General features: G+C 31.3%; 94 protein-coding genes, 1 pseudogene and 2 riboswitches (2 of these 97 cut by a window edge). Of the genes and pseudogenes, 85 read left to right on the top strand and 10 right to left on the bottom strand.

Annotated features, from left to right (window positions below):
• The 8 genes and pseudogenes from KQI38_RS06695 to KQI38_RS06660 all read left to right on the top strand — a co-directional run.
• Positions 1–446: the 3' portion of a response regulator transcription factor gene (locus KQI38_RS06695; RefSeq protein ID WP_216557229.1), read on the top strand. The gene continues 238 nt to the left of window position 1, outside the view; only the last 446 of its 684 coding nucleotides appear in the window; the start codon falls outside the window, past its left edge; the stop codon is at positions 444–446.
• Between the two features lie 17 nt (positions 447–463).
• Positions 464–1,879, top strand: a complete 1,416-nt coding sequence (locus KQI38_RS06690; RefSeq protein ID WP_216557227.1) for a sensor histidine kinase — start codon at positions 464–466, stop codon at positions 1,877–1,879.
• A 253-nt stretch (positions 1,880–2,132) separates the two neighbouring features.
• Positions 2,133–2,816: a polyphosphate polymerase domain-containing protein gene (locus KQI38_RS06685; protein ID WP_216557225.1), complete on the top strand. Its 684-nt coding sequence runs from the start codon at positions 2,133–2,135 to the stop codon at positions 2,814–2,816.
• 26 nt (positions 2,817–2,842) lie between these two features.
• Positions 2,843–3,535, top strand: coding sequence for a DUF4956 domain-containing protein (locus tag KQI38_RS06680; RefSeq protein WP_216557222.1), 693 nt, complete (start codon positions 2,843–2,845; stop codon positions 3,533–3,535).
• Between the two features lie 15 nt (positions 3,536–3,550).
• Complete coding sequence (locus KQI38_RS06675) at positions 3,551–5,494, top strand: CotH kinase family protein (protein ID WP_216557219.1); 1,944 nt, start codon at positions 3,551–3,553, stop codon at positions 5,492–5,494.
• A gap of 146 nt (positions 5,495–5,640) precedes the next feature.
• Positions 5,641–7,329, top strand: coding sequence for a phospho-sugar mutase (locus tag KQI38_RS06670; RefSeq protein WP_216557217.1), 1,689 nt, complete (start codon positions 5,641–5,643; stop codon positions 7,327–7,329).
• 161 nt (positions 7,330–7,490) lie between these two features.
• Positions 7,491–9,742, top strand: a pseudogene (locus KQI38_RS22960) (bifunctional dihydroorotate dehydrogenase B NAD binding subunit/NADPH-dependent glutamate synthase).
• A gap of 110 nt (positions 9,743–9,852) precedes the next feature.
• On the top strand, positions 9,853–11,220 hold the full coding sequence (locus KQI38_RS06660) for an MATE family efflux transporter (RefSeq protein WP_216557214.1): 1,368 nt from the start codon (positions 9,853–9,855) through the stop codon (positions 11,218–11,220).
• 6 nt (positions 11,221–11,226) lie between these two features.
• Here KQI38_RS06660 and KQI38_RS06655 read toward each other — a convergent pair whose 3' ends face one another.
• The 6 genes from KQI38_RS06655 to KQI38_RS06630 all read right to left on the bottom strand — a co-directional run bounded on the left by KQI38_RS06655 (position 11,227) and on the right by KQI38_RS06630 (position 20,603).
• Positions 11,227–12,276 carry an NAD(P)H-dependent oxidoreductase gene (locus KQI38_RS06655; RefSeq protein WP_094900840.1) on the bottom strand — a complete coding sequence of 350 codons (1,050 nt, stop codon included), beginning with the start codon at positions 12,274–12,276 and terminating at the stop codon, positions 11,227–11,229.
• The gene (locus KQI38_RS06650) at positions 12,273–13,523 is read right to left on the bottom strand and encodes a lactate dehydrogenase (protein ID WP_216557211.1); all 1,251 of its coding nucleotides are present in this window, start codon (positions 13,521–13,523) and stop codon (positions 12,273–12,275) included. Before KQI38_RS06650 ends, KQI38_RS06655 begins: the two co-directional genes overlap by 4 nt.
• 14 nt (positions 13,524–13,537) lie before the next feature.
• Positions 13,538–18,352: a cytidyltransferase gene (locus KQI38_RS06645; RefSeq protein ID WP_216557208.1), complete on the bottom strand. Its 4,815-nt coding sequence runs from the start codon at positions 18,350–18,352 to the stop codon at positions 13,538–13,540.
• Complete coding sequence (gene sdaAA / locus KQI38_RS06640) at positions 18,352–19,221, bottom strand: L-serine ammonia-lyase, iron-sulfur-dependent, subunit alpha (RefSeq protein ID WP_216557205.1); 870 nt, start codon at positions 19,219–19,221, stop codon at positions 18,352–18,354. The genes KQI38_RS06645 and sdaAA overlap by 1 nt, the downstream gene beginning before the upstream one ends.
• Positions 19,222–19,225: 4 nt before the next feature.
• Entirely contained in the window at positions 19,226–19,894 is a 669-nt protein-coding gene (gene sdaAB, locus KQI38_RS06635) for an L-serine ammonia-lyase, iron-sulfur-dependent subunit beta (RefSeq protein WP_216557202.1), read from the bottom strand.
• 64 nt (positions 19,895–19,958) lie between these two features.
• Positions 19,959–20,603, bottom strand: a complete 645-nt coding sequence (locus KQI38_RS06630; RefSeq protein ID WP_216557199.1) for an undecaprenyl diphosphate synthase family protein — start codon at positions 20,601–20,603, stop codon at positions 19,959–19,961.
• Between the two features lie 240 nt (positions 20,604–20,843).
• On the opposite strand from KQI38_RS06630, the gene KQI38_RS06625 reads away from it, so the two are divergent.
• The 3 genes from KQI38_RS06625 to KQI38_RS06615 all read left to right on the top strand — a co-directional run bounded on the left by KQI38_RS06625 (position 20,844) and on the right by KQI38_RS06615 (position 24,380).
• Positions 20,844–22,142 (top strand): hypothetical protein, encoded by a 1,299-nt coding sequence (locus KQI38_RS06625; protein WP_216557196.1) that lies wholly within the window; start codon positions 20,844–20,846, stop codon positions 22,140–22,142.
• A 126-nt stretch (positions 22,143–22,268) separates the two neighbouring features.
• Positions 22,269–22,943, top strand: a complete 675-nt coding sequence (locus KQI38_RS06620) for a response regulator transcription factor (RefSeq protein WP_201259789.1) — start codon at positions 22,269–22,271, stop codon at positions 22,941–22,943.
• Between the two features lie 3 nt (positions 22,944–22,946).
• Positions 22,947–24,380 carry a sensor histidine kinase gene (locus KQI38_RS06615; RefSeq protein ID WP_216557193.1) on the top strand — a complete coding sequence of 478 codons (1,434 nt, stop codon included), beginning with the start codon at positions 22,947–22,949 and terminating at the stop codon, positions 24,378–24,380.
• Between the two features lie 50 nt (positions 24,381–24,430).
• Here KQI38_RS06615 and KQI38_RS06610 read toward each other — a convergent pair whose 3' ends face one another.
• On the bottom strand, positions 24,431–26,392 hold the full coding sequence (locus KQI38_RS06610) for an amidohydrolase family protein (RefSeq protein WP_308524681.1): 1,962 nt from the start codon (positions 26,390–26,392) through the stop codon (positions 24,431–24,433).
• A 187-nt stretch (positions 26,393–26,579) separates the two neighbouring features.
• A riboswitch (SAM riboswitch) is annotated at positions 26,580–26,678 on the top strand.
• Between the two features lie 444 nt (positions 26,679–27,122).
• Positions 27,123–27,238: riboswitch (SAM riboswitch) on the top strand.
• A 117-nt stretch (positions 27,239–27,355) separates the two neighbouring features.
• On the opposite strand from KQI38_RS06610, the gene KQI38_RS06605 reads away from it, so the two are divergent.
• From KQI38_RS06605 to KQI38_RS06520, 18 genes are all read left to right on the top strand, one after another.
• The gene (locus tag KQI38_RS06605; protein ID WP_216557190.1) at positions 27,356–28,648 is read left to right on the top strand and encodes a homocysteine synthase; all 1,293 of its coding nucleotides are present in this window, start codon (positions 27,356–27,358) and stop codon (positions 28,646–28,648) included.
• Positions 28,649–28,759: 111 nt separating this feature from the next.
• Positions 28,760–29,644: a methylenetetrahydrofolate reductase [NAD(P)H] gene (metF, locus tag KQI38_RS06600; RefSeq protein WP_216557187.1), complete on the top strand. Its 885-nt coding sequence runs from the start codon at positions 28,760–28,762 to the stop codon at positions 29,642–29,644.
• A gap of 90 nt (positions 29,645–29,734) precedes the next feature.
• Complete coding sequence (locus KQI38_RS06595; protein WP_216557184.1) at positions 29,735–30,412, top strand: methionine synthase; 678 nt, start codon at positions 29,735–29,737, stop codon at positions 30,410–30,412.
• On the top strand, positions 30,366–32,777 hold the full coding sequence (locus KQI38_RS06590; protein ID WP_246565651.1) for a homocysteine S-methyltransferase family protein: 2,412 nt from the start codon (positions 30,366–30,368) through the stop codon (positions 32,775–32,777). Before KQI38_RS06595 ends, KQI38_RS06590 begins: the two co-directional genes overlap by 47 nt.
• 759 nt (positions 32,778–33,536) lie before the next feature.
• On the top strand, positions 33,537–34,517 hold the full coding sequence (locus KQI38_RS06585) for an MBL fold metallo-hydrolase (RefSeq protein WP_338114448.1): 981 nt from the start codon (positions 33,537–33,539) through the stop codon (positions 34,515–34,517).
• Between the two features lie 50 nt (positions 34,518–34,567).
• Entirely contained in the window at positions 34,568–35,737 is a 1,170-nt protein-coding gene (locus KQI38_RS06580; protein ID WP_094901008.1) for an iron-containing alcohol dehydrogenase, read from the top strand.
• A 129-nt stretch (positions 35,738–35,866) separates the two neighbouring features.
• A complete protein-coding gene (locus KQI38_RS06575; protein ID WP_216557179.1) occupies positions 35,867–36,799 on the top strand; it encodes a 1-phosphofructokinase family hexose kinase in 933 nt (310 codons plus the stop codon).
• A gap of 16 nt (positions 36,800–36,815) precedes the next feature.
• Positions 36,816–37,364, top strand: a complete 549-nt coding sequence (locus tag KQI38_RS06570; RefSeq protein WP_216557175.1) for a hydrolase — start codon at positions 36,816–36,818, stop codon at positions 37,362–37,364.
• Between the two features lie 67 nt (positions 37,365–37,431).
• On the top strand, positions 37,432–38,367 hold the full coding sequence (locus tag KQI38_RS06565) for a DUF5700 domain-containing putative Zn-dependent protease (protein ID WP_216557172.1): 936 nt from the start codon (positions 37,432–37,434) through the stop codon (positions 38,365–38,367).
• 65 nt (positions 38,368–38,432) lie between these two features.
• Positions 38,433–39,041 carry a DUF3298 and DUF4163 domain-containing protein gene (locus KQI38_RS06560; RefSeq protein WP_094900872.1) on the top strand — a complete coding sequence of 203 codons (609 nt, stop codon included), beginning with the start codon at positions 38,433–38,435 and terminating at the stop codon, positions 39,039–39,041.
• Between the two features lie 100 nt (positions 39,042–39,141).
• A complete protein-coding gene (locus KQI38_RS06555; RefSeq protein ID WP_216557169.1) occupies positions 39,142–40,230 on the top strand; it encodes a metallophosphoesterase family protein in 1,089 nt (362 codons plus the stop codon).
• Between the two features lie 2 nt (positions 40,231–40,232).
• Complete coding sequence (locus tag KQI38_RS06550) at positions 40,233–42,683, top strand: ATP-binding protein (protein ID WP_216557166.1); 2,451 nt, start codon at positions 40,233–40,235, stop codon at positions 42,681–42,683.
• Between the two features lie 81 nt (positions 42,684–42,764).
• The gene (locus KQI38_RS06545; RefSeq protein WP_216557163.1) at positions 42,765–43,448 is read left to right on the top strand and encodes a metallophosphoesterase; all 684 of its coding nucleotides are present in this window, start codon (positions 42,765–42,767) and stop codon (positions 43,446–43,448) included.
• Between the two features lie 11 nt (positions 43,449–43,459).
• Positions 43,460–44,185, top strand: coding sequence for a glucosamine-6-phosphate deaminase (gene nagB, locus KQI38_RS06540; RefSeq protein ID WP_216557158.1), 726 nt, complete (start codon positions 43,460–43,462; stop codon positions 44,183–44,185).
• Positions 44,186–44,199: 14 nt separating this feature from the next.
• Entirely contained in the window at positions 44,200–44,742 is a 543-nt protein-coding gene (locus KQI38_RS06535) for a class IV adenylate cyclase (RefSeq protein ID WP_216557154.1), read from the top strand.
• A gap of 56 nt (positions 44,743–44,798) precedes the next feature.
• Positions 44,799–44,984 (top strand): hypothetical protein, encoded by a 186-nt coding sequence (locus tag KQI38_RS06530; protein WP_216557152.1) that lies wholly within the window; start codon positions 44,799–44,801, stop codon positions 44,982–44,984.
• Positions 44,985–45,190: 206 nt separating this feature from the next.
• On the top strand, positions 45,191–46,582 hold the full coding sequence (locus KQI38_RS06525) for a TldD/PmbA family protein (protein ID WP_216557149.1): 1,392 nt from the start codon (positions 45,191–45,193) through the stop codon (positions 46,580–46,582).
• Position 46,583: 1 nt separating this feature from the next.
• Positions 46,584–47,930, top strand: a complete 1,347-nt coding sequence (locus KQI38_RS06520; protein ID WP_216557146.1) for a TldD/PmbA family protein — start codon at positions 46,584–46,586, stop codon at positions 47,928–47,930.
• A gap of 23 nt (positions 47,931–47,953) precedes the next feature.
• Here KQI38_RS06520 and KQI38_RS06515 read toward each other — a convergent pair whose 3' ends face one another.
• Complete coding sequence (locus tag KQI38_RS06515; RefSeq protein WP_216557143.1) at positions 47,954–48,154, bottom strand: DUF378 domain-containing protein; 201 nt, start codon at positions 48,152–48,154, stop codon at positions 47,954–47,956.
• A 138-nt stretch (positions 48,155–48,292) separates the two neighbouring features.
• Here KQI38_RS06515 and KQI38_RS06510 point away from each other — a divergent pair, with 138 nt between their 5' ends.
• The 21 genes from KQI38_RS06510 (at position 48,293) to KQI38_RS06410 (ending at position 74,795) form a co-directional block, all read left to right on the top strand.
• Positions 48,293–48,499 carry a hypothetical protein gene (locus KQI38_RS06510; RefSeq protein ID WP_094900892.1) on the top strand — a complete coding sequence of 69 codons (207 nt, stop codon included), beginning with the start codon at positions 48,293–48,295 and terminating at the stop codon, positions 48,497–48,499.
• Between the two features lie 180 nt (positions 48,500–48,679).
• Entirely contained in the window at positions 48,680–51,031 is a 2,352-nt protein-coding gene (gene ppsA, locus KQI38_RS06505; protein WP_216557139.1) for a phosphoenolpyruvate synthase, read from the top strand.
• A 264-nt stretch (positions 51,032–51,295) separates the two neighbouring features.
• Complete coding sequence (locus KQI38_RS06500; protein ID WP_216557136.1) at positions 51,296–52,846, top strand: glutathione ABC transporter substrate-binding protein; 1,551 nt, start codon at positions 51,296–51,298, stop codon at positions 52,844–52,846.
• 107 nt (positions 52,847–52,953) lie between these two features.
• Positions 52,954–53,880 (top strand): nickel ABC transporter permease, encoded by a 927-nt coding sequence (nikB, locus tag KQI38_RS06495; RefSeq protein ID WP_216557132.1) that lies wholly within the window; start codon positions 52,954–52,956, stop codon positions 53,878–53,880.
• A 29-nt stretch (positions 53,881–53,909) separates the two neighbouring features.
• Positions 53,910–54,809 (top strand): ABC transporter permease, encoded by a 900-nt coding sequence (locus tag KQI38_RS06490; RefSeq protein WP_094900900.1) that lies wholly within the window; start codon positions 53,910–53,912, stop codon positions 54,807–54,809.
• Between the two features lie 16 nt (positions 54,810–54,825).
• On the top strand, positions 54,826–55,815 hold the full coding sequence (locus tag KQI38_RS06485) for an ABC transporter ATP-binding protein (protein WP_216557130.1): 990 nt from the start codon (positions 54,826–54,828) through the stop codon (positions 55,813–55,815).
• Entirely contained in the window at positions 55,816–56,781 is a 966-nt protein-coding gene (locus tag KQI38_RS06480) for an ABC transporter ATP-binding protein (protein ID WP_216557127.1), read from the top strand. It abuts the gene before it with no gap.
• 103 nt (positions 56,782–56,884) lie between these two features.
• Entirely contained in the window at positions 56,885–57,967 is a 1,083-nt protein-coding gene (eutH, locus tag KQI38_RS06475) for an ethanolamine utilization protein EutH (protein ID WP_246565649.1), read from the top strand.
• Complete coding sequence (locus KQI38_RS06470; protein WP_216557122.1) at positions 57,957–59,735, top strand: aminopeptidase P family protein; 1,779 nt, start codon at positions 57,957–57,959, stop codon at positions 59,733–59,735. Before eutH ends, KQI38_RS06470 begins: the two co-directional genes overlap by 11 nt.
• A 170-nt stretch (positions 59,736–59,905) precedes the next feature.
• Positions 59,906–61,132 (top strand): FprA family A-type flavoprotein, encoded by a 1,227-nt coding sequence (locus KQI38_RS06465; protein ID WP_216557119.1) that lies wholly within the window; start codon positions 59,906–59,908, stop codon positions 61,130–61,132.
• A 174-nt stretch (positions 61,133–61,306) separates the two neighbouring features.
• Positions 61,307–63,184, top strand: coding sequence for an excinuclease ABC subunit UvrC (gene uvrC, locus KQI38_RS06460; RefSeq protein ID WP_216557116.1), 1,878 nt, complete (start codon positions 61,307–61,309; stop codon positions 63,182–63,184).
• Positions 63,181–63,372, top strand: coding sequence for a PspC domain-containing protein (locus KQI38_RS06455; RefSeq protein ID WP_094900912.1), 192 nt, complete (start codon positions 63,181–63,183; stop codon positions 63,370–63,372). The genes uvrC and KQI38_RS06455 overlap by 4 nt, the downstream gene beginning before the upstream one ends.
• A 212-nt stretch (positions 63,373–63,584) precedes the next feature.
• Positions 63,585–67,106 carry a pyruvate:ferredoxin (flavodoxin) oxidoreductase gene (gene nifJ, locus KQI38_RS06450; protein ID WP_216557113.1) on the top strand — a complete coding sequence of 1,174 codons (3,522 nt, stop codon included), beginning with the start codon at positions 63,585–63,587 and terminating at the stop codon, positions 67,104–67,106.
• Between the two features lie 347 nt (positions 67,107–67,453).
• Positions 67,454–68,398 (top strand): ABC transporter ATP-binding protein, encoded by a 945-nt coding sequence (locus KQI38_RS06445; RefSeq protein WP_216557110.1) that lies wholly within the window; start codon positions 67,454–67,456, stop codon positions 68,396–68,398.
• Positions 68,395–69,090: an ABC transporter permease gene (locus KQI38_RS06440; protein ID WP_216557108.1), complete on the top strand. Its 696-nt coding sequence runs from the start codon at positions 68,395–68,397 to the stop codon at positions 69,088–69,090. Before KQI38_RS06445 ends, KQI38_RS06440 begins: the two co-directional genes overlap by 4 nt.
• A gap of 175 nt (positions 69,091–69,265) precedes the next feature.
• Positions 69,266–70,177 (top strand): UDP-N-acetylmuramate dehydrogenase, encoded by a 912-nt coding sequence (murB, locus tag KQI38_RS06435; RefSeq protein ID WP_420857131.1) that lies wholly within the window; start codon positions 69,266–69,268, stop codon positions 70,175–70,177.
• The gene (locus KQI38_RS06430) at positions 70,178–70,945 is read left to right on the top strand and encodes a PHP domain-containing protein (RefSeq protein ID WP_246565647.1); all 768 of its coding nucleotides are present in this window, start codon (positions 70,178–70,180) and stop codon (positions 70,943–70,945) included. It begins immediately after the preceding gene.
• A gap of 12 nt (positions 70,946–70,957) precedes the next feature.
• Positions 70,958–71,815, top strand: a complete 858-nt coding sequence (gene rapZ, locus KQI38_RS06425; RefSeq protein WP_216557105.1) for an RNase adapter RapZ — start codon at positions 70,958–70,960, stop codon at positions 71,813–71,815.
• Between the two features lie 12 nt (positions 71,816–71,827).
• Complete coding sequence (locus KQI38_RS06420) at positions 71,828–72,832, top strand: gluconeogenesis factor YvcK family protein (RefSeq protein WP_216557102.1); 1,005 nt, start codon at positions 71,828–71,830, stop codon at positions 72,830–72,832.
• 247 nt (positions 72,833–73,079) lie between these two features.
• Positions 73,080–74,003, top strand: a complete 924-nt coding sequence (locus KQI38_RS06415; protein WP_216557099.1) for an ABC transporter ATP-binding protein — start codon at positions 73,080–73,082, stop codon at positions 74,001–74,003.
• Positions 74,004–74,795, top strand: a complete 792-nt coding sequence (locus KQI38_RS06410; protein ID WP_216557097.1) for an ABC transporter permease — start codon at positions 74,004–74,006, stop codon at positions 74,793–74,795.
• Between the two features lie 157 nt (positions 74,796–74,952).
• On the opposite strand, the gene KQI38_RS06405 is transcribed toward KQI38_RS06410, so the two are convergent.
• On the bottom strand, positions 74,953–75,474 hold the full coding sequence (locus tag KQI38_RS06405; protein WP_094900928.1) for a hypothetical protein: 522 nt from the start codon (positions 75,472–75,474) through the stop codon (positions 74,953–74,955).
• Positions 75,475–76,013: 539 nt separating this feature from the next.
• Here KQI38_RS06405 and KQI38_RS06400 point away from each other — a divergent pair.
• The 4 genes from KQI38_RS06400 (at position 76,014) to KQI38_RS06385 (ending at position 80,879) form a co-directional block, all read left to right on the top strand.
• On the top strand, positions 76,014–77,633 hold the full coding sequence (locus tag KQI38_RS06400; RefSeq protein ID WP_216557094.1) for a hypothetical protein: 1,620 nt from the start codon (positions 76,014–76,016) through the stop codon (positions 77,631–77,633).
• Positions 77,634–77,671: 38 nt separating this feature from the next.
• Entirely contained in the window at positions 77,672–77,842 is a 171-nt protein-coding gene (locus KQI38_RS06395; RefSeq protein WP_216557091.1) for a hypothetical protein, read from the top strand.
• Positions 77,843–77,968: 126 nt separating this feature from the next.
• The gene (locus KQI38_RS06390; protein ID WP_216557088.1) at positions 77,969–79,591 is read left to right on the top strand and encodes a hypothetical protein; all 1,623 of its coding nucleotides are present in this window, start codon (positions 77,969–77,971) and stop codon (positions 79,589–79,591) included.
• A gap of 391 nt (positions 79,592–79,982) precedes the next feature.
• Positions 79,983–80,879 carry an AraC family transcriptional regulator gene (locus tag KQI38_RS06385; RefSeq protein ID WP_216557084.1) on the top strand — a complete coding sequence of 299 codons (897 nt, stop codon included), beginning with the start codon at positions 79,983–79,985 and terminating at the stop codon, positions 80,877–80,879.
• Between the two features lie 128 nt (positions 80,880–81,007).
• Here KQI38_RS06385 and KQI38_RS06380 read toward each other — a convergent pair whose 3' ends face one another.
• Positions 81,008–82,033: a M42 family metallopeptidase gene (locus KQI38_RS06380; RefSeq protein ID WP_216557081.1), complete on the bottom strand. Its 1,026-nt coding sequence runs from the start codon at positions 82,031–82,033 to the stop codon at positions 81,008–81,010.
• Positions 82,034–82,190: 157 nt separating this feature from the next.
• On the opposite strand from KQI38_RS06380, the gene KQI38_RS06375 reads away from it, so the two are divergent.
• From KQI38_RS06375 to KQI38_RS06215, 31 genes are all read left to right on the top strand, one after another.
• Positions 82,191–82,592 carry an NUDIX hydrolase gene (locus tag KQI38_RS06375; RefSeq protein WP_216557079.1) on the top strand — a complete coding sequence of 134 codons (402 nt, stop codon included), beginning with the start codon at positions 82,191–82,193 and terminating at the stop codon, positions 82,590–82,592.
• Between the two features lie 22 nt (positions 82,593–82,614).
• On the top strand, positions 82,615–83,574 hold the full coding sequence (gene whiA / locus KQI38_RS06370) for a DNA-binding protein WhiA (protein ID WP_094900938.1): 960 nt from the start codon (positions 82,615–82,617) through the stop codon (positions 83,572–83,574).
• Positions 83,567–83,953 carry a GrdX family protein gene (locus KQI38_RS06365; RefSeq protein WP_216557077.1) on the top strand — a complete coding sequence of 129 codons (387 nt, stop codon included), beginning with the start codon at positions 83,567–83,569 and terminating at the stop codon, positions 83,951–83,953. Before whiA ends, KQI38_RS06365 begins: the two co-directional genes overlap by 8 nt.
• Before the next feature lie 117 nt (positions 83,954–84,070).
• Positions 84,071–87,544 (top strand): DNA polymerase III subunit alpha, encoded by a 3,474-nt coding sequence (locus KQI38_RS06360; RefSeq protein WP_216557074.1) that lies wholly within the window; start codon positions 84,071–84,073, stop codon positions 87,542–87,544.
• 78 nt (positions 87,545–87,622) lie between these two features.
• A complete protein-coding gene (locus KQI38_RS06355; RefSeq protein WP_216557072.1) occupies positions 87,623–87,817 on the top strand; it encodes a hypothetical protein in 195 nt (64 codons plus the stop codon).
• 22 nt (positions 87,818–87,839) lie between these two features.
• Positions 87,840–88,799 carry a 6-phosphofructokinase gene (pfkA, locus tag KQI38_RS06350; protein ID WP_094900944.1) on the top strand — a complete coding sequence of 320 codons (960 nt, stop codon included), beginning with the start codon at positions 87,840–87,842 and terminating at the stop codon, positions 88,797–88,799.
• A gap of 47 nt (positions 88,800–88,846) precedes the next feature.
• Entirely contained in the window at positions 88,847–90,604 is a 1,758-nt protein-coding gene (gene pyk / locus KQI38_RS06345) for a pyruvate kinase (RefSeq protein ID WP_216557070.1), read from the top strand.
• A gap of 12 nt (positions 90,605–90,616) precedes the next feature.
• Entirely contained in the window at positions 90,617–91,627 is a 1,011-nt protein-coding gene (locus tag KQI38_RS22595; RefSeq protein ID WP_216557067.1) for an aldo/keto reductase, read from the top strand.
• A gap of 153 nt (positions 91,628–91,780) precedes the next feature.
• Positions 91,781–92,422, top strand: coding sequence for a GntR family transcriptional regulator (locus KQI38_RS06335; RefSeq protein WP_094900949.1), 642 nt, complete (start codon positions 91,781–91,783; stop codon positions 92,420–92,422).
• A 192-nt stretch (positions 92,423–92,614) separates the two neighbouring features.
• A complete protein-coding gene (grdA, locus tag KQI38_RS06325; RefSeq protein WP_094900950.1) occupies positions 92,615–93,088 on the top strand; it encodes a glycine/sarcosine/betaine reductase complex selenoprotein A in 474 nt (157 codons plus the stop codon).
• A gap of 55 nt (positions 93,089–93,143) precedes the next feature.
• Positions 93,144–93,527: a GrdX family protein gene (locus tag KQI38_RS06320; protein ID WP_216557065.1), complete on the top strand. Its 384-nt coding sequence runs from the start codon at positions 93,144–93,146 to the stop codon at positions 93,525–93,527.
• 30 nt (positions 93,528–93,557) lie between these two features.
• A complete protein-coding gene (locus tag KQI38_RS06315) occupies positions 93,558–94,844 on the top strand; it encodes a glycine/sarcosine/betaine reductase component B subunit (RefSeq protein WP_216557062.1) in 1,287 nt (428 codons plus the stop codon).
• 24 nt (positions 94,845–94,868) lie between these two features.
• The gene (gene grdB / locus KQI38_RS06310; RefSeq protein WP_246565644.1) at positions 94,869–96,167 is read left to right on the top strand and encodes a glycine reductase complex selenoprotein B; all 1,299 of its coding nucleotides are present in this window, start codon (positions 94,869–94,871) and stop codon (positions 96,165–96,167) included.
• A 102-nt stretch (positions 96,168–96,269) separates the two neighbouring features.
• The gene (locus KQI38_RS06300; protein WP_216557056.1) at positions 96,270–97,367 is read left to right on the top strand and encodes a YkvI family membrane protein; all 1,098 of its coding nucleotides are present in this window, start codon (positions 96,270–96,272) and stop codon (positions 97,365–97,367) included.
• A 262-nt stretch (positions 97,368–97,629) separates the two neighbouring features.
• Positions 97,630–99,033, top strand: coding sequence for an MATE family efflux transporter (locus KQI38_RS06295; RefSeq protein ID WP_216557053.1), 1,404 nt, complete (start codon positions 97,630–97,632; stop codon positions 99,031–99,033).
• Between the two features lie 135 nt (positions 99,034–99,168).
• Positions 99,169–100,074, top strand: coding sequence for a linear amide C-N hydrolase (locus KQI38_RS06290; protein ID WP_246565642.1), 906 nt, complete (start codon positions 99,169–99,171; stop codon positions 100,072–100,074).
• Positions 100,075–100,219: 145 nt separating this feature from the next.
• Complete coding sequence (locus KQI38_RS06285; protein WP_216557051.1) at positions 100,220–100,948, top strand: GntR family transcriptional regulator; 729 nt, start codon at positions 100,220–100,222, stop codon at positions 100,946–100,948.
• 76 nt (positions 100,949–101,024) lie between these two features.
• Positions 101,025–102,194, top strand: a complete 1,170-nt coding sequence (locus KQI38_RS06280) for an SIS domain-containing protein (protein WP_216557047.1) — start codon at positions 101,025–101,027, stop codon at positions 102,192–102,194.
• Positions 102,195–102,297: 103 nt separating this feature from the next.
• On the top strand, positions 102,298–103,545 hold the full coding sequence (locus tag KQI38_RS06275) for a Gfo/Idh/MocA family protein (RefSeq protein ID WP_216557044.1): 1,248 nt from the start codon (positions 102,298–102,300) through the stop codon (positions 103,543–103,545).
• Positions 103,546–103,578: 33 nt separating this feature from the next.
• Positions 103,579–104,571 (top strand): BadF/BadG/BcrA/BcrD ATPase family protein, encoded by a 993-nt coding sequence (locus KQI38_RS06270; protein WP_216557041.1) that lies wholly within the window; start codon positions 103,579–103,581, stop codon positions 104,569–104,571.
• An 82-nt stretch (positions 104,572–104,653) separates the two neighbouring features.
• Positions 104,654–105,508, top strand: coding sequence for a tagatose-bisphosphate aldolase subunit GatY (gene gatY, locus KQI38_RS06265; RefSeq protein WP_094900966.1), 855 nt, complete (start codon positions 104,654–104,656; stop codon positions 105,506–105,508).
• 22 nt (positions 105,509–105,530) lie between these two features.
• Positions 105,531–106,460, top strand: coding sequence for a 1-phosphofructokinase (gene pfkB, locus KQI38_RS06260; protein ID WP_094900968.1), 930 nt, complete (start codon positions 105,531–105,533; stop codon positions 106,458–106,460).
• Positions 106,461–106,574: 114 nt separating this feature from the next.
• Positions 106,575–107,432 (top strand): AraC family transcriptional regulator, encoded by an 858-nt coding sequence (locus KQI38_RS06255; RefSeq protein ID WP_216557038.1) that lies wholly within the window; start codon positions 106,575–106,577, stop codon positions 107,430–107,432.
• 259 nt (positions 107,433–107,691) lie between these two features.
• The gene (locus KQI38_RS06250) at positions 107,692–107,973 is read left to right on the top strand and encodes a CD3324 family protein (protein WP_094900972.1); all 282 of its coding nucleotides are present in this window, start codon (positions 107,692–107,694) and stop codon (positions 107,971–107,973) included.
• 224 nt (positions 107,974–108,197) lie between these two features.
• Positions 108,198–108,764 carry a DUF1062 domain-containing protein gene (locus KQI38_RS06245; protein ID WP_216557035.1) on the top strand — a complete coding sequence of 189 codons (567 nt, stop codon included), beginning with the start codon at positions 108,198–108,200 and terminating at the stop codon, positions 108,762–108,764.
• Positions 108,764–108,979 (top strand): hypothetical protein, encoded by a 216-nt coding sequence (locus tag KQI38_RS06240; protein WP_216557032.1) that lies wholly within the window; start codon positions 108,764–108,766, stop codon positions 108,977–108,979. The genes KQI38_RS06245 and KQI38_RS06240 overlap by 1 nt, the downstream gene beginning before the upstream one ends.
• Positions 108,980–109,325: 346 nt before the next feature.
• Complete coding sequence (locus KQI38_RS06235; RefSeq protein WP_094900978.1) at positions 109,326–109,955, top strand: helix-turn-helix domain-containing protein; 630 nt, start codon at positions 109,326–109,328, stop codon at positions 109,953–109,955.
• A gap of 244 nt (positions 109,956–110,199) precedes the next feature.
• Positions 110,200–112,086 (top strand): ABC-F family ATP-binding cassette domain-containing protein, encoded by a 1,887-nt coding sequence (locus KQI38_RS06230; RefSeq protein ID WP_216557029.1) that lies wholly within the window; start codon positions 110,200–110,202, stop codon positions 112,084–112,086.
• A gap of 16 nt (positions 112,087–112,102) precedes the next feature.
• Positions 112,103–114,286, top strand: coding sequence for a DNA topoisomerase III (locus KQI38_RS06225; protein ID WP_216557026.1), 2,184 nt, complete (start codon positions 112,103–112,105; stop codon positions 114,284–114,286).
• Between the two features lie 171 nt (positions 114,287–114,457).
• Complete coding sequence (locus tag KQI38_RS06220) at positions 114,458–115,054, top strand: TetR/AcrR family transcriptional regulator (protein ID WP_094900984.1); 597 nt, start codon at positions 114,458–114,460, stop codon at positions 115,052–115,054.
• Positions 115,051–115,343, top strand: partial view of an ABC transporter ATP-binding protein gene (locus KQI38_RS06215; protein ID WP_216557024.1) — the start only. It continues 562 nt past the right edge of the window; 293 of the gene's 855 nt are visible here — the first part of the coding sequence; it begins with the start codon at positions 115,051–115,053; its stop codon lies off the right edge, out of view. The genes KQI38_RS06220 and KQI38_RS06215 overlap by 4 nt, the downstream gene beginning before the upstream one ends.

Below are 115,343 nucleotides of genomic sequence, written 5' to 3'. Positions count from 1 at the left end.
CGCGAGGGGAAGAATATGATAAGCTATTTGGATTTGAGATAGGTATCGATGATTATGTAGTAAAACCTTTTTCTCCTAAGGAGGTTATGGCTAGATTAAATGTAATTGTCAGCCGTAATAAAAAAATGCAAAAAGATATTAATTCTAATGAAATATATAAATTTGACGGTCTTGAAATTGATATACTAGGAAGAAATGTATTTGTTGATGAAGTAAAAGTGGATATGACCCCAAAGGAGTATGATTTATTATTTTATTTAGTTAAAAATAAGAATGTTGCTCTAACTAGGGATAAATTATTGAGTGAGGTATGGGGCTATGACTTCTTTGGTGATGATAGAACTGTTGATACTCATATAAAAATGCTTAGAAATAGTATGGGACAATATAGAGATTTTATTGTAACTTTAAGGGGACTAGGATATAAATTTGAATATATAAAATAATAGAAGTGGTGGTAATTTTGAAAAATAAATTAGATATGAAAAGCCTAAAAGTTAAATTGTGGACATATTTTATCTTATTTGCGGCAACAATCATGACCATATTATGGCTTCTTCAAATTGTATTTTTAAATACCTATTATAAATCAATGAAGACTAATGAGATTAAGAAAATCGGAGACAGCCTAGTTGCTGAATATGGAAAGGATGATTTTGAAGATATTATTTATACAACATCCTTTAGTAGGGGGGTAATCATTCAGATTTTAAATGAAGACGGTATTCCTATATTTCCTATGAATACATCATTTAACCCTAGACCACCTAAATTTAACTCTATGGATTCAAGGAAATTCATAGATAAACTGGAGAATGACAATCAAGGAAAGATTTTATATACTATAGAAGATTCTAGGTTAGGAAGACCAACTATAGTCTATGGTGCTGTATTGCAAGGTGAAGATGGGGAGAATCTATATTTATATATTAATGGATTATTAGACCCTATAGACTCTACTACTTTTGTTTTAAAAAACCAGCTTATTATAGTGACTATAATATCTTTGCTCTTAGCATTGGGATTATCATTTATTATTGCATCTAAAATATCTAAGCCTATTACTCAAGTAACTAATGCAGCCTCAGTTTTAGCTAAAGGTAATTATAATGTTGTATTTGAAAAAGGTGATTATACAGAAATAGATGATTTGGTAGCTACTTTAAATTATACTACTACAGAATTATCTAAAATTGAAGAACTAAGAAGAGATTTAATTGCAAATGTTTCCCATGATTTAAGAACACCGCTTACATTGATCAAATCTTATGCAGAAATGATAAGAGATATATCTGGCAATAATCCAGAAAAACGACAATCTCATGTTGATGTAATTATAGATGAATCAGATAGACTTACTAGACTTGTCAATGATATTTTAGATTTATCTAAGATTGAGGCAGATCTTAATCAAATTGATTATAAAGAATTTGATATAGTTAGAACTACAAAGGAAATTCTAAAGAGATTTTTAATCCTTGAAGAAAAAGATGGATTTATCTTTCGCTTAAATTATAGCGATGAAATAAAAGTATATGGTGATGAGAAAAAAATAGAGCAGGTAATTTATAATCTCATTAGCAATGCTGTGAATTTTACTGGAGATAATAAATTAGTATTTATAAATATTAAAAATGTTGGTGATTTTGTTAAATATGAGGTCAAAGATACTGGGAAAGGTATTCCCGAAGAAGAGTTAAATCACATATGGGATAGATACTATATGGTAGGTAAAACCCATAAGCGAGCAGTAATAGGGACTGGACTAGGACTTTCTATTGTTAAAAATATATTAACTGCTCATAATTCAGATTTTGGAGTAGAGAGTCATGTTAATCAAGGAACTACATTTTGGTTTCAATTAAATACCAACAAATAGATATAATTTATGAAAGACAAGATTTATTCTTGTCTTTTTTATGGCCTAATCCAATGATCATCAGATCTATACGAGAGTAACGAGCCCTAAAGGACTACTGAATTATACTCTGCGGGGCAAATTAAGGTAGCAAATAGATTTGAGTTGCGAAACTGTGGATAATGATTTTCACAAATATTTCGATTAGTTATCATCTAGATTTCACAAAAGAAATATATCCTTAATATAAATCTAAAGTTTGGAGGTGAAAAATGTGAATAGTATTAAATATAGACATGAACATAAATTTTATATAAATTTAGGAGATTACTATATACTTAGATCCAGGCTCAAAAATATAATGAGATTAGATGAAAATTCTAAGGGAGATGGTTATTTCATTAGAAGTATATACTTTGATGATATAAATGATAAGGCTTTATTTGAAAAAATATCTGGTGTTAATCATAGGGAGAAATTTAGGATTAGACTTTATAACAATGATGCCTCTTTTATTAAATTAGAAAAAAAGGTGAAAGATAATGGTCTTACAGCGAAGTTTAGTACTAAAATCTCCATGGAAGAATGTAATAAAATTTTGAGCGGAGATACTGATTGGATTAAATTTACTGATAATAGTTTATTAAAAGAACTCTATATTAAAATGAAAAGTGAATTATTTAGGCCAAAGACAATAGTGGATTATAATCGTGAGGCATATATTTATCCAATAGGTAATGTTAGAATAACTTTTGATAGAACCATAAAATCAGGGGTGTTTTCGAGAAATATATTCGATGAAGATCTTCCCGCTGTAAATGTATTGGATTCAAAGATAATTATTCTAGAGGTAAAATATGATGAGTTTCTTCCCGATGTTATAGCTGATATTATCCAAGTTGGAGACAGGAGATTTACTGCAGTTTCAAAATACGCTCTTTGCAGAGTATTTGGCTAAATTTAATAGAATCAGGAGATGAAAAAATGAATACAACAAATACAATAAACTTTAGCGATATTTTCAAATCAAGTTTTTTAAATAAAGTGGGATCCATATCAGCTGTCGATATGATTATAGCATTAGGACTTGCTTTTGTCTTAGGTTTATTTATTATGACAGTCTATAAAAAAACTTTTAAAGGAGTTATGTATTCCCCAAGTTTTGGTGTAGCCCTTATGTCTTTAACACTTATTACAACTTTAATTATATTGGCTGTTACTTCCAACGTTGTACTATCTCTTGGTATGGTTGGTGCATTGTCAATAGTTCGTTTTAGATCTGCAATAAAAGAACCAATTGATATAGCATTTTTATTCTGGTCAATTTCTGGAGGGATAGTGTTAGGTGCTGGTTTAATTCCATTAGCTATATTCGGTTCAATATTCATAGGTATTGTAATGGTATTATTTGTAAATAAAAAGTCAAATGAAACTCCATATATAATGGTAGTTAATTATGAAGATAATGAATGCGAGAAAGATATCTTAGACATCATAAATAATAAGGTACAAAAATATTTAATAAAATCTAAGACTGCCTCAAAATATAGCGGGATAGAGCTTACTGTTGAGATTAGATTAAAAGAAATCACCACTGATTTTATAAATGAGTTATCTAGTCTTAAAGGAGTTTCTAATGTAGTTATGGTTAGTTATAATGGGGATTATATGGGATAAAAAGAAGGTGATGTAATGATAAAAGAAAAGTTTGCCACAATTATATCTCTAGCTTCTATCTTTCTAGTGGCTTTAGCATTAGTAGTTTTTGTTGGATTTATACAGAAAGATAATAACTTAGTTAATATTAGTATTAAACAACCAGATTATGTTAACAAGATATTTAATAAGGATATGGTATCAGAAATAAATATTATTATAGATGAAAATTCATGGAATGATCTATTAGAAAATTCCATAAAGGAAGAGTATTATAATTGTGATATTATAATAAACGGAGAGACCTTTACAAATGTAGGAATTAGAGCTAAAGGTAATTCTAGTCTAAGTATGGTAGCTAATGATAGCACCACAGATAGATATAGTTTTAAAATCAAATTTAGTGAATATATTAAGGGGCAGAACTATTATGGCTTAGATAAGTTAGCACTTAATAATAATATTTCTGATGCTACAAATATGAAGGAATATTTATCCTATGAGATATTTGAAGAAATGGGAATTGCTACACCTGGATTTGCATACACTAGTATTAAGGTAAATGGAGAAATATGGGGATTATATTTAGCTGTTGAGGTGATGGAAGAAAGCTTTATTGAAAGATATTTTGGAAGTATGGATGGAAACTTATATAAACCTGAAGGTATGGAAATGGGTGCTAGAGGTATGAATATGGGGAATCCAAATATAAAGAATGATGATAATGCTATGAGAGTAGATCCCAAAAACATAAGAATAGAGAATGAGGAATCTATAAATCCAAGAAATTTTGGGGTCCCTAGTAGAGGTAGTAGCGGAACAAACTTAGTATATACTGGAGATGATATTTCCAACTATTCAGGGATTTTTGATAATGCTATATTCAAGACAACAGATAAAAAAGATTATAATACTGTAATTGATATGATGAAGAATTTAAGCACAGGTACAAATCTAGATGAATTCCTTGATGTAGATGAAATATTAAGATATTTTGCTGTAAATACATTTCTTGTAAATTTAGATAGCTATGCCGGTAGTTTGAAACATAATTACTATTTATATGAAAGAGATGGCAAGTTCCAAATACTTCCTTGGGATTTTAATCTATCCTTTGCAGGACATGAAGTAAATAATGCTTCATCTGCTATAAACTTTCCTATAGATAATCCAGTTAGCGATACTATGGAAAATAGTCCTCTTATATCTAAGTTACTTGAAAAAGAAGAATATAAGAAGATTTATCATCAATATCTAGAAGATTTAGTCATGAATTATATTAAATCTGGAAAATATAAAGCATCTATTAGTAAAGTTAATGAGCTAATAAAGGAATATGTTAGAAATGACCCTACAGCGTTTTTTACTTATGAACAGTATGAAAATGCCTTACCTATATTACTTCAATTTGGAAAGGATAGAGCTGAAAGTATTATGGCACAACTTAATGGAGAGCAGCCAACTACAACTTATGGAAATATTAATACTAAGATAGACTTGGCCGCCCTAGGATCTATGGGTAGAGGCTTTGGGAATAATATGCCAGATATGAATCGAGAGGGAATGGTATCACCTGATAATTTTGGAAATAATGATAATAGAAATACTATGGTGAAAGCAATGCAGATTATCCGAGATTCTTCTAGTGAAAAATTGACAGATGAACAAAGGATAAAGTTAAAGGAATTGGGCTTGAATGATAATCAGATAGAAGAAATGATAAATATGAGAAGTCGAATGCCTGTTGATAGGGAAGGAAGGCCCCAAGAAAATAATAATTTTCAATCTAATGATGAGAGAAATTTCCCTCCACAACAAGGAGATATGATTCATGATAACAGAATTCAGCAAAACAATATAGATATAGAGAGATTAGTTATACCGATTACATCTATATTAGCACTATTATTAGCATTAATCCCTATAAGTAAATTAAAACGAAGAAAGTATATTACTTCTAGTCCGACCTCTTTAAAATAAGTAAAAGCATTCCAAGGAATGAATAGCATCCGAGGGATGCTTTTGCAATTAATTTTAATATTCCCTCTAATGTATAGACAAATTAGTAAATAACAAATAGAATATAATAAAGTAATAAAAAGCAAATCAGATATTGGGGTGATATTATGAATTATAGGGATAAATATAACCATTGGCTAGAAAATGATTATTTTGATGAAGAAACAAAAATAGAGCTTAGGGGTATAATTGATGATAAGGAAATAGAGGATAGATTTTATGCCGATTTATCTTTTGGTACTGCTGGACTTAGGGGTAAAATGGGAGCTGGAACTAATAGAATGAACAGATATACTGTATCATTAGCTACTCAAGGATTAGCTCAGACCATAGTAAAGAAAGGTAAAGAAGCAATGAGTAGGGGAGTTGCTATTGCCTATGATGTTAGGCATTATTCAGATAAATTTGCTGAAATAGCTGCTAGAGTATTAGCAGCAAATGGGATTAAAGTTTATCTTTTTGAAGGAATTAGACCAACACCGGTATTATCATATACTATTAGGAAATTAAAGACTATATCTGGCATAGTGGTTACAGCTAGTCATAATCCGAGAGATTATAATGGATATAAGGTGTACTGGGAAGAAGGATCCCAAATATTAGATGATATTGCAGATGAAATATTATCTGAAATAAACAAAATCAAAGATTTTTCTGAAATAAAACTTATGGACTTAGATGAAGCTATTCAAAAAGGACTTATTCAATATATAGGAAAAGAAATTGATCAAGCATATGATGAAGACCTGCTTAAACTAAGGTTAAATGATGAGATAGATAAAGATATAAAGATTATTTATACACCACTGAATGGTACTGGAAATATTCCTGTAAGAAGAATATTAAAACAAAGAGGGTTTACTAATATAATAGTAGTATCGGAGCAAGAAAAACCAGATCCAAATTTTACTACTGTAGGATATCCAAATCCAGAAGATGTAAAGGCTTTTGATTTTGCAAAAAAATTAGGGAAAGAAAAAAATGCAGATATAATCATAGCCACCGACCCTGATTGTGATAGAGTAGCTATGATGGTAAAAGATAAGGATGGAGAATTTAGATTCATTAGCGGGAATCAAACGGGAGTTTTACTAGTTAATTATATATTGTCACAGAGACAAAAAAGAGGAGATATTCCTGCTGATGGAGCAATTGTAAAATCTATAGTTACAGGTGATCTAAGCAAAGCCATAGCGAAAAGATATAATGTAGAGACTATTGAAACATTGACAGGATTTAAACATATATGCGGTAAGGCAAATGAATTTGATAGAACTGGTGAGCATACATTCATTTTTGGATATGAAGAAAGCATTGGATATGTTTATGATACCATAGTTAGAGATAAGGATGGAGTAAATACTTCTATGTTCATCGCAGAAATGGCTGGATACTATAAAATGCAAGGAAAGTCATTATTAGATGTATTAGAAGAATTATATCAAGAGTATGGATATTATAAAGAGAAACTTGTATCCATAGTATTAGAGGGACTGGAAGGTAGTAAGAGAATAGGAAGAATGATGGAGGAGTTTAGGAAAGAACCTATCAACTCATTTGAAGATATGAAACTTATTAAAGTTGTAGATTATTTATTGGATGAAACAGGCAACCCTAAATCAAATGTTTTAAAATATTATTTAGATGATGGTTCTTGGTATGCCATAAGACCATCTGGAACTGAGCCAAAGATAAAGCTATATATTTATTCTAAAGACAAAAATAGTGAAGTTTCAGCAAGAAAAATAGAACTAATAGAATCCACTGTAACCGGTAGAATGAATTCAATCAAATAAATGATATATATTTGACAAAGAAAGGTAATTGTATTATAGTCTTAATAGGTTGAATTAAATAAACTATTGTGTTAAAATTTTAGTGACTAAATTTAATAAAGATTTGGAACACAGCACCAAAAAATAACTTAAATAAATTATATTATAAGGGGGAAATGCAATTGTATAAAATTGTCGAAAAAGAAATTCTTGCTCCAAATATTTTCTCAATGGATATTTTGGCACCAAGAGTAGCAAATTCAGCTAATCCAGGACAATTTGTTATCGTAATTGCCAATGAAACAGGTGAAAGAGTACCTCTAACAATCTGTGATTACGATAAAGAAAAAGGAACAGTACAAATAGTTGTTCAATCTATGGGTAGTTCCACTAAAAAACTTGCTATATTAGAAAAAGGTGACTACGTAAAGGATTTTGTCGGACCATTAGGAATCCCATCAGAGTTTGTAAATGAAGACATCGAAGAATTAAAGAAGAAAAGAATACTATTTGTAGCTGGTGGAGTTGGTACTGCACCTGTATATCCTCAAGTAAAATGGTTACATGAGCACGGAGTAGAAGCTGATGTTATAATGGGAGCAAAGACTAAGGATTTAGTTATCTTAGAGGACAAGCTAAAATCAGTTGCTGGTAACCTATATGTTGCAACAGATGATGGTTCCTATGGATTCCATGGTTTAGTTACTAATTACATAGAAGAATTAGTAAATAATCAAGGTAAAGAATACGATGTATGTATTGCAATTGGACCTATGATAATGATGAAATTTGTTGCACTAACAACTAAGAAATTAGATATTCCTACAGTAGTATCACTTAACCCTATAATGGTAGATGGTACAGGTATGTGTGGTGCTTGTAGAGTTACAGTAGGCAATGAAACTAAATTTGCATGCGTTCATGGACCTGAGTTTGACGGTCATCTTGTTGATTTTGATGAAGCTTTAAAAAGACAAGGACAATATAAGACTGAAGAAATAAAGAAAGATGAAGCAACTACATGCAAAATAGAGGAGGCCAGAAAATAATGGATAGATTTACGAGAACTCCCATTGCGGAACAAGATCCCCAGGTAAGAAATCATAATTTTGAAGAAGTATGTTTAGGATATACTGAAGAAGAAGCTGTTCGTGAAGCGAAGAGATGTTTACAATGTAAAAAACCTCTATGTAGAGGAAATTGTCCAGTATCTATAGATATACCAGGATTTATTAAACATATTGCAGAGGGTAATTTTGGTGAAGCTGCTCAAGTTTTAGCAGAGTATTCAGCTCTTCCAGCAGTTTGTGGTAGAGTCTGTCCACAGGAAACTCAATGTGAGCAAAAATGTGTCTTAGGAAATAAGGGAGATGCAGTTGCAATAGGTAAATTAGAGAGATTTGCTGCTGACTGGGCTAGAGAAAATAATATTGAAGTTGGTAAGGCTAAGCCAAGTAATGGACATAAAGTAGCCGTTATAGGTTCAGGTCCTGCAGGAGTTACATGTGCGGGTGAATTAGCAAAGGAAGGATATGAAGTAACTATTTTCGAAGCTCTTCATGAACCAGGTGGAGTATTGGTATATGGTATTCCAGAGTTTAGACTTCCAAAGGAAACTGTAGTTAAAAATGAAATAAATAACTTGAAAAAATTAGGCGTTAAAATTGAGACTAATGTCATAGTTGGTAGAACTATTACTATAGATCAAATATTTGAAGAAGGTTATGAAGCTGTATTTATAGGTTCAGGAGCAGGACTTCCTAAGTTTATGAATATTCCAGGAGAAAACCTTAATGGAGTATTCTCTGCTAATGAGTTTTTAACTAGAAATAACCTAATGAAAGCATTTAGAGAAGATTTTGATACACCTATTAAGGTTGGGAAGAAAGTAGCGGTAGTTGGTGGTGGAAACGTTGCTATGGATGCTGCTAGAACAGCTAAGAGACTAGGAGCAGAAGTATATGTAGTATATAGAAGAACAGAGGCAGAATTGCCTGCAAGAGTTGAAGAGGTTCATCATGCTAAGGAAGAAGGAATTATATTTGAACTTCTTACAAACCCAATCGAAGTAATTGGAAATGAAAATGGCTGGGTAAAGGCTCTTAAATGTGTGAGAATGGAATTAGGTGAACCAGATGCATCAGGTAGAAGAAGACCTAGAGAGATTGCAGGTTCAGAGTTTGAATTTGAAGTAGACACTGTTATTATGTCATTAGGTACATCACCAAATCCACTAATTTCTTCAACTACTGAAGGCTTGGAAGTAAATAACCATCTATGTATAGTAGCTGATGAAAGCGGTCAAACATCAAGAGAAGGTGTATTTGCAGGTGGGGATGCTGTAACAGGTGCAGCTACTGTAATCTTAGCTATGGGTGCTGGCAAAGATGCAGCTAAGGCTATGGATGAATATATAAAATCAAAGAATAAATAGTAATTAAGTATGAAAGTAAACTCTCCTTTAGAGAGTTTATTTTTTTAATTCTTTATGTTATAATATTTAGAGTATCGAATTAAATAAGGGAAAGTAAAGGTGATTTGTGAATGGAGTCTAGTCTGGATAAAAAACATCTAAGAGAGGAAATAGTGAAAATAGCAGGGCCTGTATTTATAGAATTACTAATGGGTACTCTATTTGGTATGGTGGATATGATGATGCTAGGCAGATCAGGAGATGCTGCTACTACTGCTGCATCTATTGCTGCAGTTGGTGTTACTAATCAGCTAGTGTTTTTAGGATTAGCTTTAGTACAATCTTTAAATATTGGAGCTACAACTATGGTAGCTCGTTATATAGGAGCAAAGCGAGAAGATAGGATTGAATCTGTTGTAAAGCATGTCATGATATTAACTCAGATACTTTTAGTTATTCCTATATTGTTTATAGGTCTAGGTATGACAGATACCGCCATGAAGTTCTTTGGTGCACATGAAGATACTCTTCTAATAGGCAGGGGTTATTTTAGAGTAATTGCCTTGGGATTTATATTTCAAGCTTTTAATTTTTCTATTTTTGCTTCTTTAAGAGGGTCAGGGGACACGAAGACACCTATGAAAATAAATATTATATCTAATTTATTAAATGTTGTTGGTAATGCTATTTTGATTTACGGTTTATTTGGATTTCCAAGGTTAGGTGTGTTAGGAGCAGGTATATCAACATCTCTATCACAGGTGGTAGCAAGTATATTGCTAACTAGAGTTGTATTAAATGAAAAGAATATAGTTCATATAAAGTTAAAGAAGAAATTTAAGTTCGATAAAGACATAATATACAACTTAATTAAAATTGGATTACCAGCTTCAGGGGAGCAACTTGCTATGAGAGCAGGAATGTTGGTTTTTACAAAGATTATAGCTTCTCTAGGTACAGTAGCCTATGCAACCCATCAAATTTGTATTAGTATACTTAATCTATCATTTACTCCGGGGCAGGCATTTGGTATATCAGCATCAACTTTGGCAGGGCGAAGCTTAGGAGAAGAAGAGCCAGATAAGGCGGAGGAATACATAAAGATGTGTATGAGAATAGGTGCTGTAATAGCAGCAGGTATGGGTATTGTATTCTTTCTATTTGGATCATTTATAGCAGGGCTGTATACTGATAATCAGGAAGTAGTTGTGCAAGCAGGCAAGGTATTGAAACTTGTGGCATTTATTCAGCCTTTTCAGTGTTCGCAGCTAATTATTGCTGGTGGACTTAGAGGTGCAGGTGATACAGTATGGACCCTTATATCTACCTTTCTAGGAATCTTAGTAATCAGGTTAATTTTTGCTTATATATTTGTTATTAAAATGGGAATGGGACTTCAAGGAGCTTGGTTATCAGTGTTAGTTGACCAGGGAATAAGATGGGCCTTTATTTCAATTAGATTTAGAACTAATAAATGGAAATATATTACTATAAGATAAATAGCCTCAATTGAGGCTATTTATCTTATGTGCAAATTCTTTTGCTAAATTTTCTATATTTGGTACTTCTTTTATAGCTCCTTTATCATTAGCTGTTGTCATAAGTGAAAAATAAGGAGGGAGTCTAAAAGTCTTATTCATATTTAAGCTAGATATTAATTGTTTTGCTATAGCATCTCCTCCGGAATAGCCAGATACTATAATAGAGAATATAGTTTTATCATAGAATTTAGTTTGTCTATAGAGAGCTGTAAGTCTATTTATGGTGGCCACAAGATTTGCAGTTACCATATCGTTGTAGTTAGGACATATGAATAATATGGAGTTTGACCTAAGTATGGCTGGATACACCTCTTCTACCACTATTCCTCCATAGAAACACCTAGTCTGCTTACCTAAATACTTACAAGTTTTATAGGGGCATCCTTTACAATCTAGTACATTTCCATTGCCGACATTTATCTCAGATATTTCAATTTCATGTAAGTAGGACTTTACCATATCCCAGAGCATAAGAGTATTTGATATCTCTCTATTACTTGAATGTAATACTAATATTTTTTTTTCCCTTTCATTATTAGTGGTATGATCTTTTAAAAACCTACTGCCTAAATCCTTGCATTGTTGTAAGCATATATCTTCTAAAGACATATTGTATACTTTTTCCATAGATATAAAATTTTCCAGCTTAGCTGTGGCCTCTACAAGAGGTCTTCCCATAAAGCTGCATCCTAAGTTATTCGCAAGAAGTATAATAGATTGAGCCGTAGTTTTTGTAAATAATATATTATAATTATTATGGATTAATAATGCGCCTTCGGAGTTAAGCAAAGAATCTCTTCCCCTATTATAGAGCTCCAAAAAAATATTATTTAATGTATTAGATGCGCCAATTTCATTTAATTCCAATACAAATAATATCTTTTTATTTTGTAAATTTTCCAATTCATTAGCTGAGGTTATTATGGAAAATTCTTCATTGCCTAATACCTCAGTCATCATATTAAATAATAGGGTGCTAGGTTTTTCAGGCATTATAACCAAAATTTTTTTCATATTATCGCCGCCAATTTGCTATAAGTTTCTTCCAATCGATTTACTAATGATTCAGGTAAGTTCAGTTGTTCCACTTCAATGCCAGAAGGTAATAGTCTACATTTGGCTCCCATATATACTTCTCTCATATAAGTGGAGCCATAAAACCAATCTCCTTTAATTGTAGCTATAAGGGATAGTGCACCAGAAGAAATGGACGGAGCAACAAAAGGCTTATACCCAAATTCCCTTACTTCTTTGTTTGCATGTATAGTTTTATTAGTTAAATAATTTGAAATTTCTTCATTATAGTTTTCTATACTATCTGCTACAATTAGTCCTTCACCGTGAGGACCAAAGACTCTTCCTTCTTTAAGATAATGAATCATTTCAAGAGATTTTTCTGCATAGAAGCAAGCTCTGCCATTCATAACTCCAAGGCCATATCCTATTATCTGGTCTGCAGATAATCCATAGAAATCCATATTTCCAGATTCGTCCTTATTACTTTCAAGGAAAGCTACTTTGCAAAGTAAATCTACAGGATCAGATACTACTGCAAATATGCCTTGGAATCTAGCATCTCTTGCCATTCTAGCATATTTCTTTATGATTTCAGAATTTGATTCAAACTGTGCCATTCTAACGTCAGTTACATTGCTTCCTACAGGAGGTATTCCTTTTGAAGCACAGAAAACAAAGATATCACAATTGAATAAATCTTTCTCATCAATAATTTCTACTGCAGGAAATGCAAGTTCATCAAAGGGACGCCTTATTTGATTAAGTTCATATTCCCATCGTTTTAATCTATTGATGTCTCTATCATATATGCCTATTTTACTAATGCAGTCTCCTCCAAGGAGCCGAAGACCCAAGGTTAAGGTACTGCCTACATCTCCCAATGCTATAAGGTTTAATCTCCATTTTTTCTTTATAGATTTATTTAATACATCTTTCCAGTTTGGATAATTTGTATTTACTGCTACTAGCTTTTTATTTTCAATTTTCTTTAGAATCCAATCTGGAATATTATCTACTGAATTCCTATTTTCCAATTTCAATATATTTAATCCTTCATCCTTTAAATTTAATAGGGAGGGATGAGATATAGAAAAATATTTTCTAGAATTCATTTGAGGTAATTGATTAAGAAAATACATTAATCCATCAGTATTTTTCATTTCTTTTTCAGATGATTTTGCTAGATTATTATAATCAAATTTGGAAAATAGATATTTATCTTCAAGTTTATAGTACTTAAACATATAATCCCCCTTATTTATCGTCTTATGATATTTTCTAATCTTCTTAAATATTGTAAGTCCATCTCTATATAAGTAGAAGGTTTAATATTTTTATTTAAGTCCATATTTTTATTTATATCTGGATGTCTTGGTGATACGAGAACTTCTCCTAAGCCTTTAATGCTAAGGTTCTTTTCATTGACTGATTGATAGACTTCTTCTATTGCTTTAAAAATACTAAGACTATTTTCTAGGCAAATTTCTGATAGATTATATATTGCATCGTTTTTAGTATTTTTTATGAATCTAGGCGATACATAGGGTAAAATCATGTTGATACTAGGGATTGAAAATGATTCTAAGATACTATCTCCTACCATATCCCCACCTATATAGGGATATTGACTACTTTCATTAAACCACAGCTTTAGATTAGGTATAAAGTAGGCATAATCTAATTCTATACCTTTTATTTCACCTATTTCTTTTCCTTTTCCAGAAAGTATGCCTACTATAATTTTTCTTATTTCTACACCTGCATTTCTTAAAATTGGTTCTATGACATTTATTCTATAGCCTTTACTAAGTAAATCGTCAACTAATATGACGGGCTTATTAAAAGATTTTAATACCTTAGCCTGTTCTTCTAGGGATAAATAGTAAGGAGATGAGCCTACTGTAAAATTAACAATATCAGGTTCGAATATTTTTTCTGTGTGCATAGTTTTAGTAACTGTATTTGGTATTATACTGCTGTTTAATATTGAGCCAAATGGTACACACATATTAGGACCAAATTCTTTAATTGGTGATGGAATTATACTTACTTCATTTGCATCACAAATTTTTTGAATCAATTTACTATAAGTCATATCCCTATTATAGGTAAGTAAGAGCTCACCTGGATAAAGAGCAGATAAGACTTCTTTAAGTTTGTTTCTAGTATTTCTTATGGTTTCCAGTATTTTTGTATCAGTGCTATATGGAGGCTTCAACATATTTTCTAAGTCTAGATTCAAAGTCATTGGATTATTCATATCCACTATAAACAGAGAGTTTTCATTATATACAAAATCTGTCATTAGGAAGCCTTGCAATAATAACTGTCTTTCAACCTCAGAATTTTTATTCTTCAGTAAGGAGTTATTATATAAAGCATAATTGTAATCTCTAGTTATAGCTAAAGATAATGTTTCGTTTAGAACTATCTCTACGAAATATTCATCATCGTTTTGAACACATATTCCTGATATTAAGATAATCCTTCCCTTTGCATTTTTCCTTATATAGTCTGTGATATTTGAATCATGGAATTCATCATATAGCATATTTTGGCGAACCCAATAAAAACTAGAAAAGCCTAATAGATTATTAGTTACAGAATCCCTTACTAATAGAATTCTATAATTTAGTTTTTTTCTAAGAGAATTAAAATGATTTATGTCTATTGCATCTCCAAACTGTTCTTTTATTTCTTCTAAAATATTTTGATTCAGGTTCCTTATAGTTTCTATTTCAATTATTTTAGATTGAATCAATGTTTTGTATTGTGGTTCCCTTAGATATAGTCCATAGTTATAGATATAAGATTCTGCTAGGGGATCTATAAATTTTGATATATCTCTATTTAAATCTATATTTTGTCTTATTTGCGTTGAGCTAATATCTTCATATCTAGGAGGTAGAGAGAGTCTAATGACTTTAGATCTTATATTTTTAATACTTTTCTCTAGAGTTTTCTCGTCATCATCTTTAGAAATACTAGATTTCCTATCAAAAATTATGTGAGGAAAATCCAAAATAATACTCTCTTTTTTATATGCAGCTGCATTGATTAAGACATCAGAGCCAACTACAATATATACTTCCTTTTTAGGAAATAATTTTCTTAAGCTGTCTAAATCTATTGGATTACTGATATTTATTGGTGTGTTTTTTGGAAATAAATAAATATCCTTTTCATTTGCAATACTCATATTTACAATATTTCTTCTAAAGTTATGAGGTTCAGTTCGTTTGGACCATGAGAATTCATCTACTGCCAAATATACTTGGAATCCTTGATCTCTTATTTCAATAGCTATTTCCTTATGGCCTAGGGAGAATGGATCAAAGCTACCTGGGAAAAATGCTATATTTTGATCATCAACTGGTTCTAAAGAACCGTGGAAAAACTCGTAGTCTGATATAAATCTGTATATATGATTTAGTGAAGCTGCATTATTATAGAATAAGAAATCATCTTCTCTATTATCATCTAAAAGAGTTAAGATTTTTTTTCCGATCTTATTGAATATATTATATTTTTCATCCAAACTTAAGATATTCGATTTAAATAGAGTAGAGCTTAAAACCCTTAGAGATTCATTTTTTATATCATTATTATAGGAAGCCATAGCTATGGAGAATAAGCCTAGAAGTCTGTCTATTCTATGGTTATGAATTTGTGATTCTTCTTCAAATTTAGTTATATAAGATTTATAGTTTTCTATACATATGGCTATAGTATTTAGAAGCAAGAAGACAACACTTATGCTAGATATTTTAATTTTATCTTCAAAATCATCTATGATTTCATCTAATTCTTTAGGAGGCAAGTATAATAGCAATTGACCTAAATAAAGAGGAATAAATTTTGCAAATTGATAAGAATCCATTTCCAAGGCTCTTAAAAGCTCTATAGCCACATCATTTCTCTCTTCTAATGATAATAGATGAAATATATTTAATAGGGTAATGCCACTATAATTTCTAACCCTCTCTATAGCACTTACCTTAAGTATATTACATAGATGCATTGCAGTATGAAGCCCTTTAGCAGAAGGGTTCTTAACTACTTGGTCATAAAGCATATCTATATTTATTTTCTTTTTTACCCACTCAGTTGCAGTTTTTAAATTTTGAAGAAAAATTTCTGAGGTTTCATTTTCACTATAATTTTTACTTAATATTACTTGATAATTAGGAGAGATATTTATCTTTTTCCCTATTATATATTTTAAATAGTTTTCTCCTAAGATAGGGGACTTGTTTAAATTTGCTATAAGCCAATTCCTAATAGAAGCTATAAATATAACGTTATCTGTATTTATTAACATCTGTGATATACTATCTAAAGTAGTTAGTCTTATCTCCATATTATCTGAATCTAATTGTTTTAATGTATAGGTGAATAATTTAAATAGTCTTTTCTCATCTAGACTGGGAATTGGTATATAGTCAATTGTTTGTGATAAATAGAACTGTCCTATGATGGATAAATTAGCATAGTCATCATAGTATTTAGCTAAGATATCAAAATATTTTCTATGATTGGACTTGTGAGATTCCTCAAATAAAGATTTTATTGTATTTTTTAGATTATAAAGCCATTCTCGTTGAGAATCTGCAATTTTATGGTCAGGAAACAATAAATTATTTAGAAATTCATCTAGCAAGTCTTCTGAAGGCTTTGATCGAGCGTTAAATTTTATTGACTTTGGCAATTCCTTTCGATATTCTTCATCAAATAGTGCAATTAACTTACCAATCAGCTCAGCAGCTTCTTTTCTAATATCATCTCCAGTATGAAGAAGCAAATCTGATAGAAAATGTAATGTAGTGATTTTCTGACTTTGCGTTAAATAAGTTGAGTATTCTTTGAAGATTTGGAGATAGAGTCGAAGTTTCCTCCAATTATTTTCTCCCCTTGCCATTTCTATAATAGTATTAAAAGAAACACTATCTGTTAGTCTAGACATTAAATTGATATTGTGTTCTATAGACATATATTTTATATTACTGATTACCTCTTGCTTATTCATTAACTCAAATGGTTTTTTAAATGGTTCTGTTAAAGAACCATTTAATGTAGTGTCTATTCCCAAGGATATAATATAATCTTCAAAATCTTTTAATTTCTTATATACTTTTCTATATCTATTTTCTTTGGTTTCGTCTACATTGTCTAATTTTTGGAGTATTACATCAAAGGATTCTTCTAAGGAGAATATATGCATATTATAATCATTGTTTTCAACTTTGTTTTTAACTCTAAAATCCGAATATATAAGTATTAGAGATTCAATAGGCAATGTCTCTAATTCTAAATCCCAAGTTGAATGATTAGTTGCAATATGTCCAATTTTATCCATTTTAAATCTTTTAAACCATTCTTCAGTATAATAATAGTGAAGGTAAGGAACTCTTTTACTATCTTCATCTAATACTCCATATTTACCTATATCATGTCCTAGGCTGGCTCCTGCCACAACCCCTAAATCTACAGGAAGACCAATAGCATAAAGTTGTCTTGCTATATACATACTAAGATGATTTACTCCTATTACATGGTCTAGAGTGTTATGACCAGTGATTGCCATATCTAAATGCATTAGCTCATTAATATAACAATTATTAAATATACTTTTAAATATAAAATATTCTTTAGATATATTCTTATTCAGCTCTTCTTCACCAGTTAAAAAAGAAATAGGATATTTTTCAATAAAATTATTATCAAAAAGTTTTAGTTCTACTATAAAATAATTCATAGATCTTACGAAAAATTCATATAAGGAAGTTAAATTAGGGTTAAAATCCTTTATGCCCTTATGGGGAAATGATTTATTAATAACCCAATTAAATATGGATTTTAACCAATTTTCCTGTGTATCTGGATTATATTCATTAAAATAATCTAAGAATAGATCTAATAAAGAAAAGACAGAAAAGTTTCTGTCTTCAAATTTAAAGTCTAATTGGTTTTGAAACTTTTCGTTACTAATATATTTGAGAAGAGTTTCTTTATATTTTACTAAATAACCTTTATCTATTTCCTTATTAAAAAAATTATTAATAATTTCTTTCATTAGTGTTGAATCTCCCTTCTAAGTCTCTCGCCTGTCGGGGTAGTGGCAACACCTCCTAATGCAGTTTCTCTCAATGATTCTGGCAATAGTTTACCCACTTTATACATAGCTTCAACTACTTCATCAAAGGGAACTAATGATTTTACACCAGCCAATGCTAAATCAGCAGAAGTAAGTGCATTTACAACACCAGATGCATTTCGAAGAGCACAGGGATATTCTACTAATCCACCTATAGGATCACATACAAGACCCATTATATTAACTAATGCAAAGGATGCGGCATTAAAAGAAGATTCAGGTGTTCCGCCAGCCATTTCTACAATAGCAGCTGCCGCCATAGCAGCGGCAGTCCCACATTCCGCTTGACAACCACCTTCAGCCCCAGAAACTGTTGCATTTTTGGCTACGATTTCTCCAATACCCGCGGCTGTGAAAAGACCCATAATAAGTTGATCATCTGTTAGATTTAACTTTTCTTTAGCGGATAATAATGCGCTGGGCACAATTCCTGAAGCACCAGCTGTTGGAGCTGCAACTATTCTACCCATAGAAGCATTTATCTCCGATGTAGATAGTGCCTTAGCCATAGCAGATACTATCAAACTACCAGATAAAGTATTTCCAGAATTCTTATATTCTTCAACTTTTTTAGAGTCGCCGCCAGTTAGTCCACTAACGGATTTCACTTCTTTATCTAAGGCAGATGTGGCAGAACTTTTCATTACAGATAAGGTGTCTCTCATTCTATTCATCAATTCATCGTATGAAATATCAGCGTTTTTAATTTCCTTTTCAATTACTATTTCAGATATTCTCTTGTTATTTTCGTTACATAATTTTATTAGCTCTTCAGCTTTATTAAACATAAAATCACCTCTTGATTGGATTTATCCCTTTAATGTATATTATTTCGTTTAATTGATCGATTTCATCTACAACTTTTTTATTAATATCAGAGTCTGTTTCTACCACCATAGTAGCAATATCATTTTCCCTTGTTACTTTCATTGTAGCAATATTGATTTCACTAGTTGAAAGGATTGAGCTAATACGAGATATGACACCTTTTTGATCTATATATTTAATAATGATAGTTGGATAATCTCCACTAAATTCTACTTTATTTCCATTGATATCTGTAATTAATATGCTTCCACCGCCAATAGATGAACCTATAATATAAATGTCCTCTTTATCCTCAAACTTAAAAACTATTTTTACAGTATTTGGATGTTGATAACCTAGATCAGCTTCTATAAACTCAAAATCTATGCCTTTAGACTTTGCAATCTCAAAAGAATCTCTAAGTTCTTCGTCAGAGGGGTCCATTCCAAGAATACCTGCTACTAAGGCTTTGTCAGTACCATGGCCTTCAAAGGTTTTACCAAATGAACCATGTAAATAGAAAACTACCTTATGAAACTCAGTACCAACAATATCTTTAGCAATTTTACCTAATCTAGCAGCACCAGCAGTATGTGAGCTTGATGGACCAATCATAACTGGACCAAGTATATCAAACACTCCATAATCTTTCATTGCATTACCCCCTATTTTGATAGTCTACTAATTCTATCATTTTATACCCAATTTCGCAATAAGTTTAACCCCCAAGAGTAATATCTTGATTATTATACCATTCTAATGCTCCATAAAAATGTTCAGGTTTAAAATCTGGCCAGTATTCATCAATTATATAAAAATCTGAATAGACTGATTGCAGCGGTAAAAAACCGCTAAGTCTTCTTCGACCACCCCATCTAATTATCATATCAACTCTAGATATATCCCGAGATTTTATTGTACTTAATAAATCAGATTTGTTTTCTCCTTCTAAAAAATAGTCTTTTAGATCCCATTGCCAACCATAGTTAACTAAAAAATTCACTTTAATTCCACCAGTTCCAAATCGTTGCCTTTTGAGTGCAAAGGGTAAAAGAGCCTTGGGAAACATATCTGATTCCGTATTTCCTAAGACTAAGAGATCAGCATTTTCTTTAGATAGCATATTGACTGCATCAATACAAGCTTTTGTAAATGCAAGTCTTTGAAATTTAGGTCTCTTAGTATTATCTACTGTAAAACCGTAGTAGGTAATTTCTTTTATCCCAATTTCTTCGCAAAGTTTAAACAATTCTAGACCAGGATTTAAACCTTTATTATATCCTTTCTCCTTAGTCATTCCTTGATCTACAGCCCACCGTCTATTTCCATCTGGAATCACACCTATATGATTCGGAATTCTCATAACTAATATTACCTCCTAAATTTTGTTAAACTTAGTATTCCATAAAAAAATAAAAGAATTCATAAAAGGTTTCGAAATAGTTTAACACTATTTATTAAGTCAGTCGCGTATGATACATAAATTAAAGACTATGAGTAATTGCCCACAGCTATATAAGTACAAAAAGTTAATAATCTGGTAACATCTTCAACCTAGTTTGTAATAATTTTATGATAAGATACGGATTAGGAGGGATAAGAGATGAATAAAAAGATAGTATTAATAGCCATAATCTTAGGTTTAACTATTGGATTAACTGGTTGTAAAGAAAAGAAACAATATAATGCAAAAAGAGTTGTAATCGAAGATGATGTAAGTGTGAATGATAAAGAAGGTGGTAGTTCTAAGAATTATAAAAATAGTAAGGCTGTGAATTCTAACTCTATAGAGCATGTAACTTCAAAAACAGTAGAGTTTCAATTAGAGGAAGGATACTATTTTTATCCATGTTTCTATTATCAAGGGGAAGTATATGGATATTTTTGGGAAGGACATGGATATTCAAACCATTCGGATTTGGAACGAGAGGCTCAAATGGAATATCTATATAAAATAGATAAAGATAATAATTTAGTAAGAACTTCTAAGATGTATCATAATTACCTCCAAGGACGTCATTCAAAGGTTTATCCGCAGGATACAAAATTTATTAATTTTGTGGAAGATGTGGTATTTACTGTAGATTACAAGGTTGAGGATATTCCTAAACCTTGGCCAGAATTAACGGATGTAGTAAATAAGTTAAAAGGTGATAGTCGTCATAAGCTTTACTTTATACGGCCAGTTTCAGAAAATGAAAATTACTTAATTATTAGTGAGGGAATAATTAATGATGGAAGTGATTGGAAAAGATATATATATGATATAGAAAATAATAAAATATATAAAATGAAAAATGAGGAAAGAGAGGGGGCAATTTATTATGTGAATGCCTTGCAATCATTAGTCTGGGTAGATGATAAAGATTTTAAAATATATAAGATAGTTTTTAAGGATGAATATTATGATTTAGAAGAATATATTGACTTAAACAGATATGGTAAGGCAGACAAGATAGAGGCTGTAATGAAAGATAATGACGAGATGATATTGTTTATGGATAAAAATGTAGAGGGATATTTATTTAAAACTATTTATATTGGTAAATTAAATTTTAAGACTAATCAATATAATTTATTACTTGAAGCGCCTAAGGAAATAAATATATATGCTGAGTATGTGGGACATAATATATTGCTGATAGAAGAGTTTAAGATAAATGATAGAGTTGTAATACCTGTAAAGAGGTATCTAAAACAGGTATTACATGATGAAATGAATGCCATACTCGAGGAGGAGCCTAAAGAAGAATCAGAGCAGTGGTATTTAAATAAGTGGATTGTAATTAGTGAAGATGGAAAAGAGATGTTTGATGCTATGGAAATAAATAAGATGAAAGGTGTATTAACAACGGAAAAGATGATATATCAAAAATACTATATTAAATATAGTGATGATTGATTTAATATAAGTATAGACATTGATGGTGGGATAAATTTAAGATACAATTAAAATGAGTATAATAAAATATAGTTATACTCATTTTAAAGTGCTTATATAATCATTACGAAGATTAGGGTGAGTATAATGAGTAAAAAAATATTGGTAGTTGAAGATGAATATTCAATCAATGATATCTTAACTATAGCATTAATAGATGAAGGATATGAGGTCAAAAGTGTATTTAATGGTAGATCTGCATTAGATGCAATAAAAAGTTTTAATCCAGAGTTGGTCTTATTAGACCTTATGCTACCAGATATAGATGGTTTTGAAATATGCAGAGAGATATCAAATAATTATTTGGTGATTATGATTACAGCTAGAGATAATATCTTTGATAGGATTGTTGGATTAGAATTAGGAGCAGATGACTATATTGTAAAGCCATTTGAAATAAGGGAAGTTATAGTTAGAATAAAAGCATTGTTTAGAAGCTTAGAAAAAGATAAATCCTCATTTACTGAACAGATAATGAGATTAAAAGGAGATATAGAGGTAGATATAATGGGGGAAAGGGTATTTAAGAATGGAAAAGAGATAGAGCTAAAGAGGCAAGAGTCTAAACTATTTTTCTATTTACTTAATCATAGAAATCAAGTATTTTCACGACCAGAACTTCTAGATAGAGTGTGGGGATATGATTATTATGGAGATGCTAGGACAGTGGATGTACATATTAGAAGGATCAGAGCTAAATTAAAAATGCCTGGAGATACCATCATAGAAACTGTATTTGGTACAGGCTATGTTATGAGGTAGAAGATGTTAAGAACTATTAAAGGTAAAATTACAGTAGGTATTGTATTTATTAGTATAATTGTGCTTATTCTAATTAATTTGATTATATGGGGAATATTTGAAAATAATTTACAAACCTTCATTATAAATGATATGGAGAAGATAAGGGACATTGTTTTTTCTGAAATAAAGAGACAATATCCTATTAGCAGTGAAAAAAATAGTTTAAATAATAAAAATGAGATATGGTCTGTCTTAAATACTGTCAGTAAACAATATGATATATATTTGTCTATGAATTATTTTGAAGATAATTTCAGACAATTCGCTGGGGAATTGCTAGAGGAGGAAAGTGTAGAAAATATAGTTCTAGATAGCGATAAAAAATCATCATTATTATATATTCACAACCAAAAAATAAAATTATATGCTACTTATTCTTACCCTATTTATATTGAGGATGATTACATAGGGATTTTTGCATTTCAAAAAAATTATTTAAATGAATACAATAATAATGTTAATTTGATGATAAGGATTATATTTATTCAACTCATCCTATTTATAGTGATGATTCTAGTCAATTATATTTGGCTGAAGAAAACAACAGATCCTTTAAACGATTTAGCAACGGCCATGACTTTTATAGGACAAGGTAAGTTTTCTAATGGATTAAAAACTAGGAATAATGATGAGATAGGCATACTGATCGATCATTTTAATAAAATGGAAGATCAAATAATGGAGCAGATGAGATATCTACAGTTAGAAAAGAAAAAGATAGAAGAATTGGAGAAAGAATCTAGGGATTTCTTCAATTATGCAACTCATGAAATGAAAACTCCTATTACTTCAATTTTAGGATATACTCAATTATTGCAAAAAGGAAACCTAGACAAGGAAGTAACGGAAAGAGCTTACAGCAGGATTATAGCTGAATCTGAAAGAATGTATAAGCTTATTCAAAATATGTTAGTTGTTGCTAGATGTGAACAATTAGAGGAATATGAACCAGAAAGTTTTAACATTAAAGAATTATTAGCTAAAATAATCTATGAGTTTGAGCTAACTTTTAATAAGCAAAAAATTAATATCTGCTTTGATTGTGATGATACTATAATTTTTGCTATAAAGGAAGAGGTACGGACTATAATTAAGAATTTGATTGACAATGGAATTAAGTATAGTCAAGATGGAAAGATAAGCATTAAATGTAAATCTGAAGATTATGTCTGTATTATTGTAGAGAATAAAATTTTACCTATTCCAAAGGAAATAAGAGAAAAACTTTTAGAGCCATTTATTAAATATAATTATGGAGAACATACTCAGATGAGCTCAGGGTTAGGATTATTCATTTGTAAAGAATTAGCTGAAAAGAACAAAGCATATATTGACTATAAAATTTACGAAGATAGAATTTGTTTTAGAGTTAAGTTTATCAATATAGAACAATAAATAATAGGGAAAATCTATAGATTTTCCCTATTATTTTAATGATTATATCGTTATTTTTTTCGTTTAAGTCCTAATAATACTAAAACTATTATTAGAGCTGAAACACCGTATACAATAAATATAGTTTTATTATTTTTTGATGGAGATTCTTTTGATTCTGTTGGCTTTTCATCATCACTATGTTGAAAAGCTTCTCTAGCATCGTCTTTTGTCGCAATTAGTTTTAAATCCAATAAGTTTTCAGATTGATTTATTTCATAATCCTCATTTAACAATATATTGAGATCTTCAAGAGAAATATAGGTGTTTTCTTTATATATAATTGGTTCACCTATTAATTGCAATTCTTTTTCTCTTAAATTAGCCTTTCTACTTCCAATTTCTAAATTTAATATATTTCCGATATTTATACTACCATCTATTGAGTTTTCAACTGGAATATTTAGTGTTTCAAAGGTTTCTCTTATAGGAAGATATATTTTATCATCAATTTTATATATTTTTTCCATAGACACTTCTTCTTTATCATCTACTTTGATTTTGAAGTCAATAGGTTCATTATCAGGAGTTTTGTCTACAAAGTAGGATTTCACAGGTTTTCCAGGTTTTACTCCTTTAACTATACCATCTTTATTTTTTACGATAACCCCATTGACGAGTACATATTCGATTCCAACTGAAGGAGCACCAGAATCTTTTACAGTAGATTTGTCTATTATTGTATCTGGATTGAATATAGTAATATCTGCATCTCCTCCAACTTCTATTCTACCCTTATATTTCATAGAAGGAGCGGAACTTTCCATTCTTTTAGCAGGGAGGTAAGATACTTTCTTTATTGCATCCATTATAGATAATACTTTTTCTTCTCTAACATATTTACCAAATACACGGCTATAAGTTCCAGCGCCTCTAGGATGATTATTATAGCTTGGCTCTATGATAGTATCACTTCCTATCATAGTGTCAGGGTCTTTTAAGAGCATTATAAGTTCTGATTCAGGCATGGAACCATGGGCGGCAACTAATAGATGTTGCTGACGATACCTATCGAATGTATCTTTTGTAATTCTAATATCTGTACCGCCTATCTGTAAATCTTCATAAGTGATTTTGAACCTATCTTGCCAGCCTGGACGGAAACGAGCTGAATCTATATAGGTTGCCCAATAGTCATATGGATAAAAACAAGTTGTAATATCCAAGCCTTCCTCCTTAGCCTTTTTTACCATATCCAAAGCCTTGTCCATAACAAAAGTACCGCCTGTACTGTTGATATGCATAATATGGATTATAGCGCCAGTTTCTTTTCCATAATCTATTACTTCTTGAATGCCATCTAAGCCTTTTTCTTCATCTGAATGTCTTAAATGATAGAAGGTAGGTAGATTATATTCCTTAGCTAAATTTAATAGTGGAATAACTTCATTTTTTACTCCAGGTACATATTCAAAGCTAAAAGAAATGCCTAATGCACCGGCTTCAACATTTTTTCTTACAACATCTACTAATTTTTGTATATCCTCTTCCTTAGTTACTTCAGTATCTACGCCATATCCTACAATAGGCCATCTATGTCTTGTAACAAAAGATGAAGCCCCAAAGTTAGCCAATACTCCATTTTTTTCCCAAGCTCTATACCAAGAGACAGCATCCTCGGTACCACCATGCATAGCTAGATTGCTAGTTACACCATCCAATACCTTTAACTCTATACCCACAGAGTTTGGATCATATGATATAAGGTCTACAAATCCAGGAGAAATAACAAGACCATCTGCATCAATTACTTTTTCTCCTTTCAATTCTTCCTTGGTTATTTTTTCTACCTTAGAACCAATTATTCCAATATTATAATCCTTAAGTTCGTGATCCGTAGATGGATTATAAACAGTTCCACCTTTTATGACTATGTCATATATAATCGGGTTATCGGCAAAGGTTTGAACGGGTATTATATTTAACAACATAATAATTGATAATGATAAAAAAATTACTCTTTTGAGATTCACTTGCACACTTCCTCTCTTTTTTAAATAGCTTGTCTCATAATGTAATATTTTATCATAAAGAAAAGAAGAAGTCTTTACAAAACAAAGACAATTAATGGAATTCAATTATTAAAAATAAAATTAAATATATAAAACAACTATTGACATCTATTTCATTATCTAATATAATTAGCTTAATTTAAAATTAGACTTATCAAGAGAGGTGGAGGGAAAGGCCCTATGAAACCCAGCAACCAGTATTAATTACATGGTGCTAAATCCTACAGCATTAGCTGAGAGATAAGATTTCGATTATTTTACCTCTTTTTAGCTAAAGAGGTTTTTTTATGACCTAACTTAGCGAACGATAGTGAGCTTTAGTAGGTCAAACGCAATGAGCACCAAATCTATACGAGCGTAGCGAGTAAATAGATTTGAGTTGCGAAACTGCGGGAAATGACCTAACTTAGCGAACGATAGGTCCTAGCGGACACCACTGAATTATGCCCTACGGGGTAGATAAGGGTTGTGAGCTTTAGTAGGTCAAACGCACCATTTGCTTCGCTCATTTCTACGTTCACTAGCGTTCACTTCGCTGTCCGTTTTGTCTGCAACTCGCATATATATGCTCGTTGGACAAAAAGGCAATGAGCACCAAATCTATACGAGCATAGCGAGTAAATAGATTTGAGTTGCGAAACTGCGAAAAAATTATGGATAAGTATAATTTTAAAAATTCAATAATTTAATATTCTTATCAAGAGAGGTGGAGGGAAAGGCCCTGTGAAACTTCGGCAACCTTCAGATTAATCTGAAAAGGTGCCAAATCCTACCCTAAGTTCAATCGAACTTAGAGAAAGATGAGAAGGTGTTTGCATACTGTTATGAGTGTAATCTCCTTTCATCTAATATTAAAAAATTAGGAAAGGAGGTTTTTTATTATCTAGTAGCAAATAAATTTTATTGAATAAAGGAGAGATTATAATGAGTGAAAGAAAATTAAAATTTGATACATTACAAGTACATGCAGGACAGGAAGTTGATAAAACTACTGGATCTAGGGCAGTGCCTATATACCAAACTACATCCTATGTTTTTGACAGTGTTGAACATGGAGCAAATCTATTTGCATTAAAAGAAGAAGGATATATTTATACAAGAATAATGAACCCAACAACTGATGCCTTTGAAAAGAGAATAGCAGCATTAGAAGGGGGAGTTGGAGCATTAGCCGTTGGTTCTGGTTCAGCTGCCATTACTTATGCAATTTTGAATATTGCTGGTGTTAGAGATGAGATAATATCAGCAAGTACATTATATGGAGGCACTCATACTTTGTTTTCTACAACTTTACCAAAGTTAGGTATAAATACAGTTTTTGTTGATCCAGATGATCCAGAAAACTTTAGAAAGGCTATAAATGAGAATACTAAGGCAGTTTATATAGAAAGTATAGGAAATCCTGGAATAAATCTTATTGATATTGAGGCTGTGGCTAAGATTGCACATGAAAACAATATACCTTTAATTATAGATAATACATTTGGTACACCGTATCTCATAAGGCCTATAGAATTTGGAGCAGATATTGTAGTTCACTCTGCAACAAAATTCATTGGAGGTCATGGGACCTCAATAGGAGGAGTAATAGTTGATTCTGGAAAATTTAATTGGCTAAATAACCCTAAGTTTCTAGGATTCAATACACCTGATCCAAGCTATCATGGTTTAGTATATGCAAGAGATATTGGAGAAGCGGCTTATATTGTAAAAGCTAGGGTACAGCTTTTAAGAGATACTGGTGCAGCCCTAAGTCCATTCAATTCGTTCTTATTCTTACAAGGACTTGAAACTTTATCATTGAGAGTTGAAAGGCATGTGGCTAATGCAAAAAGAATAGCTGAGTTTCTATACAAACATCCTTTAGTTTCTTGGGTAAATTATCCTAGCTTAGAAGGAAATAAATACAACTATCTTGCTAAGAAGTATTTTCCTAAAGGAGCAGGGTCTATATTTACGTTTGGAATAAAGGGTGGAGTTGAAGAAGGAAAGAGATTTATAGAATCACTAGAGATATTTTCACACCTTGCAAATGTGGCTGATGCAAAATCTCTTGTCATTCATCCGGCTAGTACTACACATTCACAGCTAAATGAGGAAGACCAAATAAAAGCAGGTGTTGCTCCAGACTTAATAAGATTATCAATAGGAATAGAAGATGTAGAGGATTTAATAGAAGACATTGAGCAAGCACTTGAGAGAGCAGTAAGATCTTAAAGCAGCACATATTATAGACAAATTGCTAGAACTTCAAGAGTTTTAGCAATTTGCCTAATAATTATCTATATAAAATTGAAATATTATAATGAGATATTAAAGGAGGCAAATATGAATATAAAACAATTATTTGATAAGAAAAACTTAGTTTTTTCCTTTGAGATATTCCCCCCTAAGCCTGATTATCCAATAGAGACAGTATATGATACCATAGAAGAATTAAGTGTTTTAAATCCTGATTATATAAGTGTTACATATGGAGCAGGGGGTAGTGTTAACAACAACAGAACCTGTCAGTTATCACATTTAATGAAGGATAGATATAATATTGAATCTTTAGCACATTTAACTTGTATAGGTTCTAGTAAAGAGTATATGGATTGTGTACTAGAAGAACTAAAAGAGAAAGGTATAAATAACATATTAGCCCTAAGAGGTGATATTGGAAGCATAGGAGTAGGAGAGTTCAATAACTCTCAAGAACTTATACAATATATAAAACAAAGTGGAGATTTTGGAGTAGCTGCCGCTTGCTATCCTGAGGGACATATAGAAAGCAAAAAAGATATTGATAAAGATATTAGAATACTTAAATTAAAGGAAGAGGCTGGTGCAGATTATTTTATTTCTCAACTTTTCTTTGATAACTCCTATTTCTATAATCTCTTAGATAAGGCAGAACAAAAAGGAATTAAAGCTCCAATACAGGCAGGAATTATGCCAGTAATAAATAAAAAGCAAATAGAAAGAGTAATCTCCCTTTGCGGAGCTTCACTTCCAAATAAGTTCCTTAGAATTATGAATAAATATGAATATGATAAGCTTGCTTTAAGGGATGCTGGAATAGCCTTCGCACTGGAACAAATAGTAGATTTAGCATCATCTGGGATTAAGGGAATTCATTTATATACTATGAATAATCCTTATATAGCTAAAAGTATAACTAATAATATTGAATTTATAGTAAGCTCCATAAATAGAAAAAAGGTGATTTAATAATCAATGAGTAGTTACAGCATCATTAAAGAGAACTGAAAGTCTGTAAATTTCATTTAATATAAAGATATAAAGAGGTTGTGATAATTCATGGATAGAATTGAAAGAAATAAGACTGAAATTTTAAGATATTTAGGATATAAGAATCAAGAAATAGACAGTGTTACTAATATGATAATCGAAGAATCTATAGATGAAATAAATTATTTAAAGAAAGAGAAATATATTTATAGATTTTTTTGTATTTCAAAGAGGAAGGGTAAGCTATTGTTAGATAATAGCAGTCTAAAACTAATAGGAAATGATATTAAGAAACATTTAAACAAATCAGAGTCTTGTGTACTAATGGCTGCAACTTTAGGTCATGATGTGGATACTAAAATAAGGTACTATGAAAAAACTAATATGACAAAGGCATTGATATTGGATGCTTGTGCTACTGCTGCTATTGAAGAAATATGTAATAGATTATGTAAAGATATAAGTGATATTATAGCCCAAGATAATAAAAAATTAACTTCTAGATATAGTCCTGGCTATGGAGACTTTCCATTGAATATCCAAAGTGATTTTTTGGAAGTATTGGGAGCAAAAAAATTCATGGGACTTATGGCTTCATCTGAAAGTATATTAATACCTAGAAAATCAGTTACAGCAATAGCAGGAATCATAGACATAGATAGTAAGGCAGAAGAAATTACCTGTTTAAACTGTAATAAATATGCTACATGTAATTTTAGTAAGGGAGATGCTAGATGTGGGACTTAGAGATTTTTTAAATGAAGGAATTATAATATTTGATGGAGCTATGGGTACTATGCTTCAAAGCAGAGGACTAAAGATAGGTGAATTACCAGAAAAATTAAATATTGAATCACCTGAAATAATAGTTGAAATCCATAAGAAATATATAGAAGCAGGCTCAAAGATTATAACTACTAATACATTTGGTGCCAATGAACTTAAACTTAAAAATAGTGGTTATACTGTTGAAGAAATAATTCATAGGGCAGTTAAAAATGCAAAAGAAGCTATTGACGGAAAAGATGTATATATAGCTTTAGATATAGGACCTATTGGAGAGTTATTAGAGCCTATGGGAACATTGGGATTTGAAGATGCTTATAATATCTTTAAAGATCAAGTGATTCAGGGGGTAAAAAACGGAGTAGATCTAATACTGATAGAAACTATGACAGATTTATATGAAGCAAAGGCAGCTATATTAGCAGCTAAGGAAAATTCAGATTTACCAGTATTTTGTACTATGAGTTTTGAAAAAGATAAAAGAACTTTTACAGGTTGCAATATTATATCTATGGTCATGGTACTGCAAGGATTAGGAGTAGATGCATTGGGAGTTAATTGCTCGTTAGGTCCTAAAGAAATAGAACCTATAGTAGATGAAATATTAAAGATTTCTAAGGTACCAGTTATGGTTCAAGCAAATGCAGGACTGCCATCTATAGTTGATGGAAATACAGTTTATAATATCTCTCCAGAAGAATTTGCTCTATATGTAAGGAGATTTGGAGAAAAGGGTGTAAAGGTTATAGGTGGATGTTGTGGAACGACGGATAAACATATAGAGACTTTGGTTAGTTCTTTAAATAATATAGTAGCACAAGACAGAGAATATTATCCTATAAATGGTATATGTACTCCTACAAATGCAGTAGTTATTGATGGAGTAAAGGTAATCGGTGAAAGGATAAACCCTACAGGAAAAAAACTTTTCAAAGAAGCCTTAATTAAAGGAGATATAGATTATATATTAAGAGAAGCCATAGCTCAAGTTGAAGCAGGAGCAGATATCTTAGATGTAAATGTAGGGTTGCCAGAGATAAATGAAGAAGAAACTATGGTTAGAGTTATTAAAGAAATACAATCTATTCTAGATGTTCCTCTCCAAATTGATTCTACTAATCCTAGAGTTATTGAAAGGGGACTAAGGGTTTATAATGGTAAAGCTATAGTTAATTCAGTAAACGGAGAAGATGAAAGTCTAGATAATATTCTGCCTATAGTAAAGAAATATGGTGCTTCTGTGGTAGGTCTTACATTAGATGAAAGAGGAATACCATCGACGGCTTTAGAGAGGTTTAAGATTGCAGAAAAAATTGTGAAAAGAGCAGAGGAGTATAAGATAGATAAAGAAGATATCTATATAGACTGTCTAACATTAACTGCTGCAGCACAGCAAGAAGGTGTAAAGGAAACATTAAAGGCTATTGAATTAGTAAAGGAGAAATTAAAAGTAAAGACTGTACTTGGGGTATCTAATGTGTCGTTTGGACTGCCAAATAGAGAATTACTAAATAGAACATTCTTGGCATCAAGTATATATGCAGGTTTGGATTTACCGATAATAAATCCAATGAATAAGCAAATGATGGATACAATAATATCATCTAGAGTATTATGGAATGATGACAAAGGAGCTAAAGAATATATTAACTCCTACGAAAACATAAAGAATAGGAGTGATTTCAAAGAGATTTATAAAACCAGTGAAGAAGATTTGTTTAATATAATATTGAAGGGAATTAGAGAAGAAGCTAAAGGTGTAACTGGAAATCTACTATTATATAGGGAACCCCTAGATATAGTCAATGAATATATAGTGCCTGCACTGGATTTGATGGGGGACAAATATGAAAAGGGGGAGATATTTCTTCCTCAGTTAATACGATCAGCTGAAACTGTAAAGAACTCCTTTGAAATCATAAAGGAACATCTAAAAGAGGAATCAGAAACTTCAATCTCTAGAGGTAAGATAATACTAGCCACTGTAAAAGGGGATATCCATGATATAGGTAAAAACATAGTGAAGGTCCTATTAGAGAATTATAACTACGAAATTATAGATTTAGGAAAGGATGTACCCAAGGAAAAGATAATAGAAGAAGCAATTAAAAATGATGTTAAGCTCATAGGACTTAGCGCTTTAATGACTACAACAGTAAAGAATATGGAGGATACAATAAAGACTTTAAAAAAAGAAAATTCCAATTTTGTAGTTATGGTTGGAGGGGCAGTTTTAAATGAGGATTATGCTAATATGATAAAGGCAGATTTCTATGCTAAAGATGCAAGGGATGCTGTAACCATAGCAAGGAAGGTATTAGGGTAGAATAAAATAAACTGAGTGAGAAATGAGTGCTCAGTTTATTTCAAAAAAGCAATGACTATGGAAAACAATAAAACTAATAAGAACAATATATAACACATACGAATAAATACCTTCTAGCAATAGATAGTCTGTAAATTAACTAGAAAAATATTAATTGCTTATCTATGTTTTTTTGTTTTTTAGTGAGCTTATAAAAAAGATAATCATTTTAACAAGCTTTTCCCCAATAAAATTTGAAACTTTCATCCAAAAATTTATTAACACTATGAAAATAATAAGCATAACTAATATCCCCCAAATAAACTCAATATAATCCATAATATCCTCCTCAATATTTTATATGTTTCTTCATATTCTACAGGTTATTTCCAAGTTTGTTTTTTGCCTATCAGACGTAGGTGATTCTTGGGAATCTAATAATTTTTCTGAACTGCTGGCTCACTTAATTTTGTGTCCATAACTATATACTAACACAAGTTATATTTTGGGTGTATTATAAAATTCATACGGAAAGATTTTCTAGGTTCAATAGGCTAGGAATTGGAAAATTTATCGATATAAATAGCTCATCTATATAAGGGTTAGAGATAGTATGATTTTTAGTCATTGAATTTTGAATAAAATAGAATTTTAAGATAGAATTATGTAGTTAATAAATAAGTGTGGTAGGATAATAGGGACATATTAGTGTCCCTATTTTAAATTCATTTGACAATACATAAATAAAAAAATATCATATAGTTAATATACTAAGGTGGGGTGAAAAAATTGATTACAAAGGTATATGAGGATATATATATGATAGAAGTGGTACTACCTAACAATCCTTTAAAGGCATTAAATTCCTATGTAATAAAAGGTAACGATAAATCTCTGATAATAGATACTGGATTTAATAGAGAGGAATGTATTGATGCTCTTTTCAATGGGTTAGAAGAACTGAATATAGATATAAAAGATACAGAACTGTTTATAACCCATCTACATGCAGATCATTCAGGAATGGCCTCCATATTTAAAGAAGCAGGAGTAAAAATCTATGCAGGTGAAATAGATGGAAGATTAATTAATGAAATGACAGGAATTGATTATTGGGAAAGGTTTGAAGAATTTAAGATTTTATTTGATTTAGAAAGAGATAAGGTGACCTTTTCTGAACATCCAGGATATAAATATTGTTTAAAAGAGCCTGTGGAATTTACCTACTTGAAAGAAGGAAAAGGCATACAGGTAGGAATATATTTTTTTGAAGTAATCGATATTCCAGGACATACTCCAGGACATATTGGACTGTATGAAAGAAATCATAAGCTATTTTTCTGTGGTGATCATATATTAGATAAGATTACACCTAATATAGGGTTTTGGGGATTTGAAGAGAATATATTAGCAACATATTTTAATAGTTTAGCAAAAGTATATTCCTATGATATAGATTATTTATTTTCTGCCCATAGAAATATAATCAGAGATCATACTAGACGAATAAATGAATTAATATTCCATCATAAAGAAAGACTTGGTGAAATTGTTCATATATTAAAGGATGGAGAATTATCTGTAAGAGATGTAGCTGCACAGATGCATTGGAGTATTAGAGCTAGGGGTTGGGAGGATTTTCCTATTCCACAGAAATGGTTTGCGGCAGGTGAAGCTATGTCACATCTAGAACATTTATATTGTACAGGCAAGCTAAATAAAGAATTAAGAGAAGGAAAGCTGTTTTTTAAGTTAAAATAGATTTCTTTGGGTATTAATAGTAAGATAAATATTATATGGGAGATGATGATATGCTTAATTTTAACTATAATATTCCTACTAAAATTTTCTTTGGTGAAGGGAAAATAGAAGTTCTAGGAAAACAGATAAAGAAATATGGCTCTAGGGTGCTTTTAGCTTATGGTGGAGGAAGTATTAAAAAGATTGGACTATATGACAAGGTGGTTGAGATTTTAAGAGAGAATAATATACCCTATTATGAGCTTTCTGGAATAGAGCCAAATCCAAGAGTAGAATCTGTAGCTGAAGGCGTAAGGATATGTAGAGATAATAATATTGATTTTATCTTAGCTGTAGGTGGAGGAAGTACTATAGATTGCTGTAAGGTTATAGCTGCTGCATATTATTATGATGGTAATCCGTGGGATTTAGTAATTCGTAAAGCAAAGATCGAAAAAGTATTACCTATTGGAACTATACTTACATTAGCAGCTACTGGCTCAGAAATGGATGCTGGTGCTGTTATAAGTAATATGGAAACTAATCAAAAATATGGAATTGGTCACTCTGGAATGTTTCCTAAGTTTTCAATTTTAGATCCAACATATACCTATACTGTATCAAAATATCAGACAGCATCTGGTGTAGCTGACATTATGAGCCATACTTTTGAAGAATATTTTAGCAATGAAAAAGGAGCATATTTACAGGATAGATTGGCAGAATCGATTCTGAAGACTTGTATGAGATATGGTAGAATTGCTATAGATGAGCCAGAAAACTATGAGGCAAGAGCAAACCTTATGTGGGCCTCTTCATTAGCTATAAATGGATTATTAGGATATGGAAAAGACTCTGCTTGGGCAGTTCATCCATTAGAACACGAACTATCTGCATACTATGATATTACACATGGTATAGGATTAGCAATACTAACACCTCATTGGATGGAACATGTATTAGATGAAAATACTATATGGAAATTTGTAGAGTATGGTGTAAATGTATGGAATATAGATTCAAGTCTTGATGATATGGAAATAGCTAAGATGTCTATTGAAAAGACTAGTGAGTTTTTCAAATCCTTGGATATTCCAATGACCCTCAGAGAAGTAGGCATAGATGAACACAAACTTGAGATCATGGCTAGAGATGTAATAGATTACGTCGGAGGAACTGTTGGCAACTTCAAGGCCTTAGACTATGAAGATGTGTTGAGTATCTATAAGAAAGCACTGTAGAGGCAGTGAAAAAACAGTGAATAGTGAAGAGTGAATAGTTTGGGGTAAACATTGAGGGCTTTTAATCTTTTCAGCTATTAGTTATTCACTATTAGTTATTCACTATTCACTATAAAAGGGGGGGAGAATGTGATTTTAAACATAGATTTGAATCCTAATTTGGATAGAAATTATACATTAGACAAGGTATATCTAGGCAAGAACAATAACACTAAATCCTTTAGTTGTAACCCTAGTGGAAAAGCTTTCATTTCTTCAATTTTATTAGATGCCTTTAATGAAGATTCTTTCATTACTGGATTTCTTGGTGGAGTAAATGGAGAATATTTTCATAAAAGATTAACAGAAATGAAGATGGCACATGAATTTATACCTATAAAAGAGGAGACTAGAACAATAATTAGATTAAAAGATAATGAGAATGATACCACTATATTAGAAGAAGGACCTAGGATTACTCGAGAGGAAGTAGTGAGTTTTTATGAGCTATATTCTCGGCTAATTGAAAGAGCTAATATTATCTGTGGATTAGGTTCTCTTCTTCCCCAAGGTGTACCAAAGGATATTTACTTTGACTTAATAACCTTAGCTAATAAAAGGGGAAAAAAATTTATCCTAGATATAGGAGAAGATGGATTATCCTATGGAATTGATGCTACTCCTTATATGGTAATACTTAATCAAAGAGAACTTGAAGATATTCTTAAAGTAAGTTTACATTTCGAAAATGAAATAATTAAATCCGGTAGATATATCCTTGACAGAGGTGTAGAGTTTATAGTTATAGATTTACAAAATAGAGGAAGTTTAGTACTTGGACAAGATAGAGGTTATAGGGTGGAGATTCCTTATCTAGGCAATACAATAGCTAATATAGACTATAATGGTATGTCAGCGGGATTTGCCTTAGGGATCAATAGAAATTATGACATTGAAATGACCATAAGATTAGGACAAGCATTTAATATTGTATCTAATTTAGAATCAGATATAATGAAGATTGAAGCAAGTGATATTAAAAGACTTATGAGTCAAATAGAAATTTATCCTATTAATTATTAAGTAGAGGAGTGGTGTAATGGATAGATATACATTAAACAGAGATAACACAGCATTACTTATTATTGATATTCAAGAGAAATTAGCTTCTATAATGAAGTATAAGGAACAAGTAATCGATAACACAAAGATATTGATTACTGCGGCTAAAGAAATGAACGTGCCTATTATTGTTACAGAACAATATCCGAAGGGAATAGGTCCTACAGTAGCTGAGATAAAGGAAGCTGTAGATAATATGGAGGCATTTGAAAAAACTAATTTTTCTGCATATATAGGTAAAATCAAAGAAACATTAGATGCTACTGGTAGAAAAAAAGTAATTATAACAGGGATGGAAACCCATATATGTGTCTTTCAAACGGCTAGGGATTTAATAGAGAATGGATATGAGGTATTTATTGCAAGAGATGCTGTATGTTCAAGAACTAAAGAAAACTTTTTAAATGGATTAGAACTGATGAAAGATGTTGGAGCAGTTATATCAAATACTGAAGCAATTGTATTTGATCTTCTTAAAATTGCTGGTACTCCAGAATTTAAAGTATTGTCTAAATTAATTAAATAATAATAAAGAATACTCCTCTTTTAAAGCCATATATATTTAGTATAACGCTTTAGGAGAGGAGTTTCTTGTGAAAATTAATATTGAGGGAATTAAATTATTAGAAAAAATATTTGAAGATGATTACCTAAATTATGATACTTTAATAAAGTTTACAAAATCAAAGGGTACAAAGGGATTTATAGATCATGAAAAGAGCTTCAATAGAGATATAAGTAAATCAAAGATAATAGCAGAATTAATAAAATTAGAAGAAGACAATGAGTATAAGGATATATATGATTTTTATATATTAAGAGAAGATGTATCTAGATTAAAGAAATCACTACTATATATAGATAAGAATGGAGAGACGATTATAAATGAATCATTATCTAAGGTATATAATTTTATTCCTAAAAATATAAAAATTCAACCTAATATTTATCTTTATGCAGGAGGTATAGATGGAGGTTTTACAGTATATAGAAAAGATATTTTTATTAATTACATAAAATATTTTAATGACTTAGATGAATTTACTAAGGTGATTAGCCATGAATTATTTCATTGTAGATTAGTTTCTTTAAATAATAAATTTAAAAATTTATTCATTGATAATATTAATAATAGATATACTTATGAAATTTTAGGAAAAATATTAGAAGAAGGGACTGCATGTCTAATACAGCATGGTAGCATTTTAGAAAAAGATGATCCTATAGGAACCATTACCAAGGAAAAGATGAAGCTAATAGGTAAAAAGTTTTCACAGCTAAACTATATTTTGTTAGGGATAAGAGAAGGTAATATAAATTACCTAGAAATGGAAAAGCTAGATATTTATTCTTTGGGTTATTATATAGCAAGTTCACTATATGATTTTTATGGTAAGGAAATATTGTTACCTTGGATAGAAAAGTACGATTATAAAAAACCAATAAAATCATATATTCAAGCTATGAGACAAACAGGAAATAATTCAGGATTCACTAAAGAAATTGAAGGCTGGTTATTACAGTTATAAAAAATCAGCACTAACTCCTTAATAATGCATATTTTATATTAACGAATAAAAAAGGAGTGAAAATCATGAATGAAAATATTTTTCCCGTTGAAATAAAAACCTTAAAATTAGATATGCGTAGGCTTGAAATATATTATCCTCAAGTATATGGGCTGGAAAATATATATGTGGAGGACAAGATTAATGATGTAATATTAGAAGTAATGTATAATCAAATAAATCAACAAGGGTATTATGATAACCCAGAAACGCAGATAACAGGCACATGGGAACTTAAAAATAATCAAAAAGGTATACTCTCCTTAACTTTAATAAACTATGCTTTTTCTGGTGGAGCCCATGGCTTAACAATAGTCAAAGGATTGACATTTGATATAGAAACTGGGAAACTATATGAATTACCAGAGCTTTTTAAGCCGGGTTCAGATTATATTAAAGTTCTGTCTGAAGAAGTTAAGGAACAAATTGAGGATAGAGATATCCAGACCTTAGGAGAATTTGAACATATAAAGCCGAATCAAGATTTTTATATAGCTGATTTGTCCTTAACTATATTCTTTCAAGAGTATGAAATAGCACCATATGTATATGGAATACTTTACTTTCCTATTTCCATATATGAAATAGAAGATATTATAGATGAAAATGGACCATTAGGGAGAATGATATCTTAAATAATGAAGTCAGCTTTTTAAGCTGGCTTTTCTTTTTAATTAGTATCTATCTGTAATTATATGATATAATTTTAGTACCATAATTTGGAGGAGGGATATTTTGGTTAAGTTTATACATACAGGAGATTTACACCTAGGTCTAAAGTTTAAAAATGTTTCTTTCCAACAAGAAAAAGCAATAGAAAGAAGAAACGAATTATGGTCTACATTTGAAAGAATAGTGAAATATGCTAAGGATAATAAAGTTGATTTTTTATTAATTGCTGGAGATTTATTCGAAGAAGCCTATTTTACTATAGGGGATATTACTAGGGTAAGAGATACTTTTAAAACTGCAGAGAATGTTAATATAATCATATCAGCTGGAAATCATGATTTTAAGGGGAGAAAATCCCTATATACTAGAGTTGAATGGACCAGTAATGTTACTATTTTTGATGGAGAAGGAATCAATAAAAAAGAGTTTGGGGACTTAAACACAGTAATATATGGATACAGCTGGGATACTGTTGAAATTCGTACAAACAATTTATTTAATGGATTAGAAAATAAATTAGATAATACAAAGAATAATATATTAGTATTACATGGTGATATATCCAACAATTCATCTTATCTTCCTTTAAATCTTCAGGAGCTAAATAATTTAAATATGGATTATATAGCATTGGGGCATATTCATAAACCTCAGATTATATCTGAAAAAATTGCATATTCAGGTTGCCCAGAGCCATTGGACTTTGGAGAACTAGGAGAAAGAGGTATAATTGAAGGGATGATAAATAATAAAAAAATAGAATTTGAATTTGTTCCTTTTAGTAAAAGAAGATTTATTGAAACTGAAGTAATAATAGATGAAAATATGGGTTATCCTGATATAATTAATGAGATAAGAAATGCTAGTATAGGAAATAAAAAGATAGATTTCTACAGAATAAATCTTAAGGGATTTATTCAAAAAGATATTGTAGTTGAAAATTTAAATAAAGATTTGAACAATGATTTTTATCATATAGAATTAGTCAACAACACTATATTAGACTATGATTTAGAACAGTTAGAAAAGGAGAATCAAGGAAATATAATTGGAAGATTTATAGATTCTATGAAAAAGAAGAATTTGGACAACCCTATAGTAAAGGATGCTTTATATATGGGATTAGAAGTACTCTTAAAGGAGAGAAATTAGACATGCTTCTTAAAGAACTTAATTTAATTGGATTTGGAAAATTTAAAAATAAAAATATAGTTTTGAAAGATGGTATCAATCTTATATATGGAGAAAATGAAGCAGGCAAATCAACTTTGCATAGTTTTATTGATGGCATGTTTTATGGTTTTTTGAAGCGCAATATAAAGAGAACAGATTATTTGCCAGAATACGAGAAGTATAATCCTTGGACTAACAATAGATATGCAGGTATTATACGCTTTAAATATAATGGGAAGTTCTATAGAATCGAAAGAAATTTTACTAAAGGAGAAGAGAATACAAAGGTTTTAGATGAAACTACTGGAGTAGATATCACTAAAAATATAGAGGCTGGTTCAGGGAGAGTACTGCAGCCAGGTATTCATTTCTTTGGTTTTAATACTAGAGTTTTTTCTAATACGATATTTATTAAACAATTAGGTACAAAGACAGATGATAAATTAGCTGCTGAAGTGACGGAAAAGTTAATTAATGTTACCACAACTCTAGATGATAATATATCAGTTGATAAGGCTATATCTGAGTTGAAAGTAAGAATGGGGGAAATTGGAACTGATAGAGCATCAACAAAACCCTATGCTAAAAATCTTAGAGATATAGAAAGACTCCAAGAGGAAAAAAGCAATATACTTTCAGAAAAGGATGCTTACCAATCTTATCTAGAAGAGAAAATAAGATTAAATAATAATTTGGAAATAGAAATGAGAAATTTATCTAGATTAAGAGAAAAGTTATTAAAGGTTGAAATATTAGAAAAGGCAAGGACATTAGAAGAGGCTAAGATACTGTCAGATGAGATTGCAAATTTAAATTCAAAAATAGACAAATTATCAAGTTATGCCAATATATCTATGGATCAATACAAGGAAAGTATTAACCTAAGTAATGCCATTGATTTTATAGACAAGAATATTGTTCAATCTAAATTTGAATTAGAAAATATAGAAAATAGATTACAATCTATGGATAACGAAGGATATAATGATATTTATGGGAAGAAAATTGAAGAAATAAGTAAGGACTATAACTATTATGAGGAATTAGAGGAAGAAAAAAATACAATTTTCTATAATAAAGAAGATAATAAAATAGAATTTTTAAAAAGAGATTATAAAGAACTTAAGGGTAAATCTTCAAAGTATAAAGTTATTCAAATTTTTTCCATTATATTAGCTGTAATTGCATTTGGTGCTACAATTATAGCCATAATTACTAAAAAGTATTTACCAATTGGTATCTTATTTATAGTCTTCGGTTCCATTGGAGGCTATTATACTAATAAAGTTAATAATCTCAAATATATTATAGAAGATATAAGTAGAAAAATAGAAGATATATATAATAGAGAGAAAGAAAAACAATCTAGAATTGAAGAAATAGAAAAATTGAAAAAAAGTTTATTGGAAAAATATAATACTACGGGCAAAATGGAATTTAAGAAATTATTAGATAGATTACAAATTGAACATTATAGACAAAAGGAACAGATTGAGTTATACAATGAACTGAAAATTAAGAGAGAGTTCTTACTAGATAGAATTTATGAAGATGAATTTAATAAAAAACAGAATTTAATTACACTTGAAGCGATATTTACTGAAAATAATGTTAGGGATATCCAGGAGTTTAATTATAGCTTAGATAAAAGAAATATGTATGAACAATATATTAGAGAATCAGAAGGGAAGAAGGAAATTCTTAGGAAGGTATTGGGACAACATACAATAGAGGATCTAATCGCTGAACTTGGTAATTTTTATTTAGATATAAATAATAGCATTGAAGATATGGATAAAAATCAAATAAAATATCAAATTGATAGAATTAATGAGAATATCTCAGATATAAAAATTGCACTAAGGGGAGCAGAGGAGAATCTTAATATCCTAGGTAAAGATATGGAAAGGTTGGTTGTAATAGAGGAGGAAATTGAGAGAAAGATAAAATATAAGGAAGAATTAGAAAATAAATATAAATCTCTTGAAATTGCAGCTCAGGCTATTGAAGAATTATCAAGGGATATTCATAGTCAGTTTACTCCGGAAATAAATAAAAAGGTTAGTAAAATAGTTGAAAAAATTACAGAAGGAAAATACAATAATATTAAGATTAGTGAATCCTTAAACATTAGTGTTGAAAATCCCATTACCAGGGAAATAATAGATATAAATAGTTTAAGTGGTGGAACAATAGATCAATTGTATTTCTCTCTTAGATTTGGGATAATTAATTCTATGGTAGATAATAAATTACCTTTAATTTTAGACGATTGTTTTATTCAATATGATGATAGCAGACTTAAAAATATCATAGAATTTTTAACTGATATTGGAAATGAAAGGCAGGTTATTTTATTTACTTGTCATAATCGTGAGAAAAAGGCATTAGAAGACTTGGGAGCTAAGTTCAATTTAATTAACTTAAAGTAAAGTATTACATTAACTAAGAATACGTTGAAAACACTAGGTTATAACTTAATGTTCATCAACAACATTAACTGAGGTGGTATATTGATATTTGCTATTGGAGACTTACATTTTGATAATACTGGTGATAAGCCCATGGGGATATTTGGTGATAACTGGTTAAATCATGAAGAAAAAATAATAGATAATTGGAGGACTAATATAAAGGAAGACGATCTAGTGTTGTTAGCTGGAGATATATCTTGGGCATTGAAACTTGAAGAAGCCTATGAAGATCTATTGAAAATAGATGAATTACCTGGAAAAAAGATAATTATAAAAGGAAATCATGACTATTGGTGGAATAGCTTAAGAAAGTTAAATAATCTTGGACTTAAAACAATTAACTTTCTTCAGAATAACAGCTATATATATGATAACATTGGAATTGTAGGCACTAGGGGATGGTCATCTATAGATGTGGATACAGTTGAAGATCAAGATTATAAGGTATTTAATAGAGAATTAAATAGATTGAAACTATCTTTAGATTCTTTAAGGGAAAGTGTGGAAAAAATCATAGTGGTTTTACATTATCCACCATTTAATATTGATTGTAGTCCAAATGGATTTATTGATATAGTAAAAGAATATAATGGTGATATTTGTGTATATGGACATTTACATTCTGAAGGACATAAATATGCTGTTGAAGGAGTAGTTGAAGGAATTGAAGTTCACTGTATATCTAGTGATTATATCGATTTTATTCCAAAAAAAATATTGTAGGGAGTGAAAATATGAAAGTATTAGTTGAAAAAAATTATGAGGCAATAAGTAAGACAGCTGGAAGGATATTTATAGAATCCATAGCAAGTAAGCCAGATATTGTATTAGGGTTAGCTACTGGAAGTACACCAATTGGTATGTACAAAGAGATGATAAGAGCATATGAAGAAGAAGGATTGGATTTTTCTAAAGTTAAAACATTTAATTTAGATGAATATGTTGGACTTTCTCAAGAACATCCAAGTAGTTATGCATATTTCATGGATAACGAACTTTTCAAGTATATCAATATAAATAAGGAAAATACTCATGTTCCTGATGGAAAGGCAGAGAATATTGAGGAATATTGTAAGAGATACGACGAAATGATAAATGAAGCTGGTGGAATAGATATTCAAGTACTTGGGATAGGTGAAAATGGGCATATAGCTTTTAATGAGCCAGATGAGGCTCTATCTGCAGGTACATCTGTTGTTAAACTAACAGAGAATACTATAGAGGTAAATTCTAGATTTTTTGATTCAATGGAGGAAGTACCAAAGACTGCTATAACAATGGGGATGGGGAGTATATTAAGAGCAAGGAAAATAATACTTTTAGCCAGTGGAGAAAAAAAGGCGCCGGTTATAAAAAGATTATTAAATGATAATAAGGTTACTACTATGTTTCCAGTATCTTTTTTACTTCTTCATCCAGATGTAACTATTATAGTTGATGAAGAAGCTTATAATGGCTAATGGAGGAAATGAAGATGAAGGAACTTGAAGTAAAAGTTTTAAACATGGATTTAAAAGAGATGGAATCAAAGTTGATGTCTTTAGGTGCTACATTAATAGATAAAGAACTTCAAGTAAATACATTAATTGATTCTAAAGAAAGTTTTATTCAAAGCAAGCTAGATAGTTATTTAAGAATAAGAGAAACTAAATCAATTTTAACTGAAGATACTAAGCTAACATTAACTATGAAGAAGAACATTAATAGAGAAGGTATTCGAGAGAATATTGAAATTAATACAGATATATCCGATAAAAATGCTATGTTGGAAATCCTAGAATCCTTAGGATATTATGTTATTCAAGAAGGCTTTAAGGAAAGAACTTCTTATATTTTAAATAATGCAAGATTTGATTTAGATAAATGGGATGATTTAACTTACCCTTATCCTTATATGGAGATTGAAGTTAATGATGAAGATGAACTTGAAGATATAGTTAAGTTACTCAATATTCCAAAGGAAAATATTTCTACCAAATCCATAGTAGAGCTTAGAAAGGAAAAGAACCTATTGTAACCAAAACCTCCCTATAAGAATAATATGTATTAGTCTAATATAGGGAGGTTGTTTTTATGTTAAATGGTTTGTTTGGTGGCGAAGATAACAGTATGATACTAATCATTATATTTATATTCCTATTACTATTTAATGATGACTGTGATAGAGATCGCTGCGACGGAGGATTTGGGGGAATATTTGGAGATGGCGGCATAATATGGATACTTATACTATTATTCTTCCTAGGTGATTTCTTTTAAGAAGGGCAGAATATCTAATGTTTTTCATGACATATAGGAAAGTTATATTCAATCTTAATCTAACATTGACATAACTGAGTTTCATAAAAGGCTTCCTTAACGTACCAGTGTTTACGTAGAAGCCTTTTTTATTTTCAAAAAACTATTTCCAGTCCCGAAATAATATTGTATAATAATGATAAATACAAATAAAGGGAGGGATTTTTTTGTTAGAAAAAAATGTAATAGAGAATGTACTTTATGCAGCTTTGTCTAAAGGTGGAGATTTTGCGGAAATTTTTGTTGAAGATAAGTACAATTCTAGTATTAAATTAGTTGGTGGACTTATTGAAAATAATATTTCTGGTAGGGACTATGGAGTAGGCATTAGAATATTCGATAAATTAAATTGTATTTATGCTTTTACGAATGATTCTACAGAGGAAAATTTAATAAAAGTTGCTAAAGAAGCAGCATCTGCTTTACAGGGGACAGCAGTTGATTTAAGGTTGAATTATATAAAATCTAATGTAAGTAATTATAACCCAATTAAAATAATGCCATCAACTGTTCAAAAGAAAGAAAAGATAGATTTAATGAAAAGGGGCTATGAAGCTGCAAAAAATTACGATTCTGTTATATCACAGGCAATGGTAAGTTATCTTGATGAAGAGCAGAATGTACTGATAGCTAATACTGATGGATTAATAGCCGAAGACAAAAGAGTTAGAACTAGATTTATTGTTTCATCAGTTGCATCTAAGGATGGAGAAATGCAGGAAGGATATTATGGTCCAGGTGCATCTATGGGATTTGAATTTTTTGATAAGGTTAATGTAGAGGAAATAGGTAGAGAAGCTTCAAGAATTGCTAAAACTATGGTACATGCAGAGCATTGTCCATCAGGTGTTATGCCAGTTATTATGGACAATGAATTTGGTGGAGTTCTATTCCATGAGGCATGTGGTCATGCACTAGAGGCAGCTTTTGTATCTAAGGGTACATCGGTATTTGCTAATAAATTAGAACAGTTAGTAGCATCACCCTTATTAACTGCAATAGACGATGGAACTATGATTAATGAATGGGGCACTACTAATATAGATGATGAAGGTACTCCAACACAAAAGAATATACTTATAGAAAATGGAATTTTGAAATCCTATTTAATTGATAATCTAAATGGTAGAAGAATGAATATGGACTCCACTGGCTCAGGCAGAAGACAGTCCTATAAATTTGCCCCTACTTCTAGAATGAATAATACTTATATAGCTGCTGGCAATTCAAGTCTAGAAGAGATAATATCAAATACTGAAAAAGGTTTATATGCTAAAAAATTAGGTGGAGGATCTGTGAATCCCGCTACAGGAGATTTCAATTTTGCAGTTATGGAAGGTTATTTAATTCAAAATGGGAAGATTTTAAAACCTGTAAGAGGTGCCACATTAATAGGTAATGGTATTAAGGTATTAGAGCTTATTGATATGGTAGGAAATGATCTATCTTTAGGACAGGGTATGTGTGGTGCAGATAGTGGTTCTATACCAGCGGGATTAGGTCAGCCGCCTCTTAGGATAAAATCCATAACAGTTGGCGGAAGAAGGGGGGATGAATAATATGGATTATAGAGCATTAACAGATAAATTGTTTAACAAAGGTAAAGAAAAGATGGAGGATTTAGAAGTCTTCATAGAAAGGTCAAAGGAAATTGAAATTGGTGTGTTTGGTGGAGAATTAGATAAATATAGTATTTCAGAATCAGGAGGTTTATCTTTAAGAGGAGTGCATGAAGGAAAAATGGGATATTCATATACAGAAAAAATAGATGAATCTTCCATAGATATGCTGATTGATGAGGCCTTTGAAAATGGTAAATATATTGATTCTTTAGATAAAGAGATAATTTTTGCTGGTTCAGATGAATATGAAGAAATAAATAATTATAATGACAGTCTAGAAAAAACTCCTATGGAAGATAAGATAGCTTTTATGAAAAACTTGGAAAAAGAAGCATTAGCTATAGATAGCAGAGTATCAGCTATACAAATGTGTGTCTATAAAGAATTCCAAAGGGATAGGTATATAATAAACACTAAAGGAGTAAATCTATCTGATAAATTTAGTGGAGGATCTTGTTATATTTCTGTAATTGTAAAAGATGGTGAAGATACAAAAACTGGTCTAAGCTATAGAATATTTAATGATCTTGCAAAGATTGACTATAGAGAAATTGCTAAAGAAGCGGTAGAAGAAGGTATATCTATGTTAGGAGCAACTACTATTAAATCAGATAATTACCCTGCTGTATTTAAGAATACTGTATTTGCAGATATCTTATTTGCTTTTGCTCCGATCTTATCAGCAGATAATGTACAAAAAGGTCTATCAAGATTGAAGGATAAAGTTGGATCTAAAATAGCAAATGAGATATTAACTATAGTTGATGATCCTTTCTTGAAAGATGGATTTGGTACTAGAACCTTTGATGATGAGGGATGCAAGACTTCATATAAGAAGATTATAGATCATGGAGTTTTAAATTCATATTTATATAATTTAAAATCAGCAAATAAGGACGGAGTAGAATCTACAGGAAATGGAAGCAGAAGATCATATAAATCATCAATATCTATATCACCTACTAATTTATATATAGAAAAGGGTAGTAAAACTCTAGAAGAATTAATAGAGAGTATTGATAAAGGTATATGTATCATAAATGTAGAAGGTCTACATGCTGGTTTAAATGAAGTATCTGGAGATTATTCATTATCTGCCTACGGATATGAAATAGAAGATGGTAAGATTAAGAGACCAGTTAATCAGATAACTATAGCAGCAAATTTCTTTGAAACATTGATGGATATTGAGGAAATAGGAAAAGACTTGGAATTTGGACCTTTTAGTGGGTATGTAGGTTCGCCTTCAATTAAGGTAAAAAATATATCAGTTTCAGGAGAATAGAACTAGAGAGAGAATAGATTAATCTATTCTCTCTCTCTAGTTCTATCGTTCAGTAAAAATTTAATTGAATAAATACCTGCTAAGCCAACCAATCCATATACTATTCTGCTTAATACAGAATTAGAACCACCAAATAGGCTAGCAACTAAATCAATATTAAATAATGCTATAAATCCCCAATTAAATGCGCCGATAATTACAAGTATTAATGCTAATTTATCCATACTATTCCTCCTAAATTTTTATATATTTAATATGTCCAAATTGACTATTTTTATACAATTAATATCTTAATTTTAGTAACCACTTATATCTCAATTTCATAAAATACATTGAGGAATAAATATAAGGAGGTTATTATAATGACTGAAGATTTGGGCGTAAGGAGAGAATGTGGAAGAGGTATATTTGAAAATTTTGGTTGTATGGATGACTCATTATTATTTTTCTTTCTAATATTAGTTATTATATTCTGCACTTCAGACTGCTTTAATGAAAGAGAAAATGATTCATTATTATTCTTCTTCCTTCTTTTAGTAATACTATTTTGTGGAGAAGGATGCTTTTAAATATACCTATAGATAAAATCCCGTTATATACGGGATTTTTTTCTTTTATAGAGAAAATGATTTTGGGTAAAATATTAAAAATAATTAATATAATTAATTCAAAAAAATAATATATAGTATGGCACATTTAAATATATATGCTATAATATATAATATAAAAGCAAATAGGAGGATATGCTAATGACTGAATATAAATACATTAAATGGTTTAATGAAATTAATAAAAATGATATTCCTGTTGTAGGAGGTAAAGGTGCAAACCTAGGAGAATTGACTCAAAAAGGGTTAGATGTACCACCAGGATTTTGTATAACAGCAGGAGCTTATACTCATTTTATTAACTATGCTGAGCTCGATGAAGTAATAAAAGAATTAATCAGAGGATTAGATGAAGAAAATTCCGATATGCTTCAAAATGTGAGTCGTGCTATTCAAGATAGAATAAATTGTGGAAAAATACCAGAAGATTTAAGAATAGAAATAATAGGCGCTTATAAAGAATTTAGTGAGAAAATCAATTTAACTACTCCAGAAGTAGCTGTAAGATCTTCAGCTACTGCAGAAGATTTACCAGAAGCATCTTTTGCTGGACAACAAGATACTTATTTACACATAAGTGGAGATGAAGAACTAATTAAGTATGTTAGAAAATGCTGGGCATCTCTTTGGACGGCTAGAGCTATATATTACAGAGTAAAACAAGATTTTGAGCATTTTGATGTATCTTTATCAGTTGTAATTCAAAAAATGGTCAACAGTGAAAAATCAGGAGTTATGTTTACTGCCAATCCTGTAAATAGTGACACTAATGAAATAATGATAAATGCAAGCTGGGGGTTAGGTGAAGCAGTAGTATCTGGAACAGTAACACCAGATGAGTATTTAGTGAATAAGAAATCAAAAGAAATCCAAGAGAAGCACATTGCAGAAAAAAATATTATGGTAGTAAAGAGGAAAGATGGAGTAGGTACAGAGGAAATCAAAATTGCAGACTATTTAGGGCAAGATAAAGTAAATGATCAATGTCTATCAGATGAAGAAATAATGACTTTAGTAAATTATGGGATTAAGATAGAGGAAATGTATGGAGCTCATCAGGATATAGAATGGGGATTTGATAGAGATACTAAAAAACTATATATATTACAATCAAGACCAATAACTACTTTAAAAGGAGATGTTAGTGTGAGCGAAGTAAAAGAACAAAAAGAATTAAAAATGCTTGTGAGGGGCTTACCTGCATCCCCTGGAATTGGCAGAGGAAATGTTAGAAATATTAAAGATATATCTGAAATTGGAAGAGTAGAAGATGGTGATATTTTAGTTACCGTAATGACAAATCCTGATATGGTTCCAGCTATGAGAAAGGCTGCAGCAGTAGTTACAGATGATGGAGGTAGAACTTGCCATGCTGCTATAGTATCTAGAGAACTGGGTATACCTTGTATAGTAGGAGCAAAAAATGCTAGTGAAATTTTACCAGAAGGATTGGAAGTAACTGTTGATGCAAGTAGAGGAGTAGTTTATGAAGGTACTGTATTAGAAGAGAAGGAAGAAAAGAAAATCGAGGGAGGAGCTGTAGGAATAAGTGAAGAGATATTAGCAGGGTTAGCTCCAATAACAGCTACAAAGATATATATGAATCTTGGAGAACCCTCATTAATAGGAAGGTACAAAAACTTACCTTTAGATGGTATTGGTCTAATGAGAACAGAGTTCATATTTACAAATATGATTGGTGCACATCCAATGTATTTAGTAAAAACGGGTCAGGGACAATTATTAATAGATAAGATGGCTGAAGGAATTCAAATGGTTGCTGGGGAAGTTTATCCAAGACCAGTAGTTGTTAGAATGTCTGACTTTAGAACTAATGAATTTAGAGGATTAAAAGGTGGAGATGAAGTCGAACCAATAGAGGCAAATCCAATGATCGGTTGGAGAGGAGTATCCAGATACATTTCTTCAGAATATGAAGAAGGATTCAGATTAGAGTGCAGGGCGTTGAAAAAGGTTAGAGAAGAATTTGGATTGACAAATGTATATGCAATGTTACCTTTTGTAAGAACTACATGGGAATTAAAGAAGGTAAAAGAAATAATGGCGGAAGAAGGATTAGTTCAAGATAAGAACTTTAAGATTTGGATAATGGCAGAAGTACCATCAGTAGTCTTTGAAGCTGAAGAATTCGCTCAAATGGTAGATGGATTTAGCATAGGAAGCAATGATCTTACTCAACTTGTAATGGGAGCAGACAGAGATTCAGGTATATTGAATAATATGGGATATTTTGATGAAAGAAACGAAGCTGTTAAGAGAGCTATATCAATTCTTATAAAGGCAGCACATAAATATGGAAAAACAATTTCTATTTGTGGTCAAGGACCCAGTCAATATCCAGAGTTTGCACAATTCCTTGTTGAAGAAGGAATTGATAGTATGAGTGTTAATCCAGATACAGTGGCTTATACAAGAAGATTAGTTGCTTCAGTAGAACAAAAAATGATATTAAAAAAATTAAGAGAAATCTAATTTTATAAGAAGTTCATATATTATAGAGAAAATCTATAGTACAAGGCACTGGTATAGACCAGTGCCTTAATTTATATTTTTTTCTAGTTGTCAAATCTATGGAGGTATAGTATAATCTTCTTTGTCGGAAATTGTCGAACAAAGTCGAAAAATCGTATTTTTAGAATTTTTAGAATACATACAACAATGGATAATGTTGGTAAATTTATTAATGTAAAGATACTATTAATACGATTTAAGAAACAAAAAATAAGGAGTGATTCAATGTTTAAAAACAAAAAAGTCTTATCACTAGTAATCGTTACTCTTATTTTATCACTTGTTTTAACAGCTTGTGATGGGAATAAAGAAATTGCTAGAAAGAACCCAGCTGATACCTTGGTAGTTGCCCAAGGTGCAGATGCTAAGACATTAGATCCACATGCAAGTAATGATCAGCCATCATCAAGAGTTATAAAGCAAATTTATAACACTTTAATATTTGCTAATGAAGACATGGAATTAGTTCCAGCTTTAGCAGAATCATGGACAAGCATAGATGAATTAACTTGGGAATTTAAACTTGCTCAAGGTGTTAAGTTCCATAATGGAGAAGAGTTTAAAGCGTCAGATGTTAAGTTTACATTTGAAAGAATGATAAATTCACCATCTGTTGCTCATATAATTGGACCTGTTAGTGAGGTAAAGGTTATTGACGACTATACAGTTCAGATAATTACTTCTGAGCCATTTGCTCCACTTTTATCCCATCTTACTCACACTGCTTCTTCAATATTAAATGAAAAAGCTGTTACAGATGCTGGAGCTGATTATGGACAAAAACCAGTAGGAACTGGACCTTTCAAATTTGTGGACTGGCAATCAGGAGATAAGATTGCTCTTGAAAGATTTGATGAATATTTCCAAGGCCCTGCAAAGGTTAAGAATGTTGTGTTTAGAAATATTACTGAAGGAACAAACAGAACTACAGGTCTTGAAACTGGAGAAATCGATATAGCTTATGATATTGAGCCAATTGATAAGAGAATAGTTACTGATAATAGTTCATTAGAATTAATTGAAGGACCATCATTTTCAAATGAATACTTAGGATTCAATACTAAGAAGGCTCCCTTCGATGACATTAGAGTTAGACAAGCTATTAACTATGCAGTAGATGTAGATGAAATAATAGCTACAGTACTTGAAGGTGCAGGAGAACCAGCTAAATCACCTTTAACAGACTTAGTATTTGGAGCAAATAATAATATAGAAGGTTATAAATATGATCCAGAAAAAGCAAAAGAATTATTAAAAGAAGCTGGATATGAGAATGGATTCCAGACTACTATCTGGACAAATGATAAGCCTGAAAGAGTTAGAATAGCTGAAATAGTTCAAGCTAAGCTTAAAGAAGTAGGTATAGAGGCTAAGATAGAACAAGTTGAATGGGGTGCTTATCTAGATAGAACAGCGGCTGGAGAACATGATATGTATATCCTTGGATGGACTGCAGTAACTGGTGATGCAGACTATGGTCTTTATGCACTATATCATAGTTCACAACATGGAGATGCTGGAAATAGATTTTTCTATAGCAATCCAGAAGTAGATAAATTATTAGATATTGGTAAAACTGAAGTAGATCAAGAAAAGAGATTAGAAGCTTATAAAGAAGCTCAAGAATTAATTGTACAGGATGCTCCTCAATTATTCTTATTCTTCAAAAATCAAAATGCTGGTCAGCATAGAGCGATAAAAGGTTTTAAATTACATCCTGCTGGACATCACTCATTATATAATGTAACTATCGAAGGTGCAACTGTCGAAGAATAAAATGTAAATTTATGATGAAGCGGGACAATCATGTCTCGCTTCTAATTCTTTAGTGTAGTAACTAGAAACAATGATAGTGTATACCTATTAGATAAGGAGGGAGAAATGTGCATAAATATATTATTCGTAGATTATTACTTTTAATTCCAGTAATGCTAGGAGTTACGTTTTTGGTTTTTACAATTATGTACTTTACACCAGGAGATCCAGCGAAGCTTATACTCGGTGAAAGTGCACAACCTGAACAGGTGGAAGCCCTAAGAGAAGAGATGGGTTTAAATGATTCATTTATAGTTCAATATTTTAGATTTATTACAAAGGCGTTAACAGGAGATTTTGGGAGATCCTATTCAACTAAAAAACCTGTTTTTGATGAGGTATTTGCAAGATTCCCAGCTACTTTGAAGCTTACTGTAGCTGCAATGATTATCGCAGTTATAATAGGAATACCAGTAGGGATTATTTCAGCGACTAAACAATATTCAGCCCTAGATAGTATATCTATGATTGGAGCTTTAATCGGAGTTTCCATGCCCGTATTCTGGCTAGGTTTAATGCTGATACTAGTATTTTCTGTAAAACTTAGAGTTTTACCATCAAGCGGTTCTGATACTTTATTACATTTGATCTTACCTGCATTTTCATTAGGAGTTGGATCTGCTGCAATTATTACTCGTATGACTAGATCATCTATGCTTGAGGTAATTAGACAAGATTATATAAGAACTGCTAGATCAAAAGGTGTAGCAGAGAAAAAGGTAATAAATAAACATGCTCTAAAGAACGCTTTAATACCTGTAGTTACAGTAATAGGTCTACAGTTTGGAGGATTGCTAGGTGGTGCTGTACTTACTGAATCTGTATTCTCATGGCCAGGATTAGGAAGATTAATGGTTGATGCTATTAAACAAAAAGATAGCCCTACAGTTTTAGCATCCGTTGTATTTATATCTGTAACTTTTAGTGTTGTTAACCTTTTAGTTGACATGCTATATGCATTTATAGATCCAAGAATAAAATCACAATATAGATAGTTAAGTACTTAGGCAAGGAGGTAAAATAAATGGATAGTAGTGTTAAAAGTAATGGAAACGACTCTAAAGTGAATAAAAAGAAAAGAAGTCAATGGTCAGAAGTGTGGAGAAGATTAAGAAAAAATAAAATGGCTATGTTAGGCTTAACTATAATCGTTATTTTAATATTATTAGCTTTATTTGCAGATATAATTGCTGACTATGAAGAAGTAGCTATAAAAATGAACACTTCAATAAGACTTCAAGGTCCAAGTAAAGAACATATCTTGGGCACTGATGAACTAGGTAGAGATATATTTGCTAGAATGATACATGGTGCTAGAGTATCTTTAAAGGTAGGTATAATAGCAGTAGGTATTGCTATTATAATAGGAGGTACTTTAGGAGCAATTGCTGGATTTTATGGTGGAAAGCTTGATAATGTCATAATGAGAGCAATGGATATTTTCTTAGCGATTCCAAGTATATTACTTGCTATTGCTATAGTGTCTGCTCTTGGTACAAGTATGCTAAATCTAATGATTGCAGTAGGTATATCATCTATACCTAGTTATGCACGTATTGTAAGGGCTTCAGTACTTTCCATTAAGGATCAAGAATTTATTGAGGCTGCAAAAGCAATTGGGGCTAAAGATACTAGAATTATATTAAAGCATATATTACCAAACTCTATGGCACCTATAATTGTACAAGGTACTTTAGGAGTTGCTGGTGCTATATTATCAACAGCGGGTTTAAGCTTTATAGGATTAGGTATTCAAAAGCCAGCTCCTGAATGGGGTGCGATGCTTTCATCAGGCAGACAATTCATTAGAGAGGCATGGCATGTTACTACATTTCCGGGAATAGCTATTATGATTACTATACTTTCGTTAAATTTACTTGGTGATGGTTTAAGGGATGCTCTAGATCCTAGACTAAAACAATAAGGGAGGAGGAACTTAAATGAGCAAGGAATTCTTAAATATTAAAAATTTACACATTCATTATATAACAGAAGAAGGTACTGTTAAAGCTGTAAATGGTATTAATATAGATTTAAACAAAGGTGAGACTTTAGGGCTTGTTGGAGAAACAGGAGCAGGAAAAACAACAACTGCTTTAGGAATTCTAAGGTTAGTTCCCAATCCTCCTGGAAAGATTATTGACGGGGAAATATTTTTAGAAGGTGAAAATATACTAAAGCTTTCAGAGGAAGAAATGAGAATGATAAGAGGGAATAAAGTATCTATGATATTTCAGGATCCTATGACTGCTTTAAACCCTGTAATGACAGTAGGAGAACAAATAGCGGAAGTTATTGAAATACATGAGGATTTATCTACTAAAGAAGCAGACGAAAAAGCTAAGAAGATGCTTGAATTAGTTGGTATACCTGGAGCTAGAGCTAATGACTATCCACATCAATTCTCAGGTGGTATGAAGCAAAGAGTGGTTATAGCCATAGCATTAGCATGTAATCCGGGACTTTTAATAGCTGATGAACCTACTACGGCTCTTGACGTTACTATACAGGCTCAGGTTCTAGACCTTATGAATAATTTGAAAAACGAATTTAATACGGCTATGCTTTTGATTACTCATGATTTAGGTGTTGTGGCAGAAGTTTGTGACAAAGTGGCTATAATGTATGCAGGAGAAATAGTAGAGTACTCAAATATTGAAGATCTTTTTGAAAATCCAAAACATCCATATACCTTAGGATTATTTGGATCTATTCCAAGCCTTGATGAAGACGTAGATAGATTAAAACCAATTAAAGGATTAATGCCAGACCCTACTGATTTACCTTCAGGCTGCAAGTTCCATCCAAGATGTCCACATGCAACAAATGCGTGTGCAGCTAATCATCCAGAAGATATAGAAGTGTCTCCTGGTCACAAGGTAAAATGCTTAATTTATACTGGACAAGTAAAACAGAAGGGGGAAATATAAATGGAACCAATTTTACAAGTTCGAAACCTAAAAAAATACTTTAATACCCCTAAAGGACTACTTCATGCAGTAGATGGTGTTACTTTTGACATTAACAAAGGAGAGACTCTTGGAGTTGTAGGGGAATCAGGCTGTGGAAAATCAACTTTAGGTAGAGTGATACTTCATCTATTAGAATCAACAGACGGTGAATTAGTTTACGAAGGACAAAATATTACAAAGGTTACAAAATCACAGTTTAGAGAATTAAGAAAGAAAATGCAAATTATTTTCCAGGACCCATTTTCATCTCTAAATCCTAGGATGACTGTTAGTGAAATTATTAAGGAACCATTGATAATTCATAAAACCACAAGGGATAAAAAAGCAATAGATAAAAAAGTGTCTGAATTAATGGATACTGTAGGTCTAGCTGAAAGACTTGTAAATACTTATCCTCATGAACTTGATGGAGGTAGAAGGCAAAGAATTGGTATTGCTCGTGCCTTAGCGCTTAATCCGGGATTTATTGTCTGCGATGAGCCAGTATCAGCTCTTGACGTGTCTATTCAGGCGCAAGTATTAAATCTAATGCAAGATTTACAAAAAGAAATGGATTTAACTTATATGTTTATCACTCATGACTTATCTGTTGTTAAACATATTTCAAATGATATACTTGTAATGTATCTTGGTCAACTAGTTGAAAAGGCTGATTCTAAGGAATTATTTATGAATCCATTGCATCCTTATACAAAGGCGTTACTTTCAGCTATTCCAGTACCAAGCTTAAAGTATAAGAGAGAGAGAGTTTTATTAAAAGGTGAAATCACTTCTCCTATAAATCCAAAGCCAGGATGTAGATTTGCACAAAGATGTATCTATGCAAAAGACAACTGTCATGTTGACAATCCAGTAATAGAAGAAATAATGCCAGGTCATTTTGTGGCGTGTCATCATATTAGAGAAATAAATGGATTAAAATAGTTAGATATCAAAGGGAAAAGCTAAAGGCAGATTATCTGCCTTTTTTCTTTTCTAAAATATATAAGTATAGTATAATAAGAATATTATATAGTTGAGGTGGAAAATGCTTAATATAATGGTTGTTTTTTCAATTCTTGCAGGAATTGACAAGATATTAAATAATAGGTTTGGATTAGGAGAGAAATTTGATGAAGGGTTCAAAGCCTTGGGAGGACTTGCTTTAACTATTATTGGGATATATAGTATATCTCCTATTGTAGCAAAGAGTCTTACACCAATACTTTATCCATTGGCAAGAGTTATAAATACGGATCCTTCTGTATTTATAGGCAGTTTATTAGCTCCAGATTTGGGAGGATATACTACTAGTATTGGTATAGCGGCATCAAGAGCTGTTGGAGAGTTTAACGGACTTATACTTTCATCTATGCTCGGAACAATTATATCTTTTACTATACCAGTTGCTGTAGGCCTAATATCTAAAGATGACTTTTATTATTTTGCCAAGGGAGTTTTAGCTGGAATCATGACTATACCATTGGGGATGATTGTAGGCGGGCTAATGATGGGACTGAAGGCAGTAGATATTATTTTTAGCTTGATTCCGGTAGTAGTATTCTCCATAATAATAGTATTTGGGCTGTTAAAGGCCCAAAAAAGCATTATTAAAATATTTAATATTTTAGGTAAGACTATTATAATCGTCAGTACATTTGGATTGATTTTATCTATTGTAAATTTCATGTTTAGAATTGAATTGATCAAAGGTATGATTCCAATTGAAGAGGGAGCTATATTGGTGGTAAAGATAGGTATTATATTGTCAGGAGCCTATCCTATGTTCCACGTTATATCTAGAATATTACATAAGTACTTGTCTAAAATAGGAAAAAAATTTGAACTTGATGAATATTCTATACTTGGAATCTTTAGTTCCTTAGCTAATTGCATTCCAATGTTGGGAATTTATGATAAAATGAATGAAAAAGGAAAGATATTAAATGCAGCATTTGCTGTATCTGGTGCATTCACTTTTGGAGGTCAACTAGGTTATATTTCATCGGTTTCACCAGAGACAGTTAATCCATTTATAATATCTAAGTTAGCAGCAGGTATTTCTGCTATTTTAGTAGCTGTGCTATTATTAAAATTAGAAAAACCTAGGAGGGGTGAGTATGAAAATTAATGAAAGAGTAAAGAAATTAAGAGATTTAATGAAAGATAGAGGTATTAATGCCTATATCGTAAACACTGCAGATCCCCATCAATCTGAATATGTGGCTGACCACTATAAGGGAAGAGTATGGATATCAGGATTTACAGGTTCAGCTGGTACTGTAGTCATTACCCAAGAAGAAGCAATTCTTTGGACAGATGGCAGATATTTTATTCAAGCAGAAAGGCAATTAGAGGGTAGTGAATATAAATTATTTAAAATAGCAATACCTGGATTTCCGACTTATACAGAATGGCTAAAAGATAATCTAAAAGATGGAGATGTTCTTGGATTTGATGGTAAAGTATTTCCACAATCCTCAGTTGAAAACTTGGAAAAAGAATTTAAGGAAAAAGATATTAAATTTGTTGATGAATATGACTTAGTGGGTGAGATTTGGGAGGATAGACCTAAGTTACCTAATGGGAAAGCATTCATACACCAATTAAAATATACAGGTAAAACTGGTAAAGAGAAAATTGAAGAAATAAGATCTGAGATGAAAAAGCACAATGCGGACTATTTTCTTATAGCAAGTCTAGATGATATAGCTTGGACTTGCAATATAAGGGGGAAGGATGTAATAAACAATCCTGTTGTAATCTCATATGCTTTAATTTCAATGAATAAGTCTTATTTATTTGTAGATAAGGAAAAGATAAATCTTGAGGTAGAATCTTTCTTAAATGAGAATGGAGTTGAAATTGCTACATATGAAGAAGTAGTCCATTATGTAGAAGAAATAGATAAGAAATCGAGAGTATATGTAGATAAGAATAGAGTTAACAGATGGATATATAAAGCCATACCATCTGAATGTAAAATAATAGATGGTATGGATATTACCACAAAACTAAAGGGAATTAAAAATTCCATTGAGATTGAAAATCAAAGAAATGCTTATATAAAAGATGGAGTTGCATTAGTTAGGTTTTTGTATTGGCTAGATAAAAATATAGGCAAAATACCTATTACTGAAATGTCAGCACAGGAAAGATTACTAGAGTTTAGAAAAGAACAAGAAGGATTTATTGAACCAAGTTTTAATACTATTTCAGCATACAAGGCAAATGCAGCCATGATGCACTATTCTGCTAGTGAAGATTCTAATGCAGAAATTAAAAAAGAAGGTCTATATTTAGTTGACTCTGGTGGACAGTATCTGGATGGAACTACTGATATTACTAGAACAGTAGTTATGGGGCCTATAACTGCAGAGGAAAAAAGAGATTTCACTTTAACTCTAAAAGGGCATATTAATTTAGGGAATGCAAGATTCCTTTATGGTGCAACAGGACATAGTCTTGATGTATTGGCTAGATATCCATTATGGCAGGAAGGTATTGACTATAAATGTGGTACTGGTCATGGTATAGGATATTTGTTAGGAGTACATGAAGGTCCTCATAGAATAGCTATGGTAGCAAATACAGTTGTACTGGAAAAGGGTATGATTGCAAGTATAGAACCAGGTGTATATAAAGCAGGAAGTCATGGAATAAGAATAGAAAATATAGTTGTAGTACAGGAAGATATAAAAACTGATTCAGGTCAGTTTATGAAGTTTGAAATATTATCATTTGTTCCAATAGATATAGAAGCGATAGATATAAATCTATTATCTGAAGAGGAAAGAAGTTGGGTGAATGAATATCACAAAGAGGTGTTTGATAAACTTTCTCCTTATTTAAATGAAGAAGAAAAAGCTTGGTTGAGAGAGGAAACTAGAAGTATATAAGTTATGATGAATTAGAATAAGTATAACTTTCGGTGCCAGGCACCAAAGGTTATACTTATTCTATTCATGGTTTTGAATAGGTAAAATATGGGTATAGGAAGTAAAGGAATTCTGTTTTTTAAATATTAATTGGAGTTATTAATACATATTAGAATTAGGGGGAAATGAGAATGAACGTGACAAAAGTTAGTGATGATACCTATTTACTTTCAGTAAATGTGGAAAATATATTATTTGAAGGATTATGGGAAATACCAAATGGAGTTGCATTAAATTCTTATATAATTAAAGGGGAAAAAACTGCAATTATAGATGGAGTTTGTGGTTGGGATGGAGTTCCTGAATCATTATTTGTTCTTTTAGATAAGCTAAATATAGACCCTAAGTCAATAGAATATCTTATAATAAATCATATGGAGCCAGATCATTCAGGATGGATTGAAGATTTTAAGAAAATAAATCCCAATTTTAAAGTTGTTTGTAGTAAAAAGTCAGCTGAGTTATTAGATGCTTTCTATGGACATACTGAAAATGTTACTGTTGTAACAGATGATGATACTTTAGATTTGGGTAATGGCCATATTTTAAAATTTGTAGAGATCCCTAATGTACATTGGCCAGATACAATAGCAACCTTTGATACTTTAACAGGTACTTTGTTTTCCTGTGATGCTTTTGGATCATTTGGTAATGCTACAGAATCCAATTATGATGATATGTTAAAATCTGATGATATTGATTTCTATGAGAATGAGGCTGTTAGATATTATGCAAATATTGTAGCAGCATTTTCTATGCCGGTTAAAAAAGCTATTGATAAATGTTCTACTTTACCTATCAAGATTATTGCACCAGGTCATGGAATAGTATGGAGAGAGAATCCTAATAAGATTATAGAAGACTATATTAGATATGCTTCCTATCAGAAGGGACCTGCAAAAGAAGAAATAACTCTTATATGGGGATCAATGTATGGAATGACAGAAAAAGCAGTAAATTATGTTGTGAAAGTATTAGAGGAAGAAAATATAAAGTTTAATGTTCATAGAGTTCCAGAAGTCTCTTGGGGGACAGTATTAGCATCAGCATGGAATTCTACAGGAATAATACTTGCTATGCCAACCTATGAATATAAAATGTTCCCACCAATGGCTGCAGTATTAGAAGAATTAGGAAAGAAAAAAGTATTTGGAAGAAAAGCTTTTAGATTTGGTTCCTATGGTTGGTCAGGTGGAGCTCAAAAAGAACTAGATGAGATTATGAATAAATATTGTATGAAGTGGGATTTCATAGAGCCAGTCGAGTTTAAAGGAAGTCCAAGAGACGAAGATTTACAATTAATTGAAGCAAGAATTAGAGACTTAGTAAAAGAAGTGAGGAATGCAGTGAATAGTTAAAAGTAAATAGTTAATAGAATGCGATACTAAAAAATATTAGTATCGCCTTTTATATATAAATGCGATAATTTTAACAACTAAAAGCTAATTAATTTGCTATAATATAAATATAGGCTTTAATTTAAAGTTTAACATTCAAAATTCAAAATTGGCGAAAGCCTGAAGGGTGATCAAATGTTCAACATAGAAGAAGAATTAAAAAAGTTACCTGATAAACCAGGTGTTTATATAATGAAGGATAAGAATGATGAGATAATTTACGTGGGAAAAGCAATATCTCTCAAGAAAAGAGTAAGGCAGTATTTTCAATCAGGAAAAAATAATCCACCTAAAGTTAACGCTATGGTTAAGAATATCTCTGAATTTGAATATATAATAGTAGATAATGAAATAGAAGCTTTAATACTTGAAGCGAATTTGATAAAAAAACATAAACCTAAATATAATATTCTATTAAGGGATGATAAGCAGTATCCATATATTAAGGTAACTGTTAATGAAAAATATCCTAGAGTTATGAAAACTAGGCATATATCAAAAGATGGAGCTAAATATTTTGGACCTTATCCTAGTGTATATGCAGTAAATGATGCAATAGAGATTATAAGGAATTTATATCCTCTTAGAACATGTAACCGTAATCTAGATAAAGATATAGGAAAAACAAGGCCTTGTTTAAATTTTTATATAGGAAGATGTTTAGGACCTTGCCAAGGTAACGTGGATGAAAAAAAATATATGGATATGGTAAATGAAGTACTTTTATTTTTAAATGGGAAAGAGGATAAGCTAGTAGATATAATAGAAAACAAAATGAAGGAAGCCGCTAAAGGTCTAGACTTTGAGGGAGCAGCAAAATATAGAGATCAAATAAATTCTTTAAACTTACTTCATGAAAAACAAAAGATTGTGTCAACAACAAATGTGGTAGACCAAGATGTAATTGGAATGGCTAGAGGTATTGAAGAAGTATGTATTCAAATCTTTTTTATTAGAGACGGGAAAATAGTAGGTAGAGAACATTTTATATTAGAAGATACTTTTGAAGAAGATAGAAAGGAAATACTAAGCTCATTTATTAAACAGTTCTATATAGGGGCAGCCTATGTACCAAAAGAGATAATAATTGAAGAGGATATTGTTGATATAGAGATTATAAGTAAATGGCTAAGTGAAAAGAAAGGTGCTAAGGTAAATATATTAATACCAAAACGTGGAGACAAAGTAGACTTGATGGAGATGGTGAGAAAAAATGCCTTAGACATGTTAAATCAATATGGCGATAGGTTTTTAAAGAAGGCTAGGGAAAATCAAAAAGCCTTAGAAGAGTTACAAAATATTATTGGCATTTCTAGTGAATTAAATAGAATTGAAGCCTTTGATATATCAAATATTAGTGGAGTAGAATCAGTAGGTTCAATGGTAGTATTTGAAAAAGGAGAGCCTAAGAAGTCAGATTATAGAAGATTTAGAATCAGAACCATAACTGGATCAGATGATTATGGCAGTATGGAAGAGATATTGTTGAGAAGATTTACTAGGGGCATTGAAGAGAGAAAGTTGATGACAGAGAATAAAATAGAGGTAAAAGGATTTTCAATTTTCCCAGATTTAATAATGATGGATGGTGGTAAGGGTCAAGTCAATGTGGCAATTCGAGTATTAAAAGATTTAAATATAAATATTCCTGTGTGTGGTCTTGTAAAAGATGATTTTCACAAAACTAGAGGCATAATATATAATAATAAAGAGATTCGATTAGAAGAAGATTCTCTAGGGTTTAGATTAATATATAAAATTCAAGAGGAGGCCCATCGCTTTGCTATATCTTATCATAGATCACTTAGAACTAAAAAAATGTTTAAGTCTGAATTAGATGATATAAAAGGTATAGGAGAAAAAAGAAAGGTCGAACTTTTAAAGCATTTTGAAAGTATTGATAAAATAAAAAAAGCATCTCTGGAAGAATTAGTAGAAGTAAAGGGTATGAATAGAGCAGTAGCAGAAGAATTATATAATCATTTTAATAAAGAAAAGGAGGAAAAAAGATGAAACAATTATTTTTATCTGATACTGATAAAAAAATATGTGGAGTATGTGGCGGAATTGCAGAATATTTTGATATTGACTCTACTTTAGTAAGACTTGCTTGGGTATTATTATCTCTTTTTACTGTAGCTTTTCCGGGAATAATAGCATATATTATAGCTTGCATGATTATTCCAAAAAGAAGCTTTTAATATTGAAGATGTATTAGATGAAACAAAGCAGATAACAGAATAATGCAAATAATCTGTTATTAAAATTGGGCCTTTCAGAGATTGACTTTCGCTCCAATATTTCATATACTTGAATAGGAACACACTGTCATAAATTACTAATGTTTTAATTGACAGAATGTTAAAATATCTACAAACTATAATAGTTTTTATAATAAAAAGGAGGTTTATATATGGCAAAAATAATGAAGACCATGGATGGAAATACTGCTGCCTCTCATGTTGCTTATGCTTTTACTGATGTAGCTGCGATCTATCCAATTACACCATCTTCAACAATGGCAGAATTAGTAGATGAATGGTCTGCCAATGACAGAAAAAATATATTTGGACAAGAAGTATTAGTTACAGAAATGCAATCTGAGGCGGGAGCAGCAGGGGCAGTACACGGTTCCCTATCAGCAGGAGCATTAACTACTACTTTTACGGCTTCACAAGGTTTATTACTTATGATTCCAAATATGTATAAAATGGCAGGAGAACTGTTACCGGCAGTATTCCACGTTACAGCAAGAGCTATAGCTGGACATGCCCTTAGTATATTTGGAGATCACCAAGACGTTATGGCAGCTAGACAAACAGGATTTGCTTTACTTGCTTCAGGATCTGTTCAAGAAACAATGGATTTAGCAGGTGTTGCACATCTTTCTGCTATAAAAGGAAGAGTTCCTTTCTTACATTTCTTCGATGGATTTAGAACATCTCATGAAATACAAAAAATTGAAGTAATGGATTATGCAGATTTAGAGAAATTAGTTGATTATGATGCCCTTAATGAGTTTAGACAAAGAGCATTGAATCCAGAAAGACCATATACAAAAGGAACGGCACAAAATCCAGATATTTATTTCCAAGCTGCAGAAGCTGCTAATCCATACTATGAAAAGATAGTAGATGTAGTAGTAGAATATATGAATGAAATAAACAAAATTACAGGTAGAGATTATAAACCTTTCAATTACTATGGACATCCAGAAGCTGAAAGAGTAATAGTTGCTATGGGTTCAGTTACCGAAACTATAGAAGAAACTATTGATTACTTAATAGCAAAAGGGGAAAAAGTAGGAGTTATAAAAGTTCACCTATACAGACCTTTTGCACCAAAATACTTCTTCGATGTGTTACCAAAAACTGTAAAGAAAGTAGCAGTATTAGACAGAACTAAAGAAAAAGGCGCTGTTGCTGAACCACTACATTTAGACGTTAAAAATATATTCTATGATTCAGATATAAGACCGGTTATAGTTGGTGGAAGATATGGGCTTGGTTCAAAAGATACTACTCCATCACAAATATTAGCTGTATATGAAAATTTAAAAGCTGATCAACCAAAAGATAGATTTACTATTGGTATAGTAGATGATGTAACTAACCTATCATTAGATATTAATGAAGTTATAAAGACTGAGCCAGAAGGAACAATTAAATGTAAATTCTGGGGCTTTGGTTCTGATGGAACAGTTGGAGCTAATAAATCTGCTATAAAAATCATTGGTGACGATACTGATATGTATGCTCAAGGATATTTTGCATATGATAGTAAAAAATCAGGTGGAGTTACTATTTCTCATTTAAGATTCGGACATAAACCAATTAAATCAACTTATTTAATTACTGATGCAGATTTTGTTTCTTGTTCGAAACAATCCTATGTATATCAATATGATTTACTTAGAGGATTAAAAGATGGAGGAACTTTCCTTCTAAACTGTACTTGGAGTCCAGAGGAATTAGACAAACATCTTCCATCATCAATGAAGAAATATATTGCAGAACATAATATCAACTTCTATACAATAGATGCTACTAAGATGGCAGTGGAAATAGGATTAGGCGGAAGAATCAATATGATAATGCAATCAGCATTCTTCAAGCTATCAGAGGTATTACCATTAGATGAAGCAGTTGCTCACCTAAAAAAATCTATAGTTGATGAATATGGCAATAAAGGTGAAGAAATCGTTAGAATGAATTATGAAGCAGTAGATAAAGGTATCGATGCTTTAGTTAAGATAGATGTTCCAGCATCATGGAAAGATGCAGAAGCTGGAATGGTAGAAGGTAAAGATGTACCAGAGTTTATTGAAAAGGTATTGATACCAATGAACAGGCAAGAAGGGGACGATCTACCTGTAAGTACTTTTGTTGGTAGAGAAGACGGATCCTTCCCACATGGAACATCTGCTTATGAAAAACGTGGTATTGCAGTAGATGTACCAAAATGGATACCAGAAAATTGTATCCAATGTAACCAATGTTCATTTGTTTGTCCACATGCAGTTATTAGACCATTCTTGTTAGATGGAGAAGAAGAGAAAAATGCTCCAGAAACCTTTACGACACTAAAGGCTACAGGAAAAGGCTTAGAAGACCTAAGATTTAAGATTCAAATCAGTCCACTAGACTGTACAGGATGTGGAAATTGTGCTGATGTATGTCCAGCTAAACAAAAAGCTTTAGTTATGACTCCATTTGAAGAAGAATATGAAGTTGAAACTAAAAATTGGGAATATGCTATGACAATTAAGGCTAAAACAGATGTAATGGACGAATATAGTATTAAGGGATCACAATTCCAAGAGCCACATCTTCAATTCTCAGGAGCATGTGCTGGATGTGGAGAAACTCCATATGTAAAACTAATCACTCAATTGTTTGGAGATAGAATGATGATTGCCAATGCTACAGGTTGTTCATCAATCTGGGGTGGATCTGCACCATCTATGCCATATTGTAAAGGTCAAGACGGCAGAGGACCATCATGGGCAAATTCATTATTTGAAGATAATGCTGAGTATGGCTATGGTATGGCAGTAGCTGTTAAACAAATGAGAGATAAGATTGAAAGATTAATGAAAGAATTTATTGAATTAAATATAGATGAAGAATTAAATGGATACTTTAATGCTTGGATAGAAGGTATGAAGGATGCTAAGGCTTCAAAAGCAGCTACAGGAATGATTTTACCAAGATTAAACAAAGATGTAGCGAGTGCAAGAGGAAAAGAAATTCTTGCTGAAATTGAAGAACTTAAAGACTATCTAATTAAGAGATCCATGTGGATATTTGGTGGAGACGGTTGGGCTTATGACATTGGATTTGGTGGACTAGACCATGTTCTAGCATCAGGAGAAGATGTAAACATATTAGTTATGGATACTGAAGTATATTCAAATACAGGTGGTCAATCATCTAAAGCGACACCAACTGCAGCAGTTGCTAAGTTTGCAGCTTCTGGTAAAAAAGTAACTAAGAAAAACTTAGGGCTTATGATGACTTCCTATGGATATGTTTACGTAGCTCAAGTAGCTATGGGTGCTAATATGAATCAACTTATTAAAGCACTTAAAGAAGCAGAATCCTATGATGGACCATCTATAGTTATAGCTTATGCACCATGTATTAACCACGGTATTAGAGTTGGAATGGGTAAGACAATCAAGCAAGAAAAGAAAGCTGTAGATACAGGATACTGGCATCTATTTAGATTCGACCCAAGACTTAAGGAAGAAGGAAAGAATCCATTTGTTCTTGACTCCAAAGAGCCAACAGAACCATTTATGGACTTCATCAACTCTGAGGTTAGATATACTTCATTAAGAAGAACATTCCCAGAGATAGCAGATGAATTATTCCAAGCAGCTGAGGCTGATGCTAAGGCAAGATATGATCAATATAAGAAAATGGCTGAGTAATAATATATAAAATAAAAAGGTTATCGTGACGACGATAACCTTTTTATTTTATATATTATATTAAGATATGTCGAAACATGTCGAAAAACCAGTAAAATCAATAAGTTGACTATGGCATTTAGTAAGGATATAATGGCTTTAATATACAATAGAACAATATAGGAATTCATATTTCAAAAGAAGAATTTCAATAGGTATTTGGATGGACTAAAAATTTAAATAAAGAGATATAAGAACAGGGGGAAGGTTAATGAGTCAATGGGGATACTTTGCAATATTCTTAGCTATAGCAATTATAACTAAGGGTTATGGATATTATAATAAAAAGAAAGGAAAGAAAAGGATAGATGAATAAAATAGTACAGGTTAAAAATGTACAGAAAAGCTTTGGGAATAATATAGCTCTTGATGATATTAGCGTTGATTTTAATGAAGGATGTATACATGGATTATTAGGTCATAATGGAGCTGGGAAAACAACATTAATAAGGATTATAGGGGGAACATATAAGCAAGATAAGGGAGAAGTAGAGGTATTGGGACTAAATCCAACTGATGATGGGTATGAGCTTAGAAAAAACATAGGTATTTTATCTGAAAATATGTCCATATATGATAGATTAAGTATTTATGATAATTTAATATTTTATGGAAGGCTTTATAATATAGAGAATAAAGAATTAAAGAATAGAATAGATAGTTATCTTAAGATGTTTCAAATTTCAGAGTTTAAAAATAAGCTTATTAAAGATTGTTCCACAGGGATAAAAAAGAAGGCAGGAATAATTAGGGCAATTATCAATGAACCAAAATTGCTTCTATTAGATGAGGCTTCTAATGGACTAGATCCTATAAGTAAAAGTGAATTTCATGAACTTATTGAGGAGCTAGTTAAAATGAAAAAAATCTCTGTGGTTTTATGTAGCCATGACTTAGAAGAAGTGAAGAAACTATGCGAATACATTACTATAATTAAAAAAGGAAAAATTGTATATAGTGATAATATTAATAGTTTATTAAGGAATAAAGAATCTATAGGAATTGTAATAAATACTATTCAAGATTTATATCAATTTAAAGAACAAATAGAAGAGGAATTAAAAAAGAATAAGGTTGATAATATAGAGTTTGATATGAATTCTATAAAGATGGAGATTGATAGTTTAAATGATATAAATAACATTCTAAAAATCTTTATGGAATATGACTTTAATATTGTAAATGTAGAACATGAAATATTTGATTTGAATAAACTTTATGTAGATAGCCATAGAGAGGAAAATGCAATATGATAAAAGCTATTATGGAAAAAGAAATAAAAGAATTATTAAAATCGAAAGAATTTATATCATATTATATAATGCTTATTGCTGTTATAGGGATTATTATACCTATATCTGCAAAAGAAAGTATATTGAACAGAAGTTGGTATATAATGGGATTTGTCTTTCAGATTATAGCCAGTATTATTCCATCAGGGTTAACAGCAGATTCTTTTGCCGGAGAAAAGGAACGAAAAACAATAGAAACACTTTTGCTCTCACCAGTACCATTGGCATATATTTTTTTAGGGAAGGTAATATATATAGTTATTGTAACTTTAAGTATTATAGCTATAATTTTTGGAATAAGCTACATATTATTTATAATAATGAATTTTATAGAATATAAAAATTTAGTTTTAAACTTCTATTCTTTCAAAGCTATATATTTTATATTTATTAATTCATTAATAGCATGTTTTTTTACTACTTTTCTAGGAGTTTTAATTTCTTTAAAGAGCAAAACCGTAAAGTCAGCAAATCTATTTAATTATTTTATAGCTATGCCTGTAATTGCACCAGTTCTAGGGAAGTTATATACTGGATCTATATCATGGGCTTTTATACTAGTATATCAGTTGATTTTATTGTGTGGTATCGGTTTATTATCACTGATAATTAAAAATAAATTTAAGGCATATTCTATATTAGAAAACATGTAGATATAAAATATTTTAGATGAATTAACTAGGTAGAGCTTAAGCTCTACTTTTTCTTTGCACATAAAGAGTAGCATATAAGAATATTATATTATGATGAATATAAAATAAATTAGTAATACTATAGGAAATTTGATACAATAATAAAGATATGGAGATTACATAAGGAGTGGTTTATTTGAAAAAAGAAGAAATGCAGAAAATGTTTGAAAATAAATCTTTTGGAAAAATATTATTAGATGAGCCAATGAGAAATCATACTACATTTAAAATCGGTGGACCAGCAGATGTAATGGTTATTCCATCTAATGAAGAGGAACTAATAGAAGTAATTAAATTCTCAAGAGAAAATAATATAGATTTTTTAATTATGGGTAATGGAAGCAATTTACTTGTTAGAGATGGTGGTATAAGAGGTGTTGTAATTAAAGTAAATGAAGGATTTAATAAAATAAAAGTAGATGAGACTAGGGTTTATTGTCAAGCTGGAGCCTTATTATCCACTACTAGCAAGGTAGCTTTAAAGCATAGTCTAAAAAACTTTGAGTTTGCATCTGGTATACCTGGTACCATAGGAGGAGCAATTACAATGAATGCAGGTGCCTATGGTGGGGAAATGAAAGATGTAGTGACAACAGTTAGAGCATTGGATAAAAATAATGAAATTAGGAAATATACAAATGAAGAGATGAATTTTAGATATAGAAATAGTAGGGTATGGGATGAAGGTTTGATTGTACTTGAAGTGGAGCTAAGCTTAGAAACTGGAGAATACTTAGCTATTGAAGAAACAATGAAAGATTTAACATATAAAAGAACATCAAAACAACCTCTTGAACTACCAAGTGGAGGTAGCACATTTAAGAGACCAGAAGGATATTTTGCTGGGAAATTAATAGAAGATGCAGGACTTCGTGGGCTAAGACATGGTGGAGCCCAAGTTTCAGAGAAACATTGTGGTTTTGTAGTCAATGTTGATAATGCAACTTGCAAGGATGTATTACAGCTGATTTCTGTTATACAAAAAGTAGTAAGAGATAAATTTAACGTAGAACTTGAAAGAGAGATAAAGCTATTAGGAGAGGATTAGATGATAAAGCTAATAGGAGATTATCATACTCACACTATTTATAGTAGTGGTTTTAGAAAAGAAGGTAAACATGCAATAGGTACCATTAGAGATAATGCAGAAGCTGCTTTAGCTAAGGGACTTAGTGAAATTGCAATCACTGAGCATGGACCTGGACATTATCTTTATGGTGTTAGGAAAAAAAGAATTCCTCTTATGAGAGATGAAATAGATAGATTGAATGAAGAATTTATGCCTAAGGGATTAAAGATTTTACTTGGGATAGAGTCCAATTTAGTAGGATTAGATGGAACTCTCGATGTAGATGAAAAACTCCTTAAATATATTGACTTCCTAATTATGGGATATCACTATGGTGCTACCCCAAAAACTTTAAAGGATGGCATAGGATTATATGTATTAAATCCAATATCTAAAATTTTTCATATAGGTAAGGAAAAAGCCAAGGAGTTAAATACCAGAGCATATATAAAAGCTTTAGGGAAATATCCTATAAATATGATTTCTCATCCAGGATCTAAGGCAGTAGTTGATATTGTAGAATTAGCTAGGGAGGCTAACAAATATGGTACGGCTCTGGAGATAAGTGCAAAACATAGCCAATTATCTGTAGAAAGCATTAAACTTTTATTAGATGTGGATGTTATTTATATGGTAAATAGTGATGCCCATAGACCAGAGGATGTTGGAAATGTTGAAAATGGAATAAGAAAAGCAAAAGAGGCAAATCTGCCTCTAGACAGAATAAAAAATATTGAGATAAACTAATGAGGTGTTTTTATGGAATTTTTATTGATTACTGGCATGTCAGGAGCTGGTAAATCTCAAGCAATGAAGGTAATGGAGGATATGAATTATTATTGTATGGATAATCTACCTCCTGCCCTTTTGGCGAAATTTGCGGAATTATGTTACAAATCTAGAAAAGATATAGATAAGGTAGCTGTAGTAGTTGATATTCGTTCTGGTGAATTCTTTGAACATCTCTTCAAAGGATTACAAGAATTAAATGATGGTGGAATGACACATAAAATTCTTTTCTTAGATGCAGCTGATAATGTATTGGTAAAGAGATATAAGGAGTTAAGGCGGCCTCATCCATTAAACCCAGAAGGAAGTATAATTGAAGGTATTAAAAAGGAAAGAGAGCTTTTAGAGAATGTGAAGGGAAGAGCAGATTATATAATAGATACATCTAATTTGACTTTAAGCATGCTAAAAGAAGAGATGTCAAATATATTTCTAGAAGGAAAAGGATCAAGAAATATATCTCTCTCGGTAATTTCTTTCGGTTTCAAGCATGGGACATTATTAGATGGTGATTTGATATTTGATGTACGATTTATTCCAAATCCTTTCTATATTCAAGAACTAAGAGAGTATACAGGAGAAGATGAAAATGTAAGAGATTATGTATTTAAATGGTCTCAAACCAATATATTTATATCTAAGGTTATAGATATGTTGGAATTCTTGATTCCTCATTATACAAGAGAGGGAAAAACTCAATTGATTGTAGGCATAGGATGTACAGGAGGTGTCCATAGATCTGTGGCAATAGCTAATGAAATAGCTGACATATTGGAAACAAATGGTCATAGGGTAGCAGTAAGCCATAGAGACTATAGATTAAAATAAAGGGGAATATTTATGAGAAGTTTTAAAGTAGAGAAAGAATTATCCATGGAACCTAAATTTGTAGTCATAGGTGGTGGTACAGGACTTTCCATTTTATTGAGAGGACTTAAAAAACTTACATCTAATATTACAGCTATAGTTACTGTGGCAGATGATGGTGGAGGATCAGGTATACTTAGAGAGGATCTAGGAATGCTTCCTCCGGGGGACATTCGTTCTTGTTTATTGGCTCTGGCTAATACGGAACCTACTATGGAGAAACTTTTACAGTATAGATTTACTGATGGGATACTAAAGGGTCAAAATTTTGGCAATTTATTTATAGCAGCTATGAATGAAATATATGGTAGTTTTGAGAAGGCAATAAAGGAGACAAGTAATGTACTGGCTGTAACTGGAAAGGTACTTCCTATGACTTTAGAAGACGTGAAGCTTTGCGCCGTTCTAGAAAATGGTGATATATTAAAGGGAGAATCCCATATCCCACTTGATGCAATGAGGGCTGGCAGCAGAATAGACTATATCTATACCGAGCCTAAGATATCTTATCCTTTAGATGAATCTGTGGAAGCAATTAATAATGCAGATTTAATAGTCCTTGGACCGGGAAGTTTATATACCAGTGTCATACCTAATCTTTTGGTGAACCATATAGTAGATACTATATATAATGCTAAAGCTCCAAAAGTATATATTACCAATTTAATGACTCAACCTGGAGAGACAGATGGATATGATGTATTAGACCATGTAAATGCAATACTAAAGCACAGTACATTAGATTTCTTAGACTATGTAATAGCAAATAAAGAAGAAATCCCTATAGATACTCTTGAGAAATATATAATGGATGGTTCTAAGCCAGTATTGATGGGAGCAGATGACGAAAAGATATTAAAAGCTAGAGATATAAAATTAATAGGTGAGAACTTAATAAATATTAGAAAAGATTATATTAGGCATGATAATATTAAACTTAGTAAGCTATTAATGGAAATAGCTAAAAAAGAAAAATAAGCAAAATGCTTATTTTTTTCTTTTAGTAAGAATAGATTATGGAAAAATAAAACTATATATAACCTTTTACTTTATATATGACTAAAGTCATATATAAAACATGACCCAAAATATTAACTGAGGTTGTAGAAATATTCTATATTTTCATATATACTATATGGGAATAGAGGAAGAGGTATATAGAGATTTAACAGCAAAAGAAATTATATAATTAATCTATTAACAATGGAATCGGAGGGATGATGGGATGGAGGCTGTGGAAGTTATTAATCTGACAAAGCATTATGAAACGGTTAAGGCAGTGGATGATATTTCTTTTAGAGTTGAAAAAGGAAGTATATGTGGAATACTTGGGCCAAATGGCTCGGGGAAAACTACAACTATTAAAAGCATTTGCAATTTAATAATTCCTGATAAGGGCGATATTAAGATATGTGGGAAAGACAACAAGAAGTCTACAAATCGAATTTCAGCCGTATTTGAAGGTACTAGAAATCTCTACTGGAGACTAACCCCAAGAGAGAACTTACGTTACTTTGCAGGTATAAGAGGATTGGGAGGAAAAAGACTAGAAAAAGACATAGATATGATATTAGATAGATTTAATTTGACAGATAAAAGAGATGTTATGGTAAACAACTTATCGAGAGGTATGCAGCAAAAGGTTGCTATAGCTATGACGTTAATCTGCAATACGGATGTTATTTTGCTAGATGAGCCCACTCTTGGTCTAGATGTCCAAAGTCATTCAGATATTAAGAATATTTTAATGGATATAACATCTGACTTAGATAAAACTATTTTGCTTAGTACTCACGATATGAATTTAGTTCAGGATATATGTGATTATGTAGTTGTTTTAAATAAGGGGAAAATAGTTGCAAAAGATAATATGGAAAATTTATTAAATATGTTTAAAACAATGACTTATGAAATTGTGCTTGCAGAAAGTCTCTCTGAAGAAAACAGGAATTTATTAATGGGATTAGATTATGGTTTTTATTTTATAAATAATGGATCCAAAATAGAAATAGATATATTGGATTTTCAAGATATATATAAAATCATAGAAGAATTAAAAAATATAAACATCCTTATAAAAGAGATAAAGCAGAAGGATATCAATTTTGAGAGAGTATATTTAAGTCTCACAGATGGGAAGGTGAGTTAATTGACTAAGTACTTTTATCTATTTAAAGTATCTATGGAAAAAACACTAAAGGAACTGAGCAGATATAAGTTTAATACAATCTCAGACATTATAATCTTTTATGTACTCTTTATGGCAATGTTTCTAGGAGTTAAAAGTTTTGGTATAAATTTTGGCATTTCCCCTATAGATATGGGGAGTAGCTTAGAAGGATTTATAGTAGGATATTTTTTATGGACAATTATGTTGATGGCTTATTCAGGTGCTGCTTATGGCATAATACATGATGCTAATAGGGGGACATTAGAGCAGCTAAATATGTCAGGTATAAAGCTTTCAACTATAGTGACTGTAAGGAGTCTTTCTGATTTGTTAGTAAACTTGATAATTTCTATTGTTCTATTATTTATTATTATGGTGACAACCAATTATCAACTTGAGATAAAGATATTTTCAATTTTGTTTCCTATATTTATAGGTATATTTAGTATATTAGGTATAGGGTTGATTTTTGGAGGCTTAGCACTTATTTTTAAAAAGATTCAATCTTTGCTAAATATAGTCCAATATTTTTTAATAGCTTTAGTTATGGTAAGTCCAGAAAATAAAATCATATACAATTTACTGCCTTTTAGACCTGCGGCAGATAAGGTTATGTTATCTATGAGGAAAGGATATTCATTTGCTGATTTCTCAATATATGATTATGGAATTATGGTAGGCAATTCTATTTTATATTTTAGCATAGGTTTAGTGGTATTTAATAAATGTGTTAAATTGGCTAAAAGGAAAGGGTTGTTAGGTCAATATTAGAGCAAGAAGAATTATAAACCTATAAACTATACTGATAGTAAGATAATATAAGATTGTTATCATAGAAATTCCTTGGATAAGAATTATATATCCAAGGAATTATTTATTTTATCAATATTTAAGTTTTTCTTAAATGTAGCACTAGAAGTAAATCTGCTTATTTTTTCTTTTCTTCTATTAATCTAGATATTATATTTCCAGCAGTTTTCTTAGTTAAAGTATCGTAATTTACTTGATAGTTTAACTCTCCAGCTAATTTTTTTATAGTTTCTACCTGTCTAGGAGTGGGAGGTTCTTCTTGATAAGTTGAATAGCCCTCTTCACCATCAGTCACAATAGAATCTTCAATAGATAACTCCTCTATCGCAGTCATCCCAACATTGGTTAGATCTCTAAGAACACGAGCTTTTGCACGAGTAGAAGCCATTCTAATTAAATGTGGAACCAAAGCTGAATTAACAGAATTAGGAGAAGCATCTCCTATATCTTGGAATCTTTCCTTATCAGTAGTAGCTACAGCTTTACATATGGCAGTCATATTATTTTCCTTAGTAGGTATCTGAATTATCTCAACCTCTATAGATATAAGATTTCTTTGATGAGCTAAATCAAGAAGCCCTTCATAGGTTACAAAAGACTTTCCTTGTAAATTTATAATAAATTTTTCATTTACAGTCATAATATCACCTCTCTAAATATATATTTCCCTTAGAAGAATAAAATAGTCATTTATAAGTGCCAGATGACACTGGGTAATTATGGCAATATTATATCATATAGTATACTGAAATTAGTAATAAAAGATAAGATAAATAATAGGGACATCTAGATTCACAAAGTGTATCATTCTTTTGTGAAAGAAATAGTATCAATCAAGTCCGTATATAATTGTTTATATAAGAATGATAAGATACACTGGAATATGTCGAATCATGTCTAAATATGTCTAGGAGTTAGTCAAATCAATGGATTGACAGTTTTTCCTATGGATGTTATACTGATTTTAGTAAAAATTTTGAAAAATATGAAATATAATGTCAATTTAAAAGTAAAGCAATAAATTATCTTAGCTCAAATGAATCAAGATAATTTATTACTTTAAAACTATTATGAGAGATAATGTATTTGGATTAAGGACAAGCTAAAATTAATAATGTTTACCTTAAATGATGGTACTACCTTTATATTATTCTAAAGGTTGATAAAGGAGAGTTGGATATGAGAAAAAAGATATCATTGATTCTACTAATACTTATTTTTGCATTATTCACCAATGGATGTGTTAAAGAAGTAAGCTTAATAGAAACAATGGGAGAATATTTTACAACCTATGAAAATGATAACATTAGCATAAAGATATATAATGCAGTGAAGGAAAAGGAAAATATCTATAATACTATTTTAGAGGATTTACAAAAAATCAACGGGTTTTCGCCAATACATAAGATAGAAATAGATATAGATGAAAAGAATGTTATACCTAAAGTAGAAGGTAGTATTAAATGTAATAGTAGATTTATAAATACAGAAGAATTTAAAAAAGAACTTATAAAAAGATCCTATGATATCTATGATAATTGGATATCAGAAGGACTATATTCAAAGATATTCGATGTAGAGAAAAAAGACCTAGAGTTATCTAAATACTATGAGAACCATGAATTTTCATTATTTGGAGCGAGATTCTTTGAGCCATTCGCATCTAAGGATGAAGTAGAAAATGTGCAAGCTGCATCAATTGATTTAGTTGAGTATCTAATAAAAAAGGGGAAGAAAGAGGAATTATTGAGAAATCAAGTATACATATCAGATATTGAAGAATGGGCAAATGATAGAAATATAGATTTATCTTATCAAAGAGGTATAGATAGTCTAATGAACAGGATGGAAGTGAATAAACTAAAACCAAATATATATTTAACTTTAAATACAAAGGAAGAAATCAATGGATTTACCATAGATATAAATACTATGGATGAACAATATGATACTGCAAAGAAAATTGAAGATGCCATATTAAAATTTGATGCAGATATAGTACGAATTAGAGAAGGAATAAAAAAAGATGCTCCTAATTTTTATAGAGATTATAGCCATGTAATAGAAAATATGCCTAAGATACACTATTATTTTGATATAGATGCATTGATTAATTCCGCAGAAGCTGAAAAAGATATAGTTCTTAAAAGTTTGTTAGCACAAATACATGAACATAATCACATATTAATAGGAAATTATTTTAAATCGAAGAAGAATAACAATGCCGTAAGACCACTTTTGTGGTTAGATGAAGGCATGGCAAATTATTTGGATGTTGCATATACAGATTCATCTAAATTTATAATAGAGGAAATGCTTAAATCAATTTCATATGCTAAAGAAAATGATAATAAATTAGATGAAGAAGCAAAAGAATTTATAGATATTATGTTTAAAGTCCTTAAGGAAAACAATATAGAAGTAAATAATCTAAATAAAGTAATGAAAGATAAGGATGGAAGAATAAATGCAACTACAATAATAAGCACAATGGGAGTAAAGTTTGGAAAATTTATCATACCAAAAGGGATTCTGAAAGATGATGAAGTTGGATTAAATATAAGTTCTCAAAATGTATGGCCTATGGGGACGGGAAATCATATTAATTATCGAGCTAATCAAAGTTTTACAAATTATTTAATACACGAATATGGATTAGAAAAACTTCTATATCTAATAGTTGAAGATTTCAGTACATTAACCTATGAAGAGTATTTTGGAAAAAGTTATGAAGAGCTTAAGGTTGATTGGATAGAGTATCTTAAAGAGAATATTAAAGCTATCGAATTGATACTTTGATATAAAAATTGTAGAAATGAAGTGCAAGGATGAAATCTTTGAATGATGTACTATGGAATAAAGATGGAGAAATAGGGGAAGAAGGGAAAAATAACGAGTATCAACCAATGGGAGAACCTCCTATGTTGACTGATAATTGTGCATGTGCTTATGGAGATGGAGGGCCGTGTTTCACTCCATTTTTTGGCATTCAGAAAATGTGTGATTAATAAAGTCTGAATATTAAATGAATAAAGGTGAATTTAACACCTTTATTCATTTAATATTAGCCTGTGAATAAATACAGTTAAAAAATAGGAATCATTTACTCTATAACATTATAAGGAGAAAATAATATGAGGAAAAAGATATCATTGATTCTACTAATACTTGTTTTTATATTGTTCACTAATGGATGTGTTAAAGAAGTAAGCTTAATAGAAACTAAAGGGGATTACTTTACAACATATACAAATGATAGTATCAGCATAAAAATATCCAATACAGTAAAAGACGAGGAAAATATCTATAATACTATTTTAGAAAGTTTACAAAAGATCAACGGATTTTCACCAATAGAAAAGATAGAAATAGATATAGATGAGAAACACGTTATACCTAAAGTAGAAGATAGTATTAAATGTAATAGCAATTTTGCAGGGACAGAAGAGTTTAAAAAAGAACTTATAAAAAAATCCTATGATATATATGATAATTGGATTTCAGAAGGACTTTATGTAAAGATATTCGATGTAGAAGAAAAAGACCTAGAGTTTTCTAAATACTATGAAAATCATGAATTCTCATTATTCGGAGCAAGGTTTTTTGAACCATTTTCATCGAATGATGAAGTGGAAAACATTAAATCTGCATCAGTTGATTTAGTAGAGTATCTAATAAAAAAGGGTAAGAAAGAGGAATTATTGAAGAATCAAATAGATATATCAGATATAGAAGAATGGGGAAAAGACAAGAATATAGACGTATCCTATCAAAGAAGCATAGATGGTCTAATGAACAGGATGGAAGTAAATAACTCAAAGCCAAATATATATTTAACTATAAATACAAAGAAAAGCATTAATGGATTTATCATAGATATACAGACTATAGATGAGCAATATGATACTGCTAAAAAGATTGAAAAGGTCATACTGGATTTTGATTCAGATATAGTAAGAATAAAAGAAGGAATAAAAAAAGATGCACCTAATTTTTACAATGACTATAGTCTTGCAATAGAAAATGTTCCAAAGATACATTATTATTTTGATATAAATGCAAAGATCAATTTTGCAGAAATAGGACAAGGAAAAATAGTTCTTAAAGGTTTACTATCCCAAGCACATGAATATAGTCATATATTAATAGTTGATCCATTTTGGGAACATAATATAAAGGTTGATAAGCCTAGATGGTTAGATGAAGGTATGGCAAATTATTTGGATTTTGCATATTCAGATTCATCTAGATTACAAATAAAAAGGATACTCCATTCAATAGTAGAGATAAAAGGAAATGAAGGTGAGCTAAGCAGAGAAGAAAAGATATTCTATGATAATTTGAATGGAATTCTTGTGGCAAACAATATTGTGCTAAGCGATCTAGATGAGATTATGAGACATAAGGATGAAAAGATAAAGGTATCTACAATATTAGGTGCCGCAGGAATAAATTTTTCGAAGTATTTAACCTCAGAACAGATTGATGAAGGGACAGTTTTTGGTAAGGATGGAGAAGTAATTTATCAAAAGCAATGGCCTATGGGTAAGGGAAATTATATTGACTATGATGCCAATCGAAGTTTTACAAATTATTTAATAGAAGAATATGGACTAGAAAAACTATTATATCTAATGGTTGAAGATTTCACTACACTGACCTATGAAGAGTACTTCGGTAAAAGTTATGAAGAGCTTAAGGTTGATTGGATAGAGTATCTTAAAGAGAATATTAAAGCTATCGAATTGATGCTTTGATATAAAAAGATTATCAAAGTTATATGAATCTTATACCATAGTAAAAAATAAGCTCCAGATTAATTTGGAGTCAGATTGATGATAGCCCCATAATTTTTTCTTGAATTATGAGGTTATCATTATTTTATCTAAGTTTATACTATAGATAAACAAGTTCAGAGATTAAACTATTTATAATAAGATCTAGCATTAGCAAGAGATCTGGTTTCAGCTGGTGCAAGTATATTGCTGAATAATTTTGCCACCAAGGGAGTTATCCATTCTATTTTAGAGAGCATCTAGAAAAAGTTTGTGTTAAAATAAAAAATTAGAATTTAATGGACAGTTTTGTGTAGAATATGACAGGATTAAATTTCCTATACATGGTATGATGCATATGGAGGTGAAAACAATGGAGTGGACAGAAAGTATAAGAGGTGTAATTGGATACATTGAAAATCATTTGCTGGATCATATCGGCGCCGAGGATGTAGCAAATGAAGTTCACATGTCATCTTTCTATCTTCAGAAGGGGTTTAAGTTTATGACTGGTTATTCTATCGGTGAATATATCAGATACCGGAGATTGTATCTTGCGGCATTGGATGTTATTGTAGATAAGGAGAAGACGATAGAAATTGCCTACAAGTATGGATATGATACTCCAGAGAGTTTTACAAAAGCTTTCAATCGATTTCATGGATGTTCTCCTATGCAACTGAAAAAAGATATAAGCGGGATGAATGTATTTTTACCTGTGAAGATTAAAATAACGATTCAAGGAGGAAATGAGATGGATTATGTAGTAGAAAAAATGCAGGGGTTTAAGGTAATTGGATTCGAGAGAGAATTTTCTTTCGATAATTCGTATGAGGAAATTCCAGAATTCTGGGATGAGTTTTGTGAAAAGCATATGACACCTTTATCTGGGAAGGAAAAACCTGAAGGAGAGATTCAGCAGGTAATTTCCGATTGTTGTATAGGTGAATATGGGATTTGTATTGACAATATTGGGGAAGAAGGAAAGTTCCGCTATCTGATTGCAGGTACATATCATGGCGGAAATGTACCGAATGGAATGATTGTGTTTGAGTTTCCAGACATGGAATGGGCAAAGTTTACTTGTTCGGGACCTATGCCAGGAGCATTGCAATCCGTGAATACGAAAATATTTAATGAGTGGCTTCCAGGAAATCCTGATTATGAGATAGCGATGGGCGCTAATATAGAGTGGTATGCACAGGGGGATATCAGAGCAGTTGATTATGAAAGTGAAATATGGATACCGGTTTCTAAGAAACGCAAGTAAAAGACTTCCAATTTGTTGTGAAGATTATAAGTATAATCTTCCTGACAACTTTTAGCTTGGATTAATTCAGTTGTAAGGGGATATTTCATAACTAATTAATTAGCTATGAAATATCCCCTTTATTATACTTATTTAGTCAAATAAGCTATTCCAAGATTTATTGTATTTTCTATAGCTTCAATATGAGTTCTTTCAAAGCTATGAGAAGCATCAACTCCAGGGCCGATTAAACCAACTTTAAAATCATATCCTGCCCTAAGAGCTGCTGAACCATCAGAGCCATAGAATGGATAGATATCTATTTTATAATTTAAGTTTTCTTCTTTAGCTAAATCAATAAGTCTCTTTCTAAGCTCAAGATCATATGGGCCAGTGCTATCCTTAGCACAAATTGTAACTGAGAATTCATCTGATGTCTGACCTTCTCCAGGAGCTGCCATGTCTATTGCTATAAATTCAAAGGTTTTTTCTGGTATAGAAGCAGATGCACCATGACCAACTTCCTCATAAGTAGATATAAAGAAATTAGTTGTATAATTAGGTGTGATATTATTATCCACTAAATGCTTAGCGATACCAAGTATAGATATAACTCCAGCCTTATCATCTAGATGTCTTGATTTTATAAAACCTGATTCAGTGACGGCTACTCTTGGGTCAAAGTATACAAAATCTCCTACATTTATGCCAAGCTTTAGAGTATCCTCCTTAGAAAAAACCTTTTCATCTATTCTTATTTCCATATTATCAGAATTTCTTTCTATGGTTTTAGTTCCTTCACCATGGACATGAGATGAAGCCTTAGTGGTCATTATAGTGCCAGTATAAGTTTTTCCATCTAAGGTTTCAACAGTTACATGTTCACCCTCTATGGTGTTCCATACATAGCCACCTAATTGAGTAATCTTAAGTCTTCCATTTCCTTTTATTTCCTTTACCATACCGCCTAAAGTATCCACATGACCAGATAATGTTACTTCTTTATCCTTGTTCTTTCCTTCTATAGTGGCAATTAAAGCACCTTTTGTAGTTCGTTTTGTTACTATTCCCAGTTCTTTGAATTTTTCTTCTACAAATGATACAGCTTTTTCTGTATTTCCAGTAGGACTTGGAATTTTTAGTAATTCTTCTAAATTTTTAACTATATATTTCATATTATAATGCCCCCTTTTTTAATATATCTATGTATATATTATATTGAGATTATAATTATAAGTCAAAATCATTTAGCAAATCTAGGAATAATATAGTATAATTAAATTAGTATGTTTTTAGGGAATAATCTAATTAATATATTGGGAGTTGGTTTCAATGATTGAAGAAGTAAGTTCTGGAGGTGTTGTGATATTTGGCAATACCATATTGCTATTAAAGAAATTTAATGGAGATTGGGTATTACCTAAAGGTAGAGTAGAAAAAAATGAGAGTATAAAGGATGCTGCCTTAAGAGAAGTATTAGAAGAATCTGGCGTAAAGGCTGAGGTAGTTAGATATATAGGCATGGTCCATTATAAATATAAAAATCTAAAGGAAGATGAAATGGTTTATAAAACCGTTCATTGGTATCTAATGAAAACCAACAGTATGGATTGTACTCCTCAAAAAAAAGAAGGGTTTATTGACGCTTTATTTGTTCATATAGATAAGGCTAGAGATTTAGTAAGATATCAGGATGAAAAAGATATGATTATCAAAGGATTAAAGATGTTGTAAATAGAGATAATGGGGTGATTTGATGTCATTTTCGGCAACGACTAAAAATGAATTGTCAAGAATACCTTTAGCTGATAGTTGTTGCTCTATAGCAGAACTTGCAGCTCTTGTTAGGATGAATGGAACTATACAAATATCAGGAATGAAGAAGATAAACTTAAAATTCACTACTGAAAATGCAGCTATTGCTAGAAGAATATTTTCATTATTAAAAACTATCTACGATACTGATGTAGAAGTTATGGTCAGAAGAAATAAACAACTTAAAAAAAATAATAATTACTTAATAGTGATTAATAATAAGGATATATCAAAAAAGATATTAGAGGATGTAGGATTTATTAGAGGAGAATCAAGTTTTTTTAATCCCAATTTCATGATTCCAGAGGAACTAATAAAAAATAGATGCTGTAAGCGCGCTTATATTAGAGGAGCTTTTCTAGGCGGAGGTTCTATTAGCAATCCAGAAAAAACCTATCATTTAGAATTTGTAACGAGCAACGAAGAACATGCTGTAGACTTATCTAATGTAATCAATTCCTTTGGATTAAATTCAAAAATAGTAACTAGGAAGGAAAATTATGTAGTATATATCAAAGAAGGTGAGCAAATAGTAGATCTATTAAATATTATAGGAGCTCATCAAGCACTCTTAAAGCTTGAAGATATCCGAGTTTTAAAAAATGTAAGAAATAATATTAATAGAATAGTAAATTGTGAAACTGCAAATTTAAGTAAAACTATAGATGCTTCCATGAGACAGGTGGAAAATATTAAATATATTGAAAATACCATTGGTTTAGAAAGATTACCTGATAATTTGAGAGAGGTAGCAGAGCTTAGATTGGAATATAGCGATGCAAGCCTAAAGGAACTTGGTATGATGCTTAATCCATCAGTTGGAAAATCAGGAGTAAATCATAGATTTAAAAAAATAGAAGAACTTGCAGATAGATTGAGAGGAGATAGAAGAAATGTCTAGTATAATAGTAACAAATAACCCATATGTATATGAAAAATATAAGGATAAAATGGAGATGCTTTATAAAGAGGATTGTAATTACATACAAATCCTAGAATTTTTAAGAGATAAAATCCATGAGGGGCATCAATTACTTACTCATCCATTATCAGGCAGTATAAAACCGAATGAAACACCTTATAAAACTATTATGATTTCCAAGGAAAAAGGAAGTCTAGACCAACAAGGCATATTAATAGTTGAAGAAAGTATAGAGACAGCAAAGAAATTTCAGTCAAATAAACCTACTCCAGAGTGGACTGAAAGAGTATTAGATGATTTTAGAGTCATAGATTTATCCTTAATAGAAAATGTAATTGATAAGCTAGGACATAGATAAGCAACTAACAAACGACAATTAAACAAATAATAACAAAAAGATTTCCTTATATATAGGGAAATCTTTTGTTTTATGATAGAATATATCTATGAGATAGACAATAGAGAGGGATATTTTATGAGTTATGAAAATAAGTTTGTTCACTTACACGTCCATACAGAATATAGTCTGTTAGATGGATCTATTAAAATAAAAAATTTAATGGCTAGAGTAAAGGAACTAGGTATGGAGTCCATTGCTATAACTGACCACGGCTCTATGTTCGGTGTTATTCAATTTTATAAAGAGGCTAAGAATAAAGGTATTAAACCAATCTTAGGCTCTGAAGTCTATATAGCGATGGATAAATATACAGATAGAGAGCCAAAGGATAAAAATCAATATCATTTAGTACTTCTTGCAGAAACTAATGAAGGATATCAAAACTTGATGAAAATAGTGTCTGAGGGATATGTGAATGGTTTTTATTATAAACCAAGGGTAGATCATAGTATTCTTAGGAAATATAGTAAAGGAATCATAGCACTATCTGCATGCTTAGGTGGGGAAATATCACAGCATATACTCAATAATAATGTAGAAAAAGCAAAGGAAATTGCTTTAACATATAAGGATATATTTGGAGAAAATAATTTTTTCATAGAACTTCAAGATTATGGACTTGAAGAGCAAAGAATGGTTAATAGAGAATTAATAAGGATATCTCAAGAAACAGATATACCTTTAGTAGCTACCAATGATGTCCATTATCTAAAAAAGGAAGACGCAGTAGTTCATGATGTGTTACTATGTATTCAAACGGCTAGAACAGTAGATGAAGAAGATAGAATGAAATTCCCTACAAATGAATTTTATCTTAAATCTCCAGAAGAAATGAAAAATATTTTCAGTGATCATTTAGAGGCTTTAGAAAATACTGTAAAGATTAGCCATAGATGTAATGTAGAACTAGACTTTGATACATTGCATTTACCAGAATATAAGGTGCCAGATGGATTCACTAATGAGGAGTATCTAAGGCATCTTACTGTAGAAGGATTGAAGGAAAGATATAAGGAAATAACTGAGGAAATAGAAGAACGATTTGATTATGAGTTTAATACTATTATTCAAATGGGATATACTGATTATTTTCTTATAGTATGGGATTTTATTAAATTTGCTAAAGATAATGGCATTATGGTAGGTCCAGGTAGGGGTTCTGCTGCCGGTAGTATTGTATCATATGCTTTAGGCATTATAGATATAGATCCCTTACAGTATGGACTAATATTTGAAAGATTTTTAAATCCTGAGAGAATATCTATGCCAGATATAGATATAGATTTCTGCTATGAAAGACGTGAAGAAGTTATCCAATATGTAGTTGATAAGTACGGAATAGATCATGTGGCACAAATAGTTACCTTTGGTACTATGGCAGCTCGTGGTGCCATAAGAGATGTAGGTAGAGCTATAAACATGCCCTATGGACAAGTGGATTATATAGCAAAGCAGATACCTATGGAAATAGGAATGACCATATCTAAAGCCTTGGAAGTAAATAAGGTTTTAAGAGATACTTATTATGATGATGAAGAAGTCGAAAACCTTATAGATCTAGCAAAAGCCGTAGAAGGATTGCCTAGACATACATCTACTCATGCAGCGGGAGTAGTTATATCCAAGGAACCTGTGACAAATTATGTACCTTTATTAAGAAATGGAGAAGCAATAACTACACAGTTCAATATGATTGAATTAGAAGAATTAGGACTATTAAAGATGGATTTTTTAGGGCTAAGAACTTTAACTGTAATAAGAGATGCAGTTAATCTAATAGAAGCAAATCATAAAGTAAAAATTGATTTTAATGAAATAAATTATGAAGATTCGTTGGTACTTGAAATGTTTGCTAAGGCTGAGACATTAGGCATATTTCAGTTTGAGTCTCCGGGCATGAGAGCCTTTTTAAAAGAGTTAAAACCTAATATGTTTGAAAACCTTATAGCTGCCAACTCTCTTTTTAGACCTGGACCGATGAATCAGATACCTACATTTGTTGCATGTAAGCATGATTCATCAAAAATAGAATATCTTCATCCAAAACTAGAGCATATTCTAGATGTTACCTATGGTTGTATAGTATATCAAGAACAGGTAATGCAAATAGTTAGGGATATTGGTGGATATTCCATGGGTAGAGCCGATTTAGTAAGGCGTGCTATGGGCAAAAAGAAAATGGATGTAATGGAAGAAGAAAGAAGAAATTTCATCTATGGTCAAGTCGATGAAAACGGAGATGTTGCCTTATCTGGAGCCATAAGAAACGGAGTAGATGAAAAAACCGCATCAAAGATTTATGATTTAATGATAGATTTTGCTAACTATGCTTTTAATAAAAGCCATTCTGCTGCATATGCAATAGTAGCTTATAGAACTGCTTGGCTTAAATACTATTACCCTGTAGAATTTATGGCAGCACTTATATCTTCGGTTATGGGTAGTACAAATTCCGTATCCCTTTATATACAAGAATGTAAAAGGCTTGGAATAGAAATCCTATCTCCTGATGTAAATGAATCCTATAGTAAATTTACTGTTTCAGAAGGTAAAATTAGATTTGGGCTTTCAGCAGTAAAAAATGTAGGTGAGAACTTTATAAAGGCGGTCGTCAAAGCTAGAGAATCAGGAAGATTTAAAGGATTTACAGATTTTATTGAAAGGATAGAAAAGGTAGATTCATCTGTAATGAATAAAAGGGCAGTTGAATCCCTAATTAAATGCGGGGCAATGGACAGTTTAGGAGCAAATAGAGCACAATTACTATCTATATTTGAAAAAACAATAGATGGGATTCACGCTGATAGAAAGAGAAATATAGAGGGACAATTTTCAATATTTGATACAATAGATGAAAATAATTCAAAAGATCATCTGCCTGATTTAAAAGAATTTCCACAGAATATGTTGCTTACAATGGAAAAGGAAATGGTAGGCATATATATATCAGGACATCCTTTAGAACCTTATAAATCTGAAATTGAAAGGGTTTCTACTATGACTACTTTTGATTTAAGAAACAGTGAAGAAGAAATGGGCGGAGATTTAGATGGACTAAGGGATGGAGAAAGGGTCGTCATTGGTGGTATAATTATTGAAAAGAAGAATATGATAACTAAAAACAATAATATGATGGCATTTATTACACTAGAAGATCTATATGGAACCATTGAGTGTATAGTATTTCCAACTACTTTTGAAAGATATAATAAACTTTTAAAAGAAGACGGATTAGTTGTTATAGAGGGTAAAGTTAGCACTTCTGAAGTAGAAGAACCTAAAATAATAGTTGAGAGAATTTCTGAGCTAAATATGTATAAAAAGGGGAAGATATACTTAAAGATATCTTCAAATAGCTCAACTGACACTTTTAATAGAATTAAGGATACTCTAAAAAAATATAGTGGAGATACACCAGTATATTTATATTTAGAAAAAGAGAAGAAAACTGTTGTAGCAGACAGAACACTATGGATTGATATAGGAGAACAGAACGTAATAATCGAGCTGAAAAAATTACTCGGTGAAGAATCAGTAAAAATTTCTTAAGTTTTTTAATTGTGAACTGCGTAAGTGCCCACTGGGTATAAACTGTGAATTGTGAATTTTATAAAGGAGTGCTTTTATATGTGGACGGCTGTTTATATGGCTACAGGATTAAATAATGCACATGAAGTAGAACAAAAACTTAAGGCAGAAGGTTTTCTTGTGAAAATAAAATACTTTGCTCAAGAAGGAGAGGAAGAACTTTATGAAATATTAGCTCCAGAGTTTGAGGCAGAAGATATTCAAGAAGCCATGATAGAATTGGGAATAATTTAGTTTTTAAATAAGGGGGAATTTTATGAAGACTATAGGAGTATTAACTAGTGGCGGAGATGCCCCAGGTATGAATGCTGCTATAAGAGCTGTAGTTAGAGCAGGAATATTTAATGATTTCAGAGTGATGGGAATAAGACAAGGATATAGTGGTTTGATAAATGGTGATATAGATGACATGAATCTCTCATCTGTTGCAGATATAATACATAGGGGTGGAACTATGCTTAGATCTGCTAGGTCTGATGAATTTAAGACTAAGGAAGGCTTTAAAAAGGCATTAAATGTGTTGAAAGTATTTGGTATAGATGGACTGGTAGTATTAGGTGGAGATGGAACTCTTAAAGGTGCTAAAGAACTATCAAATGCAGGTATACCAACTATTGGTATACCGTGTACGATTGATAATGATTGTGGATTTTCAGATTTCACCATTGGCTTTTTTACAGCTGTAGAAACTGTAGTAGATGCCATATCTAAAATTAGAGATACCTCTACATCCCATGGAAGAGCTAATGTTATTGAAGTAATGGGCAGACACTGTGGTGATATTGCATTATATGCAGGTCTTGCAGGTGGGGCTGAAAGTATAATAGTACCAGAGGTAGAGTTTAATATAGATGAAGTATGCAAAAAGGCAATTCAAGGTAAAAATAGAGGGAAATTACATCATATAATTGTCCTAGCAGAAGGAGTAGGTAATGCCTATGATGTATCTAAGTCCATTGAAGAGAAAACAGGAATAGATACTCGAGTTACAATTCTAGGATATATTCAAAGAGGTGGAAGTCCTACCTCCTATGATAGGATTGTAGCTAGTAAAATGGGGATTAAGGCAATAGATTTGCTAAAGGAAGGAAAAACAGGGAGAGCGTTGGGTATCAAATGTAATCAGATAATAGATATAGATATTAATGAGGCCTTGGAAATAAAGAAAGAATTTGACACTGAAATGTATAATACTGCAAAGATATTATCCATATAATATTTAAAACTAAAACATAAAAGACTAGGTTAAGGGAGGAAGAATAGATGAAAAAAACAAAGATAGTATGCACTATAGGGCCAGCATCAGAGTCTGAAAATGTTCTTAAAGAGTTATTTGTAAATGGGTTAAATGTATGTAGACTTAACTTTTCCCATGGGAGCCACGAAGAACATAAAAGAAGAATAGATAACATAAAAAAAGTTAGAGAAGAACTGAATATGCCTATAGGGATCATGCTAGATACAAAGGGACCAGAAATAAGACTAGGAGATTTTAAGGAAGGGACTATAGAAATAGAAGAAGGAGACATATTTACTTTAACTACTAGAGATATAGTAGGAGATAAAAGTATTGTGTCTGTTTCTTATGTAGGACTGCCTAATGATATCGAGAAAGAAAGCAGAATTTTAATAGATGATGGATTAGTGGAACTGAAAGTATTAGAGATAATAGATGGTACGGATATAAAATGTATAGCATTAAATAATGGTACATTAAAGAATCATAAAGGTGTAAATGTACCTAATGTGAAAATCAATTTACCGGCAATTACTAAAAAGGATATAGATGATATATTATTTGGTATTGAAAATGGAATTGATTTCATTGCTGCTTCCTTTGTTAGAAAGGCATCTGATGTTATAGAAATAAGAAAGATATTAGAAGAGAATAATGCGGATTTTATAGAAATAATTTCAAAGATAGAGAACCAAGAAGGTGTAGATAATATTGATGAAATACTTGCTGCATCTGATGGAATAATGGTGGCTAGGGGTGATTTGGGTGTAGAGATACAAACAGAAGAGATGCCTCTTGTACAAAAAGAACTGATTAAGAAATCGAATCTAGTAGGAAAACCTGTAATTACGGCTACTCAAATGTTAGATTCCATGATGAGAAATCCAAGACCTACAAGGGCTGAAGTAACAGATGTTGCAAATGCTATTCTTGATGGAAGTAGTGCTATTATGTTATCTGGAGAAACAGCAGCTGGCAAATACCCTATTGAATCAGTAAAGACCATGTACAATATTGCCATAAGAACTGAGGAGTCATTAGATTATGGTGAGATATTAAAATCCAAGGTTGCTATAACGGAAGTGTCTACAACTAATGCTATAGGAAAGGCTACCTGTACTACAGCTATGGATTTAGGCGCATCTGCCATAATTACAGCAACGTCATCAGGTTATACATCTAAAGCTATATCTAAATTTAGACCAAAATCACCTATAATAGCTGCAACAACCACAGAATCTGTTATGAGGAGATTATCTTTAGTATGGGGTGTTTACCCAGTGCTATCACCTTATAGCAATTCCACAGATGATGTAATAGAATTATCTATTCAATCAGCAGTAGATAAAGGATATATAAAAGAAGGAGATTTAGTTGTTATAACAGCAGGAATTCCTGTAGGTACTTCTGGATCTACTAATCTTATAAAGGTACACACCATAGGTAAGGTACTATTGAAGGGAATGGGAATTGGTAAAGATTCCACATTAGGTAGAGTTTGTATTGCAAATAATGGGGAAGAATTGATGAAAAAATTTAGAGATGGGGATGTTATAGTTAGTAAAGATACTGATAGAGAAATGGTGAAATTTATGGAAAAGGCTTCAGCTATTATAACAGAACAAGGAGGACTTACATCTCATGCTGCTATTGTAGGATTGAATCTCAATAAACCAACTATAGTAGGTGCACAGGATGCCACAACTATATTAGAGGATGGGGAAATAGTTACAGTAGACAGTACAACAGGTCTTATATACAAAGGTGAAGCAAGGGTTCTATAAGGAGGTACCGTAGTGGAAAGAAGAATACTAGGAAGAACTAATCTTGAAGTATCTGTAATTGGATTCGGAGGAATTCCAATACAAAGAGTAGACAATGAAATGGCAGTTAAGCTTATTGAAGAATCATGCAATAGAGGTATAAACTTTATAGATACCGCAAGGGGATATAATGAATCTGAAAGTTTAATAGGTGAAGCATTAGAAAAAGTGGGTAGAGATAAATTTGTCCTAGCTACAAAGTCCATGAAAAGAGATTATGATGGAATGCTTCAAGAATTAAGTATTAGTTTAAAAGATCTTAGAACTAATTATATAGATTTATATCAGTTTCATAATGTTAGGAGTCTTGAAGAATTAGATTTTATTTTGAGTGAAAATGGAGCCCTTAAGGCTCTAAAAGAAGCAAAGGAAAAGGGCATAATAAAAGAGATAGGTATAACATCTCATAGTCCAGAAATTTTAGATAAGGCTATAGATACAGGAGAATTTGCAACTATACAATGTCCATATAATCCTGTTGAACGCCAGGCAGAGGAAGTATTTAAAAAAGCTAAGGAAATGAATATTGGAGTAATAGTTATGAAACCATTGGCAGGAGGTGCCATTACCAATGGAGAATTGTCCCTTAGATTTATAGCGGACAATCCTAATATATCTGTTGCTATTCCTGGAATGGATACATTAGAACAAGTAAGCTCTAATGCACTAGTAGGTATTGATAAAAGGAAATTAACAGATGAAGAAGAGAAAAAATTATTTGAAGAAGCAAATTCATTAGGTTCTCAGTTTTGTAGGAGATGTGGATATTGTTTACCTTGCCCTCAAAATATAGATATACCAGTACAATTTTTAATGGAAGGCTATTATACTAGATATAATTTGAAAGAATGGGCGAAGTCAAGATATGATGCAATGGAAAGAAGAGCAGTACATTGTGTAGAGTGTGGGCTTTGTGAAGGTAGATGTCCTTATAATCTTCCAATAAGAAAGATGCTTAAAAATGTAGTGAAGAAGTTAGGATAGGTACAGTATGCTTATTGCTATAGTATGACTTAAGGAATAACTAAAAAGAGGGCAAATAGCCCTCTTTTTAGTTATTAATTTTTTTTATTTGCTTATTTTGTCTATAACAAATATAATAATACTTAATAATAACTTTAAGTAAGGAGTATGACTATGAGTGATAGTAAATTAGACACAGATAATATATATGAAATATTAAAAAATAGAATTATACATCTTGAGTATGAACCAGGTCAAGTTTTAAATGAGGTAGATGTAGCGGAGGAATTTAATATTAGCAGAACACCTATTAGAAGGGTATTTCAGCTATTACATGGAGATAAACTTCTAAATATTGTTCCTAGATTCGGTGCTCAAGTTACTCCTATTGATTTTAAGCAGATGAAATATATCTTTGAAGTTACAAGGGAGTTAGATCCATTTGCAGCTAGACTTGCTGTTGAAAGAATAAGTGATGACAAACTTATTGAGTTGGAAGAAATAATATCTAGGCTCAAGAATTATGATATAAGCAAAGATTACCAAAATGCTATTAATGATGATGAGCGATTTCATAATATTATATTCTCATCCTGTGGAAACCCATGGTTACAGGACATATTAACATCCTTGCATTATCATACAGAAAGATTATGGCATTATTGTGAGCAGTATTTTGATAGTATTGATCTCTTTAGTCATACTTTAGGAAAGGTATTGGAGGGAATAAAGGAGAAGGATTCCGACAAAGCAGAAAAATATGCAAGAGAGCATATAGATGAATTTGTTCTCAAGATAAAAAAAGAAATGTTATAAAAAATTTTTAAAAGCCCTAATTTTAGATGATTTGAGTCATCTGAAATTAGGGCTTTTGATGTTTTTTGAAACTTTCTTAATAATTTTATTAAAATACACTTGAAATACAAAGCAAAAACATATAGAATGTATTTAAGAAACAAATGAAAAACATTTAACAAACTGAATTAACAAAGAAAGGAAGTGGAAAAAATGTCAATTTTTAATGAAAACTCAAAAGTTATCATTATTGGAGACAGAGATGGTATACCAGGACCAGCTATGGAAGAATGTATAAAGACCACTCCAGCAGAAGTAGTATTTTCAGCAACAGAATGTTTTGTCTGAACGGCTGCAGGTGCAATGGACTTAGAGAATCAAAAAAGGGTTAAAGATTTAACTGAAAAATACGGTGCAGAAAACATGATCGTATTAATTGGTGGTGCAGAAGCTGAATCAGCAGGATTAGCAGCTGAAACGGTTACGGCAGGAGACCCAACTTTTGCAGGTCCATTAGCAGGAGTTCCGTTGGGACTTAAAGTGTATCATGCAGTAGAGCCAGAGTTCAAAGAATCAGTAAATGCTGATGTATATGATGAGCAAATTGGTATGATGGAAATGGTTCTGGATGTTGATTCAATTATTGAAGAAGTTAAAGCTATGAGAGATGAATTTACAAAATTTTAACAATGGATCTAGAAAACAATAAGATTTCTATGATGATATGGGAGGAGGGAAACTTATGATAAGTAAGATAAATTATCAAATTGTGACTAATAATCCGACTGTAAAAAACAATTATGAAGAAGTAATCTTTATTGAAGGTAGCTTTGAAGATGTGTTATTTAAAGTCAGAGATTTAGTTCATACAGGTTTCGAACTTATTAATCATCCTCTAGGAGCAAGTAGTAGAATGTTTTTTTCTCCATATCGTTCAATCATAATTGGTGAGAAGTCACAAAAAGTAAATGATATTTATATAGAAACCATTGAAAACAGCATAGAAAACTATAAAAAACATATGAACATCAGGAAACCAGATATGGTAAATGGTGAAGATTATGCTTTAATTGACAGTGAACTTTTAAAGTCATCATTAGAAGAATTTAAAAGGATTTATAATTAAAAATTACAAATAAAATGGAGGTGACTTTCCTTGAAACTTGAACTTAGAAGAATCCATATTAAAGACATCCAGTTAGGAAATGAAACAACTGTAAAAAATGGAGTTCTAACAGTAAACAAAGAGGAATTGATCAATAAGCTTAAAGAAGATGACAGAATTAAAGATGTTAAGCTTGATGTGGCGAGACCTGGAGAAAAGGTAAGAATTATTCCAGTAAAAGACGTTATTGAGCCTAGAGTGAAAATCGAGGGAGATGGAAATGGTTTCCCAGGAGTATCTACAAAAATGGCTCAATTAGGTGATGGAAAAGTAAATGTACTTTATGGTGCAGCTATAGTAACAGTTGGTGATATTGTAGGGTTCCAAGAGGGTGTAATTGATATGTGGGGTGAAGGAGCAAAATGGACTCCATTTTCACAGACTTTCAACCTAGTAGTTGATATTATACCTGTGGAAGGATTAGCTCCACATGTTCACGAAACAACTGTTAGATTGGCAGGATTAAAAGCTGCTGAGTTTGTAGGAGAAGCTGGAAGAAATGTAGAACCAGATGAGGTATTAGTATATGAAATGGGAAGCCATGCTGAAGAATCCAAAAAATATTCAGACCTACCAAAGGTAGCTTATGTAGAAATGCTTATCTCTCAAGGATTATTACATGATGGATATATCTATGGTGTGAATAGTCAATTGATATTACCAACCCTTCTACATCCAAACGAGGAATTAGATGGAGCAGTAATCAGTGGTAACTGTGTTGCAGCATGTGATAAGATAACTACTTATCAACATCAAAATAATTCAGCAATCCTTGATTTATATGCACAGCATGGAAAAACTATAAACTTCCTAGGTGTAATACTTACACCAGAATTGACTACACTTGAAGGTAAATTTAGAACCTGTGATTACACAGCAAAATTATGTAAGGGCTTAGGAGCAGATGGAGTTATTATATCTGAAGAAGGCTATGGTAATCCAGACTCTGACTTATTAATGATTTGTAAGAGATTAGAAGATGCAGGTATAAAGACAGTATTAATAACTGATGAATGCTCAGGCTGGGATGGAATGAGCCAACCATTAGCAGATACAGCAAAAGAAGCAGTAGCAGTAGTATCTACAGGAAATGTTAGCCATGTAGTTACATTACCACCAGCAGATAAGGTAATCGGAAGTGACAAGGCAATAGCAACTTTAGCCGGAGGATGGGAAGGATGTTTGGAGGCTGATGGAAGTTTGAAATGTGAGTTAAATGCAGTAATAGGAGCAACTTCAGAAATTGGATATCACAACTGTACGGTTAAATTATATTAATTAGCTTGGAAAGGAGGAGGAAATATGAAATTCAAAGTATTATATTATGTTAATCAATTCTTTGGTCAAATAGGTGGAGAAGAAAAGGCCGGAATGGCGCCAATTTTTAAGAACGAAAATATTGGACCAGCATTAGGATTTAATAGTCTTCTTGGAGAAGAAGGAGAAGTGATTGGAACATTAATTTGTGGTGATAATTACTTTAATGAAAATAAAGAAGAAGCATTAGAATATATAATGAAAGTAATAAAAGAACAAAATCCAGATATGGTTGTGGCAGGACCGGCCTTCAATGCAGGGAGATATGGAATGGCTTGTGCTGGAGTTGCTAATGCTGTAATAGATGAGTTAGGAATTCCTGTAGTTACAGGTATGTATATAGAAAATCCAGGTCTAGATGTGTGTAGATCTAAGGCTTTAGTAGTAAATGTAACAGATTCAGCTGCTGGTATGCGTAGTGCACTACCTGTAATGGCTAAATTAACAACTAAATTAATGAAAAATGAAGAAATAGGTCTTCCAGAGGAAGAAGGATATATCTCCCAAGGTAAGAGACTTACTGTTTTCTCAGATAAAAGAGGTTCTCAAAGAGCAGTAGAGATGCTGCTAGCTCGTTTAAATAGTGAACCTTTTGAAACAGAATTACCAATGCCAGTATTTGATAAGGTAGAACCAGCATCAGCTATTAAAGATTTAAGTAAGGCAACAATTGCTCTAGTAACTAGTGGCGGTATGGTTCCACACGGTAATCCAGATAGAATTCAATCAGCTAGTGCTCAAAAATGGGGCAAATATGATGTAAGTGGAAGAGATGCATTAACTGGAGAATATTGTACAATTCATGGTGGATTTGATCCTGTATATGCTAATGAGATTCCAGATAGAGTAGCACCACTTGATATGCTAAAAGAATATCAAAAAGAAGGCATTATAGGTAATGTGTTTCAGTATTTCTATACTACTACAGGTACAGGAACATCTGTTGGAAATGCTATAAAATTTGGTACTGAAATAGGAAAAGAGTTAAAAGAAGCAGGAGTAGATGGAGTTATACTAACATCAACCTGAGGCACCTGTACACGTTGCGGTGCAACAATGGTAAAAGAAATCGAAAGATATGGTATACCAATAGTTCATATGTCTACTATAACTACAATCTCTGAATCGGTCGGAGCTAACAGAATTGTTCCAACCATTGCAATTCCTTATCCAGTTGGAAATCCAAATCTTCCAAAGGAAGAAGAATACAAATTAAGAAAGAAAATGGTTGAAAGGGCTCTAAAAGCACTAAGTACAGAAATAACTGAAGTAACTCAGTTTTAATGAGAATTTCCATTATTAAATTAATAAAGGGGCTGTATTTAGCCCCTTTTTCCTAAGATAAACCAAGTAAGTTACTATTAACAATGATAGGAGATGGTAATTATGGAAAAACAGCAAATAAGCTGGGGAAGAGTTATGACGTACGCAGGCGCATTTATTGCATTTTTAATAGGCTCAGGATTTGCAACAGGGCAGGAGGTACTACAATATTTTAGTTCCTATGGTTATCTAGGAATATTAGGAGTAGTAGTAGTGTTTTTATTATTCCTTTATGTGGGTATTGATTTTGTAACTGTAGGCCAAAAACATAAATTTCCTAAGGGAAGTGATGTATATAAATATTATTGTGGGAATATAATTGGAAGTTTTTATGATTATTTTTCTATTGCTTTTATATATATGTCATTTATAGTTATGATAGGAGGAGCAGGTGCAACTGTAAATCAGCAATATGGACTTCCAACATTTGCTGGAGGAATAATGATGGGAATATTAGCAGCAGGAACAGTAATATTTGGCTTAGGAAAGATAGTAGATGTAATAGGGAAAATAGGACCAGCTATAATTTTCCTAACAATTATTCTAGGAATATCTGCTATAGTAAAAAATCCACAGGGATTAGCTTCAGCAAATGAAATAATACCACAGCTTAATTTATTGAAGGCATCCTCTAATTGGTTTTATGCGGCGGCTTCGTATGTAGGGTTTTGTATGCTATGGCTGGCTGGATTTATGACATCCATGGGTGCATCTAGTAAGAGCAGAAAAGAATCTGTTCTTGGAGTGACCTTTGGTGCTGTAGGATTTAGTGTAGCATTGGCAATCATTACTCTAGGTATCCTTGCAAATATTGAACAATTAGCTGGCTCAATGGTACCATCATTAATATTAGCTGGAAATATAAATTCAACATTAGCTATAATATTTTCATTTATAGTGGTAGCTGGTATATATACAACAGCAGTTCCACTTTTATGGCAAGTTGTTGCCAGATTTTCAGAAGAAAAGACCAATAAATTTAGAATACTAACAGTAGTATTGGCTGCAATCGGTGTATTTATTGGTTTAAAAGTTCCGTTTGATAGATTAGTAAATATAATATATGTAATAAACGGCTATGTAGGTATTATCCTATTAGGATTCATGTTAGTGAAAACCATAAGGGTTAGGGTAGCCGATAAACAACAATTAATTAAGTGAGCAAACTCAATTTGAGTACTCAATAGATTCACAAGGAAATCCTTTCCCCATAAGGACTCCTTCCTCTTAAAATATTTTAGCAAGATATTTTATAAGTTTCGGGTATTTAAAATTTTATGACACATGGTAATATAAGTTAGACAGATGACGTCTAACTTATATTATTTTTGCATATTTTAATTTTACTACTTCTCTTTTTCATATAAAATGATATAATAGATTTATGTTTAGTGACCCGAAATATATAATAAGGTGGTAGAATATGAATAAACAAAATAAAACAGAAATGATATTAAAGGGAAGTATATATAAAGTACTTATTACACTCTCTATACCAATTATGATTAATAGTCTTATCCAGACATTATACAATCTAGTAGATGGATTATATGTAAGCATGATATCTTCAGTTCATTTTGCAGCCACAGCTTTTGTATGGCCAGTAAACTTCCTATTTATATCATTAGGAATTGGCTTATCTATAGCAGGTACTTCACTTTTATCCCAGCTAATAGGTGGAGATAAAATAAAAGAAGCAAAAGAATATTCTACCCAACTAATGGCAGTTACATTATTAGCCTCAATAGTGTTTACAATTATGGGATATATCATAAGCCCAACAATTATCAGATTAATGGGTGCTACTGGTGATTTAGCTGAACTAGGAAATATTTACTTGAGAATTACATTTCTAGATATGCCTTTTATGTTTCTATTCTTTAATATCAACTCAATGATGAATGCACAAGGAGATACAATAACTCCTACTGTACTTAGTGGTATTTCTGCAATTATAAATGTAATCTTAGACCCTATATTTATTTTTACTTTTGATATGGGTATAGCAGGAGCAGCATGGGCTACATTAATATCTAGAGCCATTTTAGCTGTAGTTGGATTTATGATGTTATTTAGTGAGAAGAATAAGATTAGACCAAACTTTAGAGGATTTAAATTTAATGGAGAAATAATTAAAGAAATAGTTACAGTAGGTTTACCTTCTACAATTGGGCAATCAGGAGCATCCTTAGGATTTATAGTACTAAATGGATTTATTGGTTCATATGGAACAGCTACTATAGCAGCATATGCTATGGTTAACAGAATAACCTCATTAGTAATGCAGCCAGCTATGGGATTAGGATCTGCACTGACTGCAATAGTTGGGCAAAATATGGGTGCAAATCAAATAGATAGAGTAAAGGAAGCATTTCACAAGGCTTTGAAACTTACTATCATCATAGGATCTGTGGGATGTATACTGTTAATAGTATTTGATAACCCTATTATCAATTTCTTTATGCAGTCAAAGGATGATCCTTCTGTTATAGAACTAAGTTTGACATATTTATTTTATATATCATTATCTATGCCGTTGATGGGAATATTTAGCGTATTACAAGGATTATTCCAAGGTTCTGGAAATACTAAATATTCCATGGCTATGGAAGTAGGCAGACTTTGGTTTGTGAGACTTCCAATGATATTGATATTTAAACATCTTACAAACTGGGGATCTTCAGGTATATGGTTCTCTATGAGCTTTAGTAACCTTATTGTTTGCTTATATGGTTACTGGATATATAGAGGAAATGGATGGCAAAAAAGGGTAATAAAATTAGATGATGAATGCCAAGGTGAAGGAACTCTTGGAATAGTTGAATAAAATAATGATAAGAGCGGAGAATTAATTCTCCGTTTTTGTAATTAGGTTATTGATAATTTTGTAATAATTCTTTTATTTGTGTGTTAATATAGAGGAAGAAATAGTTCACTTACATTATAATAAAAGAGGGATAATATGTGTACAGGTATAAAAATAAATTATGAAGATGGTTGTGTTATGGGTAGGACAATGGATTATGAAGTTCCTTTAAATTACAATATAATCTATTTGCCAAAAAGGTATGAGTTTTGTAATGATTTAATGGGAAAGCCTTTGTATTCAAAGTATAAGACATTAGGTATATGTTTTGAAAATCGAGATCCATTGAAAGACGGTATAAATGAGCATGGATTAATGGGAATTACCAATGCTTTTTCAGGGTTCAATCTTTATGCTAATCAAAGTAAATCAGAAAAGATTAATATTTCTAGTCTGAATTACTTGACATATGCCCTTACAAACTACAAATCTGTAGAGGAATTAATTGAGGATTTACCAAATATTCATATGTCTACTAAAGATCACATGGGGGAAAATGTAATATCACCAGATTTTCATTTTATGTTTGCCGATTCTACTAAAAGGTGCATTATTATTGAACCTAGAAAAGGGGAATTGATATATTATGAGAATCCATATGATGTAATGACCAATTCACCAGGCTTTGAATTTCATGTTAGAAGACTGAAGCAAATTTTAGATTTAGACAATCTTGTAGATTTTAACTCTGCTAAAAATTTGCCAGGAGGTTATGACCCTATTTCTAGGTTTATTAAAGCATTTTATCTAACTAAAATGAATGTTAAGTCCAATAGTTCAAAAGAGGCACTTTCATATTCTTATAATATAATGGCTGCAATGACTATGCCAAATGGATTTGTTAGAAACGAAAAGTATAATTATACTACTTATACTAGATATATTTGTTCCTATGATTCAAAACATAAACTACTAACTGTAAAATCTAACACTAATCCAACGGTTTATCAGTTAGGATTTGAAGACATAGAAGATAAGGATAAAAGACAAGCGTTTTTTTAGATACAGATTTTATCGTAGAAAAGTTAAAATAGCAAAGATTGGGAAATCTGTAATATATAATTTATGTAATTGACAATTTTTACAAAATAATATAGACTAGATTTAAGTGGTACGAACCACTATTGTAAATAGGGTGGTAATATATATGAAAATTATAGATAAACAAAATAAAATGCCTTTATATTTTCAGCTCATGGATATTATTATAAATATGATTGAAGAAGGTAATCTTAGAGAAAATGATCAATTGCCATCTGAAAGAGAGCTATGTGATATTTATGATATAAGTCGTTCTACAGTTAGACAAGCTATTCAGGAGTTAGAAAAAGAAGGTTATATTTACAAGCTTCATGGTAAAGGTACTTTTGTTTCACCTAAGATGTTTAAACAAAATTTATTAAAGTTTTATAGTTTTACAGAAGAGATGAAAAAAGCTGGTAAAATACCATCATCTAAGGTTCTAGATTTCCAGATTATTAGTTGCAGTGAGAAGCTAAGTAAAAAGATGAATCTAAATATTGGTGAAAAAATATATGTATTCACTAGACTTAGGCTTGCAGATAATGAGCCAATGATGTTAGAAATCAGCTATGTACCTTACACTAAGTTTTCAGGTTTGACTCAAGAACTATTGGAAGGAAATCCTATGTATGATATATTTGCAAAGATGTACAACATATCCATCACATCAGCAGAAGAGGTCTTTCGATCGGTTCTTACTAGAATAGATGAAGCAGAACTGCTTAAATATACTTCTGGATTACCTAGTATGATGATAGAGAGGACAACCTATGATAATGAAGATGTAGTTGAATATACAAGAAGTATTGCAAGAGGAGATAAATTTAAATATTCTATATTGCTGGAAAAATAAATTTTTAAAAATAGTGGTAATGACAACATGATGACACTACAATACCACTATTAAAAAAGATTAGGAGGGTGATAAAATGTTTGGATCTAGCGTTCATGATTGGAAAGAATTAAAGGGAATTAGTACAGCTACAGAGATATTTAGGCAGCCAGAACTTTGGTTAGAGACATTAAAGATTGTTGAGTTTCAGAGAGAAAAGATTGATAAATTCATTACCGAAAATTTAATTAAGGAAAATATTAGAGTTATTTTTACAGGGGCAGGTACTTCTGCTTATATAGGTGATATTGTTTCGTCTCAATTAAATAAAGGCAAAACTTATATTTTTGAATCAATACCTAGTACTGATATCGTAGTTAATCCAGAGACCTATTTCAAGAAGAATATTCCTACCTTGTTGGTCTCCTTTGCAAGATCTGGAAATAGTCCTGAAAGTATTGCAGTATATGATTTGGCTAATAAATTAATAGATGATGTCAGCCATGTTTTCATTACCTGTAACAAAGATGGAAAATTAGCTGAAATAGCTCAGAATAAAGAAAATGTACTACTGCTCATGATGCCTGAAGAATCTAATGATAAGGGATTTGCAATGACTAGTAGTTTTTCTTGTATGACTCTTGCAGCGGTATTGGTTTTTAATATTAAAGCTTTCGAGGAAAAAAAGAAACAGGTCATGGAAATGGTAGAAATAGGTGATGATGTTCTAAAAAATCAATTTAGTAAGCTGAATAAATTAATAGATTATGATTTTGAAAGAGTAGTATATCTAGGGTCTGGAAGTTTTTATGGCTTATCGAAGGAAAGTTCTCTGAAGCTTTTAGAGCTGACTAGAGGTCAAATAACATCATTTAGTGAAACGATTTTAGGATTTAGACATGGTCCTAAATCAATTTTAAATGATAAGACCTTAGTATTTATCTTTTTATCACTTGATGAATATTCAAGAAAATATGATTTAGATCTATTGAATGAAATATATCATGATTTAGGAGATCATAAAGTCATTGCGATTTCAAACAATTATCTAAAAGAGGTTGAGGAATTATCAGATCATTATATTTATTTAAGTAAGGAAAAAAATAATATTAATGACGATGAGTTTGCAGCATTGCTGTATGCATTATTTGCTCAGGTACTGGCTCTGAAGGTTTCAATCAAAACAAAGATAGAACCTGATAACCCTAGTCCAAGTGGGTTAGTTAATAGAGTTGTTAAGGGTGTAAATATCTATGAATATAATTAACAGTTAACAATTAACATTTGTTAGGATCAGTCTTTGGGATCTTTTTAGTGACTGCAGATCGCTTCCTTAATTGTTAATTGCAATATATTTGAGGAGGGTCAATATGGATAGAATAAGAGTTGCTTTAATAGGAGCTGGACAACGTGGAAAGGATGTTTATGGAAATTATGGGTTGAAATATCCGCAAAACATTGAATTCATAGCTGTTGCAGAGCCTAATGATTTGAAACGAAAGGAGTTTTGTGAGAAACATAATATACTTCCTGAGAATGAATTTAAAACATGGGAAGAGCTGCTGACAAAGGATAAATTTTGTGATGCTGTAATCATTGCAACTCCTGATAACACTCATTTTCAGCCTGCATCACAGGCATTAAGAAAGGGTTATCATATTTTATTGGAAAAGCCTATGTCTAATAATCCGGCAGAATGTATTGAGTTAGGAAGATTGGCAGAAGAAAATAACAAAGTATTTATGATATGTCATGTACTGCGATATACCCCCTTTTATTCTACCTTAAAAGCAATTATAGAAGAAGGAGAAATAGGGGATATGATGACTATTCAACATAATGAAAATATTGGATACTTGCATTTTGCTCATAGCTTTGTAAGAGGAAACTGGAGGAATTCGGAGCTATCCAGCCCCTTAATATTACAAAAATCCTGCCATGACTTAGACATTTTATTGTGGTTAGTGGGAAGCAATTGCACAAGAATTACTTCATTTGGTGAGTTGAGCTATTTTAAATCAGAAAGAAAACCTAAAGAGGCTGGGAGTAGATGCCTTAGCTGTAAAATTGAAAATGAATGTCCTTATTCAGCAAAAAAATTATATTATAAGAATATAGGAGGATGGCCTACAACTGTAATTACAGAGACTCAAACTGTGGAATCAATTGATAAAGCTTTGGAGGAAGGCCCTTATGGCAGATGTGTTTTTGAATGTGACAATAATGTTATGGATCATCAATCTACTATACTTGAATTTGAAAATGGAGTCACAGTAAATTTTAACTTATCAGCATTTACAAATAAAGTCCATAGAACTATAAAAATAATGGGTACTAAAGGTGTAATTCGTGGTGATGACAGTATGAACGAAATTGAAGTACAGTTATTTGCATCTAATGAAAAAAGAGTTATCAACCCACAAGTAGTAGCTGGAGGTCATGGTGGCGGAGATACAGGTATAATGGGGGATTTTCTATCATTGATTAAATCAAATAAAGGTAAAGCTCTAACCTCTGCTAAGGCTTCTGTTGAGAGTCATATAATGGCATTTGCAGCAGAGGAGTCAAGATTAAACAAAACTGTAGTTGATATGAAAGATTACTATAACAAATTTTAATAGACAAGATTTATAATGATAGGGGGAGTTTTCTTGATATTTCTAGGTATAGATGGTGGTGGAACTAGAACAGAGTTTATAATTATAGATGAAAATGGAAAGATTTTGGGACATACTACCAAGGCCACTTGTCATTATAAACAGACATCTTTACAAAACTTTAAGGAAATTATAATTGACGGTGTAAATGAAGTATGTAGGAAAGCAGATACTACAATATCACAAATTGATTATTCCTTTATAGGAATACCGGGCTATGGAGAAATATTGGATGATGCAGAAAAAATGGATTTAATTATAAATGATATTTTTAAGCAGAATTCTTTTGAATGTGCTAATGACGCTGTAGCAGCATGGGCAGGGTCATTAGCCTGTAAACCAGGCATAAATATAGTAGCGGGTACTGGTGCAATAGGATTTGGTATGAATAAAAACGGTAAATTGCATAGAGCTGGAGGATGGGGATATTTCTGCGGTGATGAGGGTTCTGCATATTGGTTAGGAAAGAAGACTATAGAGATATTCTCAAAGGAAGCTGATGGCAGACTGGAAAAAACACAATTATATGATATATTTAAGTCTAAACTTAATATCAAAAATGATTTTGATTTAATAGATTTAATCTATACTACATATGAGATGAAAAGGGACAAGATTGCAGAACTAGCTATAATACTACATGAAGCCGCTGAGGTAGGAGATAAATTTGCAATAGATGTATTTTCCCAATCAGCCTATGAGCATTATCTTACAACTAAAGCTTTAATAGAAAAACTGGATTTCTTATTAGAAGAAAAGGTATTAGTATCCTATTCAGGAGGAGTTTTCAATTCAGGGATATATATATTAGAGCCATTAAAATCATATTTAGATAACTTGAATATGAATATAGAATTGATAAACCCAATATTAACACCTGTAGCTGGTGCTGCATTATATGCTTATAAAATTTTCACACGGGAAGATAATCTTAAAATTGTTAAAGCTCTAAGGGAAGAAGAAATAAAATGGAAAATAAGATATTGATATATAATCGATATTTTATGATTTTATTATTATTAAAGTAAAAAAATAGATCATTAATCTTACTAAAAGGATGGAAGAAGCAATGGATATTATATCAACTAAAGAAATTTTATTAGATGCAAAGAGAAATAAATATGCTGTACCAGCATTTAATATACATAATTTAGAGACTATACAGGCTGTATTAGAAGGAGCCACGGAGTTAAAATCACCTGTAATAATAGCGACTACTCCTGGAACTGTGAATTATGCCGGATTAGAATATCTGGTGTCAATACTTAAAGCAGGGGCTAAAAAGACGAATATTCCCGTGGCACTACATTTAGACCATTGTTCAGATGAGGATTTCATAAAAAAATGCATCAATGCAGGATATAAATCTGTTATGATAGATGCATCCATGGAAAGCTTTGAAAGAAATATTCATATTACAAGAAGAATAGTAGAATTCGCTCATAAGCAAAGGGTTACTGTGGAGGCTGAATTAGGAAGAGTTGGAGGACAGGAGGATAATAGAATTATAGATGATAAAGATGCTTTGCTGACAGATCCTAATATGGCTTTAGAATTTGCAGATAAGACTGCTATAGATTCTCTAGCTGTGGCTATAGGTACTGCCCACGGAGTATATAAGTTAGAGCCTAAATTAGATTTTGATAGACTAGAAAGAATTAATGAAATAATAGATATTCCCCTGGTGCTTCACGGAGCGTCAGGAGTAGGAGATGGAGATATAATTGAGGTGGTTAAAAATGGTATATGCAAGGTAAATATAGCTACTGAAATTAAAATATCCTTTGCCGAAGAAATTAAGAGATATTTCAATCAAAATCCAACTGCTAACGATCCTCGAGATTACTTAACTCCCGCTAAAAGTGCTGCAAAAAAGGTAGTTATGGATAAAATTAGGATTTGTGGGAGTGAAAATAGAGTATAAGTAGTTGATAGGAGGAATATATGTGATATTAACAATTACTTTAAATCCTTCCATTGATAGAAGATACAATATAGATAAGATTGAAAAAGGGAAGATTTTTAGAACGGATAATTATCAATATACAATTGGTGGAAAGGGTTTGAATGTGACAAAGGTAATAAAGACTCTAGATGAGCCGGTAATAGCAACTGGATTCTTAGGGGGAAGCAGTGGAGATTATATAGATAAAGGCTTGAATAATATGGATATTTCACATAGGTTTATAAAAATTGATGAAGAAACTAGATCTTGTTTAGCTGTTATTTGCAGTGATGGAAACCAAATGGAAATATTAGAAAGAGGACCATCTATATCAGAAGATGAGATTGCTGAATTTCTAAATTTATATGAAAAATTATTAGAAAAAGCAGATATTATTTGTGCCTCAGGAAGTATACCCTATGGTGTACCATTGGAAATATATGGAGATATGATTAATCTTGCAAAGAAAAAGGATAAAAAATTTATATTAGATACTAGCGGAGAGGCTTTAAGATTTGGTATTGATGCGGGGCCCTATCTAGTAAAGCCTAATAAAAAAGAGCTGGAGGATTTAACTGGTATAAAGATTGATTCTAATGAACAATTAATTAGAGCAGCTAAAGATTTGTCAAATGAGGATATTGAAATAGTAGTTGTATCATTAGGGGAAGAGGGGGCTATGGCAGTTCACAAGGATGATGTATATAAAGTCATAATACCTAGTATTAGAGCATTAAATCCTATAGGTTCAGGAGATTCTATGATTGCTGGATTTGCTGTAGCTATAAACAGAAACTATGATTTTGAAACCATGCTAAAGGTTGGAGCAGCTTGCGGTACTGCAAATGCGATGGAAAGTGAAACTGGTAAAGTGAATAAAAATAATGTAGATAGAATAATGGAGAAAATATTGATAGAAAAATTAACGTAAAATCAGATGAAGATTGTCAAAGTGAAGTTTTTTTCTAGCTCTCTTATTTGTGCATTAATAGAGAGGAAAAAATAGTTCGCTTACATTATACTTGATTGTAAAGGAGAGAAGAGGATGGAATGGATAGAGCGATTAAATAGTGCCATAAGTTACATTGAAGAACATTTAGAAGATGAAGTTAATTATGAACAGATTGCAAAGATTGCTTGCTGTTCTACATTTCATTTTCAAAGAATGTTTTCCTATATAGCAAATGTACCTCTTGCAGAATATATTCGTCGTAGACGTATGACAATGGCAGCTGTTGATTTGCAAAATAGTAATGATAAAGTCATTGATATTGCTTTGAGATATGGATATAATTCTCCTACTGCATTTAACCGTGCTTTTCAAAGCGTACATGGAATTACACCATCGCAGGCAAGAGTAAAAGGTGCATTAATCAAAGCATTCCCTCCAATTAGCTTCAAAATAACAATTAAGGGAGATGTGGAGATGAACTATAGAATTGAACAGAGAGATAGTTTTAGAATCATTGGAGTAGCACAACCTTTATATAAGGAGATTGAGAAAAACTTTGAGATTGTTCCACAAATGTGGCAAAGGGTAGCAGAGAACGGAACTGTGGAAAAGCTTGTTTCCATGATGAATTCTGAGCCCATGGGTGTACTTGGAGTAAGTGCATGTAACGAAGAAGAAAATTGGAAGTATTATATTGCTGTTGCAAGTGATAAGCCTATTGATAAAGAGTTTGAAGAATATATTGTTCCTGCATTAACTTGGGCAATTTTTTATGGAGAAGGTACTATGCCATATTCTATACAAGAACTTGAAAAGAGAATTGTAACTGAATGGCTTCCTACATCAGGCTATGAATATGCCAATGGACCTGATATTGAAGTATATCTATCACCAGATCCGCAAGATGCAAAGTTTGAAGTATGGATACCTGTTATAAAAAAACATAATTAATACAGGTAATTAAATAGAAAATAGGAGGACGGTAAGAGTAAAATCTTGCCGTTTTTTATGTTATTTTAGTTATATTAGATGAAAGTGTAGACAGTTGCATCTTAAGTTCACATAAAGTATACTAATTTAAGAAGGGGGATTGCTTTATGAGAAGATATGTTATTTTTGCATAGCATTGGCTATTGCAATTTAATTGAAAAATTTAATTTGCCATATAGCCATTGCTATTCCTAAAAGAATATTATTTTAGGAGGGCAAAATGAGCTATAAGAGAGCAGAAGATATTCTGCCAGCAGAAATTATTGAATTAATTCATAATTACGTTGATGGAGAATATATATACATTCCTAGAAAAGATAATAATAGACGAGAATGGGGAGAGAGAACCAATATTCGTAGGGAATTAGATGCACGAAATCAACAAATATATGCTGATTATCAGCAAGGACATAAAATTATGGAATTAGCTAAGAAATACTTTTTATCTGAAAAGAGTATACAGCGTATTATCCTTAAAATGAAAAAAACAATTAGAGAATAATAAGTCAATGCACTTTAAGTGTATTGGCTTATTCTTTTTTATGAAAAGAGTTTAAGGTAGAAACGTAGCATAAAAGGAATTAAAATAGATTTTGGAAATAGAACAAAATTTAAGGAGGAAAAAGTATGGGTACACCTTTTTATTTTGCATAGTTAAGGCTATTGCAAATAAACAATATAATGTAATAGCCTTTTGAATATCTCTCATAAACAAAGGAGTGCAAAATGGGCTATTTAAGAAAAATTGAATATAAGATTATACAAAAGGATTCATATAAAATCATTCGCAATTGTTCTGGATGTGGATGTAAAGCAACATATATAAATACAAGGAAGTTTAGAGTAAATGCCAATGGAAAATATTTAGATATATGGTTGATTTATCAATGTGAAAAATGCAAGCATACTTATAATTTAAGTATTTATGAACGAATAAAAGTGACTGACATTTCTAAGATTGAGTATAACAAATTTTTAATGAATGATTTACAGTTTGCTTTAGACTGTGGAAAGAATAAGCAATTATTTTTAAAGAACAAAGCAGATATTGATTGGGAAAGTGTAGATTATTATATTATTGGAGATGATATGGAGTTTAAACAGGGAGATTATATTACAGTATGTAATTCTCAGCAATTAAAAATTCGGATAGATAAATTAGTCGCTAATATATTACATATATCAAGAAGCAAAGTTAAATCATTGGAGAAGGATGGAACTATAGAGATAATATATAATTATTTTGAAGGTATGATAGAAATATTAATTAAGGGAGAATTTATAGTAATATAGTGTTTAACTCAGCCTATGGAGTAATTATTAATGACGAGATTAATTTCCCTAATAATAAGTATATTAAACATTTTCTCTGGACTAGCTATTTTCATGATAGTGAAATAATAGATATAGAATTAGAAAGAAAGTATAGTCAGAAAGAAGAATATTATGGAAATTTGCTTTTGATAAAAAAATATAATGGATGTAATAGAAATGATAAATTACCGTAATATGGTATAAGTGTTACCAATATTTATCAGCATGAAGTATAATGTAAATTAGAAGGTGATTTAGTAGATCAATATATGGAATGCAGCAGCATCATTTGAAATGATTATGCATGGTATTGGTGATATTTTTAGTGTGAACAGTAACATTTTATGATTAGAATAACTATGAAACCGCTCTATTTTTAACTTACACTGTATTAACTTTCATGAAATGTAACACCTGAAAAAGCTTGATTCTAAGATATGTCAAAGAATTTTGACAGTCTAAAAACAGCTAATGGAAAAGCATTTTGATAGACGAATTCCCAAGATTATGAAACAATAATGGTGTAAGGAGGAAATTCAAATGGAGATAGGTAAGAAGTTAAAAGCTGCTCGTTCAAAAGCAGGACTTACTCAAGAAACAGTTGCAAATGAAATACATGTTTCAAGACAAACAATATCTAATTGGGAGAATGAAAAAAGCTATCCCGATATTGTTAGTGTCATTATTTTAAGTGACCTTTATAAAGTTAGTTTAGACGAACTACTGAAAGGAGATGCCGGTATGATTAAACATTTAGAAGATAGCACAAATGTAGTCAAGAGCAATAAGAATTTGACCATTGGTACGATTCTTTGGATTATCTTTTATGCTGGTCTTTTGATTGTGGATACTTTCTTCTATAAAATTCCCAGGATTGGAGGTTTATGGTTAAATATCTTCGTGATGTTCTTGTTCTTCATAGGGATCCTATGGTATTTTTTCGGCTATATAAAAGTATTAAAGTATATAGACAGAGAGAAGAAAAAGAAAAATTTATGTCTAACTCTATTTATCATACTTTATATAGGGAGTATATTTTTATCATTTCATTTAATAGGGTTAATTATAAATAAATTATGGCTTGAAATGGCCTTAAGAGGTATTCTTGTATTGGCATTATGTGCTCTAGCTAATTGGGGTTATAGGTTGACAATAAAACGATTTAATTAAGTAGTTGAATTATTAATTATTAAAGCGGTTAAGGTCTAAAAAGACTAGGAAATAAAATGAAGCAGCTTGAAAAAGGAAAAACAAGGATTAATATTAAAAATTAAAGAAGAACCAGCTATAGATTATCATAAACAAATTAAAAATATTAGAGCAAAAACGGAGAATTAATTCTTCGTTTTTTGTTTTGCATGTCTAATATATGTTATAATATTAAGTTAGAAAACTTAAATGAAAGGGTAATATTATGAATCTAATATCTATAGAGAATTTATCAAAGGCATATAGCGAAAAACAATTATTTAGGGATATAAATTTTGGAATAAATGATGGTGATAAAATAGGTTTAATAGGTATAAATGGCACTGGTAAAACCACATTTCTAAAGATTATAGCAGGTATAGAGGAGTCTGATACTGGGCGAGTAATTAAAGGAAATAATGTAAATGTTGAATACCTTCCACAGGATATAGACTTCGATCTTAATGCTACTGTAGTAGAGCAGGTTTTCAAAGGTAACTCTAAAAATATTCAGTTAGTCAGAAGATATGAAGAAGCTATTATGAATCCAAATACAAAGAATGAAGAAATTCTAAGATTAACTGGAGAAATGGACGAAGCAAATGCATGGGATTTGGAATCTGAAGCGAAATCAGTATTAACTCAGCTTGGAATTACAGATTTTAATGAGAAGATAGGAAATTTATCTGGTGGTCAAAGAAAAAGAGTAGCCTTAGCATCCGCTTTAATAAATCCTGCCGAACTACTTATATTAGATGAGCCTACAAACCATTTAGACAATACTACAATAGATTGGCTTGAAGAATATCTAAGCAGAAGAAAGGGAGCACTCCTTATGATCACCCATGATAGATATTTCTTAGATAGAGTAATTAATCAAATAATTGAATTAAATAAAGGAAATATCTACTCATATAAAGGTAATTATAACTATTTTCTAGAGAAAAAGCTGGAAAGAGAAGAAATGGAAGTCGCCAGTGAAAGGAAAAGACAATCCTTGCTTAGAAATGAATTGGCATGGATGATGAGGGGAGCAAGGGCTAGGACTACAAAGCAGAAGGCTAGAATAGAGCGGTTCAATGAACTAAATGACAGAGAAATAGATTCTCCTCATGAAAAGCTTGATATATCTGTAGGAGGAACAAGATTAGGTAGAAAAATAATTGAAATAGAGAATATAGAGAAGTCCTTTGAGGGAAAGAAGGTTATAGATAATTTTAGCTACATTGTTCTAAGGGATGATAGAGTTGGTATCCTAGGACCAAATGGAAGTGGCAAATCAACTTTAATGAATATTATCTCAGGTAAACTTAATCCAGACAAAGGAACAGTAGATATAGGGGAAACAGTGAAAATTGGAGTATTTGCTCAGGAAAATATTCATATGGATAATAATCTTAGAGCCATTGAATTTATAAAGGAAGGGGGAGAATATATCGAAACATCTGATGGAGAAAAGATATCAGCTTCTCAGATGATGGAGAGATTTTTATTCCCTAAAGAACTTCAATGGACACCAATAGGTAAGCTTTCAGGAGGAGAAAAGAGAAGACTACATCTGCTTAGGGTGTTAATGGAAGCACCAAACGTACTTCTTCTAGATGAGCCGACAAATGACTTAGACGTAACTACGCTGACTGTATTAGAAGACTACATTGATGAGTTTCCTGGTGCAGTAATTATAGTATCTCATGATAGATATTTACTGGATAAGGTAGTTGAGAAACTATTTGTATTTGAAGGAAACGGAAAAATAATAGGATATACTGGAAATTATGAATATTTTAAAGAAGTATCTAAAATGGAAAAAGAAAATAATGTGGTAGAAAAGAAACCAGAAAAAAAGGAAAGACAAAAGGAAAATAATAAACCCTTAAAATTATCATTTAAGGAGCAAAAAGAATGGGACGAAATAGATGAGACCATTGCAAAACTTGAAAACGATATATTGGATATAGAAACTAAGATGACAGAGGCTTCTAGTGACTATACAAAACTTCAAGAACTTTTCAAGGAAAAAGAAATAATAGAAAATAAATTAGAGGAAAAGATGGAAAGATGGATTTATCTAAGTGAATTAGTGGAAAAGATAGAAGAACAAAAAAGGGATTAAATGAAAGGATGTTTATATGAATAAGATATTAGTTTTAGCAGAAAAACCTTCTGTAGGCAGGGATATTGCCAGAGTATTGAAGTGTAATAAGAAGGGAAATGGATTTTTAGAAGGAGATAAATATATTGTAACATGGGCATTAGGTCATTTAGTTACATTAGCTGATCCCGAAGAATACAATAAAAAATATAAGACTTGGAGTATGGAAGATCTTCCAATGCTTCCAGAAAGGATGAAACTGGAAGTCATAAGACAGAGCAGTAAGCAGTTCTATGCTGTTAAGGAGCAAATGCATAGGAAGGATGTAAAGGAAATAATAATAGCTACAGATGCCGGAAGGGAAGGTGAGCTTGTAGCTAGGTGGATTATAGAAAAGGCAAATGTAAAGAAACCAATTAAAAGATTATGGATTTCATCAGTTACAGATAAAGCTATAAAGGAAGGGTTTAATAATCTAAAGGATGGTAAGGCATATGAAAACCTTTATTATTCTGCTGTAGCTAGATCTGAGGCAGATTGGTTCGTAGGTATAAATGCAACTAGGGCACTTACAGTAAAGTATAATGCTCAATTATCCTGTGGCAGAGTACAAACTCCTACACTATCTATGATTGCACAGAGAGAAGATGAAATTAAAAAATTTGTAACAAAAGAATACTATGGGATTACTGCTAACACAAAGGAGCTAAAATTAATATGGCAGGATAATCAAACCAAAGATATAAAGACCTTTGATAAAGGTAAATCCGAAAAAATATTAGAATCTCTAAAAGGTAAAGATGCTAAGGTAATAGAGGTAGAAAAAATCCTTAAGAAATCATACGCTCCAACGCTATATGATTTAACTGATTTACAAAGAGATGCAAATAGGATATTTGGATTTTCAGCAAAGGAAACTCTATCTATAATGCAGAGATTATATGAAAATCATAAGATATTAACCTATCCAAGGACAGACTCTAGATATATATCCGATGATTTGGTGGATACATTAAAGGATAGAATCAAGGCTTGTGGTATAGGACAATATCAAAAGATTGCATCAAAAATACTTGCTAGCCCAATAAAAGTTAATAAATCTTTTGTAGATAACTCTAAAGTAACAGATCACCATGCCATTATACCTACTGAGCAAAGAGTTTTATTGTCAGAGCTCAATGATAATGAAAGAAAAATATATGATTTAGTAGTTAAAAGATTTTTAGCAGTACTTTATCCTCCCTCTGAATATGAACAAACAACTATTAAGGCTAAAATAGGTGATGAAAACTTTATAGCTAAAGGGAAAAGAGTAATATCAGCAGGATGGAAGGAAGTATACTTAAATAATTATTATGATGAAGATGAAGAAGATAATGAGGATCAAAATCTTCCAGTAATCAATAAAGGAGATACACTAAAGGTAATATCACTGGTGCAAACAACAGGAAAGACCAAGCCGCCAGCACCATTTAACGAAGGAACCTTACTTCAAGCAATGGAAAATCCAGTAAAATATATGAGTGATGAAAGTAAAACCTTGAAAAAAATAATAGGAGAAACAGGTGGTATTGGTACAGTAGCCACTAGAGCAGATATAATTGAAAAGTTGTTTAATACATTTTTAATTGAGAAAAATGGTAAGGATATATTTATTACATCAAAGGGCAAACAGCTATTAGAGCTAGTACCAGAAGAATTAAAGTCTCCGGCATTAACAGCAGAATGGGAGCAAAAACTTGGGCTTATTTCCCAAGGTAAGCTAAATAAAGATAGTTTTATAAAGGAAATGAAAGAATACTCTAAAACTGTAGTTAAAGAGATAAAGAACAGTGATGAAACATTTAGACATGATAACATGACTAGAAATAAATGCCCTGAATGTGGAAAATTTATGCTAGAGGTCAAAGGAAAAAAAGGAAAAATGTATGTATGTCAAGATAGAGAATGTGGCTATAGGAAAAATATATCCAGAGAGACAAACGCAAGATGTCCAAATTGCAAGAAAAAATTAGAACTGCGTGGAGAAGGGGAAGCACAAATATTTGCTTGTCAATGCGGATACAGAGAAAAACTATCGTCATTTAATGAAAGAAAGGCAAAAGAAAAGAATAATGTATCTAAAAAGGAAGTAGCTAATTATATGAAACAGCAGAAGAAGGAAAAAAATGAGCCGCTGAATACGGATTTGGCAGATGCATTATCTAAATTAAAGTTTTAAACCTAAGACAGCAGATTAAATTCTGCTGTTATTTTTTTGTATTCAAGAGTCTATATCATCACATCAATATAAATCATGTAATTTAAAATAGTTATTGTATTATTAGCAAAATCATGTTATTATCTATATGACTAAAAGAATATAAATAGTCATATAGAAAGGAGGTTTAAAATGCCTAAATTTACCGAAAGTGAAAAACAAGCCATACAGGAAACCTTGCTTAGAGAAGGTGAGAAACTTTTTGTTGAGTATGGTTTAAAAAAAGTAACTGTTGATGAGTTAGTGAAGGCAGCGGGAATTGCTAAGGGTTCTTTCTACAGTTTTTACTCTAATAAAGAACATCTATATATGGATATTTTAAATAATTGTCAACGTGAAATGAGAGAAAATATGGAACAGTTTTTAAGTGAAAACAAATCGGAAATGCCCACTGACTTAACTAAGAAAATATTTTTCTGGATGCTGGAAAGTGCTCAGCATTATCCACTAATTGAAAAGACTGATGAAATGACAATAGCATATTTATATCGAAAGCTTCCACCAGATTTAATAGAGATGCATACCCTAGAAGATGTTGAAGTATTTGAGAAGCTTGAGAAAATGGGTGTTACATTTAAGTGTAATTTAACTATAGCAGCAAAAGCATGTCAGGTATTATTTATGTCATCATTGTATCTGCAAAAAGAAGATGAAAATGTAAAGGAATCTGTTATGCATATACTTGTAAATGGATTGATTTCCGAGATTGTGGAGGTGGATACAAAATGATTGCTGTTGAAAATGTATTTGCAAAATATCCCGGTACTTCTGTCAATATAATTAAGGATGTAAGTTTCGAAGTTGGTGAGGGTGAAATATTTGGATTTTTAGGACCATCTGGTGCAGGAAAAAGTACTTTGCAAAAAATATTAACAGGTGTCTTACCTAATTATCAAGGAAGTGTAAAGGTTTTAGGCTCAGAAGTAAATAAACACTTATCTGATTTCTATGAGGAAATAGGCGTAGATTTTGAGTTTCCGAATTTTTACAATAAGTTTACTGCTATGGAAAACCTCAA

The sequence above is a fragment of the Tissierella carlieri genome (assembly GCF_018917285.1).
GTDB lineage: Bacteria > Bacillota > Clostridia > Tissierellales > Tissierellaceae > Tissierella > Tissierella carlieri.
The sequence above is the reverse complement of the archived record's forward strand: the minus strand, read 5'-3'. Positions and strand labels throughout refer to the sequence as shown.

What these genes read in the sequence shown, in the direction of transcription:
- KQI38_RS06570 (WP_216557175.1), top strand. Translation starts at nt 36,816, where the DNA reads ATGGATAGATATACATTAAACAGAGATAACACAGCATTACTTATTATT.
- KQI38_RS06400 (WP_216557094.1), top strand. Translation starts at nt 76,014, where the DNA reads ATGAGAAAAAAGATATCATTGATTCTACTAATACTTATTTTTGCATTA.
- KQI38_RS06605 (WP_216557190.1), top strand. Translation starts at nt 27,356, where the DNA reads ATGAGTGAAAGAAAATTAAAATTTGATACATTACAAGTACATGCAGGA.
- KQI38_RS06440 (WP_216557108.1), top strand. Translation starts at nt 68,395, where the DNA reads ATGATAAAAGCTATTATGGAAAAAGAAATAAAAGAATTATTAAAATCG.
- KQI38_RS06620 (WP_201259789.1), top strand. Translation starts at nt 22,269, where the DNA reads ATGAGTAAAAAAATATTGGTAGTTGAAGATGAATATTCAATCAATGAT.
- KQI38_RS06285 (WP_216557051.1), top strand. Translation starts at nt 100,220, where the DNA reads ATGAAAATTATAGATAAACAAAATAAAATGCCTTTATATTTTCAGCTC.
- KQI38_RS06365 (WP_216557077.1), top strand. Translation starts at nt 83,567, where the DNA reads ATGTCTAGTATAATAGTAACAAATAACCCATATGTATATGAAAAATAT.
- KQI38_RS06515 (WP_216557143.1), bottom strand. Translation starts at nt 48,154, where the DNA reads ATGGATAAATTAGCATTAATACTTGTAATTATCGGCGCATTTAATTGG.
- KQI38_RS06560 (WP_094900872.1), top strand. Translation starts at nt 38,433, where the DNA reads ATGAATGAAAATATTTTTCCCGTTGAAATAAAAACCTTAAAATTAGAT.
- KQI38_RS06550 (WP_216557166.1), top strand. Translation starts at nt 40,233, where the DNA reads ATGCTTCTTAAAGAACTTAATTTAATTGGATTTGGAAAATTTAAAAAT.
- whiA (WP_094900938.1), top strand. Translation starts at nt 82,615, where the DNA reads ATGTCATTTTCGGCAACGACTAAAAATGAATTGTCAAGAATACCTTTA.
- KQI38_RS06380 (WP_216557081.1), bottom strand. Translation starts at nt 82,033, where the DNA reads ATGAAATATATAGTTAAAAATTTAGAAGAATTACTAAAAATTCCAAGT.
- KQI38_RS06430 (WP_246565647.1), top strand. Translation starts at nt 70,178, where the DNA reads ATGATAAAGCTAATAGGAGATTATCATACTCACACTATTTATAGTAGT.
- KQI38_RS06415 (WP_216557099.1), top strand. Translation starts at nt 73,080, where the DNA reads ATGGAGGCTGTGGAAGTTATTAATCTGACAAAGCATTATGAAACGGTT.
- KQI38_RS06355 (WP_216557072.1), top strand. Translation starts at nt 87,623, where the DNA reads ATGTGGACGGCTGTTTATATGGCTACAGGATTAAATAATGCACATGAA.
- KQI38_RS06670 (WP_216557217.1), top strand. Translation starts at nt 5,641, where the DNA reads ATGAATTATAGGGATAAATATAACCATTGGCTAGAAAATGATTATTTT.
- KQI38_RS06420 (WP_216557102.1), top strand. Translation starts at nt 71,828, where the DNA reads ATGAGAAGTTTTAAAGTAGAGAAAGAATTATCCATGGAACCTAAATTT.
- KQI38_RS06375 (WP_216557079.1), top strand. Translation starts at nt 82,191, where the DNA reads ATGATTGAAGAAGTAAGTTCTGGAGGTGTTGTGATATTTGGCAATACC.
- uvrC (WP_216557116.1), top strand. Translation starts at nt 61,307, where the DNA reads ATGTTCAACATAGAAGAAGAATTAAAAAAGTTACCTGATAAACCAGGT.
- KQI38_RS06470 (WP_216557122.1), top strand. Translation starts at nt 57,957, where the DNA reads ATGAAAATTAATGAAAGAGTAAAGAAATTAAGAGATTTAATGAAAGAT.
- KQI38_RS06580 (WP_094901008.1), top strand. Translation starts at nt 34,568, where the DNA reads ATGCTTAATTTTAACTATAATATTCCTACTAAAATTTTCTTTGGTGAA.
- eutH (WP_246565649.1), top strand. Translation starts at nt 56,885, where the DNA reads ATGCTTAATATAATGGTTGTTTTTTCAATTCTTGCAGGAATTGACAAG.
- KQI38_RS06445 (WP_216557110.1), top strand. Translation starts at nt 67,454, where the DNA reads ATGAATAAAATAGTACAGGTTAAAAATGTACAGAAAAGCTTTGGGAAT.
- KQI38_RS06455 (WP_094900912.1), top strand. Translation starts at nt 63,181, where the DNA reads ATGAAACAATTATTTTTATCTGATACTGATAAAAAAATATGTGGAGTA.
- KQI38_RS06530 (WP_216557152.1), top strand. Translation starts at nt 44,799, where the DNA reads ATGTTAAATGGTTTGTTTGGTGGCGAAGATAACAGTATGATACTAATC.
- KQI38_RS06295 (WP_216557053.1), top strand. Translation starts at nt 97,630, where the DNA reads ATGAATAAACAAAATAAAACAGAAATGATATTAAAGGGAAGTATATAT.
- KQI38_RS06390 (WP_216557088.1), top strand. Translation starts at nt 77,969, where the DNA reads ATGAGGAAAAAGATATCATTGATTCTACTAATACTTGTTTTTATATTG.
- nagB (WP_216557158.1), top strand. Translation starts at nt 43,460, where the DNA reads ATGAAAGTATTAGTTGAAAAAAATTATGAGGCAATAAGTAAGACAGCT.
- KQI38_RS06320 (WP_216557065.1), top strand. Translation starts at nt 93,144, where the DNA reads ATGATAAGTAAGATAAATTATCAAATTGTGACTAATAATCCGACTGTA.
- pyk (WP_216557070.1), top strand. Translation starts at nt 88,847, where the DNA reads ATGAAAAAAACAAAGATAGTATGCACTATAGGGCCAGCATCAGAGTCT.
- KQI38_RS06465 (WP_216557119.1), top strand. Translation starts at nt 59,906, where the DNA reads ATGAACGTGACAAAAGTTAGTGATGATACCTATTTACTTTCAGTAAAT.
- KQI38_RS06245 (WP_216557035.1), top strand. Translation starts at nt 108,198, where the DNA reads ATGGGCTATTTAAGAAAAATTGAATATAAGATTATACAAAAGGATTCA.
- KQI38_RS06255 (WP_216557038.1), top strand. Translation starts at nt 106,575, where the DNA reads ATGGAATGGATAGAGCGATTAAATAGTGCCATAAGTTACATTGAAGAA.
- sdaAB (WP_216557202.1), bottom strand. Translation starts at nt 19,894, where the DNA reads ATGAAAGATTATGGAGTGTTTGATATACTTGGTCCAGTTATGATTGGT.
- KQI38_RS06230 (WP_216557029.1), top strand. Translation starts at nt 110,200, where the DNA reads ATGAATCTAATATCTATAGAGAATTTATCAAAGGCATATAGCGAAAAA.
- KQI38_RS06535 (WP_216557154.1), top strand. Translation starts at nt 44,200, where the DNA reads ATGAAGGAACTTGAAGTAAAAGTTTTAAACATGGATTTAAAAGAGATG.
- KQI38_RS06225 (WP_216557026.1), top strand. Translation starts at nt 112,103, where the DNA reads ATGAATAAGATATTAGTTTTAGCAGAAAAACCTTCTGTAGGCAGGGAT.
- sdaAA (WP_216557205.1), bottom strand. Translation starts at nt 19,221, where the DNA reads ATGTTTAATAAAGCTGAAGAGCTAATAAAATTATGTAACGAAAATAAC.
- KQI38_RS06645 (WP_216557208.1), bottom strand. Translation starts at nt 18,352, where the DNA reads ATGAAAGAAATTATTAATAATTTTTTTAATAAGGAAATAGATAAAGGT.
- KQI38_RS06485 (WP_216557130.1), top strand. Translation starts at nt 54,826, where the DNA reads ATGAGCAAGGAATTCTTAAATATTAAAAATTTACACATTCATTATATA.
- KQI38_RS06290 (WP_246565642.1), top strand. Translation starts at nt 99,169, where the DNA reads ATGTGTACAGGTATAAAAATAAATTATGAAGATGGTTGTGTTATGGGT.
- KQI38_RS06630 (WP_216557199.1), bottom strand. Translation starts at nt 20,603, where the DNA reads ATGAGAATTCCGAATCATATAGGTGTGATTCCAGATGGAAATAGACGG.
- KQI38_RS06655 (WP_094900840.1), bottom strand. Translation starts at nt 12,276, where the DNA reads ATGAAAAAAATTTTGGTTATAATGCCTGAAAAACCTAGCACCCTATTA.
- KQI38_RS06360 (WP_216557074.1), top strand. Translation starts at nt 84,071, where the DNA reads ATGAGTTATGAAAATAAGTTTGTTCACTTACACGTCCATACAGAATAT.
- gatY (WP_094900966.1), top strand. Translation starts at nt 104,654, where the DNA reads ATGGATATTATATCAACTAAAGAAATTTTATTAGATGCAAAGAGAAAT.
- KQI38_RS06385 (WP_216557084.1), top strand. Translation starts at nt 79,983, where the DNA reads ATGGAGTGGACAGAAAGTATAAGAGGTGTAATTGGATACATTGAAAAT.
- KQI38_RS06615 (WP_216557193.1), top strand. Translation starts at nt 22,947, where the DNA reads ATGTTAAGAACTATTAAAGGTAAAATTACAGTAGGTATTGTATTTATT.
- KQI38_RS06490 (WP_094900900.1), top strand. Translation starts at nt 53,910, where the DNA reads ATGGATAGTAGTGTTAAAAGTAATGGAAACGACTCTAAAGTGAATAAA.
- rapZ (WP_216557105.1), top strand. Translation starts at nt 70,958, where the DNA reads ATGGAATTTTTATTGATTACTGGCATGTCAGGAGCTGGTAAATCTCAA.
- KQI38_RS06520 (WP_216557146.1), top strand. Translation starts at nt 46,584, where the DNA reads ATGGATTATAGAGCATTAACAGATAAATTGTTTAACAAAGGTAAAGAA.
- KQI38_RS06660 (WP_216557214.1), top strand. Translation starts at nt 9,853, where the DNA reads ATGGAGTCTAGTCTGGATAAAAAACATCTAAGAGAGGAAATAGTGAAA.
- KQI38_RS06275 (WP_216557044.1), top strand. Translation starts at nt 102,298, where the DNA reads ATGGATAGAATAAGAGTTGCTTTAATAGGAGCTGGACAACGTGGAAAG.
- KQI38_RS06650 (WP_216557211.1), bottom strand. Translation starts at nt 13,523, where the DNA reads ATGTTTAAGTACTATAAACTTGAAGATAAATATCTATTTTCCAAATTT.
- ppsA (WP_216557139.1), top strand. Translation starts at nt 48,680, where the DNA reads ATGACTGAATATAAATACATTAAATGGTTTAATGAAATTAATAAAAAT.
- KQI38_RS06300 (WP_216557056.1), top strand. Translation starts at nt 96,270, where the DNA reads ATGGAAAAACAGCAAATAAGCTGGGGAAGAGTTATGACGTACGCAGGC.
- KQI38_RS06680 (WP_216557222.1), top strand. Translation starts at nt 2,843, where the DNA reads ATGAATACAACAAATACAATAAACTTTAGCGATATTTTCAAATCAAGT.
- KQI38_RS06625 (WP_216557196.1), top strand. Translation starts at nt 20,844, where the DNA reads ATGAATAAAAAGATAGTATTAATAGCCATAATCTTAGGTTTAACTATT.
- nifJ (WP_216557113.1), top strand. Translation starts at nt 63,585, where the DNA reads ATGGCAAAAATAATGAAGACCATGGATGGAAATACTGCTGCCTCTCAT.
- KQI38_RS06220 (WP_094900984.1), top strand. Translation starts at nt 114,458, where the DNA reads ATGCCTAAATTTACCGAAAGTGAAAAACAAGCCATACAGGAAACCTTG.
- KQI38_RS06500 (WP_216557136.1), top strand. Translation starts at nt 51,296, where the DNA reads ATGTTTAAAAACAAAAAAGTCTTATCACTAGTAATCGTTACTCTTATT.
- KQI38_RS06675 (WP_216557219.1), top strand. Translation starts at nt 3,551, where the DNA reads ATGATAAAAGAAAAGTTTGCCACAATTATATCTCTAGCTTCTATCTTT.
- KQI38_RS06510 (WP_094900892.1), top strand. Translation starts at nt 48,293, where the DNA reads ATGACTGAAGATTTGGGCGTAAGGAGAGAATGTGGAAGAGGTATATTT.
- KQI38_RS06480 (WP_216557127.1), top strand. Translation starts at nt 55,816, where the DNA reads ATGGAACCAATTTTACAAGTTCGAAACCTAAAAAAATACTTTAATACC.
- KQI38_RS06235 (WP_094900978.1), top strand. Translation starts at nt 109,326, where the DNA reads ATGGAGATAGGTAAGAAGTTAAAAGCTGCTCGTTCAAAAGCAGGACTT.
- pfkA (WP_094900944.1), top strand. Translation starts at nt 87,840, where the DNA reads ATGAAGACTATAGGAGTATTAACTAGTGGCGGAGATGCCCCAGGTATG.
- KQI38_RS06590 (WP_246565651.1), top strand. Translation starts at nt 30,366, where the DNA reads ATGCTACATGTAATTTTAGTAAGGGAGATGCTAGATGTGGGACTTAGA.
- KQI38_RS06335 (WP_094900949.1), top strand. Translation starts at nt 91,781, where the DNA reads ATGAGTGATAGTAAATTAGACACAGATAATATATATGAAATATTAAAA.
- KQI38_RS06405 (WP_094900928.1), bottom strand. Translation starts at nt 75,474, where the DNA reads ATGACTGTAAATGAAAAATTTATTATAAATTTACAAGGAAAGTCTTTT.
- KQI38_RS06280 (WP_216557047.1), top strand. Translation starts at nt 101,025, where the DNA reads ATGTTTGGATCTAGCGTTCATGATTGGAAAGAATTAAAGGGAATTAGT.
- KQI38_RS06250 (WP_094900972.1), top strand. Translation starts at nt 107,692, where the DNA reads ATGAGCTATAAGAGAGCAGAAGATATTCTGCCAGCAGAAATTATTGAA.
- KQI38_RS06595 (WP_216557184.1), top strand. Translation starts at nt 29,735, where the DNA reads ATGGATAGAATTGAAAGAAATAAGACTGAAATTTTAAGATATTTAGGA.
- metF (WP_216557187.1), top strand. Translation starts at nt 28,760, where the DNA reads ATGAATATAAAACAATTATTTGATAAGAAAAACTTAGTTTTTTCCTTT.